Annotated in this window: 102 protein-coding genes, 1 tRNA gene and 1 pseudogene (2 of these 104 cut by a window edge); 42 read left to right on the top strand and 62 right to left on the bottom strand. The window is 72.0% G+C overall.

From position 1 onward, the window contains the following. On the top strand, window positions 1–186 hold the final stretch of the coding sequence (locus BGP79_RS16585; RefSeq protein WP_083701652.1) for a macrolide 2'-phosphotransferase. Its footprint begins 1,200 nt before the window's first position; the window shows 186 of its 1,386 coding nt (coding positions 1,201–1,386); the start codon falls outside the window, past its left edge; the stop codon is at window positions 184–186. A gap of 16 nt (window positions 187–202) precedes the next feature. Here the strand turns inward: BGP79_RS16585 and BGP79_RS06060 are convergent, their stop codons facing one another. Genes BGP79_RS06060 through BGP79_RS06045 form a run of 4 tightly spaced genes read right to left on the bottom strand, consistent with a single transcriptional unit; the run spans window position 203 to window position 8,637 of the window. After that, on the bottom strand, window positions 203–3,751 hold the full coding sequence (locus tag BGP79_RS06060; protein WP_233121185.1) for an ATP-dependent DNA helicase: 3,549 nt from the start codon (window positions 3,749–3,751) through the stop codon (window positions 203–205). Then, window positions 3,748–7,125 (bottom strand): ATP-dependent DNA helicase, encoded by a 3,378-nt coding sequence (locus BGP79_RS06055; protein ID WP_083701613.1) that lies wholly within the window; start codon window positions 7,123–7,125, stop codon window positions 3,748–3,750. Before BGP79_RS06055 ends, BGP79_RS06060 begins: the two co-directional genes overlap by 4 nt. Beyond that, window positions 7,122–7,553, bottom strand: a complete 432-nt coding sequence (locus tag BGP79_RS06050) for an MGMT family protein (protein ID WP_076693709.1) — start codon at window positions 7,551–7,553, stop codon at window positions 7,122–7,124. Before BGP79_RS06050 ends, BGP79_RS06055 begins: the two co-directional genes overlap by 4 nt. Then, window positions 7,546–8,637 carry a DMT family transporter gene (locus tag BGP79_RS06045; protein WP_083701612.1) on the bottom strand — a complete coding sequence of 364 codons (1,092 nt, stop codon included), beginning with the start codon at window positions 8,635–8,637 and terminating at the stop codon, window positions 7,546–7,548. Before BGP79_RS06045 ends, BGP79_RS06050 begins: the two co-directional genes overlap by 8 nt. Window positions 8,638–8,765: 128 nt before the next feature. Here BGP79_RS06045 and BGP79_RS06040 point away from each other — a divergent pair, with 128 nt between their 5' ends. Beyond that, window positions 8,766–9,464 (top strand): exonuclease domain-containing protein, encoded by a 699-nt coding sequence (locus tag BGP79_RS06040; protein WP_076693708.1) that lies wholly within the window; start codon window positions 8,766–8,768, stop codon window positions 9,462–9,464. Window positions 9,465–9,517: 53 nt separating this feature from the next. On the opposite strand, the gene BGP79_RS06035 is transcribed toward BGP79_RS06040, so the two are convergent. From BGP79_RS06035 to BGP79_RS06020, 4 genes are all read right to left on the bottom strand, one after another. Further along, window positions 9,518–10,285 (bottom strand): amino acid ABC transporter ATP-binding protein, encoded by a 768-nt coding sequence (locus tag BGP79_RS06035; RefSeq protein ID WP_083701611.1) that lies wholly within the window; start codon window positions 10,283–10,285, stop codon window positions 9,518–9,520. Beyond that, window positions 10,282–11,073, bottom strand: a complete 792-nt coding sequence (locus BGP79_RS06030) for an amino acid ABC transporter permease (RefSeq protein WP_076693707.1) — start codon at window positions 11,071–11,073, stop codon at window positions 10,282–10,284. The genes BGP79_RS06035 and BGP79_RS06030 overlap by 4 nt, the downstream gene beginning before the upstream one ends. Before the next feature lie 102 nt (window positions 11,074–11,175). Next, window positions 11,176–12,066 (bottom strand): ABC transporter substrate-binding protein, encoded by an 891-nt coding sequence (locus BGP79_RS06025; protein ID WP_076693902.1) that lies wholly within the window; start codon window positions 12,064–12,066, stop codon window positions 11,176–11,178. Window positions 12,067–12,317: 251 nt separating this feature from the next. Next, on the bottom strand, window positions 12,318–12,953 hold the full coding sequence (locus BGP79_RS06020) for a TetR/AcrR family transcriptional regulator (RefSeq protein WP_076693706.1): 636 nt from the start codon (window positions 12,951–12,953) through the stop codon (window positions 12,318–12,320). A gap of 59 nt (window positions 12,954–13,012) precedes the next feature. On the opposite strand from BGP79_RS06020, the gene BGP79_RS06015 reads away from it, so the two are divergent. Further along, window positions 13,013–14,323 carry an MFS transporter gene (locus tag BGP79_RS06015; protein WP_083701610.1) on the top strand — a complete coding sequence of 437 codons (1,311 nt, stop codon included), beginning with the start codon at window positions 13,013–13,015 and terminating at the stop codon, window positions 14,321–14,323. Here BGP79_RS06015 and BGP79_RS06010 read toward each other — a convergent pair. The 3 genes from BGP79_RS06010 to BGP79_RS17110 form a co-directional block, all read right to left on the bottom strand. After that, complete coding sequence (locus BGP79_RS06010) at window positions 14,299–15,138, bottom strand: oxidoreductase (protein WP_076693705.1); 840 nt, start codon at window positions 15,136–15,138, stop codon at window positions 14,299–14,301. The genes BGP79_RS06015 and BGP79_RS06010 overlap by 25 nt on opposite strands. A 112-nt stretch (window positions 15,139–15,250) precedes the next feature. After that, a complete protein-coding gene (locus BGP79_RS06005) occupies window positions 15,251–16,159 on the bottom strand; it encodes an alpha/beta hydrolase (protein WP_076693704.1) in 909 nt (302 codons plus the stop codon). 65 nt (window positions 16,160–16,224) lie between these two features. Next, window positions 16,225–17,019: a GAF and ANTAR domain-containing protein gene (locus BGP79_RS17110; RefSeq protein WP_083701609.1), complete on the bottom strand. Its 795-nt coding sequence runs from the start codon at window positions 17,017–17,019 to the stop codon at window positions 16,225–16,227. A 74-nt stretch (window positions 17,020–17,093) separates the two neighbouring features. Here BGP79_RS17110 and BGP79_RS05995 point away from each other — a divergent pair, with 74 nt between their 5' ends. Continuing rightward, window positions 17,094–17,357: a hypothetical protein gene (locus BGP79_RS05995; protein ID WP_076693702.1), complete on the top strand. Its 264-nt coding sequence runs from the start codon at window positions 17,094–17,096 to the stop codon at window positions 17,355–17,357. A 90-nt stretch (window positions 17,358–17,447) separates the two neighbouring features. Here the strand turns inward: BGP79_RS05995 and BGP79_RS05990 are convergent, their stop codons facing one another. From BGP79_RS05990 to BGP79_RS05945, 10 genes are all read right to left on the bottom strand, one after another. Then, a complete protein-coding gene (locus tag BGP79_RS05990; RefSeq protein WP_076693701.1) occupies window positions 17,448–17,705 on the bottom strand; it encodes a DUF6458 family protein in 258 nt (85 codons plus the stop codon). 141 nt (window positions 17,706–17,846) lie between these two features. Next, window positions 17,847–19,172 carry a glutamate-1-semialdehyde 2,1-aminomutase gene (gene hemL / locus BGP79_RS05985; RefSeq protein ID WP_076693700.1) on the bottom strand — a complete coding sequence of 442 codons (1,326 nt, stop codon included), beginning with the start codon at window positions 19,170–19,172 and terminating at the stop codon, window positions 17,847–17,849. Between the two features lie 5 nt (window positions 19,173–19,177). Continuing rightward, window positions 19,178–20,155: a porphobilinogen synthase gene (hemB, locus tag BGP79_RS05980; protein WP_076693699.1), complete on the bottom strand. Its 978-nt coding sequence runs from the start codon at window positions 20,153–20,155 to the stop codon at window positions 19,178–19,180. Between the two features lie 26 nt (window positions 20,156–20,181). Continuing rightward, window positions 20,182–21,102, bottom strand: coding sequence for a uroporphyrinogen-III synthase (locus BGP79_RS05975; RefSeq protein ID WP_076693698.1), 921 nt, complete (start codon window positions 21,100–21,102; stop codon window positions 20,182–20,184). Further along, on the bottom strand, window positions 21,099–22,178 hold the full coding sequence (gene hemC, locus BGP79_RS05970; protein WP_076693697.1) for a hydroxymethylbilane synthase: 1,080 nt from the start codon (window positions 22,176–22,178) through the stop codon (window positions 21,099–21,101). The genes BGP79_RS05975 and hemC overlap by 4 nt, the downstream gene beginning before the upstream one ends. Continuing rightward, window positions 22,171–23,382: a ferrochelatase gene (locus BGP79_RS05965; RefSeq protein ID WP_083701608.1), complete on the bottom strand. Its 1,212-nt coding sequence runs from the start codon at window positions 23,380–23,382 to the stop codon at window positions 22,171–22,173. Before BGP79_RS05965 ends, hemC begins: the two co-directional genes overlap by 8 nt. Next, window positions 23,379–24,077 carry a hydrogen peroxide-dependent heme synthase gene (hemQ, locus tag BGP79_RS05960; RefSeq protein ID WP_076693695.1) on the bottom strand — a complete coding sequence of 233 codons (699 nt, stop codon included), beginning with the start codon at window positions 24,075–24,077 and terminating at the stop codon, window positions 23,379–23,381. The genes BGP79_RS05965 and hemQ overlap by 4 nt, the downstream gene beginning before the upstream one ends. Before the next feature lie 54 nt (window positions 24,078–24,131). Then, window positions 24,132–25,640, bottom strand: coding sequence for a protoporphyrinogen oxidase (gene hemG, locus BGP79_RS05955; protein ID WP_083701607.1), 1,509 nt, complete (start codon window positions 25,638–25,640; stop codon window positions 24,132–24,134). Next, window positions 25,637–26,716, bottom strand: a complete 1,080-nt coding sequence (gene hemE, locus BGP79_RS05950; protein WP_076693694.1) for a uroporphyrinogen decarboxylase — start codon at window positions 26,714–26,716, stop codon at window positions 25,637–25,639. Before hemE ends, hemG begins: the two co-directional genes overlap by 4 nt. Before the next feature lie 57 nt (window positions 26,717–26,773). Beyond that, entirely contained in the window at window positions 26,774–26,980 is a 207-nt protein-coding gene (locus tag BGP79_RS05945) for a hypothetical protein (RefSeq protein WP_076693693.1), read from the bottom strand. 298 nt (window positions 26,981–27,278) lie between these two features. Here BGP79_RS05945 and BGP79_RS16870 point away from each other — a divergent pair, with 298 nt between their 5' ends. From BGP79_RS16870 to BGP79_RS05910, 7 genes are all read left to right on the top strand, one after another. Then, window positions 27,279–28,901: an HNH endonuclease signature motif containing protein gene (locus BGP79_RS16870; RefSeq protein ID WP_076693692.1), complete on the top strand. Its 1,623-nt coding sequence runs from the start codon at window positions 27,279–27,281 to the stop codon at window positions 28,899–28,901. Window positions 28,902–28,973: 72 nt separating this feature from the next. Then, on the top strand, window positions 28,974–30,404 hold the full coding sequence (locus BGP79_RS05935; protein ID WP_083701605.1) for a glutamyl-tRNA reductase: 1,431 nt from the start codon (window positions 28,974–28,976) through the stop codon (window positions 30,402–30,404). A gap of 162 nt (window positions 30,405–30,566) precedes the next feature. Then, window positions 30,567–31,217 (top strand): TetR/AcrR family transcriptional regulator, encoded by a 651-nt coding sequence (locus tag BGP79_RS05930; protein WP_076693690.1) that lies wholly within the window; start codon window positions 30,567–30,569, stop codon window positions 31,215–31,217. A gap of 91 nt (window positions 31,218–31,308) precedes the next feature. Continuing rightward, window positions 31,309–31,536, top strand: coding sequence for a DUF3107 domain-containing protein (locus tag BGP79_RS05925; RefSeq protein ID WP_076693689.1), 228 nt, complete (start codon window positions 31,309–31,311; stop codon window positions 31,534–31,536). Between the two features lie 44 nt (window positions 31,537–31,580). Continuing rightward, window positions 31,581–33,122, top strand: coding sequence for an RNB domain-containing ribonuclease (locus tag BGP79_RS05920; RefSeq protein WP_233121182.1), 1,542 nt, complete (start codon window positions 31,581–31,583; stop codon window positions 33,120–33,122). Between the two features lie 351 nt (window positions 33,123–33,473). Then, window positions 33,474–35,198, top strand: coding sequence for a DEAD/DEAH box helicase (locus tag BGP79_RS05915; protein WP_076693688.1), 1,725 nt, complete (start codon window positions 33,474–33,476; stop codon window positions 35,196–35,198). A 25-nt stretch (window positions 35,199–35,223) separates the two neighbouring features. Then, a complete protein-coding gene (locus BGP79_RS05910) occupies window positions 35,224–36,111 on the top strand; it encodes a site-specific DNA-methyltransferase (protein ID WP_369800166.1) in 888 nt (295 codons plus the stop codon). Between the two features lie 12 nt (window positions 36,112–36,123). On the opposite strand, the gene BGP79_RS05905 is transcribed toward BGP79_RS05910, so the two are convergent. Further along, window positions 36,124–36,975 (bottom strand): PHP domain-containing protein, encoded by an 852-nt coding sequence (locus BGP79_RS05905; protein WP_076693687.1) that lies wholly within the window; start codon window positions 36,973–36,975, stop codon window positions 36,124–36,126. Between the two features lie 80 nt (window positions 36,976–37,055). On the opposite strand from BGP79_RS05905, the gene BGP79_RS05900 reads away from it, so the two are divergent. Further along, window positions 37,056–38,642 carry an aminopeptidase P family protein gene (locus BGP79_RS05900; protein WP_076693686.1) on the top strand — a complete coding sequence of 529 codons (1,587 nt, stop codon included), beginning with the start codon at window positions 37,056–37,058 and terminating at the stop codon, window positions 38,640–38,642. A gap of 102 nt (window positions 38,643–38,744) precedes the next feature. On the opposite strand, the gene BGP79_RS05895 is transcribed toward BGP79_RS05900, so the two are convergent. Then, complete coding sequence (locus BGP79_RS05895; RefSeq protein ID WP_076693685.1) at window positions 38,745–40,163, bottom strand: general stress protein; 1,419 nt, start codon at window positions 40,161–40,163, stop codon at window positions 38,745–38,747. A 131-nt stretch (window positions 40,164–40,294) separates the two neighbouring features. On the opposite strand from BGP79_RS05895, the gene BGP79_RS05890 reads away from it, so the two are divergent. Genes BGP79_RS05890 through BGP79_RS05880 form a run of 3 tightly spaced genes read left to right on the top strand, consistent with a single transcriptional unit; the run spans window position 40,295 to window position 43,282 of the window. Continuing rightward, window positions 40,295–41,602, top strand: a complete 1,308-nt coding sequence (locus tag BGP79_RS05890) for a magnesium transporter MgtE N-terminal domain-containing protein (RefSeq protein ID WP_076693684.1) — start codon at window positions 40,295–40,297, stop codon at window positions 41,600–41,602. Further along, entirely contained in the window at window positions 41,595–42,146 is a 552-nt protein-coding gene (locus BGP79_RS05885) for a DUF1003 domain-containing protein (RefSeq protein ID WP_076693683.1), read from the top strand. Before BGP79_RS05890 ends, BGP79_RS05885 begins: the two co-directional genes overlap by 8 nt. After that, window positions 42,143–43,282, top strand: coding sequence for an Mrp/NBP35 family ATP-binding protein (locus BGP79_RS05880; protein ID WP_076693682.1), 1,140 nt, complete (start codon window positions 42,143–42,145; stop codon window positions 43,280–43,282). The genes BGP79_RS05885 and BGP79_RS05880 overlap by 4 nt, the downstream gene beginning before the upstream one ends. 57 nt (window positions 43,283–43,339) lie before the next feature. On the opposite strand, the gene BGP79_RS05875 is transcribed toward BGP79_RS05880, so the two are convergent. Genes BGP79_RS05875 through sigE form a run of 3 tightly spaced genes read right to left on the bottom strand, consistent with a single transcriptional unit; the run spans window position 43,340 to window position 45,039 of the window. Further along, the gene (locus BGP79_RS05875) at window positions 43,340–43,723 is read right to left on the bottom strand and encodes a Sec-independent protein translocase TatB (RefSeq protein ID WP_076693681.1); all 384 of its coding nucleotides are present in this window, start codon (window positions 43,721–43,723) and stop codon (window positions 43,340–43,342) included. A 48-nt stretch (window positions 43,724–43,771) separates the two neighbouring features. Beyond that, on the bottom strand, window positions 43,772–44,422 hold the full coding sequence (locus BGP79_RS05870) for a hypothetical protein (protein ID WP_076693680.1): 651 nt from the start codon (window positions 44,420–44,422) through the stop codon (window positions 43,772–43,774). After that, window positions 44,422–45,039, bottom strand: coding sequence for an RNA polymerase sigma factor SigE (gene sigE, locus BGP79_RS05865; protein WP_076693893.1), 618 nt, complete (start codon window positions 45,037–45,039; stop codon window positions 44,422–44,424). The genes BGP79_RS05870 and sigE overlap by 1 nt, the downstream gene beginning before the upstream one ends. Before the next feature lie 251 nt (window positions 45,040–45,290). On the opposite strand from sigE, the gene BGP79_RS05860 reads away from it, so the two are divergent. Continuing rightward, window positions 45,291–45,923 carry an O-methyltransferase gene (locus tag BGP79_RS05860; protein WP_076693679.1) on the top strand — a complete coding sequence of 211 codons (633 nt, stop codon included), beginning with the start codon at window positions 45,291–45,293 and terminating at the stop codon, window positions 45,921–45,923. Between the two features lie 77 nt (window positions 45,924–46,000). Here BGP79_RS05860 and BGP79_RS05855 read toward each other — a convergent pair whose 3' ends face one another. From BGP79_RS05855 to BGP79_RS05835, 5 genes are all read right to left on the bottom strand, one after another. After that, window positions 46,001–46,177, bottom strand: a complete 177-nt coding sequence (locus BGP79_RS05855; protein WP_076693678.1) for a DUF3117 domain-containing protein — start codon at window positions 46,175–46,177, stop codon at window positions 46,001–46,003. A 172-nt stretch (window positions 46,178–46,349) separates the two neighbouring features. Next, window positions 46,350–47,705: a hypothetical protein gene (locus BGP79_RS05850; RefSeq protein WP_233121180.1), complete on the bottom strand. Its 1,356-nt coding sequence runs from the start codon at window positions 47,703–47,705 to the stop codon at window positions 46,350–46,352. Further along, window positions 47,702–48,082, bottom strand: coding sequence for a DivIVA domain-containing protein (locus tag BGP79_RS05845; RefSeq protein WP_083701649.1), 381 nt, complete (start codon window positions 48,080–48,082; stop codon window positions 47,702–47,704). Before BGP79_RS05845 ends, BGP79_RS05850 begins: the two co-directional genes overlap by 4 nt. Before the next feature lie 31 nt (window positions 48,083–48,113). Further along, window positions 48,114–48,662 carry a GNAT family N-acetyltransferase gene (locus BGP79_RS05840; protein WP_083701603.1) on the bottom strand — a complete coding sequence of 183 codons (549 nt, stop codon included), beginning with the start codon at window positions 48,660–48,662 and terminating at the stop codon, window positions 48,114–48,116. A gap of 33 nt (window positions 48,663–48,695) precedes the next feature. Further along, window positions 48,696–49,502, bottom strand: a complete 807-nt coding sequence (locus BGP79_RS05835; protein WP_233121177.1) for a TIGR00730 family Rossman fold protein — start codon at window positions 49,500–49,502, stop codon at window positions 48,696–48,698. A gap of 116 nt (window positions 49,503–49,618) precedes the next feature. Between BGP79_RS05835 and BGP79_RS05830 the strand changes: the two genes are divergently transcribed. The 5 genes from BGP79_RS05830 (at window position 49,619) to BGP79_RS05810 (ending at window position 53,690) form a co-directional block, all read left to right on the top strand. Beyond that, on the top strand, window positions 49,619–50,404 hold the full coding sequence (locus BGP79_RS05830) for an amino acid ABC transporter ATP-binding protein (RefSeq protein ID WP_076693676.1): 786 nt from the start codon (window positions 49,619–49,621) through the stop codon (window positions 50,402–50,404). A 129-nt stretch (window positions 50,405–50,533) separates the two neighbouring features. Next, window positions 50,534–51,427 carry a glutamate ABC transporter substrate-binding protein gene (locus BGP79_RS05825; protein WP_076693675.1) on the top strand — a complete coding sequence of 298 codons (894 nt, stop codon included), beginning with the start codon at window positions 50,534–50,536 and terminating at the stop codon, window positions 51,425–51,427. A 97-nt stretch (window positions 51,428–51,524) separates the two neighbouring features. Next, a complete protein-coding gene (locus BGP79_RS05820) occupies window positions 51,525–52,175 on the top strand; it encodes an amino acid ABC transporter permease (RefSeq protein WP_076693674.1) in 651 nt (216 codons plus the stop codon). Beyond that, entirely contained in the window at window positions 52,172–53,038 is an 867-nt protein-coding gene (locus tag BGP79_RS05815) for an amino acid ABC transporter permease (protein WP_076693673.1), read from the top strand. The genes BGP79_RS05820 and BGP79_RS05815 overlap by 4 nt, the downstream gene beginning before the upstream one ends. A 154-nt stretch (window positions 53,039–53,192) precedes the next feature. Continuing rightward, window positions 53,193–53,690, top strand: coding sequence for a hypothetical protein (locus tag BGP79_RS05810; RefSeq protein WP_076693672.1), 498 nt, complete (start codon window positions 53,193–53,195; stop codon window positions 53,688–53,690). Between the two features lie 32 nt (window positions 53,691–53,722). On the opposite strand, the gene BGP79_RS16370 is transcribed toward BGP79_RS05810, so the two are convergent. Together BGP79_RS16370 and BGP79_RS05805 are read right to left on the bottom strand one after the other, a co-directional pair. Then, window positions 53,723–57,319: a hypothetical protein gene (locus BGP79_RS16370; protein WP_143588316.1), complete on the bottom strand. Its 3,597-nt coding sequence runs from the start codon at window positions 57,317–57,319 to the stop codon at window positions 53,723–53,725. A gap of 64 nt (window positions 57,320–57,383) precedes the next feature. Continuing rightward, complete coding sequence (locus tag BGP79_RS05805; protein ID WP_076693671.1) at window positions 57,384–58,547, bottom strand: DNA glycosylase AlkZ-like family protein; 1,164 nt, start codon at window positions 58,545–58,547, stop codon at window positions 57,384–57,386. 73 nt (window positions 58,548–58,620) lie between these two features. On the opposite strand from BGP79_RS05805, the gene BGP79_RS05800 reads away from it, so the two are divergent. Continuing rightward, entirely contained in the window at window positions 58,621–59,598 is a 978-nt protein-coding gene (locus tag BGP79_RS05800) for an aminoglycoside phosphotransferase family protein (RefSeq protein ID WP_076693889.1), read from the top strand. A gap of 24 nt (window positions 59,599–59,622) precedes the next feature. Here the strand turns inward: BGP79_RS05800 and dapE are convergent, their stop codons facing one another. Beyond that, window positions 59,623–60,711, bottom strand: coding sequence for a succinyl-diaminopimelate desuccinylase (gene dapE, locus BGP79_RS05795; protein WP_076693670.1), 1,089 nt, complete (start codon window positions 60,709–60,711; stop codon window positions 59,623–59,625). A 68-nt stretch (window positions 60,712–60,779) separates the two neighbouring features. Here dapE and dapD point away from each other — a divergent pair, with 68 nt between their 5' ends. After that, complete coding sequence (gene dapD / locus BGP79_RS05790; RefSeq protein WP_076693669.1) at window positions 60,780–61,790, top strand: 2,3,4,5-tetrahydropyridine-2,6-dicarboxylate N-succinyltransferase; 1,011 nt, start codon at window positions 60,780–60,782, stop codon at window positions 61,788–61,790. A 6-nt stretch (window positions 61,791–61,796) separates the two neighbouring features. Continuing rightward, entirely contained in the window at window positions 61,797–62,678 is an 882-nt protein-coding gene (locus BGP79_RS05785) for a hypothetical protein (RefSeq protein WP_233121175.1), read from the top strand. Between the two features lie 13 nt (window positions 62,679–62,691). Here the strand turns inward: BGP79_RS05785 and BGP79_RS05780 are convergent, their stop codons facing one another. Then, a complete protein-coding gene (locus BGP79_RS05780) occupies window positions 62,692–63,300 on the bottom strand; it encodes a hypothetical protein (protein ID WP_143588315.1) in 609 nt (202 codons plus the stop codon). A gap of 152 nt (window positions 63,301–63,452) precedes the next feature. On the opposite strand from BGP79_RS05780, the gene galE reads away from it, so the two are divergent. Then, entirely contained in the window at window positions 63,453–64,469 is a 1,017-nt protein-coding gene (galE, locus tag BGP79_RS05775) for a UDP-glucose 4-epimerase GalE (RefSeq protein WP_076693668.1), read from the top strand. A gap of 69 nt (window positions 64,470–64,538) precedes the next feature. Here galE and BGP79_RS05770 read toward each other — a convergent pair whose 3' ends face one another. From BGP79_RS05770 to fdxA, 4 genes are all read right to left on the bottom strand, one after another. Continuing rightward, complete coding sequence (locus tag BGP79_RS05770; RefSeq protein WP_076693667.1) at window positions 64,539–65,165, bottom strand: hypothetical protein; 627 nt, start codon at window positions 65,163–65,165, stop codon at window positions 64,539–64,541. A gap of 136 nt (window positions 65,166–65,301) precedes the next feature. Beyond that, window positions 65,302–66,585, bottom strand: coding sequence for a citrate synthase (locus tag BGP79_RS05765; protein WP_076693666.1), 1,284 nt, complete (start codon window positions 66,583–66,585; stop codon window positions 65,302–65,304). A 155-nt stretch (window positions 66,586–66,740) separates the two neighbouring features. Then, complete coding sequence (gene dapC / locus BGP79_RS05760; protein ID WP_076693665.1) at window positions 66,741–67,901, bottom strand: succinyldiaminopimelate transaminase; 1,161 nt, start codon at window positions 67,899–67,901, stop codon at window positions 66,741–66,743. Beyond that, a complete protein-coding gene (gene fdxA / locus BGP79_RS05755; protein WP_076693664.1) occupies window positions 67,898–68,230 on the bottom strand; it encodes a ferredoxin in 333 nt (110 codons plus the stop codon). The genes dapC and fdxA overlap by 4 nt, the downstream gene beginning before the upstream one ends. Window positions 68,231–68,413: 183 nt before the next feature. On the opposite strand from fdxA, the gene BGP79_RS05750 reads away from it, so the two are divergent. Then, entirely contained in the window at window positions 68,414–68,650 is a 237-nt protein-coding gene (locus BGP79_RS05750) for a hypothetical protein (protein ID WP_076693663.1), read from the top strand. Window positions 68,651–68,670: 20 nt separating this feature from the next. On the opposite strand, the gene BGP79_RS05745 is transcribed toward BGP79_RS05750, so the two are convergent. Then, complete coding sequence (locus BGP79_RS05745; RefSeq protein ID WP_233121173.1) at window positions 68,671–70,002, bottom strand: MFS transporter; 1,332 nt, start codon at window positions 70,000–70,002, stop codon at window positions 68,671–68,673. A gap of 191 nt (window positions 70,003–70,193) precedes the next feature. On the opposite strand from BGP79_RS05745, the gene BGP79_RS05740 reads away from it, so the two are divergent. Further along, window positions 70,194–70,700: a transcriptional regulator gene (locus BGP79_RS05740; protein ID WP_076693662.1), complete on the top strand. Its 507-nt coding sequence runs from the start codon at window positions 70,194–70,196 to the stop codon at window positions 70,698–70,700. A 21-nt stretch (window positions 70,701–70,721) separates the two neighbouring features. Here the strand turns inward: BGP79_RS05740 and BGP79_RS05735 are convergent, their stop codons facing one another. From BGP79_RS05735 to BGP79_RS05720, 4 genes are all read right to left on the bottom strand, one after another. Next, complete coding sequence (locus BGP79_RS05735) at window positions 70,722–71,609, bottom strand: Rieske 2Fe-2S domain-containing protein (RefSeq protein ID WP_076693661.1); 888 nt, start codon at window positions 71,607–71,609, stop codon at window positions 70,722–70,724. A gap of 137 nt (window positions 71,610–71,746) precedes the next feature. Then, on the bottom strand, window positions 71,747–72,988 hold the full coding sequence (locus BGP79_RS05730) for a PIG-L family deacetylase (protein ID WP_076693660.1): 1,242 nt from the start codon (window positions 72,986–72,988) through the stop codon (window positions 71,747–71,749). Between the two features lie 3 nt (window positions 72,989–72,991). Then, on the bottom strand, window positions 72,992–74,911 hold the full coding sequence (gene typA, locus BGP79_RS05725; protein ID WP_076693659.1) for a translational GTPase TypA: 1,920 nt from the start codon (window positions 74,909–74,911) through the stop codon (window positions 72,992–72,994). 266 nt (window positions 74,912–75,177) lie between these two features. After that, the gene (locus BGP79_RS05720) at window positions 75,178–77,028 is read right to left on the bottom strand and encodes an ABC transporter ATP-binding protein (protein ID WP_076693658.1); all 1,851 of its coding nucleotides are present in this window, start codon (window positions 77,026–77,028) and stop codon (window positions 75,178–75,180) included. Window positions 77,029–77,129: 101 nt separating this feature from the next. On the opposite strand from BGP79_RS05720, the gene BGP79_RS05715 reads away from it, so the two are divergent. Further along, window positions 77,130–77,732 (top strand): PH domain-containing protein, encoded by a 603-nt coding sequence (locus BGP79_RS05715; protein ID WP_076693657.1) that lies wholly within the window; start codon window positions 77,130–77,132, stop codon window positions 77,730–77,732. A 380-nt stretch (window positions 77,733–78,112) separates the two neighbouring features. On the opposite strand, the pseudogene BGP79_RS05710 reads toward BGP79_RS05715, so the two are convergent. From BGP79_RS05710 to BGP79_RS05700, 3 genes and pseudogenes are all read right to left on the bottom strand, one after another. Then, window positions 78,113–79,099, bottom strand: a pseudogene (locus tag BGP79_RS05710) (ABC transporter permease); the annotation flags it as partial. Between the two features lie 64 nt (window positions 79,100–79,163). Further along, complete coding sequence (locus BGP79_RS05705; RefSeq protein ID WP_076693655.1) at window positions 79,164–80,702, bottom strand: ABC transporter permease; 1,539 nt, start codon at window positions 80,700–80,702, stop codon at window positions 79,164–79,166. 179 nt (window positions 80,703–80,881) lie between these two features. Beyond that, on the bottom strand, window positions 80,882–82,648 hold the full coding sequence (locus tag BGP79_RS05700; RefSeq protein ID WP_369800160.1) for an ABC transporter family substrate-binding protein: 1,767 nt from the start codon (window positions 82,646–82,648) through the stop codon (window positions 80,882–80,884). 342 nt (window positions 82,649–82,990) lie between these two features. Between BGP79_RS05700 and BGP79_RS05695 the strand changes: the two genes are divergently transcribed. Further along, a complete protein-coding gene (locus BGP79_RS05695) occupies window positions 82,991–83,284 on the top strand; it encodes a DUF3072 domain-containing protein (RefSeq protein WP_076693653.1) in 294 nt (97 codons plus the stop codon). A 51-nt stretch (window positions 83,285–83,335) separates the two neighbouring features. On the opposite strand, the gene selB is transcribed toward BGP79_RS05695, so the two are convergent. The 3 genes from selB to BGP79_RS05680 all read right to left on the bottom strand — a co-directional run bounded on the left by selB (window position 83,336) and on the right by BGP79_RS05680 (window position 86,671). After that, a complete protein-coding gene (selB, locus tag BGP79_RS05690; protein ID WP_076693652.1) occupies window positions 83,336–85,174 on the bottom strand; it encodes a selenocysteine-specific translation elongation factor in 1,839 nt (612 codons plus the stop codon). A 10-nt stretch (window positions 85,175–85,184) separates the two neighbouring features. After that, entirely contained in the window at window positions 85,185–86,534 is a 1,350-nt protein-coding gene (selA, locus tag BGP79_RS05685) for an L-seryl-tRNA(Sec) selenium transferase (protein ID WP_076693651.1), read from the bottom strand. Between the two features lie 42 nt (window positions 86,535–86,576). Then, window positions 86,577–86,671 (bottom strand) — tRNA-Sec (locus BGP79_RS05680). 38 nt (window positions 86,672–86,709) lie between these two features. Here BGP79_RS05680 and selD point away from each other — a divergent pair. After that, window positions 86,710–87,726: a selenide, water dikinase SelD gene (gene selD, locus BGP79_RS05675; protein ID WP_076693650.1), complete on the top strand. Its 1,017-nt coding sequence runs from the start codon at window positions 86,710–86,712 to the stop codon at window positions 87,724–87,726. Between the two features lie 25 nt (window positions 87,727–87,751). Here the strand turns inward: selD and nrfD are convergent, their stop codons facing one another. Genes nrfD through fdh form a run of 3 tightly spaced genes read right to left on the bottom strand, consistent with a single transcriptional unit; the run spans window position 87,752 to window position 93,242 of the window. Then, window positions 87,752–88,867 (bottom strand): NrfD/PsrC family molybdoenzyme membrane anchor subunit, encoded by a 1,116-nt coding sequence (gene nrfD / locus BGP79_RS05670; RefSeq protein ID WP_076693649.1) that lies wholly within the window; start codon window positions 88,865–88,867, stop codon window positions 87,752–87,754. Continuing rightward, a complete protein-coding gene (locus tag BGP79_RS05665; RefSeq protein ID WP_076693648.1) occupies window positions 88,864–89,916 on the bottom strand; it encodes a 4Fe-4S dicluster domain-containing protein in 1,053 nt (350 codons plus the stop codon). The genes nrfD and BGP79_RS05665 overlap by 4 nt, the downstream gene beginning before the upstream one ends. Beyond that, the gene (gene fdh / locus BGP79_RS05660; RefSeq protein ID WP_233121171.1) at window positions 89,916–93,242 is read right to left on the bottom strand and encodes a formate dehydrogenase; all 3,327 of its coding nucleotides are present in this window, start codon (window positions 93,240–93,242) and stop codon (window positions 89,916–89,918) included. The genes BGP79_RS05665 and fdh overlap by 1 nt, the downstream gene beginning before the upstream one ends. A 152-nt stretch (window positions 93,243–93,394) precedes the next feature. On the opposite strand from fdh, the gene BGP79_RS05650 reads away from it, so the two are divergent. Next, on the top strand, window positions 93,395–94,192 hold the full coding sequence (locus tag BGP79_RS05650; RefSeq protein WP_076693645.1) for a DNA-formamidopyrimidine glycosylase family protein: 798 nt from the start codon (window positions 93,395–93,397) through the stop codon (window positions 94,190–94,192). Between the two features lie 60 nt (window positions 94,193–94,252). Here BGP79_RS05650 and BGP79_RS05645 read toward each other — a convergent pair whose 3' ends face one another. The 3 genes from BGP79_RS05645 to BGP79_RS05635 form a co-directional block, all read right to left on the bottom strand. Continuing rightward, entirely contained in the window at window positions 94,253–96,148 is a 1,896-nt protein-coding gene (locus BGP79_RS05645; RefSeq protein WP_076693644.1) for an FAD-binding monooxygenase, read from the bottom strand. A gap of 220 nt (window positions 96,149–96,368) precedes the next feature. Then, window positions 96,369–97,097 (bottom strand): SCO1664 family protein, encoded by a 729-nt coding sequence (locus tag BGP79_RS05640; protein ID WP_076693643.1) that lies wholly within the window; start codon window positions 97,095–97,097, stop codon window positions 96,369–96,371. A 105-nt stretch (window positions 97,098–97,202) separates the two neighbouring features. Beyond that, entirely contained in the window at window positions 97,203–97,886 is a 684-nt protein-coding gene (locus BGP79_RS05635) for an MSMEG_4193 family putative phosphomutase (RefSeq protein WP_083701647.1), read from the bottom strand. 108 nt (window positions 97,887–97,994) lie between these two features. Between BGP79_RS05635 and BGP79_RS05630 the strand changes: the two genes are divergently transcribed. Beyond that, window positions 97,995–99,383: a sigma 54-interacting transcriptional regulator gene (locus BGP79_RS05630; protein WP_076693642.1), complete on the top strand. Its 1,389-nt coding sequence runs from the start codon at window positions 97,995–97,997 to the stop codon at window positions 99,381–99,383. A 10-nt stretch (window positions 99,384–99,393) separates the two neighbouring features. Further along, window positions 99,394–101,406 carry a VWA domain-containing protein gene (locus BGP79_RS05625; RefSeq protein WP_076693641.1) on the top strand — a complete coding sequence of 671 codons (2,013 nt, stop codon included), beginning with the start codon at window positions 99,394–99,396 and terminating at the stop codon, window positions 101,404–101,406. 66 nt (window positions 101,407–101,472) lie between these two features. Here BGP79_RS05625 and BGP79_RS05620 read toward each other — a convergent pair whose 3' ends face one another. After that, on the bottom strand, window positions 101,473–102,033 hold the full coding sequence (locus BGP79_RS05620) for a DUF2127 domain-containing protein (protein ID WP_083701598.1): 561 nt from the start codon (window positions 102,031–102,033) through the stop codon (window positions 101,473–101,475). After that, window positions 102,030–102,668 (bottom strand): DedA family protein, encoded by a 639-nt coding sequence (locus tag BGP79_RS05615; protein ID WP_143588324.1) that lies wholly within the window; start codon window positions 102,666–102,668, stop codon window positions 102,030–102,032. Before BGP79_RS05615 ends, BGP79_RS05620 begins: the two co-directional genes overlap by 4 nt. Before the next feature lie 206 nt (window positions 102,669–102,874). Between BGP79_RS05615 and BGP79_RS05610 the strand changes: the two genes are divergently transcribed. Together BGP79_RS05610 and BGP79_RS05605 are read left to right on the top strand one after the other, a co-directional pair. Further along, the gene (locus BGP79_RS05610) at window positions 102,875–103,924 is read left to right on the top strand and encodes a sensor histidine kinase KdpD (protein ID WP_143588314.1); all 1,050 of its coding nucleotides are present in this window, start codon (window positions 102,875–102,877) and stop codon (window positions 103,922–103,924) included. Next, window positions 103,921–104,583 carry a response regulator transcription factor gene (locus BGP79_RS05605; RefSeq protein ID WP_076693639.1) on the top strand — a complete coding sequence of 221 codons (663 nt, stop codon included), beginning with the start codon at window positions 103,921–103,923 and terminating at the stop codon, window positions 104,581–104,583. Before BGP79_RS05610 ends, BGP79_RS05605 begins: the two co-directional genes overlap by 4 nt. Here BGP79_RS05605 and BGP79_RS05600 read toward each other — a convergent pair. Further along, window positions 104,559–105,296: a phosphatase PAP2 family protein gene (locus tag BGP79_RS05600; RefSeq protein WP_083701596.1), complete on the bottom strand. Its 738-nt coding sequence runs from the start codon at window positions 105,294–105,296 to the stop codon at window positions 104,559–104,561. The genes BGP79_RS05605 and BGP79_RS05600 overlap by 25 nt on opposite strands. 110 nt (window positions 105,297–105,406) lie before the next feature. Between BGP79_RS05600 and BGP79_RS05595 the strand changes: the two genes are divergently transcribed. Both BGP79_RS05595 and BGP79_RS05590 read left to right on the top strand, forming a co-directional pair. After that, the gene (locus BGP79_RS05595) at window positions 105,407–105,985 is read left to right on the top strand and encodes a DoxX family protein (protein ID WP_076693638.1); all 579 of its coding nucleotides are present in this window, start codon (window positions 105,407–105,409) and stop codon (window positions 105,983–105,985) included. A 177-nt stretch (window positions 105,986–106,162) separates the two neighbouring features. Beyond that, entirely contained in the window at window positions 106,163–108,424 is a 2,262-nt protein-coding gene (locus tag BGP79_RS05590) for a transglycosylase domain-containing protein (RefSeq protein ID WP_076693637.1), read from the top strand. A gap of 27 nt (window positions 108,425–108,451) precedes the next feature. Here BGP79_RS05590 and BGP79_RS05585 read toward each other — a convergent pair whose 3' ends face one another. Then, window positions 108,452–109,375: an NADP-dependent oxidoreductase gene (locus tag BGP79_RS05585; protein WP_076693882.1), complete on the bottom strand. Its 924-nt coding sequence runs from the start codon at window positions 109,373–109,375 to the stop codon at window positions 108,452–108,454. A gap of 116 nt (window positions 109,376–109,491) precedes the next feature. Here BGP79_RS05585 and BGP79_RS05580 point away from each other — a divergent pair, with 116 nt between their 5' ends. From BGP79_RS05580 to BGP79_RS05565, 4 genes are all read left to right on the top strand, one after another. Continuing rightward, complete coding sequence (locus BGP79_RS05580; RefSeq protein ID WP_076693636.1) at window positions 109,492–110,106, top strand: N-acetyltransferase; 615 nt, start codon at window positions 109,492–109,494, stop codon at window positions 110,104–110,106. Window positions 110,107–110,212: 106 nt separating this feature from the next. Then, window positions 110,213–111,229: a pirin family protein gene (locus tag BGP79_RS05575; protein WP_076693635.1), complete on the top strand. Its 1,017-nt coding sequence runs from the start codon at window positions 110,213–110,215 to the stop codon at window positions 111,227–111,229. A 56-nt stretch (window positions 111,230–111,285) separates the two neighbouring features. After that, the gene (locus BGP79_RS05570; protein ID WP_076693634.1) at window positions 111,286–111,630 is read left to right on the top strand and encodes a GNAT family N-acetyltransferase; all 345 of its coding nucleotides are present in this window, start codon (window positions 111,286–111,288) and stop codon (window positions 111,628–111,630) included. Further along, window positions 111,627–112,310 carry a haloacid dehalogenase type II gene (locus tag BGP79_RS05565; protein ID WP_076693633.1) on the top strand — a complete coding sequence of 228 codons (684 nt, stop codon included), beginning with the start codon at window positions 111,627–111,629 and terminating at the stop codon, window positions 112,308–112,310. The genes BGP79_RS05570 and BGP79_RS05565 overlap by 4 nt, the downstream gene beginning before the upstream one ends. A 36-nt stretch (window positions 112,311–112,346) precedes the next feature. Here BGP79_RS05565 and BGP79_RS05560 read toward each other — a convergent pair whose 3' ends face one another. Together BGP79_RS05560 and BGP79_RS05555 are read right to left on the bottom strand one after the other, a co-directional pair. Beyond that, complete coding sequence (locus tag BGP79_RS05560) at window positions 112,347–112,790, bottom strand: rhodanese-like domain-containing protein (protein WP_076693881.1); 444 nt, start codon at window positions 112,788–112,790, stop codon at window positions 112,347–112,349. A 10-nt stretch (window positions 112,791–112,800) separates the two neighbouring features. Continuing rightward, window positions 112,801–113,664: an arylamine N-acetyltransferase gene (locus tag BGP79_RS05555; RefSeq protein ID WP_076693880.1), complete on the bottom strand. Its 864-nt coding sequence runs from the start codon at window positions 113,662–113,664 to the stop codon at window positions 112,801–112,803. A 170-nt stretch (window positions 113,665–113,834) separates the two neighbouring features. Here BGP79_RS05555 and BGP79_RS05550 point away from each other — a divergent pair, with 170 nt between their 5' ends. Further along, window positions 113,835–114,492 carry the 5' portion of a Vms1/Ankzf1 family peptidyl-tRNA hydrolase gene (locus BGP79_RS05550; protein WP_076693632.1) on the top strand. The gene runs 515 nt beyond the window's last position, so the window shows 658 of its 1,173 coding nt (coding positions 1–658); it begins with the start codon at window positions 113,835–113,837; the stop codon falls past the right edge of the window.

Here is a 114,492-nt window from a genome sequence, read left to right as displayed (position 1 = left end):
CCCGAACCGGACCCCGCTGAACGGCCCGCGATGCCCGCGGTCCCGCCGTCGATCGTGGCCGACGACGCTGATCGCGCCGACGACGCACGCGATGCCGACGCGGTCGATGACGCGCACCGCCCGTCGACGACCGGCCGGTCGACCGGCGCCACCGCGGTGCGGCACCCGGAGGACTTCCGCCGCTGACCGCGGTCGGACCGACTCAGCCGGCCGGCGGGAACGCCTCCGCCACGATCTGTTCCAGGGTCGCCTCGTCGGCCAGCGCCGGCAGCCGCACCTCCCGACCGTGCGCCACGTAGAAGAACGCGGCGTCCACGTCGGTCAGCGGCACGTCGTGCAACCGCGACCAGGCGAGCCGGTACAGGGCCAGCTGCACCGCCTTGTTGGCCAGGTCGCGCCCGGTGGGAACCTGGCCGGTCTTCCAGTCGATCAGGTCCCAGTGCCCGGTCACGTCGCGGAACACCGCGTCGATCCGGCCACGCACGACGACGGAGCCGACCCGCGTCTCCACGGGCGCCTCGACGGCGACCGGGATCATCGACGCGAAGCGGGAGGCCTGGAACGCGGCGATCATGTCCGGCAGTTCGTGCCCGGCGTCGACGTGCGCGTCCGCCTGACCGGGGACGTCCCCGAGGTCCAGCATGCCGGGTTCGACGTACCACTCCTCGACCCACGCGTGGAAGGCCGTGCCCTTGCGTGCGGCCGGGGACGGCCGGCGCGGCACCGGCCGACGCAGGCGCGCCAGGACGGCCGCTGCATCGTCGTCCAGGTCCACCAGCGTCGAGGCGGAGATGTGGGTGGGCGGCTGGGCCTGCGCGGCACTCGGCGGGGAGAGGAACCGGTCCAGCAGCACGGTGGTCTCCTGCTCCCAGCGCTCCGCGAGCGCCGGCGCGTCCTCGAACCCGGACCCCCGCCCGGACATGCCGTCCCGCCCGGGAGTGCCGTTCTGCGCCTGCCCGTCATCCTGCGGCGGCTGGTGCTGCGCGCTGCGCTGCTCCTGCCCACCGTCCTGCGTCGGCATGCCGACGGTGCCGATCGCCGCGATCACCTCGTCGGCGGCGCGGGCCAGGGCCGGTCGGCGGCTGGTGCCCGGGCGCAGCCGCCGGCCCTGCGCGTCGATCGGGGAGTCGAGCGGGTCGTAGGGCCACTGGGCCGTCAGCGGCCGGCCGGCATTGGGATTCTCGACGCCGGCGTCCTCCACCCAGTCCCCGCGTTCGACGGCGGGCTCCTCCCCCACCGTCAGCTCCTCCAGCTCCTCCAGGAAGGGGGACACCGCGGCGGGCTTGACGTTGCCGCCCCGCCAGACCGCGGAGGTGAGGATGAGGTCGCGCCGGGCGCGGGTGATCGCCACGTACGCGAGCCGCCGTTCCTCCATCTCGGCGTGGGACCCGGCGGCCGCCGTGAACTCCTTCTTCTCGGCGTCCATGAGGCTCTTCAGGTCGGGCTGGTCGAGATCCCACTGGGGCAGGTGGGCATGATCCCCGCGCAGCGGCCACGGCAGCACGAGGGTGTCCGAGCTCCACCGGGATCGTTTGTCTGACGGGAAGACGCCGCGGCTCAGTCCGGGCACGAGGACCGCGTCCCACTCCAGGCCCTTCGCCGCGTGCGCGGTGAGCAGCTGGACGGCGTCGCTGCGCACGTCGGGCTGCGCCGTCTCCAGGCCGTTCTCCTCGTCGCGCGCCGCCTCGAGCCAGCCGAGGAACGCGACGACGTCGATGCGGGGGCTGCCCGCGAGGAACGACGCCGCGGCGTCGGCGAAGGCGTCGAGGTTGGCGCGCGCCTGGTGGATGCTGATGCCGGGACGCGAGGCGACCTCGATGTCCAGCAGCATGACCCGCTCGACCTGCCCGATCAGGGTCGTCAGCTCGTCGCCGAGGTATCCGCGCAGGTCCCGCAGTTCAGTCGCGAGGCGGGCGAGCCGGTCCCGCCCGGCTGCCGAGAGGGATCGGCCGTGCGCCGACTCCCAGCCCGCGTCGGGCAGCCAGTCGATCGCCTCGACGAGGCTGGCCGCGTCCACGGTGTCGGACTCGACCGGCCCGGCCTCCTCCGCGGTGCCCGCGGTGCTCGCATCGAGCTCCTCGCGCTGGCGGAGGGCCCGCTCGCGGCGGGAGGCGAGCACCCACGACCAGTCGCGCAGCGCCATCAGGTCCCGGGGACCGACACGCCACCGGGCCCCGGCCATCAGCCGCATCAGGGCGTCCGAGCGGCCGGGATCGGCGAGCACCTGCAGGGTGCTGACGACGTCGACGATCTCCGGGGTGTCGAGCAGCCCGCCCAGGCCGACCACCTCCACGGGGATGCCGTGATCGGTCAGCGCCCGGCGGATCGGTTCGATCTGGGCGCGCGTGCGGCACAGGACTGCCACCGAGGGCGCCTCCTCGTCCGTCATGCCGGAGCCGCCTCCGGCGGTCCGGGCGGCCGGCAGCAGATCGGGGCGCAGCGCGCTGACGTGCCGCACGATCGACGCGGACTCCTCGTCCGTGGTCCCGTGCCGCTCGATGACCACCCGGCCGGGTCCGGCGCCCGGACGGGGCTGCAGCGGCGGCACGGCGGCGGTGGCACCGACCAGTCCTGAAGGACCACCGGCAGCACCGTCACCACCGGCGAGCGGCGCGGACACGTGATTGGCCGCCGCGAGGATGTGCTCGTCGTTGCGCCAGGCCGTCGTCAGGTAGAGGGTGCGGGCCACGGTCCGCTCACCGTCCGCGTCGACGCGCGGGAACTGCTCGCCGAACTGCTGCAGCTGTCCGGCGGACGCGCCGCGGAAACCGTAGATGGACTGCTTGGGGTCGCCGACGGCGGTGACCGGGTGACCGTCGCCGAACAGCCGGCGGAACAGCACGGCCTGGGCGTGGGAGGTGTCCTGGAACTCGTCGAGCACGACGACGGGGTACCGCGCCCGTTCGGCGGCCGCGACCGCGGGAACGCGCTGGGCGATCCGCGCGGCGATGTGCACGAGGTCGCCGTAGTCGAGCACCCCGCGCATCCGCTTCGCCTCGTCGTACCGGGTCACGAGGCCGGCGACGGTGCCGAGGGTGCGCAGCCGGTCCAGCGCCTTCGTCGCCTCCTTGGTGACGGCGGTCGTCTTCCCGGACACGTAGGGCAGCGCCGCGAGCCTGGCGACCGTCTCCTGCAGCCATTCCTCGACGGCTGCGGGCTCGCGCAGGTGCTCGGCGCACTCCGAGGCCATCTGCAGCACCCCGGCGACCAGGGTGCTCTTGGCGCTGACGAAGTGCTCGTGCTCACCCTCGTACGCCTCCACCACCTGACTGGCCAGCTGCCAGGCCTGGGCCTGACCGATGACGACGGCGTCGCGCTCGACACCGAGCCGTAGCCCGTGATCCTGCACGATGGATGCCGCGTAGGAGTGGTAGGTGCTGATCTGCGGGTCGAGGACGGCTGCGCCGTCGGCCTCGGCGCTGGCGGGCAGCAGTCCCACCGCCCGCAGGCGGCGCAGGGAGGAACCCACGCGGGTGGCGAGCTCGCCCGCCGCCTTGCGGGTGAAGGTGACCCCGAGGATCTGGTCCGGGGACACGAGCCCGTTGGCGACCAGCCAGGTGATGCGCTGGGACATCGTGGCCGTCTTGCCCGACCCGGCGCCGGCGACGACGAGCAGCGGTTCGAGCGGCGCGGCGATGATCTCGGCCTGCTCCGGCGTCGGCGGCGGGCTGCCCAGCGCCTCGGCGAGCCGGGCGGGCGTGATCAGGGTGCTGCGGGCGTCGGTGCCGGTCATGTCGGTGTCGGTGCTCACTCGGTCACCTGCCGTCCCGCGGCGCAGAGCGGGCAGACGCCGGGCAGGGTGCAGCGGGCGCGCCCGGTCGGCTCGTGGCGCGACTCGAAGCTCGCGCCGGTCATGGTGCTCGCGGCGGATCGCACGAGGTCGATCGCCCACGGGTCCCCGTCCGCGAGCGGGGCCTGATCCTGCACCATGTTCTTCTCCTCCGTCCCGAGATTGACCAGGGCGGCCCCACCGGGTCGAGCGCCGTCGGGGAACGCCCCGGCCGCCACGGCCACCTGGTAGGCACCCAGCTGCGGGTGCGTGGCGAGCTCGTCCCTGCGCGGCTTGTGTCGGCCGGTCTTCAGGTCCGCGATCACGAGACGGCCCTCGGCGTCGACCTCGAGCCGGTCCACCTGGCCACGCAGGACGGTGTGGACGGGCCCCTGACCGGCGGCCCCGTCGACCGGCTGCAGCTCGACGGTGAAGTCCCGCTCGACGTGCAGCAGGGTCTTCCCGTCGGACCGGCTGAGGGTCACGTACTCGGCAAAGCGGTCGACCATGGTCTGCGCGCGCTCGAACTGCTTGGCGGTCTCCCACGTGTCCGGCAGCGAGAGCTGCGACCAGAGACGGGTCAGCTCGGCACCGAGATCGGCGCGGGTGCCGGCGGGCAGCCGCTCGGCGATCCGGTGTACCAGCGTGCCCAGGCTGCGGGCGAAGTCCGTGGTCTCCTGGCCACCGGCGGTCTGCACGAACCAGTTCAGCGGCGAGTCCTGGACGGCGGTGATCCGCGACGGCGAGACGGTCACCGTCTCCCCCGCCGCGACGATCGGCGCATCCGTGCTCAGCGGCAGCAGGCCCCACCAGTCGTCGGGGTGTGCTCCGGGCACGGCGTCCGGGCCCGGCTCCGCGGCCCTCTCCGGGGCAGCGTCGGCGCGCACGGCGTCGTCTCCGAAGCCGGCGTTGCTCCCGTCGGCGTCACGGCCGACCGCGGCGAGCCGGGCGAGTTGCGCGACGGCGGCGGCCCGCTCGGCCGTGTCGTCGGACTGGGCAAACTGCCGCAGTTCGGCGACCAGGGCCCGCAGCGTGACCGGGCGGCGGACCGTCGTGTGGGGACGGGGCTGGGTCGGGTCCGGCCACGGGTCGATCAGGTCGAGGAAGGCGGAGGGCTGCTCGTCCTCGGCGTCGACCCCCACGCAGATCAGTAGCTGCCGGGCGCGGGAGACGGCGACGGAGAAGCTGCGCAGCTCGTCGTGCCGGACCTGCCGGAGCCGGGCCTGGACGTCCCGCTGCGTGGCGATGTCGGCGCCCGCGTCGAGGATGTCGACGAGTTCGGTGGAGCCGAGCAGCTCGCCGCGCAACCGCGGGTTCGGCCAGACCCCGTCCTGCAGCCCGGCGACGATGACGACGTCCCACTCGCGACCCGCCGCCGAGGCAGGGGTGAGCAGTTCGACGGCGTCGCCCACGGGAGCCCGGTCGGCGAGGGTGTCCATGGGCACCTCCTGGCCCGCGACGTAGTCGAGGAACTGGGCGGGGGACGCACCGGGCAGCTGGTCGACATATCGTTCGGCGGTCTGGAACAGCGCCATCATGGCGTCCAGGTCCCGGTCGGCGCGTTCTCCGGTGGGTCCTCCGGCCAGCGCCTCGCGCACCCAGCGACGCTCGGCGCCGGACGCCTCCCAGAGCGCCCACAGCACGGTCTCCGGCGTCGCGCCGGGCTCCTCGGCGGCGGCGGTGCCGGCCGCGAGCATCCCGGCGACGAGCCGGGCGGCCTGCGCGTCGCGGGTGAGACCGGTGAGGGCGCCGGGCGTCTCGAGCGCCTCGACGAGCAGTTCGTCGCTGGCGCGCCCACCCCCGGCCTCCAGCTCGAGGGCGCGCAGCTGCTGGCGCAACCGACGCAGGCTCAGAGCGGAAGCGCCGCCGAACCGGGATGTCAGCAGCGTGACGGCCAGGTCCGCGGAGAGGGGCCGTCGGCGGAGGCTGACGGCAAAGAGGTCGAGCAGAGCGGCGACCGCCACCTCGTCGCGGACGGGTCGCTCGGCGGACGGCAGCCGGACGGGGACACCCTGCTGCGCGACGGCGCGGGCCAGTGACGTGAGCATGGCCCCGGTCCGGACGATGACCGCCATGGAGGACCACGGCCGCTGATCGCGCAGGTGCGCCTCCAGCAGCCGCTGGGCGACGAACCGGGCCTCGTGCAGGCCGGAGGCGACGACGTGCGCCTCGACGGCGTCGACGTCGCGCGTGGTGCCGGCGGGGACCCGGTCGTCGGGGAACCGGTCGGCGGGAATCCTGCCGGCGGGGGTAGTGTCGTCGGCCGGCGACGGGACGTCCAGGACCCGGCCCTGGATCGCGCTGCCAGTCACGGGCACCCGGTCGGCGACCCGGCGCCATGCGGCGGAGGTCTCGTGCCCCAGCCGCCACGAGGTGGTCAGGGTATGGGTGCGCAGGCCCGGAAGGTGGTCCCCCAGCCCCGGCAGCAGATCGGGGCGAGCGCCGCGGAAGCCCTGGACGACGGACTCCGCCGAGGCGGTCAGGACGATGTCGGTGTCGGCGCCGATCACGTACAGCAGCTCGTGGATGGCCGGGGTGGCCTCCTGGAGGTCGTCGACCAGGATGAGCGAGAGCCGGGCCCGCTCGGCGGCGAGGAACGCCGGGTTGTCCTGAAGCACCCGCCGCGCCTCGGTGATGATGCCCGCGGGGTCGAACGCCTCCGGCATGCGCAGGTCGAGGACGTCCCGGTACTCCCGGTAGAGACGCGCGGCGGCCACCCAGTCCGGCCGGCTGCGGGTCTGTCCGAGGTGCGCGAGATCCTCGGCGGTCAGCCCGTACTCGGTGAGCCGGTCGAACAGCTGGCGGATCTCCTGACGGAACCCACGGGTGCGCAGCGCGTCGTCCAGGTCCGGGGGCCACACGAGCGGTGCACCGTGACCGGCCCGGTGGCCGGAGAGCAGGTCGGCGATGATCTGGTCCTGCTCGGCGCCCGAGAGCAGCCGCGGGGGTGCGGGCAGCGCCAGGAACTTCTCCACCCGGGCCCGGCGCAGCAGATCGAACGCGTAGGCCTGCCAGGAGCGTGCCGGCGACGAGGCCACGGTGCGGTCCAGCCGCGCGGAGAGCAGATCGCGCAGCCGGGTCGCGGAGCGGCGCGACGGGGCCAGCAGCAGCAGGCCCGCGGCGTCGGCGCCCGCGTCGACGGCGTGCACGGCCCGTTCGATCAGGACGGTGCTCTTGCCGGTGCCCGGTGCTCCGAGCACGAGCAGGGCCCCGTGACCGGCGGGGGCCTCGGCGACGGCGCGCTGCGCGGCGTCGAGCGCCGGGACCGACGACGGGTGACCCGTCGTCCCGGCGAGCCCCGTCGTCTCCAGCCCCGTCGTCTCCAGCCCCGTCGTCTCCACCACGCTGCTGCTCATGCCTCGATCCCATCATCGGCCACCGACAGAACCGGCCGGGACTGCTCGGACGTGTCCGCGTCCCACCAGCCGTCGGCGGCCAAGGCCTCGTCCAGCCGTGCGAGTTCGGCCGGTGAGGGCTGCCAGCGGGCCCGCCGCATGTGCACCCGGGGGGACGTCACCCGGGCACCGTCGCGGGGCGGCACCAGGGGCGTGCCCTCGCGTTCGTACTCGACGGCGGCACGGTCGGCGAGCGGGCCGAACACGGTCCCGTCCGACCGGAGCACCCGCCACCAGGACACGTCGGCCCCGTGGCGGCTCATCACACGCCCGACCGTGCGCGGACCCATGCCCTCGAGCAGGTCCGCGATATCGCCATAGCTGAGCACCCGGCCCGCGGGAATGGCCGCGGCCACCCGGAGCACCGCCGCTTCGTACCCGTCACGCACCCCACCAGCGTAGGCGCCAGCGACGCCCGGACCGGCCCCGTCGCTTCCACGTCGCCACGGCCACCCCGGCGAGGGCGAGCGCTCCGCCGAGCAGGGCCGCCGCCGGCGGCGTCTCCTGCAGCACGACCCAGGACAGCAGCACCACGACGGGCGGCACCGCGTACGTCGAGGCGGCCGTCCGCCCGGCGCTGGCACGGGAGAGGGCGTATCCCCATGTGGTGAATGCGATCGCCGTCGGGAACACGCCGAGATAGAGCACGGCGACCACGGAGGACGCCGGCGCGACCGCCAGGGCACGGATCAGTTCGGGAGCGAAGGGCAGACACGCGACGGTGCCGGCGAGGCAACCGAGCACCGTCATGGTGGAGGAGTCGATCCGGCGCAGCAGACTCTTCTGCACGGTCGCCGAACTCCCGTACACGACGGCGGCGACCACGCCGAGCACAACGCCGACGAGATCGAACCGCCCGGTCGAGGTCGAGACCGCGATGACGCCCACCCCGCTCAGGGCCACGAGCATGCCGGCGATGAGGCGGCGCGGGAATCCCTCCCCGAGGAAGAGACCCGCCAGCACGGCGACGATCATCGGCGCGAGGTTGACCAGCAGGGAGGCGGTCCCGGCGTCGACGTCCTGCTCGGCCGCGTTGAGCGCGATGTTGTAGACCCCGAACCAGGCGACACCCCAGACGACGACGGCGGCCAGCACCCGGCCCGGCAGTCGCCGCCGGCCGGATCCGCCGACGGAGCCCGCGCCGGAACCAGCGCCAGCTCCGCCGGAGACCACCGCGTCGCGGCGACGCCGTCGGCCCAGCACCGCGACGTGGATGGCGGCGAGGGCGACCGAGCCCACGGCCACCCGCCCGAGGGTCAGGGCACCGGGGCCGAAGTCGTGCGCGGCGGCACGGATGGCGACGAAGGCCGAGGCCCACAGCAACACGGTCACCCCGATCGCGGCCCAGAGCAACCAGCCGCCGGTGGTCGCCGGACGGCGCGTGCCATCCGGCAGGCCGTCCGGGCCACCGCGGTCAGGCGTCGCGCTGTCGGGGCGGGCGCGGTCGGCGCCGCCGGTCGTGGCCTCGGTCATGGTTCCATCTCATCACCGACCACCGACGGAACTGAGCCGTGACGGACGGCACCCGCCGCGCCGGCCCTGCGCCGCCGTCCCAGCGCCGTCGGCGGGTTCGGTCGGAGGCCGCCGGTACCGTGAGGATCATGCGCAGCTGGCATCGGCTCCCCCGCGCGGCCTTCGACCTCGAGACCACCGGCCGCGATCCTGCGACGGCGCGGATCGTCTCGGCGTCCATCGTCGTCGCGGACGCGGAAGGCCGGTTCATCGGCCGGCACGAGTGGTTGGCCGACCCCGGGATCGAGATCCCCGAGGCGGCCAGCTCGATCCACGGGATCACGACGGCGCGGGCGCGCGCGGAGGGGCGGCCGGCACCGGTGGTGGCTGCCGAGGTGAGTGCCTCGCTGCGCGAGCTGTTCGACGCGGGGATCCCCGTCCTGGCCTTCAACGCGGCCTACGACTTCACCGTCCTGGACCGCGAGTGCCGCCGCTGGTCGCTGCCGGATCCGCCCCGGCCGCGGCCCGTCATCGACCCGTTCCAGATCCACCGGGAGCTCGAGCGCCGGCGCGAGGGCGGGAGGAAGCGCACGCTCGTCGCCCTGTGCGAGGAGTTCGAGGTGCCGCTGATCCAGGCCCACACGTCCGCGGCGGACGCGGCGGCGACGCTGGTCCTCGCCGACGCGTTGGCGCGGCGCTGGCCCGAGCTGCAGATGCCGGCGCCCTGGCTGCACGATCTGCAGATCGCGTGGCTGCAGCACCGCGCCGAGCGTCGTGCCTCGCACCTGCGGCGCGAGGGCTGGGCGGAGGCGGACCTGCCCGGCCCCCACCCGTGGCCGGTCGGCTGAGGCGGGCCGGAGCACCCGCACCGGATCCGCGGGAAGAGGGGAGGAGCGAAGGGTCAGAGCACGTCGGAGAGGAACTGACGCAGCCGGTCGGTCCGCGGCTGGTCGAAGAGCTGCTGCGGCGTGCCCGTCTCGACCACGGCCCCGGCGTCCATGAACGTCACGGCGTCGGCGACGGACCGGGCGAATCCCATCTCGTGGGTGACGACGACCATGGTCATGCCCGAGGATGCCAGGTCGCTCATCAGGGCGAGCACGCCCTTGACCAGCTCGGGGTCCAGCGCGGAGGTCGCCTCGTCGAAGAGCATCAGCTCGGGTTCCATCGCCAGGGCCCGGGCGATCGCGACGCGCTGCTGCTGGCCGCCGGACAGGGCCGAGGGGCGTGCGCCCACCCGGTGCGCCAGGCCGACGCGGTCGAGCTGCTCCCGGGCGACCAGCCGGGCGCGGTCCCTGTCCATGCCGCGCAGCCTGCGCAGGGCGAGGGCGACGTTGTCCCCCACGGTCATGTGCGGGAACAGGTTGAACTGCTGGAACACCATGCCGATCCGCTGCCGGTAGGCGTCCGGGTCGGTGCCGAGCACGGACTCGCCGTCCAGGGTGAGGTCGCCGGCGTCGGGCTCGATCAGCCGGTTGAGCACGCGCAGCAGCGTCGACTTGCCCGAGCCGGAGGGGCCGATGACGGCGGTCGTGGTGCCCGCGGGGGCGTCCAGGTCGACGCCGCGCAGCACGTGGTTGGACCCGAAGGAGAGGTGGATTCCGGTCGCGTGCAGGTGGCCGGCGCGGGTGGCGCCGTCGCGGTCGGATGCGGGAGCGGGGGTGGTCACGGCTGTCCTCCTGGGGTCACACCGGCGGGGCTGGTGCCGGCGGTGTCGTCGGTGTCGGCGGTGTCGCTCGCGGTGGTCTCCCGCCGTCCTTCACGCAGGCGGCGGTCGATCAGGTTGACGAGGTGGGTCAGCGGAACGGTGAGCACCAGGTAGAGCAGGCCCGCGGCCACCAGTGGCGACAGGTTGCCGGTGGTCGACGTGGCGTCGTTGCCGATCCGGAAGATCTCGCGCTGGCTGGCGAGCAGGCCGAGGAAGAAGACCAGCGACGAGTCCTTGATCAGGGAGATGAACTGGTTGACCAGCGCGGGAAGGACGCGGCGCACGCCCTGCGGGATGATCACCAGGCGCATCGTCGCGCCGTAGGAGAAGCCGAGGGCCCGGGAGGCCTCCATCTGCCCCTTGTCCACGCTCTGGATGCCCGAGCGGAAGATCTCCCCGATGTAGGCGGCGGCCAGCAGGGACAGGGCGAGGATGCCGAGCGGGTAGGGGTTGGTGCTGCCGGTCAGCTGCCGGACGGTGGGCCCGAGGCCGATCCCGATGAGCAGGATGATGATGACGGCGGGCAGGCCCCGGAAGATGTCCGTGTAGATCCGGGCGAGCCAGCGCAGGACGACGTTGCGGGAGATGCCCATCACCGCGAGGATCATGCCGAGCACGGTGCCGATGACGCCCGAGGCGATCGACAGGATCAGCGTGTTGGGCAGCCCGACGGTGAGCAGGTCGGGGATGACCTGGGCCATCGCCTGCCCGTTGAAGAAGGTGTCGATCAGCTGCGACCAGGCGTCCATGGGTCTCCTGTCGGTGTGGTCGGTGGTTCCCGAGGCGGCTCGGGACCCGAGCACGGCGCGGCCGCACGTGGTGTGCGACCGCGCCGTGGACGAGTGCGGTGCTTACTTGACGGTGACGGCCTTGCTGCCGGGCTTCCAGTCCTTCGGGGTCTCCCGCTTGGGGTACCACTCCTTGGTCAGCCTGGACCAGGTCCCGTCGGCGACGACCGCGTCGAGCCCGGAGTTCAGGGCGTCGATGAGGGCCTTGTTGTCCTTGTTGACCGCGTAGGCCGTGAAGTTCTGGGTGTTGACGACGCTCTCACCGATCTTGGTGCCGTCGCCCTCCTTCACCTGGCCCTCCGCCTGCTGCGAGGGGGCCACCCAGGCATCGATCTGCCCGTTGCGCACGTTGGCGTAGACGGTGTTGTAGTCGTTGAAGCGCACCGGCTGCAGGCCCAGGGTGTTCGTCACGTAGTCGTCCTGGACGGTGCCCTGCACGACGCCGATCCGGGTGTCGGACTTCAGGTCCGCGAATTTCTGCACCTTCGAGTCGTTCTTCACCACGACGGCCATGTAGCCGAAGTCGTACCCGTTGGTGAAGCCGACGTTCTGGCGCCGCTTGTCGGTCGTCGAGATCGAGGAGGACCCGAGGTCGAACTGCTTGGTGGCGACCTGCGAGAGCAACGCGGAGAAGTCGGTGGAGGCGAACTCGACCTTGAGCCCGAGCTTGGCGGCGATGGCCTTGAGCAGCTCGTTGTCGTAGCCGGTGAAGACGCCGTTCTTGATGAAGATGTTCGGCGGGGCGTCCGAGAGGGTCCCGACGCGCAGCGTGCCGTCGGTGATCAGGTTCAGCTTGGACTTGTCGATCTGCGACACCGGGGTCACGTTCGCGGTCGTGTACTTGTCGGTGTTCTTCTGATCGCTGCCGGCCAGGGCGTTGGCACCGGTGGTGGTGCTCTGCGAGGCGCCGCCCGCACAGGCGCTCAGGCTCACGGCCAGGACGACGGCGGTCATCGCCGTGGTGATGGACTTCAGACGACGGGGCAGGGCCACGGGTGTCTCCTCGATGCGAGCGGCGGGGCGGGTTCACACTCCGCCTTCAGTGGTGAAGGCACGACGATGCGTGCTGACGGCGGTTCCGCGGAGGCGGGACGGCCGGGGTCGACGGGCGACCGTGATGTCGATGCGGCGTGGCGCCGACCGATGGCATCACTCCAGCGTAAGGGCCGCCCCTCCGCCCGGACGACGACGAGCGTCACGCGATGTCACGCCGGGAGCGTGCTCTTCGTCACGCCGTCGACCGCCGCCCCGGCGCTCCGGCTGTGCGTCGCGGCCGCCAGCAGGGACCGGGCCACGGCGCGGGCCCGGTCGACCGGATCGTCCGGTCGTCCCCGCAGCAGACTGCTGAGCACCCCGTTGTAGAGCAGCAGCAGGTCCGCCGCCGTGGCGTCCGCGTCGATGCCCGGGACGTCCGCGGCGAGCGCGGTCAGGCGGGTCGTGACCAGCCGGGTGTCCTGCTCGACCAGGGCGAAGACGGCGTCGACGGCGCCGCTCTCGGGGGCGGGCCGCTCGGAGGCGGTGGCCAGGAAGCAGCACCACTGGGCGGGTCCGGCCGTGGCGCGGAAGGTGGCGATGGCGTCGAACACGGCGAGCAGCCGGTCCTCGGGCGTGCGCGCGGCGTCGACGGCGGCGTCCCAGTGCTGCTGCCAGGAGGCGAGGCGCCGCTCGAGCACCGAGGCGAGCAGGGCGTCCTTGGAGCCGACGTGCCGGTACAGGGTCACGATGGCGACGTCGGCCTCCGTCGCGATGCGGTCCACCCCCGTGACGGCGATGCCCTCGTGGAAGAAGAGCCGCTCGGCGGCGTCGAGGATGCGAGTGCGGGTGTCTTGAACGGCGGCCACCCGTCGAGTATAACGCTCGTTATGGTGAAACGGTCGTTATACATACTCGGGTCGATATCGTGAGGCCCACCGGCGGTGACGGCGACCACGATGACGTCGCCGCCCCGGCCCGCCGGGGCTCCGGCCTCGGCGTCGCGGTCGTCGGCATGCTGCTGATCGCCGCGACCTACGGGCTGGCGCGTTTCGGTGTCGGCCTGTTCGCCCCGGCGCTGGCCGAGGCACGGCCGCAGCTGGTCGCCGTCCTCGGCTGGGCCTCCGCCGCCCAGTTCGCCTCCTACGCGCTGGCGACCACCGTGGCCGCGCGGCTGGTGGACCGGCGGCCGCGGCTCGGCCTGGTCCTGGCCGGCCTCACCGCGACGGTGGGTTGCCTCGGTGTGGCCTCGGCGCAGGAGCCGGTGATGTTCGTGCTCGCGGTGCTGGTCGCCGGGACCGGGGGCGGCTTCGCCTCCCCCGCCCTGGTCCCGATCATCGACGCCGTCGCCGCTCCGCGGATGACCGCGACGGCACAGGCGGTCGTCAACACGGGCACCTCGGTGGGCGTCGTCGCGGTCGGTCTGCTCTCCTTCTCGATCGCGGCACCGGAGCAGGCCTGGACGATCATGGCCGCCGCGTGCGCCGCCATCGGGGTGCTCGCCTGGGCATCCACCCGCCGGCACCCCGAGCCGGCGGGCCGGTCCGCCGCCGGCCGCCCGTCGCAGGAGAACACGGCACGGGAGAACACGGCGCGGGAGAACACGGCGCGGGAGAACACGTCGCGATCCTGGCGAGCGCTGGCCGCACCGGCCGCGGCCGCCGTGACGGTGGGCGCGGGATCGTCGTTGCTCTGGACCTTCGGGCCGCTCATCGTCACCGACGCCGGACTGACCGGACCGGACGCGGTCGGCTGGCTGTGGATCGCGCTCGGGCTCGGCGGGTCCCTGGGGAGTGCCACCGGAGCGCTGGTGACCCGGGTCGGGCTGCGATCGGCGTGGTGCATCGGTGCCGTCGGGGTGGCGGCGGCCAGCGTCGCCCTCGGGGTCGCGGCAGTCATGGGAACCGGCTGGCTCGCTCCCGCCGCCATGGGCGTGTTCGGCGCCGGCTACATCGGGCTCTCCGGCGTGCTGATCCTGTGGGGGCGCCACGCGTGGCCGGGAACGCCGGGCGCCGCGACCTCGGTGCTGTTCAACGCCCTCGCCACCGGGCAGGCCCTGGGCGCCGCCGGTTTCGGCCTACTGCTGGCACCGTTCGGCACGGCGGCCGGCCCACTGGCCGTGGCCGGAGTGGCCGCCGCGCTGAGCGTCGCGGGCGGCCTGCTTCCGGCCCTGGTGGGACGGATCGCGGCGTCACGGCGCCGCCCGGCCACGGCTCAGCCGTTCTCCCCGGCGGGGTAGTCCGTCGTCTCGCTCACGTGGGCCCACGCGTCGATCTCGTCGATGCGCGACTGCAGTTCGTCCCGCACGATGCGGACCGCGTCGCTGCCGAGCAGCAACCGGAACGGTGCCCGGTCGCCCTCGACGGCGTCGATGATCGCCTCCGCGGCCCGGTCCGGGTCCCCCTGCTGGGTGCCGTGGGTGGTGTCGTTCTCCTTGCGGCGCTTCCCCGCGGTGTCGGCGTAGTCGTCGATGACGGCGCGGGACTGGGCGAGCGAACGGCCGGAGAAGTCCGTGCGGAACGCGCCCGGCTCGAGCACCATGACGCGGATGCCGAGGGGACCCACCTCCCGGTTCAGCGCGTCCGAGACACCCTCGAGCGCCGTCTTCGTCGCCGTGTAGTACCCCGAGCCCGGGTTGGACCTCGGCGCGCCGATGGAGGAGACGTTGACGATGGTCCCCGAGCGGCGGCGGCGCATCGGCGGGAGCACCTCCTGGATCAGGTCCACCGGGCCGAAGAAGTTGGTGGCGAACAGCTCGTCGATCTCGTCCCGCGCGGCTTCCTCGACCGCCCCGCGGTACCCGTGGCCGGCGTTGTTGACGAGGACCTCGACCCCGCCGAACCGGTCGGCCGCCGCGACGGCGGACACGACCTGGGCGTGGTCGGTGACGTCGAGGGGAACCGCGAGCGCGGTGTCCGGGTACGCGTCGACGATGTCCCGGACGTGGTCGGGATTCCGCGCCGTGACGACGGCGTGGTGCCCGCGGGCGAGGACCGCCCGGGCGAGGGCGGCGCCCAGTCCGCTCGAGGCTCCGGTGATCAGCCAGGTGGTCATGGGGTGGTCCTTCCGTCGGGATGCGGTGTCCACCTCCATCCGAGCAGGGATCACCCGGTGGAGGGAGATACCGGCAGTACCTCTCTGCCGGCTGCCGGTTCTGCCGGCGGCCTCAGCAGCCCAGGTGACCCGCCAGCCACGCGTCGAGGTGACCGAGGGCCGCACGGGCCATCGGGGTGGCGTGACCGGTGAAGCCGTGGGGACTCGCCGGGTACACTCGCAGGTCCACCGCCACCCCGGCGGCGCACAGTCGGGCCGCCATGGCGAGGTTGTCCTCGAGCAGCACGTCCTCACGGCCGACCACCAGCAGGAGCGGCGGCAGGTCCCGTAGGTCGGCGAAGAGCGGGGAGATGTCCGGGTGGGTGCGATCGGCAGCGGTACCCGCGTAGGCCTGGAGGAAGTACTCGTCCGCGATGAGTCGGCCGGCGGGCGTGGCCGCCGCGAGGTCCCACGTGCCGAACTGCAGGACGGCGGCGTCGTAGGCGGTGATGCCGCGATCGCGCAGACGCACGAGGGCGGCCACGGCGAGGGTGGCGCCGGCGGAGAATCCGGTCATCGCCAGACGCGTGGTGCCGAATCGGGTCGCCGCGTGCTCGGCCAGCCAGAGGGCCGCGGTCTCGACGTCGTCCGGTCCCGCCGGCCAGGGGTGCTCGGGGGCGAGCCGGTAATCGACGCTGACGACGGCGACGCCGAGCGCGTCGACCAGCCGGCGGGCCGCCCGGTCCCCCGCCGCGGCCGAGCCGAGGAAGAAGCCACCCCCGTGGATGTCGAGGAGCACGGCCCTCGGGGGTGCCGCCGGCCGGTGGATGCGCACGGCGACCTCGCGGCCTTCCATGCGGACCGTCTCGACGGTCGGTGGCGGGTCGACCGCGACCGGGGTGGGCACGGCGGCCCGGGTCCGGCGCAGGTCCTCCGGCCCGGTGGGACCGCGACCTGCCGGGCGCCCGACGTAGAACTCACGGGTCTGCGGCACCAGCAGTTCGAGTTCCGGGGCGATCAGGGCGGACAGGTCGAGGCGCACGGCACGAGCCTACGGAAGGACGTGGCGAAGGCGACGGGGTTCATCGCGCAATCCGCCCTCGACGGTCAGGGCAGGTCGCCCGTGTAGTTGACGTCCGCGGCGATGTCGCGCAGGTTCCGGTTCAGGTGCTGGCTCGCGGAGCGCAGCATCTCGAACGCGTGGTCCGCGTCCACCCCGTGCTGGGCCATCAGGATGCCGACCGCGCTTCCGATCCGGCGGCTGCTCGACAGGGCTTCCTCGTCGTGGGAGACGTCCTGCTCGTGCAGCTGCTGCTGGACCACGAGGGCGGCGAACGGGGCGAGGATCACCGCCTCCGCGACGTCCTGGTCGGTGAAGACGTGCGGCTTCGGCGCGTAGAAGTTCAATGCCGCCCGGTTCTGCTGGGAGAGGGAGAGCCGCACGCTGAGCATGCTGTGCACCCCGATCTGCTCGGCGCAGATCGACGCGAAGGCGGGCCACCGGCTCTCGACCGAGAGGTCGTGGCTGACCACCACGTCGTCGACGTCGGCGCTCGCGTCCAGACACGGTCCCTCACCCGTCCGGTACTGCAGCGCGTCGACCGCTCGCGGGACCTGCCCGGTCGAGGCGACGGTCTCCGCCGGCCGGCACGGACGAGCGTCACCCCGGCCTGGTCGGCGTGCGGCATCAACTGGGCGGCGACGGTGACCAGGCGATCGGCATCGGCACGACCGCTGGCACCGATCAGACGCGTCAAGGTACGGAAACTCATTCCCACGGCGTCCGTCTCCGGATGCTGGGCCACGTCGTTCTCGTCCCTCACAGGACTCCCTCCATCGACCCGCGCCACTGCTTGACGCCGACCCGGCCGCACAGGCCCGGATCGTGGGTGCCTCGATCATGCCCCACCCGTCCGACGAAGGGAAACGCCTGCTCGTGAGGACCGGGTTCCCCGGGTGTCGGTAGACTCCCGGGCGTGCCGACCCAGTTGCTGCTCAACGGAGCGCCGGGAGCGGGCAAGTCCACGGTCGCCGCGGCACTGACCCGCGCCCGGAATCGCCGGGCGCATCCGACGCGACCCGAGCAGCCGGAGAACGATCGGTTCGTCGCACCCGAGGACGCCGCGTCCCTGCTCGCCTCGCTGGCCGGGCGGCTCACCCGTCCGGGCGTCCATCGCGTGGACGCCTCCGGCGACGTCGAGACGACCGTGCGAGCGATGGAGACGCTGCTGGGGCGCTGAACGCGCATCACGCCACCACGCACAGGGACCCGGTGGCGGTCATCGTCGTGATGCCACCACCGGGTCCCCGGTGTCGTGCTGGTGTGGTCCTCAGTACTCGGGGTCGTCCAGGGTGCTGGTCCGGCGCGTGACGCGGTCACCGCTGACCGGGTCGACCGCGGACCGGGTCGTCGAGGCGACCGACCGGCGCCGGAACATCAGCAGGATACCGACGAGGAACACCACGACGCCCGCGGCCATCAGGATGTAGCCGGCCATGGTCAGGTCGAGCCAGGCCACCTGGATGTTGACGGCGAATGCGAGGATCGCGCCGATCACGAAGAGGACGACGCCGCCACCGATGCTCATCTGTAGATCTCCCTTCCGGGGGCCGCCTGGTGCGACGCATCCCGTATCGGTCCCGATGATAGGCCCGCGCCCGGTCGATCCCGCCGCGCCGCTGACATGGGTGCGCCGTCCCCACGGGACGCCGCGGCGACGCCGCCCGCGTCAGGCGGTCGGCGTCGCTGCGGCGGCGGCCTCGGCGGCGGCGGGCAGCGCCGCGATCACCGTCTCCATCGCCTCGTCGTCGTGCGCGGCCGAGAGGAACCACGCCTCGAACACCGACGGCGGCAGGTAGACGCCCGCGTCGAGCATCGCGTGGAAGAACGGCGCGAACCGGAAGCTCTCCTGGGCCTGGGCCTGCGCGTAGTCGTGCACCCCGGTGCCCGAGGTGCCGAAGGCGACGCTGAACAGGTTGCCGGCGTGCTGGATGGTGTGGTCGACGCCGGCGGCGTCCAGGGCCGACCGCAGTTCGGCCTGCAACTGCCGGGACAGCCCGTCGACCGTGTCGTAGACGACGCCGTCCGCGTTCTGCAGGGTGGCGACGCCGGCCGCCATCGCCACCGGGTTCCCGGACAGGGTGCCGGCCTGATACACCGGGCCGAGCGGGGCGAGGTACTCCATCACGTCGGCACGGCCGCCGAGCGCCGCGGTGGGAAGGCCGCCGCCGATCACCTTGCCGAAGGTGAACAGATCGGGCTTCCAGCTGCTGGTTCCCGCGTCGTCCATCGTGCTCAGCCCCCAGTACCCCGCGGGGTGGACGCGGAAGCCGGTGAGCACCTCGTCCAGGATCAGCAGCGCACCGTGCTCGGCGGTGATGCGCCGCAGGCCCTCGTTAAAGCCCTCGCCGGGCTCGACGACGCCCATGTTCGCCGGCGCCGCCTCGGTGATGATCGCGGCGATTCGCGAGCCGCGCTCGGCGAAGAGCTCCTCGACGGCGGCCAGGTCGTTGTACGGCAGCACGATGGTGTCCGCGACCGTCCCGGCCGGCACCCCGGCGGAACCGGGCAGGCTCAGCGTCGCGACGCCGGAGCCGGCGGCCACCAGCAGGGCGTCCTCGTGGCCGTGGTAGCAGCCGGCGAACTTGACCACCAGGTCCCGGCCGGTGAATCCACGGGCCAGCCGGATCGCCGTCATCGTCGCCTCGGTGCCGGTGGAGACCATCCGGATCCGCTCGACGGCGGGCACCCGCTGCTGCACCAGTTCGGCCAGCTGCGCCTCGGCGGGGGTGGACGCTCCGAAGGAGAGGCCGCGGTCGACGGCGGCGTGGACGGCCTCGAGCACGCCGGGGTGGGCGTGGCCGAGCAGCAGCGGACCCCACGAGCAGACGAGGTCGACGTACCGGTTGCCGTCGGCGTCGCGCAGCCACGGGCCCTCCCCCGAGACCATGAACGGCGGGACGCCGCCCACGGACCCGAAGGCGCGCACGGGCGAGTTGACCCCGCCCGGCATGAGGCGCTGGGCGGTGGCGAACAGATCGGCGGACGTGGTCATCGGGTTCAGCCCTTCAGTCGGCGGGCGACCTCGGTCGCCCAGTAGGTCAGGATCAGGTCGGCGCCCGCGCGCTTGATGCCGAGCACGGACTCGTCGATGGCGGCCTCGCGGTTGATCCACCCGTTGGCGGCGGCGGCCTCGATCATCGAGTACTCCCCCGAGATCTGGTAGGCGGCGACCGGCACGGTGCTCATCTCGGCCACGTCCCGGAGGATGTCGAGGTAGCTCATGGCGGGCTTGACCATCACCATGTCGGCGCCCTCGTCGATGTCCAGCTGGGTCTCGAGGATCGCCTCGCGGCGATTGGCGGCGTCCATCTGGTAGGTCCGCCGGTCACCCTGCAGGGAGGACTGCACGGCCTCGCGGAACGGCCCGTAGAACGCGCTGGCGTACTTGGCGGAGTAGGCGAGGATCGCGGTGTCGGCGAAACCGGCGTCGTCGAGCGCGGCCCGGATGTGGCCGACCTGGCCGTCCATCATGCCGGACGGGGAGACGACGCGCGCACCGGCCTGGGCCTGCGCGACGCCCATCCGCCCGTAGATCTCCAGGGTCGCGTCGTTGTCGACGCCGCCGCGCTCGTCGAGGACACCGCAGTGACCGTGGTCGGTGAACTCGTCCAGGCACAGGTCGCTCATGAGCACGACGTCGTCGCCGAACTCGGCGTTCAGCTCGGCGAGCGCCACGTTGAGGATGCCGTCGGTCCGGACGGCGCCGCTGCCCACGGCGTCCTGCGTGGTGGGCACCCCGAACAGCATGACCCCGCCCACGCCGGCGTCCGCGGCCTCGTGGACGGCGGCCTTGAGGCTGTCGATGCTGTGGTGCATGACCCCGGGCATCGCGCTGATCGGCTGAGGCTCGGTCAGTCCTTCGCGGACGAACATCGGCAGCACCAGGTCGGCAGGGTGCACGCGCACCTCGGCGGTGAGGCGGCGCAGGGCGGGGGTGGCACGCAGACGGCGGGGGCGGTGCTGGGGGAAACTCATGATTGCCATCCTCTCTCGGTGGTCGGTCATGGCGTCGTGGAGGGGTGCGATCTCGCGCTGGGCGTACCGGTGATCTCCCGCACGGCACGCGCGACGGCGTCGATGACGGCGCTCGCGTCGGCGGTGCCTGCGGTCGTGGAAGCGGGGTGACCGGCATCGGTGGCCGCGGCGGCGGTGGTGGGGCCGATGGCGACGATCGGACAGGGATCCCCGACCGCGAGCCAGCGGCGCAGGGTCGACGGGGAGGTGACGACGACGGCGTCGGGTCGCCGGTCCTGCGCGGCGACGACGGTGAGCGCGCGCTCCCCGACGCCGGAGTCGGTGTCGGGGTCGGCGTCGGGCCCGAGCGCCTCGCCGGAGGCGGCCGGATGGTCGACGGTGCGGTAGGCGGTCACGAAGTTCACGGTCCAGCCGCGGGCGGTCAGCCCCGCCTCCAGGGTGCCGGCGGCGAGATCCGAGTGCGGCAGCAGGACCGCTCGCGGCGTCTCGTCGTCCGACGACTCGTCGCCCGGCAGCTCCGGCCAGGCGGCGAGCAGGGCGTCGGCGCCGGACCCCGTCGCGGGGACCAGGTCGACGCTCACGCCGGCACGCGCCAGGGCGGCTGCGGTGCCGGCGCCGACGGCGGCGACGCGCGCGGCACCGGCCGTCAACAGCTCCGGCAACCCGGTGCCGATCGCGGTGGCCCGACGGGTCAGCGCCGTCACGGTGGTGGCACTCGTGACGGCGAGCCAGCCGTAGCGCCCGGCGCGCAGACCTGCCAGAGCGGCATCGAGCGGGCCGAGGTCGGCCGGCCAGGCGAAGTCGATGACGGGGACGGTCAGCACCGTGGCCCCGGCCTCGCGCAGCGCCGCCCCGAGGGCGCCGGCGCGGGCGGGGCCCCGGGTCAGCGCGATCGTCCGGCCGGCGAGCGGCCGGTCCGGCGCGGGCGAGGACGCAGCGGGGTTCACGCCCGGTCGGAGTCCATCAACTCGCTGCCGGTCGCCGTGGAACGGACCCCGGCCGGGCCGGCGGACGTCGTCGCGCCGTCGTCGGGTCCGGCGGGCATCAGGGCAGCGGCGCCGGCGTCGAGCAGCGCCTCGGCGAGGCCCACCCCGAGGTCACGGGCCGCAGTCACGGCCTCGGCGGTCAGGGCACCGGTCTCATCGGTGACCGGGCCGGTCGTCCTCGTGCTCGCGGAACGTCGCAGCAGGCGGGTGCCGTCGGGCGAGCCGACCACGGCGTCCAGTCGCAGGGCGCCGTCGGCGTGCCGGGCGAAGGCGCCGACCGGGGCGGAGCAGCCGGCCTCGAGCCGGGCGAGCAGGGCCCGCTCGGCGGTGACGGCCGCGCGAGCGGTGACGTCGTCGAGCGCGGCCATCGCGGCGGCGAGCTCCCCGCCGGGCAGCAGGTCCGCGGTGCGCACCTCGACCGCGAGAGCGCCCTGCCCGGGTGCGGGCAGCATGACCGACGGGTCGAGGTAGTCGGTGACGGCGTCGAGCAGGCCGAGCCGGGACAGGCCCGCGCCGGCGAGCACGACGGCGTCGAGCTCCCCGCTGGTGACCTTGCCGAGCCGGGTGGGGACGTTGCCGCGCAGGTCGACGACGGTCAGGTCCGGGCGGGCGGCGCGCAACTGAGCGGCCCGGCGCGGGGAGCCCGTGCCGACGCGGGCGCCGGTGGGCAGGGTGTCCAGCGTGAGCCCGTCGCGGGCGCACATCACGTCCCGTACCTCCGCCCGGGTCGGCACGGCGGCGATGGTCAGCCCGTCCGCGGGCGCGGACGGCAGGTCCTTGAGCGAGTGCACGGCGACGTCGCAGTCCGAGCGCAGCAGCGCGTCCCGCAGGGCGGTGACGAAGACGCCGGTGCCGCCGATCTGGGCGAGCGGGGCCCGGTTGACGTCACCCTCGGTGCGGACCCGGACCAGCTCGACGTCGAAACCGCCCAGCTCGGCGAGCGCGTCCGCGACCATGCCGGACTGCGTGACGGCGAGGTCGCTGCCGCGGGTGCCCAACCGGAGCCGGGCACCCGTGGAGACGAGGGGTTCACCCACGGGGCAGTCTCCCTGCCGGGGCGGCGTCGGCGGGCGGACCGTCCGGGTTCACGGTGAGGTCGCACGCGTCGGAGCCGGCGACGGTGGGCACCGCGCGGCGCTGGTTGGCGCAGCAGTCGGGCCGGCACACGTCGAACCAGGGGCCGAGCTCGGTCTCCGCCGGACGCGGTCCGCCGTCGAGCCGTTCGGCGATCAGGTCCGCCATCCCGGTGATGAACGCGGCATGCGTGCCCGGGGTCGGGGTCCGCACGGCGGCCAGTCCGAGGTCGCGGCAGGTCTCGAGGGCCTCGGTGTCCAGGTCCCAGACGACCTCCATGTGGTCGCTGACGAAGCCGAGCGGCACCAGCAGCACGCCGGCGACACCGTTGGCGGGCAGTCCCGCGAGCGCGTCGTTGACGTCGGGCTCGAGCCACGGCACGGACGGTGGGCCGGAGCGGGACTGGTAGACGAGCGACCAGTCGACATCGCTCTCGTCCGCGGCTGCCCGCTCCATGATCACGCGCGCGTTCGCGAGGTGCTGGGCGACGTAGGCCGCGCCCTCCTCGAAGTCGCGGTCCCGCGGCCCGGAGGCGGCGGCGTCCGCGTTCGGGATGGAGTGCGTGCAGAACAGCACGTGGATCCGCCCCTCCCGCCCGCTCTCGGCGAGCTGGGCGCGGACCTGCGCGAGGCCGTCGGTGACGCCCTCGACGAAGGGGCCGATGAAGCCGGGGTGGTCGAAGTACTGCCGGACCTTGTCGACCCGCAGCTTCCCGACCAGGTTGCGCTCGAGCAGCGCCTTGCCGAAGTCCTCGCGGTACTGGCGGCAGGACGAGTAGCTGGAGTAGGCGCTCGTCGTGATGGCGAGCACCCGCCGGTGACCGTCGGCGTGGGCCTGTTCGAGCACGTCGCCGATGTAGGGGTCCCAGTTCCGGTTGCCCCACAGCAGCGGCAGGTTCACGCCCCGGGCGGCCAGCTCGGCGGTCAGCGCCGCGTGCAGGTCCCGGTTGAGGGCGTTGATGGGGCTCACCCCGCCGAAGTGCCGGTAGTGGTGGGAGACCTCCTCGAGCCGCTCGTCGGGGATGCCGCGACCGCGCGTGACGTTGCGCAGGAACGGGATGACGTCGTCCTGGCCCTCGGGGCCCCCGAAGGAGGCGAGCACGACGGCGTCGTACGCGGCGGGAGGCTGCTCGGGGGCGTGCTCGGCGTCGAGCGCGGGCATGGTCATCGGAGCACCCCGGCGACGTCGGCGGGATCGATCCGGCGGCCCGTGTAGAACGGCACTTCCTCGCGCACGTGCAGCCGCGCGTCGGTGTTGCGCAGGTGGCGCATCAGGTCCACGAGGTCGGTCAGCTCGGGGGCCTCCAGGCCGAGCAGCCACTCCCAGTCGTTCATCGCGAAGCACTGCACGGTGTTGGCGATGACCTGCGGGTACTCGCGGCCGGCCAGCCCGTGGTCGCGGAGCATCGTGCCGCGCTCGGCCGGGTCGAGCAGGTACCAGTCGTAGGAGCGCACGAACGGGTAGACGCACATCCACTCCCCTGCGGGCACGCCGCGGAAGTAGGACGGCGAGTGCTCCTTGGCGAACTCCGCCTCCCGGTGCACCCCCATGGACGAGAACACGAGCCGGGTGGCGGCCAGCGTCTCGGTCCGGCGCAGCGTCCGCAGCGCCGCCTGCAGGGCGTCGGGCTGCGGGGCGTGCAGCCACACCAGCACGTCGGCGTCGGCCCGCATGCCCGAGACGTCGTAGAAGCCGCGGACGGTCACCCCGCCCTCGGCGAGCGTGCCGGTCAGCGTGGCGAGCTCACCCGCGGGGGCGGCCGGCGACGGTGACGAGGTGCGGGCGAACACCGCCCAGAGCGTGTAGTGATCGCCCGTGGACAGGCCGGGCGCAGGTGTCTGCAGGTGGGGGGCAGTGGTCATGCTTCCCAGTCTGCCCCGATCGATCGGCTGACGCTAACCGGACGGACGTGATTTCTACAATTTGTCGAAGAGCTGCGCGGCCTGGGCACGGCTGTCCGCGACCACGGCCGCGAGACCATTCCCGGCGAGCCAGCCGCCGACGACGGCGAGCGTCCCCGTCCCGGGCCCGGTACCGCGTGCCGCGGTACGGATGCGGGCGACCCGGCCGGCGTGTCCGGGGCCGGCAGCGGGCAGCGCGCCGGGCCAGCGGACGACGTCGCTGTCCAGCACCTCGCCCAGCTCGACCCCCAGCAGAGAGGTCGCGTCGCGCCGGGCCGCCTCCAGCACCCGCGCGTCGTCGGCGTAGCGGGCGGCGTTCTCGCCGGGCCGCCCGTAGGAGAGCCGGAGGACGTGGACGCCGGGCCCGGCGGTCTCGGCAGCGGCGTCGGCCAGCCACGCCCACTTGGCGGTGGCGTGGGTCAGGGCCTTCGCCTCGACGCCGGGCACGTCCTCGCCGACGAGCACACCGGTGCCCCGCGGGTGCGCATCGAGCGCGTCGCTGCGGACGACGAGGGTCGCGAGGGTGACGGGGGCTCCGGTCGGGGCGGGCAGGTCGGCCAGGGAGGGGAAGAGCCCGGTGAGCAGCGGGACCGCGGTACCGGCGCCGGCGGCGAGCACCACCCGGTCGGCACGCAGCCGGGCCGTTCCCTCGGGGGCTGCCGTTCCCCCCGCGCCCGTCGTCACGTGCCAGTCGTCGTCGTCTCGGTGCAGCCCGGTCACCGCGTGGCCGAGCCGGACCTCGCCACCCTGTGCCTCGATGCGGTCGACCAGGGCGTCGACGAGCCGATGCATGCCACCACGGAGAGAGCCGACCGAGGAGCCGGCCTTGGCCGCACTGCGGAGCCGGGCGACGCCGGCGGCCAGCGATCCCGTCTCCTCGAGGGCAGCCAGCAGACCGGGAGCGACGGCCTGGGCGTCCAGCGCGTCGGGATCGGCGGCGTGAACCCCGGAGACGACGGGACGGACGAGCCGGTCGAGGACCTGCTCCCCCATCCGGGTGCGGACCACGGTGCCGAGGCTCGGCGGCGTCGGCGCCCCGGGGGTGAGCGCGGCGGGCACCGGGTCGGTCGCGTCGTGCCGGGCCCGGTCGAGGGCGTCGGGGCCGAGCGCGGCGCGCAGGGAGACATCGTCCAGATCGGTGGGGATGCCGAGCAGGCCCGCCCGGGGCAGCGGCCAGGTGCCGTCCCGGTGGGCGATCCACGCGCCGGCCGGATCCGGCGCGACGATCTCCCCGCCGAGGCCGAGGTCCCGGGCCAGGTCGGCCACCGCGGTGCTGCGCGTGGCGAAGGACTCGGCGCCGGCGTCCAGGTCGAGTCCGGCCACCTCGTGCCGGGCCACGCTTCCCCCGGGCACGTCGGCGGCGTCGAGCACGACGACGCGCAGGCCTGCGGCGGCCGCGCGCTCAGCGACGATCAGCCCGGCGACACCGGCGCCGATCACGACGACGGCGGTGCGCTCGACGTCGTCCTGCTCCGTCGTGTCCTGCTCAGTCTTGTCAGGCGCCGCCTTGTCGGGTGCCGTCACTGGGGCACCTCGTGGACGAGCTCGACGATCCGGGTCAGCACCTCCGGGTCGGTCGTGGGCGGGACGCCGTGGCCGAGGTTGACGACGTGGCCGGGGGCGGACTCGCCACGGCGCAGCACGTCGCGCACGTGCTGCTCGAGCACCTCCCACGGGGCGGCAAGCAGGGCGGGGTCGATGTTGCCCTGCAGGGGCACGTTCCCGCCGAGCCGGCGGGAGGCCTCGTCGAGCGGCAGCCGGTAGTCGACGCCGACGGCGGTGGCCCCGGCGGCGTGCATGGCCGGGAGCAGTTCACTGGTGCCGGTGCCGAAGTGGATGCGGGGCACGGGCAGGTCCGCGACGTGGTCGAAGGCGCGGGTGGAGGCCGGGGCGGCGTGGGCCTCGTAGTCGGCGGCGGAGAGGGAGCCGGCCCAGGAGTCGAAGAGCTGGCAGGCGGAGGCACCGGCCTCGATCTGGGCGCGGAGGAAGGCACCGGAGAGGTCGGCGGCCCAGGAGGTCAGGGCGCGCCAGGTCCCGGGGTCGGCGTGCATCAGCGTGCGCGGACCCAGGTGGTCGCGGGACGGGCCGCCCTCGACCATGTAGGCCGCGAGGGTGAAGGGGGCACCGGCGAAGCCGATCAGCGGGGTGGTGCCCAGCTGGGCGACGGTCAGGGCGACCGCCTCCCGGATGGCGGTGAAGTCGACGTCGTCCAGCGAGGGAAGGGCGGCGACGTCGGCGGGGGTGCGCACGGGGGCGCCGAGCACCGGGCCCTTGCCTGCGACGATGTCGACGTCGACCCCGGCCAGCCGGAGGGGTACGACGATGTCGGAGAAGAAGATGGCGGCGTCCACCTGGTGGCGGCGCACCGGTTGCAGGGTGATCTCGGCGGCGAGGTCGGGGCGCAGGCAGGACTCGAGCATCCCGATGCCCTCGCGCGCGGCTCGGTACTCGGGCAGGGAGCGGCCGGCCTGACGCATGAACCAGACGGCACGGGACCCGGTCCGTTCACCGCGCAGGGCACGCAGCAGGGGGCTGTCGGCGGTCCGGCCGTCCGTCAGCGGATGCTCGGCGGGCAGGGCGGGGACGGCTGCGGTGCTCATGGTCTCCGATTGTGCCTGCCGGGCGGGTGCCGGGGCGAACCGGGGGCGCGGGGAGGGTCAGCTGTCCCGGCGGTCGAGCGGGTCATCCCGGGCGGGGAACCGCTTCTCGTCGCGACGCTGAACCGCCGCGAGAAGAGCCGAGAGCGCGAGCGACGTGCCGACGGCGACCAGCGGGAAGACCGAATGCACCCAGAGGCTGCCGCCGACGGCCAGGACGACGATTGCGAGAGTTCCGACGACGTGCCGCGGGCGGACCTTGCTCATGCGGATGGTCTACCAGATCGCAGTCGTGGGGAGTCCGGTATCGCCGCGTAGCCGGGTTGTCCACAGGGTGCCCGCTCCAGCGAGTTCTGTGGGTGGTGGCTGGTGTAGTGGGGTCATGGAGGCACCACGGGATCCGGCACAGGGCGAGCTGTTGCCCTTTCTGTCGCGTGCTTCCGCTCCCGGCCGGGCATCCGGGCCTGCACCCGGCACTCCTGGCGAGGCGCCGCCTCCGTTCGTCGTTACCGAGGCGGTCGCACGGCTGCAGGACCCCGACGCGCTGCCGGACTCCGACGCGGCGGTGGCCGCACTCGAGGAGGTGCGGCGGCTGGAATCGTGGCTCGCCTGGACGAAACATCGGGTGATCCGGTCGACCATGGCGCTCGCCGCGGCCGAGCACGAACACTGGGTCGATGCCCACCCGGTCGACGAGAGTCTCGGGCTCTCCCGCGCCGAACGGCTCGCCGTCAGAGACCGGAGTGCCGTCGCGGAGATCGCCGGCGCCCTCCACATCGGTGAGGACGCGGCCCACCGCCTGGTGGTCAGGGCCGACGTCCTCACCGATCACCTGCCCGCCGCCGACGCCGCCCTGCGTGCCGGCCTCATCACGGGCGCCGCAGCCGGATTCATCGCCACCGAGGCAGCCGAGTACGTCGAGGTCCGGACGGGCGCCGTGGACCCGGAGCAGATCGCGGTCATCGATCGGGCCATCGAGCTGACCGAGACGGTCCTGCTGAGCCACGCGGTGGCCGGATGCCGCCCGGAGTCGTTGAAGGCGCGCGCCCGCAGGCTGCGCGACCAGTGCCATCCGAGGTCCTTCCACGACCGGCACGAGGCCGCCATGGCCGACCGGTACGTCCGGGTCACGCCGGACCGCGACGGCATGGCCCGCCTGGCGGCACTGCTGCCGGCCGCGATCGCCGTCGGCATCGACGCGCGACTGAGCGCCCTGGCACGCACGCTGCAGCAGGTCGATGGGCCGCGCGCGAGCGACGCCGTCGATGTCCCTCCGACGGCGTCGACCACGACGACGACGCGCACGCTCACCCAGCTGCGCGCCGACGTACTGGCCGATCTGATGTCCGAGGCCGGAGGCCTCGAGTCGAATCCCGGGTCGCCCGTCACCACCGCGCCGGCCTCTCGCCTGCTGCTCACCATGCCGGCCACCACCCTGCTCGGCGGGGACGATCCTGCCGTCCTCGGCGCCTTCGGACCCATCGGAGCGGCCGACGCCCGCCGACTCGCGGCAGCCGCGACGTGCTTCCTGCTGGGCGTCACGACGCACGCGAGCGCGCCCGACCACCCCGACGACGCTCCCCCCATGGCGACCTCGTGTGACCCGACGGCCTCCTCCCCACCGGGTTCTCCTGCGTGGTCAGTTCCACCGACGGTCCCGGGTCAGCCCGCGTCATCCGGCCCCCCGGGAACCTCCCACGCACCCGCGACGTCTGCACCGCCTGCACCAGCGGATACGACCGGCACCTCCGATCGACCGACGCCGTCCTGCCCACCTGCGCACGCGGCCTTCAGGGCCGGGCCACTGCCGCCGACTCCACCCGAGAGGGCCATAACGGGCGAGGTCGCGGTCATCCCCGTCGTCCTCACGGACGGACAGCTGTACCGCATCCCGGATCGGCTGCGCCGGGCACTGGCGGTCCGGGACGGCACCTGTCGGTTCCCCGGGTGCCGCCGATCCGCGGAGACCTGCGACATCGATCACGTCGTGCCCTGGGCGGACGGTGGCCTGAGCGAGCCGGCGAACCTGGCCCACCTCTGCCGGCGACACCACGTGCTCAAGCACCACTCGGCCTGGTCGGTGACGGCGGAGACCTCGCCGACCGAGTCGCCGGGAGCCGACCGGCTGATCTGGACGTCGCCCACCGGACGACGCCTGCTCACGACGCCGGAGCCCCCGCCGTTCTGAGGACATCCGCCGATGTCATCCCCATCACGTCCACCGCCTCACGCCGATCCGAGCCGCTACCATGGAGGGGTTGTGCCTCTTCTCTCATTGGTCGCGTCACACGCGGATCAGGATCTCGAGACCATCGCCCGCCTGAGCGAGGGTCATGGCGGGCTGCCCGCCCGCCTCCTCGCGGATGCCGACATCAACGGCATCGTCTCCCTCGCCACCTGCAACCGCTTCGAGCTCTACCTCGACGTGGATCAGGACGCCGATCCGGACGCCGTGCGCGAGACCGTCGTCGCCTCCGTGGTCGAGGACGCCCCGGTCGGTTCCGACACCGCTCGCGCCGCCTTCCGCGTGCTGAGCGGGCGCACCGTGGCCGAACACCTCTTCGCGGTCGTCGCCGGCCTGGACTCCGCCGTCATCGGCGAACGCGAGATCGCCGGTCAGGCCCGCCGGGCACTCGGCTCCGCCCAGGCGAAGCACCACGCCACCGGCTCACTGATCCGTCTCTTCGAGACCGCGGCACGCACCGGCAAGGACGTCGGTTCCTCCACCACGCTCGGCGCTCGCGGCCGCTCCATCGTCTCGGTCGCTCTCGACCTGGCCGCGGACATCGCCAGCGCTCCGCTCGCCGGCGCCACCGCCCTGGTCATCGGCACGGGCGCCTACGCCGGCGCCACCGTCGCCTCGCTGCGCGAACGCGGCTGCACCGACATCCGGGTGTACTCCGGTTCGGGCCGGGCCCCTGCCTTCGTCGCCAAGCGTGGCGGAACCGCCGTCGACGCCGCGGGACTGCGCGACGCGATCGCCGACGCCGCCGTCATCGTCGGCTGCAGTGGATCCCGCCACCGCGTCACCCCTGAGCAGTTCGCCGCTGCCCTGCCCGAGGGACACCAGGTGACCGTCGTCGATCTGGCCCTCTCCCGCGACTTCGAGCCCGAGGTCGCCGACCTCCCCGGTGTCGAACTGATCACCCTCGAATCCGTCCGGATGGCCGCTCCGAGCGAGGCCACCCTGCCGGTGCTGCAGGCCATGGACATCGTCTCCCGCGCCGCCCAGGACTTCCACGACAAGCAGGCCGCCCGCGACGTCGACGGCGCCATCGTGGCCCTGCGCCGGCACACCATGGACGTCCTGGAGACCGAGCTCGAGCGCGTGCGCGCCCAGCACGGCTGCACCGCCGCCGCCGAGGAGGTCGAGTTCGCGATGCGGCGCATGGTCAAGTCGCTGCTGCACGTGCCCACGGTGCGCGCCAAGGAGATGGCCGCTCGCGGCGAGCAGGACACCTACATCGAGGGTCTGCGCGCGGTCTACGGCATCGAGCCGGTCGCCCGCGGCGCGAAGCAGCCCGCCACCGCGGCGACCGACGTCAGCGTTCCCGCCGTGCACCCCACCGCCCTGCCGCAGCAGGCCACGGGCACGGACGACGCGAACCCGTCCCTGGACGCGTTCACCACGGCACCGGTCATCGACGCGGACCCCCAGGCCGACGGGCCCAGCTGCCCGTTCCGTCCCTGACGTCTCTCCCCACCGCCGTCCTCGGCAGCGCGCCGCGCTCGGTCGGGTGGACCGGTGTCCCTGAACGCTACCCGGCGGTAAGCTGACCGGACCCGGATGTCGCTGGCTCCCGAAGACGCCCGGGCCGTCGGTCGTCATCCGGGAGAGGAGTGCGAGCAGACCATGGCATCGAACTCCCCCGCTTCCCCCGGGCGCAGCGCCCGCCTGCCGCGCGAGGAACGCCGCCGGCAGCTCCTCGCCGCCGCCCACCACGTCTTCGTCACCAACGGTTACCACGCCGCCGCGATGGACGAGATCGCGGTCACCGCGCACGTGAGCAAGCCCGTGCTCTACCAGCACTTCCCCGGCAAGCACGAGCTGTACCTGGCCCTGCTCGACGAACACCTCGCCCGGCTCACCGGTCAGCTCAAGCGCGCGCTGACCACCGCGGACACCAACGGCGAGCGCGTCCGCAACAGCATCGCCGCCTACTACGAGTTCGTCGCCCGCGACGACCAGGCCCACCGGCTCGTCTTCGAGTCCGACCTGCTCAACGACACCGCTGTCGCCGCCCGGCTCGAGGAGTTCCACCGGGCGTACGCCGAAGCCGTCGGCCGCGTGATCGTCGAGGACACCGACCTGCCGCTGGACCAGGCCGTCATGCTCGGGCGCACTCTCACCGGTCTCGCGCAGGTCAGCGCCCGCTACTGGGTGCAGACCGGCGGCATCGACCAGGCCACGGCCGTGGACCTCATCTCCCGCCTGGCCTGGCGCGGGATCGGCGGGTTTCAGCGCAGAGCGGACGATCCGACCGGTGACGTGACGCACCCCTAGACTGATCTGGATGTGCCCGCCCGGCTCACCGGTGATCGCTTCACGGCCCGGGCGCGGCGACCACCGTTCACGAGTGTGAGGAGTCCCCGGCATGGAGATCAAGATCGGCATCCAGAATGTGGGCCGGGAGATCGTGTTCGAGTCCGACCAGACCGCGGAGGCGGTGACGGCGGCCGTGGCCGAGAGCATCGCGAAGGGCACCGTCCTCTCCCTGTCCGACACCAAGGGCCGGCAGATCATCGTCCCCAGCGGTGTGCTCGCCTACGTGGAGGTCGGTACGGAGGAGCAGCGCCGGGTCGGCTTCGGCGCCCTCCTGTGACGCCCACCGACGCGGCCGTCGCGGTCCTGACCTAGGGACGCGGTGTGGCGGCGCACACGATCCCCTGGATCCGTCCCGAGGACGCCCAGCAGGAGCTGGCCGAGTCCCTCGCGGCGCTGCGTGACGCCACGGGCGTGCCCGCGGAATTCCCTCCGCCGGTCCTCGCCGAGACCGCCGCCGTCATCCGCGACTACCGATTGCCGGACGACGACGCCACCGACCTCCCGTTCCTGACGATCGACCCGCCGGGCAGCCTGGACCTCGATCAGGCCCTGCACATCGAGCGGGCGCCGGGCGGCTACATCGTCCGCTACGCCATCGCCGACCTGCCGGCCTTCGTGCCCCTCGGCGGCGCGCTCGACGAGGCCACCCGCCAACGCGGTCAGACCTTCTACGCCCCCGACGGCCGCATTCCGCTGCACCCCGCCGCCATCAGTGAGGACGCCGCGTCGCTGCTGCCCGGACAGGTCCGCGGCGCCTACCTCTTCACGCACCGCCTCGACGCCGACGGCGCCGTCACCCGCACCGATCTGACCCGCGCGAGCGTGCGCAGCCGCGCCCGCCTGGATTACGAGACGGTCCAGCGCAGCCTCGACGACGGGACCGCGGACGACGTCCTCGTGCTGTTGCGCGAGGTCGGCCTGCTCCGCGTCGAGCAGGAGCGGCTGCGCGGCGGGGCCAGCCTCAATCTGCCCGAGCAGCAGATCGTCCGCTCCGACGGCGGGTACGCCCTGCAGAACCGGCCGGCGCGGCCGATCGAGGACGCCAACGCCCAGATCTCCCTGCTCACCGGGATGAGCGCCGCCCGGATCATGCTCGACGGCGGGCTCGGCGTGCTGCGGACCATGCCCGCGCCGGACCCGGGGTCGATCGACCGCTACCGCGAGCAGGCCCGGGCCCTGGGTCACCCCTGGCCGGCCGAGACCACCTACGGCGAGTTCCTGCGCAGCCTGCACCCGGACCGGCCCGCGCACCTCGCCCTGCTTCACGCGGCGACCTCCCTCTTCCGCGGCGCCGGCTACACCGCCTTCGACGGTGCCCCTCCCGCCGACCCCGAGCAGTCCGCCGTCGCTGCCCCCTACGCCCACACCACCGCTCCCCTGCGCCGCCTGGTCGACCGGTTCGTCCTGCCCACCTGCCTCGCCCTCGTCGAGGGTCGTGAGGTTCCCGAGGATGTCCGGCGGGCGCTGCCCGAGCTCCCGGACCTGATGCGCGACTCCGACCGGCGTGCCGGTGAACTCGACCGGTCCGCGCTCGACGCCGTGGAGGCCGCCGTGCTCGCGGCCCACGTCGGTCAGGTGTTCGACGCCGTCGTGCTCGTCGGCACGGAGGACGGCACCGGCAACGGATCCGCGAACGGCCACGCGAACGGCAATGGCGGTGGCAATGGCTCGAGCAGCAGCGGCAACGGGTCGAACGGGAACGGGTCGAACGGGAACGGCAAGCCGCCCAGCGGCACCATCCAGGTGCTCGAACCGGTCGTGAGCGCGCGCTGCACCGGGACGATGACCACCGGTTCGACGGTCCGCGCCCGGTTGACCTCGGCGGACATCCGACGGCGCAGCGTCACCTTCGAACTCGCCTGAGCCCGACGCGTGACCGGCGTCGCTTCGGGAATCGGCCCGACGCGCTAGAATGACGGGGTATTCACGGATGCCCGGTCGTCAGCACTCATACCGACCGGTGCCGCTGCCGCCGTCGACCCGATGATCGAGGTCATCGTCCGGCGCTGCGCGGTACCGCAGACAGACCGCCCGGAACCACGGCCCCGCACGGCGGCAACCCGCCGCCGACGGCCGTGAGGGCAACCGGCGAACCTCGTTCGCCGGCGTTTCCTCGCGATCGGCTTCCACCACGAGTGCGGACGCATGCCGCTGGGCCGAATCCGGCCCGGGACCGGCGAGTCGTCCGCGGACAGATCAAGGAACGCCACCCCAGTGACCGAGACCCACACGCACGACGTCCTGACGGACGACACCGGAACCGAGTCCCTCGCCCCGGAGGAGACCGTCGTCAGCACGGAGGAGGCGCGCGCCGCGCGCCCCGAGACCTTTGCGGACTTCGCCGTCCGCCCCGACATCGTCGAGTCGCTCGCCGACGCCGGGATCATCCACCCCTTCCCCATCCAGGCGATGACCCTGCCGGTCGCCCTCGGCGGCCACGACATCATCGGCCAGGCCAAGACCGGTACCGGCAAGACGCTCGGCTTCGGCATCCCCGTGCTGCAGCGCGTCGTCGGCCCGGAGGATCCGGGCTACGCCGACCTGCCCGCCCCGGGCGCCCCGCAGGCGCTCGTCGTCGTCCCGACGCGCGAGCTCGCCGTCCAGGTCGCCGGAGACCTGGCCACCGCCGCGAAGAAGCGCGACGCCCGCGTCACCGTGATCTACGGCGGCCGCGCCTACGAGCCCCAGATCGACGCCCTGCAGAAGGGCGTCGAGGTGGTCGTCGGTACCCCGGGCCGGCTGATCGACCTGCTGCGCCAGCGGCACCTCGTGCTCAAGAACGTCAAGATCGCCGTCCTCGACGAGGCCGACGAGATGCTGGACCTCGGCTTCCTGCCCGACGTCGAGCGCCTGATGGCCGAGCTGCCGGAGGTGCGCCAGACCCTGCTCTTCTCCGCGACCATGCCCGGTCCGGTCGTCGCCATGGCCCGCCGCTACATGAGCCGGCCGACCCACATCCGCGCCGCCGACCCCGACGAGGGCGTCACCAAGGCCGACATCCGCCAGGTCATCTACCGCGCCCACTCCCTGGACAAGGACGAGGTCGTCGCCCGCATCCTGCAGGCCGAGGGCCGGGGCCGGACCATCGTGTTCACGAAGACGAAGCGCTCGGCCGCCAAGCTGGCCGACGAGCTGGAACACCGCGGCTTCGCGGCCGGCGCCATCCACGGCGACCTCGGCCAGGGTGCCCGCGAGCAGGCGCTGCGCGCCTTCCGCAACGACAAGGTCGACGTGCTGGTGGCCACCGACGTCGCCGCCCGCGGCATCGACGTCACCGATGTCACCCACGTGATCAACCTGCAGTGCCCCGAGGACGAGAAGACCTACCTCCACCGCGTGGGCCGTACCGGCCGCGCCGGCAACAAGGGCACCGCCGTCACGTTCGTGGACTGGGAGGACATGCCGCGCTGGGGCCTCATCAACCGGGCCCTCGGCCTGGACGTGCCCGAGCCGGTCGAGACGTACTCCTCCTCGCCGCACCTCTACACCGACCTGGACATCCCCGCCGGCACCAAGGGCCGCCTGCCGCGAAGCAAGCGCACGCACGCGGGCCTGGACGCCGAGGAGCTCGAGGACCTGGGCGAGACCGGCAAGCGCAACGCCTCCTCCGACCGCTCCGGCGGCCGGAACCGTGCCGGGTCGGACCGCTCCGGGCGCGACGGTGGCCGCTCCGGGCGCGACGGCGGTCGCTCCCGCTCCGGCGGGCGCGGTGGCTCCGGGCGTGACGGCGAGCGCGGCTCGCGTTCGCCCGAGCGGGCCGAGCGCACCACCACCGAGCGCTCCACCACCGAGCGGGCCGAGCGCACGACCGAGCGTCCCGAGAGCGGCGAGCAGCCGTCCGGCGAGCGGACCCGGTCCCCGCGTCGGCGCAGCCGCACGCGTCGCCGCAACGGTGAGGTCGTGCAGGGCACTCCGTCGCCGGCACCCACCGCCGACTGAGGTGACGGACGGGTCGCCGGACGACGTGCCGGCGCCCGGCGCTCCGGACGGGTGCCTGCCGGCAGCCTGGCCTCCGGCCGGTGACCTGGTGGTGCACGCGGACAACGCCGCGTACCTGCCGACGCTGCCGGACGCCTCCTTCCGGATGATCTACATCGACCCGCCGTTCAACACGGGCCGGTTGCGAGCACACCAGACGCTGACGGTCACCCGCTCCCCCGAGGGATCGGGTGACCGTCGCGGTTTCCGCGGCGGCTCCTACGCCACCCTCAAGGGCGACCTCACCAGCTACGCCGACGCGTTCACGGACTACTGGGAGTTCCTCGAGCCGCGACTGCTGCAGGCCTGGCGGCTGCTGACCGACGACGGCACCTTCTACCTGCACCTGGACTACCGCGAGGTGCACTACGCGAAGGTGCTGCTCGACGCCCTGTTCGGCCGGGAGTGCTTCCTCAACGAGATCATCTGGGCGTACGACTTCGGCGGACGCAGCAAACGCCGCTGGCCGGCCAAGCACGACACGATCCTCGTGTACGTCAAGGACCCGGCGCGGTACTGGTTCGACGCCGCCGAGGTGGACCGGGAGCCCTACATGGCTCCGGGTCTGGTGACGCCGGAGAAGGTGGCGCGCGGCAAGCTGCCCACGGACGTGTGGTGGCACACCATCGTCTCGCCCACCGGGCGGGAGAAGACCGGCTACCCGACGCAGAAGCCGCTCGGGCTGCTGCGGAGGATGGTCGCCGCGTCCTCGGAGCCCGGGGACCGGGTGCTGGACTTCTTCGCCGGCTCGGGCACGCTCGGGGCCGCGGCGCGGGCGCTGGACCGCCGCTTCGTGTGCGTGGACGACAACCCGCAGGCGATTCTGACGATGCGCCGCCGGTTCGGCGAGACCGCCGCCTACCTCAGCGTCTGATGGACGATTCGCTCAGGGGCGCCGGACGGCCGTGCCCGATGTCGCCTGCTCCTCGATCGCAGCGAGCACGGCCGGGTCGGTCGTGTGCTCCCCCAGCCGGTTCGGCTTGCCGTCCCCGTGGTAGTCGCTCGACCCGGTGACGAGCAGCCCGCGCCGGTCCGCGTACGCGCGCAACCAGCGGCGGCTCGACGGCGGGTTGTCCCGGTGGTCGACCTCCAGCCCCGCCAGCCCGGCGTCGACCATGTCGTCGAAGACGTCCTCGGCCACCACCCGGCCCCGTTCGCTCGCGAGCGGGTGCGCGAACACCGGCACCCCACCGGCCCGGCGGACCAGCTCCACCACGTGCGCCGGATCCGGCGCGTGGTGCCCGACGTAGTACCCCGCCCGCGGGTGCAGCATCCGGTCGAACGCCTCGGAGCGGGTCTGCACGACGCCGGCGTCGACCAGCGCGTCGGCGATGTGCGGGCGGCCGACGGTGGAGCCGGGCGCCACGAAACGCTGCACCGCGGGCCAGTCGATCGGGTAGTCCTCGGCGAGCAGGTCCACCATCCGCTCCGCCCGGGTGAGCCGGGACGCCCGGCTCGCCTCGATCGTGGCGAGCAGCTCGGCGTCGTCCGGATCGTGCAGGTAGCTGAGCAGGTGCACGCTGATCCGCTGGACCGTCTGGCACGTGATCTCCATGCCGGGCACGAACGCCAACCCGTGGGCGACGGCGGTGTCCCCGGCCTCGGCCCAGCCGGCCGTGGTGTCGTGGTCGGTGAGGGCGAACGCCGTCAGCCCGGCCTCGGCGGCCTGCGCCGCGACCATCGCGGGCGACCCCGTCCCGTCCGAGTGGGACGAGTGGGTGTGCAGGTCGATGGTCATCGACCCATCTTGCCACCGGGCCCCACGGGCTCCGCACGAGCCCGGACCGGCCGGCCGTCCGGTGAGAGAATGGCAGCGTGATGGAATCCCAGCAGCCCGACCCGTCCGTGTCCGCCGACGCCCCCACCGCCGAGACCTCGAGTGAGGCCCAGCCCCTCGAGGACCGCGTGAACAACCGGTCCCAGCGGCCCGAGTCGGCCGCGTTCAAGGAGTTCATGGCCGGCCAGTGGGCCCCCGCGGACACCACCGTTCCCGACCGTGACGCCGTCGCCCCGTTCGCGGCGCAGCGTCGCCGGCGCATCTCCGACCAGTTCCGCGGCGAGCGGCTCGTGCTGCCCGCCGGCCCGCTGAAGGTCCGCTCGAACGACACCGACTACCGGTACCGCCCCCACTCCGCCTTCGCCCACCTGACGGGCCTGGGCGTCGATCACGAGCCCGACGCCGTCCTGGTGATGGAGCCGGTCGACGACGGTGCTGGCGACGACGGCGGCCACCACGAGGCGACCCTGTACTTCCGCCCGCTCGCCGGGCGCGACTCCGAGGACTTCTACGCCAACGCCCGCTACGGCGAGTTCTGGATCGGTCCCCGCCCCACCCTGGCCGACCTGAACGCCCGGTTGGACCTGCGCACCGCGGACCTCTCCGAGCTCGAGGTGGCGATCACCAAGGGCGTCGGGGTCACCGCGATCGGCGGCACCGGGGTGCGCCTGGTCCGCGAGGTCGACTTGAACGTCGACGCCCTCGTCGACACCGCCCGCATCAACACCGGCGTGGACCTGCCGGACGCGGACGAGCTCGACGGCGCCCTGACCGAGGCGCTCTCCGAACTGCGCCTGGTCAAGGACGAGCACGAGGTCGAGCGGCTGCGCGACGCCGTCGCCGCCACCGTGCGCGGCTTCGAGGACGTCGTGACCGCCCTGCCGCGCGCCGTCGCCCACCGCCGCGGTGAGCGCGTTGTCGAGGGCGCCTTCTTCGCCCGCGCCCGCCAGGACGGCAACGACCTGGGCTACGAGACGATCGCCGCCGGCGGCAGCAACGCGACCGTCCTGCACTGGATCCGCAACAACGGCACCATCCGCGAGGGCGAGCTGCTGCTGCTGGACGCCGGGGTCGAGGACGAGTCCCTCTACACGGCCGACGTGACCCGCACCCTCCCGGCGAACGGCACCTACACCGACGTGCAGCGGCGCGTGTACGAGGCGGTGCGCGAGGCCGCGGACGCCGCGTTCGCGGTCGCCCGCCCCGGCACCCGATTCCGCGACGTGCATGCGGCCGCGATGGAGGTGCTCGCCGCGAAGCTCGACGAGTGGGGCCTGCTGCCCGTCAGCGTCGAGGTCGCGCTCAGCCCGGAGGGACAGCACCACCGCCGCTGGATGCCGCACGGCACGAGCCACCACCTGGGCCTGGACGTGCACGACTGCGCGCAGGCCAAGCGGGAGCTCTACCTCGACGGGATCATCACGGAGGGCATGGTCTTCACCATCGAGCCGGGCCTCTACTTCAAGGCCGAGGATCTGGCCGTGCCCGAGGAGTACCGCGGCATCGGCGTCCGGATCGAGGACGATGTCCTGATCACCGCCGACGGCAACGAGAACCTCTCCGCCGCGCTGCCCCGCACCGCCGACGACGTCGAGGCCTGGATGGCGGGCATCCGCGACCGCGCCTGAGCGCCGGCAGACCAGAACACCGTGCCCCGGTCCGTCATCGACGGCCGGGGCACGGTGGTGTTGTCGGTAGAGGCGCTCAGTGGAGGCGCTCACAGGCGTCGGTCAGCGGTCGCGCTCCTCGGTCTCGCGCTGGAAACGCTCGCGGTCCAGCGGATCGCTGTTCACGGCCGGCTCCTCGGAGTCGCCTTCCGTGACGGCCCCGGTCTCGGGATCGACCGGGCGGGAGGACGTCTCCGCCGGCCGCGCGTCGTCGGCGGCGGCACCGGGACGGGGCGACGGCCGCTCCGCGAGTCGAGCGTCGTCGCCGTTGTCGCCCTGGGTGTTCTCGGAATGGCTCACACGATCCTCCTGGTGGTGGTCACGAACTCGGTCATCACGGTGGTCGACGGCGGCTGACGCCCCGACGGCCGACGCCCCGGCAGCGCGTCCCTGCTGCGCTGCCACGGGGGAACCCGCGTCACGGCCCTCGTCGACGCGCACGCCGTACTGCGGTCGGCCGTCCGGCAGGTCGGGGAACTGGCCCCGCGGGGTCGAGCGGTCCTCGCCCGCCGCACCGGAAGCGCGGCCGGCGTCCGGGCGCTGCCCGTCGAACGGCTCGTCGCCGCCTGCGGCCGGACGACCGCTCTGCGGCTGGTACGCCGGCCCGGTGTAGGGGCCGTTCTGCTGGGGACCCTGCTGCGAGCCCTGCTGTGGGTTCTGCTGGCCGGGCCGAGCGGGAGCACCGGGGCCACCCTGCGGCGGGCGGCCCATCGGCGGCTGCCCCGGCTGCGGCGGACCCCACGGGCCGGGTTGGGCGGGGCGGCCCTGCTGCGGCTGCTGACCGTACCCGCCGGCCTGCGGAGGCCGGCCCTGACCCCCCTGCGGTCCACCCTGCGGCGGCCCGTACTGGGGGGCGTTCCGCGGCCCACCCTGGGGCCCGTTCTGGGGACCACCCTGCGGGCCTCCGTACTGCTGACCACCCTGCTGCGGGTCCTGCGGCCCACGCTGCGGTCCGCCGTACTGCTGGCCGGGACGTTGCTCCTGCACCTGGCCCACCTGGAGGTTCTGCAGCTGGGTCCGGGCCTGGCCGGAGACCTCCCGGTCCACCACGACGTCGAACGAGGAGGCGATGACCTGGCTCGTCGAGGAGAAGTCCCGCTTGCCGCCCTGCATGGCGTAGCTGACGACGCCGATGATCATCCAGAACACGGCACCGATCAGCACCGACGGGATGATCGCTGCCAGGCCGCCGCCGCTGCCCCCGAAGAGGGAGAACAAGAATCCGATGAACAGGCCGAACATGGCGCCGCTGGCGGCACCGGAGAGCGCCACACGCGGGTAGCTGAGCTTGCCGGTGACCACCTCGACGCTCTTCAGATCGTTGCCGACGATGCTCACGTGCTGCACCGGGAAGTCGTGATCGGCCAGGTAGTCGACGGCTTTCTGGGCATCCAGGTAGGACCCGTAGCGCCCGACGGTCTCCCCGTCGGGCAGGGTCCGGCTCCGGAGGGAGGCGTTGGATCCACTGAACATGTTGGACATGCGGCCATTCTCTCCCGATCTCCTGACGGATCGCCATGACCCGGCTGCGAGCCGGCCCCACCCCGCGTCACAACCGGCCGGACGAAGCCCCCCGTCGGAGCGGGTGGGGCTCGCTCACGTACCCTGAAGCGGTGACGAATTCTCCTTCTCTGGTGTTTGTCGCGCGCCTGCTCGGCATGGACGTGTTCGAGCCGCTGGGCGAGCGACTCGGCCGCCTGCGCGACGTCGTCGTCGTGCACCGCAGCGCCAGCCGGCCCCCGCAGGTGGTCGGCATCATCGTCGAGGTGCTGGCGAAGAAACGGGTGTTCGTCGCCATGACCCGGGTGACGTCGATCGACAACGGCCAGATCCTCATCACCGGGCTGGTCAACTTCCGCCGCTTCCAGCAGCGCGGCGCGGAGATCCGCATCGCCGCGGAGCTGTTCGACCGCAAGGTCACCCTCACCGACGGCAGCGGCGTAGCCACCATCGAGGACATCAGCATCGAGCGGCAGCGCAACGGCGACTGGTACTGCTCCCAGATGTTCATCCGCCGCGGGCACAGCACCTCCCGGCTGCGCCCGCTGCGTCGCGGGGCGGCCCTGACGGTCGACTGGGCCGACGCCTGGTTCGAGGACCAGCGCGAACCCCAGGGCGCCGTCCAGTTCCTCGCCGCGCACGAGGACCTCAAGGACGCCGACCTGGCGGACATGATGCACGAGATGAACGACAAGCGGATGCTCGAGATCGCCGCCGAGCTGCAGGACGAGCGGCTCGCGGACGTGCTCCAGGAGCTGCCGGACGACGACCAGGTGCAGATCCTCTCCGCCCTGGAGACCGACCGTGCCGCCAACGTGCTCAACGAGATGGAGCCCGACGACGCCGCGGACCTGCTCTCCGAGCTGCCCGAGGACCAGAAGGAGGAGCTGCTCCAGCGGATGGAGCCCGAGGACGCCGAGGACGTGCGCCGCCTGCTCCAGTACGAGGAGGGCACCGCAGGGTCGCTGATGACCCCGATCCCGGTGATCCTCCCGCCCGAGGCCACCGTGGCCGAGGCCCTCGCCCACGTGCGCCGCGAGGACATCTCCCCCGCCCTGGCCTCCGCCGTCTTCGTCACCCGCCCGCCCCTGGAGACGCCCACCGGGCGCTTCCTCGGCGTCGTGCACATCCAGCAGCTGCTGCGCTACCCGCCGCCGGAGGCGCTGGGCAACCTGGTGGACAAGAACCTCGAGCCCGTCACGGACCACACCTCGATCGTCGAGGTGTCCCGGACGCTGGCCAGCTACAACCTCAACTCGCTGCCCGTGGTGAACGACGCCGGGCGCCTCGTCGGCGCCGTCACCGTGGACGACGTCCTCGACGCGCTGCTGCCGCAGGACTGGCGCAGCCACGACGACTCGCCCGCACCGTCACGCGTCCCCGCGGCCGGCTCGACCCGGATCGGAGGACGCCTTGGCTGAGAACTACCGCCCGAAGGGCTCGGGACTCGACACCCCGCAGGAGGCGAAGGCCCGGCTGCTGCCGCGCTTCACCCCGAACCCTGACGCGTTCGGTACCTGGACCGAGAACCTGGCCCGGTTCCTCGGCACCCCGGTGTTCCTGCTCTACATGACCGTGTTCGTCGCCCTGTGGCTGGGGTGGAACACCTTCGCGCCCGAGAACCTGCAGTTCGACCCGCGGAGCCTGAACTACACGCTGCTGACGCTGATCCTGTCCCTGCAGGCCTCCTACGCGGCTCCCCTGCTGCTGCTCGCGCAGAACCGGCAGGACGACCGGGATCGGGTGGCCCTGGAGCAGGACCGCCAGCAGGCGGCCCGGAACCTCTCGGACACCGAGTACCTGAACCGGGAACTCGCCTCGGTGCGGATCGCGCTGCGCGAGGTCGCCACCCGTGACTTCATCCGCTCGGAGCTGCGGTCGCTGCTCGAGGACCTGCAGGCCGAGGACGACGAGCACGGCAGTGAGCAGCGGCGGCCCCGCGAGAGGGCGGTCGGGCGGAAGTGAGCCCGTCCCGCGACGAGGTCCTGCGGGACGCGTGGACGGTGCTGGCGCGGGTGCAGGATCCCGAGCTGCGGCGCCCGATCACCGAGCTCGGCATGGTCGAGGACGTCGCCCTGGACGACGGCCGCCTGACGGTCCGCGTCCTGCTCACCATCGCCGGGTGTCCCCTGCGCTCGACCATCGAGGACGACGTTCAGGGCGCGGTCGGCGACCTGCCCGGCGTCGACGCTGTCGAGGTCGTGACCGGCGTGATGAGCCCGGACCAGCGGCAGCGGCTGAAGGACGACCTGCGTTCCGGCGGCCGGGCCAACCCGTTCGACGCCGCCTCCCTGACCCGGGTCTACGCGGTCGCGAGCGGCAAGGGCGGGGTCGGCAAGTCCTCCGTCACGGTCAACCTCGCGACCGCGCTGGCGGCGGACGGACTGCGGGTGGGCATCATCGACGCCGACGTGCACGGCTTCTCCGTACCCTCTCTGATGGGCATCGACCGCTCCCCCACGCGCGTCGACGAGATGATCCTGCCGCCCGTCGCCCACGACGTGAAGGTCATCTCCATCGGCATGTTCGTCGACGGCAACCAGGCCGTCGCCTGGCGCGGGCCGATGCTGCACCGGGCCCTGGAGCAGTTCCTCACCGACGTGTACTTCGGCGACCTGGACGTGCTGCTGCTGGACCTGCCGCCCGGCACCGGCGACATGGCGATCTCGGTGGCGCAGCTGCTGCCGACCGCCCAGCTGCTGCTGGTGACGACACCGCAGTCCGCGGCCGCGGACGTCGCCGAACGCGCGGGCCTGCTCGCCCGGCAGACCGGGCAGACGGTGGCCGGGGTGATCGAGAACATGGGGCCCATGACGCTGCCCGACGGCACCGTGCTGGATCTCTTCGGCACCGGCGGTGGTGCCACACTCGCCGAGCGGCTCAGCGCGGCGCCGGCGGACGGAACCGGTAGCGATGGGGTTCCGCTGCTGGGCAGCGTCCCGCTGGACCCGTCGCTGCGGCGGGCCGGCGACGCGGGCACGCCCGTGGTGCTGACGGAGCCGGGATCACCGGCGGCGGCGGAGCTGCGGCGGATCGCGGACGACCTGCGGGGCCGGGGACGGCACCTGCCCGGCCGGCCGCTGCCGCTCTCGGTGCGGTGATCCTGCCGATCCGGTGACAGTGCCGGTCCAGTCGGTGCGTCGACCCGACCGAGAACCTCAGGTGGCGTCGATGTCCCAGGGGGCGCGCTGACCGGGCGCCAGGCCGGGCCGGGTGGCGATGGTCGGGACGGACGCCTGCACCGCCGGGGCCGGGGTGGGACGGGGAACTCCGTTGGTGGCCGTCGTCTCGTCGTCGAACAGGGCCTCGCGGACGATCCGTCGCGGGTCGTACTGCCGGGGGTCGAGCTTGCGCCAGTCGACGTCCTCGAAGTCGTCGCCGAGTTCGTCCTTGAGCTGCTGCCGGGCGCCCGTGGCGACGCGCTTGATCTCGCGCGTCAGGCGGGCCAGCTGGGAGGCGTACTCGGGGATCCGCTCGGGCCCGAGCAGGAGGATGGCGAGGATCGCGAGCACGATGAACTCGGAGCCATTGATACCCAGCACGGCTCACACCCTATCGGGTCGCGGTGACGCTCCGGGGCGCCCGGGACGTCACGGTTGCCCGGCCATGCGGCTGAGGACACGGGCCACGCGGTCCAGGACCCCGTCCCCGGCGGCAGGCGCGGAGCGGTCGACCTGCGCCTTGTCCGCCGCGGCGATCACGGACGCCACCTTCATGGCGTCGGCGGTCGAGGTGTCCGAGCGCAGGGAGTAGACGGCGTCCGCGACCCGGAAGACGACGTCGGACGTTGCCGGCGTCCCGGACCGCGCCACCCAGAGCTCGGTGCCGTTGCGGCTCACCTGCCGGAAGGCGGCGGTGGACACGGTCCGCCCGGTGGCGCCGTCGACCATCGTCGACGCGGTGCTGCCCGGGTGCTGTTCGACCAGGGTCACGGTGTGCGCGGTGCTGCGGAGGTCGGCGACGACGGCGGGGGCCCCACCGCGTTCGGTGAGTTCGGCCGACTCGATCCAGTAGCCCACGGTGTTCAGGTCCGGGCAGGTCCAGCCCGCGGCGCGCAGATGGTCGACGTCGTCGCTGGTCAGGCGGCGGCTACCGCCGTCGGCCAGGCTCGCGTCCATCCCGGCGACGGGTCCACCGGTCACCGCTCCCGAGGATCGCTGGCCGCCGAGGTACCAGGCGGCGCCGACCACGACGACGCCGGCCAGCAACCCGAGCAGGACGAGGGTGCGCAGGAATCTCATCAGGCCGGGCCGACCCCCGCGATCCGCGACAGGCCCAGGGCCGGCCGCGCGGACGGTCGGTGACCGGGATCCCGGTGCGCCAGTGCGACCCGCAGCTTCGCGCGGCCGCGGTGGATGCGGGAGCGCACGGTGCCGAGCTTGAGTCCGAGGGCGTCGGCGACCTCGTCGTACGAATAGCCCTCGAGGTCGCTGAGCACGACGGCCGCGCGGAACGAGGGGCTCAGCTGGTTCAACGCCGCCTGCACGTCCCGGTCCAGGTGGCTGAACTCGAAGCTGCGCTCCGGGCCCGGCTCCGAGGACGGGAGCCGTTCCGCCCCGTCGTCCCCCAGGGCCTCGAACCGGACGCGGGAGCGCCGGCGTGCGGAGTCGAGGAAGAGATTGGTGGTGATGCGGTGCATCCAGCCGCTCAGGGAGCCGGGCTGGAAGGTGTCCAGGGAGCGGTAGACCCGCAGGAACGTCTCCTGCACGAGGTCCTCGGCGTCCTGCCGGTTGCCGGAGAGCCGGTAGGCGAGGCGGTACACCCGGGGGCGGTGCTCACGCACCAGCTCGTCGAACGCGGGCACAGCCTCGATCGGTGCAGCAATCGCCCCGGGGACCTCGGAGGGGCGCGCCGACATCGTCGTCATGATCGATCCGCCCTTCCGTCCTGCCCGTCGTCCGTGCCGCGCCCGGTCGCGCTCGGCACTCGTCCGGGGCCGTCGAGAGCCCCGACCGTGCCCACCATGGTGCCGGATCAGGCTGGATGTTGACTGGGCATCGACCCGGTGTTCGCGTGCGCTGCGCCGCCGTCCACGTGGGAGCCGATGCCCTAAGCTGAAGCGGACCCGCGCGCCCGCGCGGCGATGCCGGTCGTCCAGAGAGTGAGCGCATGAGTGCGGAGAAGTCGGCCAGCTGGTCCTACGCGGAGCAGCTGCCCACCGAGGACGAGGTGCTGCTGCGGGCCCGCGAACGGTCCCACGAGCTGGGGGTGCCGGCGGTCTCGACCGGCGTCGCCGCGGCGCTGACCGTCCTCGCCGCCACGTCGAAGGCGCAGACCGTCGTCGAGGTGGGCACCGGGGCCGGCGTCTCCGGGGTCGCCCTGCTCGCCGGTCTGCCGTCCACCGCGGTGCTGACCACGATCGACGTGGACGTCGACCACCTCAAGGCCGCGCGCGAGTCCTTCGCCGACGCCGGCGTCGCTTCCAACCGCACCCGCACCATCTCCGGCCGGGCCTCCCAGGTACTGCCCCGGCTCACCGACGGCGCCTACGATCTCGTGTTCATCGACGCGGACAAGCCGTCCGCGCCCACCTACGTCGACCAGGCGACCCGGCTGCTCAAGCCCGCGGGCCTGCTCATCGTCAACAACGCCTTCAACCACGACAAGGTGGCCAACCCCGCGGCGCGGGACGAGATCACGACGGTGATGCGCCGCATCGAGCGCACCCTCCGGGAGGACGAGCGGCTGCAGACGGCGCTGCTGCCCACCGGGGACGGACTGCTGCTCGCGGTCCGCCGCTGACGAACCCCGCCTGTTCCGGGCCGAACGCAGAGAACGCCCGGCGGAATCCGCCGGGCGTTCTCTGACGATGACAGGGGTCAGCGCACCTGTTCGGTGACGCCGACCAGGCATTCCTTCAGCTCCGAGGCCTCGTCGGCGTTCAGCTCCACCACGAGCCGGCCGCCGCCTTCCAGCGGAACCCGCATGATCAAGCTGCGGCCTTCCTTGGTAACCTCCATCGGACCGTCACCGGTTCTCGGTTTCATGGCCGCCATGCGGGTACTGTCCCTTCCCTCGAATGAGCCGGCGCGGATGCCGGCGGGGCGGTCAACGTCCCGCGGGCGTGTGCGCCGTCACGGGTTGACCGGATCCATTATTCCAGTATCGACGCCGTGGTCCGAATCACGTTCCTGAGCGCCGGCCGCCGCAGGCCCGCGCAGGGGCTCGTCAGGGCGGGTAGTCACCGCCGCCCGGCAGGGTGGCGAACCGCCACAGCCAGGCCACCCAGACGATCTGCAGGGCGAGGAACCCGACCCCCAGGGTGATCCGGTAGGCGCGGGAACGGGAGGCGAGGACGGCCGCGAGCGCCAGGGGGAACAGCGGCAGCAGCAACCGGAACGTGCTGGTCTGCGGGTGCAGCACCGCGGCGAGGTACGCGACGTACGCCAGGCACCAGCCCTGCAGGTCGGTGCCCAGCCGCCGGACCGGTCGGCTCAGCAGGGCCAGCACGACCACGACGCCGATCAGGATCACCGCGACGGGCCCGAAGACCGGCCCGAACAGCCACTGCCCGGTGTCGAACCACGGCGCGAAGAGCACCAGGCCGCCGCCGCCACGCCACACGGTCTCGGTGTCGGTGTAGGCCGCCGCCTCGCCCGTCACCAGCCACGCGATCACGGGCCAGGCCCAGCCGGCGGCGATGGCCACGGCCAGCAGCACGATCCCCCGCACCCGCTCGGCCCAGGGGAAGCCCGCCTCCCGCCACCGCAGCAGCAGGTGCACGGCGACCAGCAGGGCGAAGGGCAGCCCCGCGGGGCGCGTCAGGCCCATGGCGAGCACGACGGGCGCGGCCGCGAGATAGCGGTGCCGGGCCAGCAGATAGAGGGCCGCGGCGAGCAGCATCAGGTGCAGCGACTCCGCGTACGGGATCTGCAGCACCGCCGAGACGGGGAACAGACAGACCAGTGTGACGGCCGCGAGGCTGTCGCCGTGCCCGGCCACGAGCCGGAACAGCCGGTACATGATCAGGACGGCCCCGAGACCGGCGAGCACCGCGACGGCGGGGGCGAGCGTCTCCCAGCCCAGGCCCGTGACGGAGCTGAGCCCGCGGACGAGGAACGGGAACAGCGCGTAGAACGCCCAGGGGTTCTCCTGGGCGGTGCCGTCCGCGTTGCGCGGGATGGCGGACGGGTACCCCGCGTCGAAGATCCGCTGGTACCAGGCGCTGTCCCAGAAGCCGATGAACTGCCCGTACGTCGGCTGCGCCGGCGCCCACGGGTTCTCCCCCTGCTGGCGGGCGACGGCGAGGAAGACGGCGGCGGTCACCAGCCGGGACAGGGCGTAGACGACGCCGACCTGCAGCCACGAGGGCCAGCGGCGAAGCACCGCCGTCGCCCGGCCGGTGACACGGGCCGCGAGCTGCGCCGCTCGGCCGGGACGGACGTCCGGCTCGGCGGTCCCGGCCTGCGTCTGCGGCGCCGGCGGCCAGGCGCGGGGCGGGACCGTCGGCCGGGTCGTCGGGTCGTCGGCGTCGGTCGGGGTGCTGCCGGCGGCGCCGGGACGGTCGCGTTCGGAGGTGCTCACGCCCGGCCGCGGTCCCGTCCGTTCGCGGACAGCGCGCGTTCGAGGTCGGCGATCCGCTGGTCGCGGACCACGAGGGCGTCGCGGAGCACGTCGAGCACCTCGTCGACCTGTTCCATCCGGTACCCGCGCAGACCGAGGGCGAACCGCACCCCGTCGACCTGCTCCGCCAGCCGCTCCCCCGGCACCGTGGTGTCCAGGAGCACCGGCGGCGCCGTGGCCACCGGGGTCGCGAGCGTCTCCCCGTCCGGGTCGTCCAGTCCGAGCAGCGTCGCCCCGCGCCGCGCGGCCGCACCGGGGACCCGTCCGACGGCGACGAGCGCGACGGCGCCGAGCGCCAGCAGGGCGAGGACGACGAGGAGCAGGCTCACCCTGCCCATGGTGCCAGACCGGGCTGTGCCCGGGGCGACGTCACGCGTCGGCGGGCCGGCTGTCGGGTCGGTCATCGGGTCCGTCGGCGTCGCCCGGTCGACCGAACCGCACGAAGGACCGCAGGGGGCCGGGAGTCACGTCGTGCACCTCGGTGAAGCCGCCGGCCTCGTAGAACGCGCGCTGGCCCTCTTCCGCGTCGGTGGTCAGCACGACCTGGCGGACGTGACGGCTGCGGTCGAGCACCCCGTCGAGCAGGGCACGGCCGACGCCGGCGCGCTGGTGGTCCGCGTCCACCAGCAGATCCTGGACGTACACGATCGTGTGCCCGTCCGAGACCGTGCGGACCAGTCCGATCAGCGCACCGGTACCGGGCTCCCGCGCCGTCAGCACGCAGGCCGACCCGGCCACCGCGGCCACGAGCCGGTCCAGGTCACGGGTGTAGGCGGTCCAGCCGACCGAGCTGTAGAGCCGGGCCAGCTCGTCCCGCGCGGGCCGCTCCTCGGCGAGAACGGCACTCGTGGCGCGGGTGGCGCTCGTGGCGCTCGTGACTCGAGGTTCCGCAGGCCTGCGCTGCCGTTGCGGTTCCATGCCCGCCATGATGCCAGCCGGTGCGCCGCGGCGTCAGGCGCTGACGGTACCGCCGTCCGCGTGGGGGTCGGTGTCGCGCAGGACGGCGGCCACCGCGTCGTCGGGGTCGTCGACGAGGCTGACCAGGTCCAGGTCCTCCTCCGCGATCATGCCCTCGGCGACCAGCGTGGTCCGGACCCACTCCCACAGCGGGCCCCAGAACGCGGTGCCGACGAGCACGACCGGGAAGCGGGTCACCTTGCGAGTCTGCACCAGCGTGAGCGCCTCGAACAGTTCGTCGAGGGTGCCGAAGCCACCGGGCAGCACCACGAAGCCGCGCGCGTACTTGACGAACATCGTCTTGCGGGCGAAGAAGTACCGGAAGTTCACGCCCAGGTCGACCCAGGCGTTCAGGCCCTGCTCGAACGGCAGCTCGATGCCGAGGCCCACCGACCGGCCACCGGCCTCGCACGCGCCCTTGTTGGCGGCCTCCATGGTGCCGGGGCCGCCTCCCGTGATGACGGCGAAGCCGCTGCGGGCGAGCCGGGACGCGATCTGCTCGGCGAGCTGGTACTCCCGGCTCTCCGGCCGTACCCGGGCCGAGCCGAACATGCTGATCGCCGGGCCGAGGCCTGCGAGCGCCCCGAACCCCTCCACGAACTCCCCCTGGATCCGCAGCACGCGCCACGGATCCTGGTGGGTGAAGTCGTCGTCGTCCCCGCTCTGCAGCAGGTGCTCGTCCGCGGTGCCGTGCGGCTCCGGCTCGGTGCGCAGGACCAGCGGTCCCCGGCGGTGCGGGCGCGGGCGCCGCTCGTCGTCGGCGCGCCCGTCGGCGCCGGTGGGCTCCATCTCAGCACTCATCCGTTCAGGCTAACCACCGCGACGGCCCCCGGCCACGAGCACGAATTCACGCGAGCGTAACCGCGGGGAAGCGTCGCTGCGTCTCAGGTCACACATGTTCCGCTACATTCTTTACCATGGCATCTCACCCCGGGCCCGACACCTCCGACCCGGACGCGCGCACGTCGACGCCGCTCGTCTCCGTCGCCGGCGTCGACAAGTACTTCGGCGACTTCCAGGCCCTCAAGCACATCGACCTGGACATTCCCGCCGGTCAGGTGGTCATCCTGATCGGCCCCTCCGGTTCCGGCAAGTCGACCCTATGCCGCACCATCAACCGCCTCGAGACCATCCAGTCCGGGACGATCAAGATCGACGGCAAGCCACTGCCGGCCGAGGGCAAGGACCTCGCCGCGCTGCGCGCCGACGTCGGCATGGTGTTCCAGTCGTTCAACCTCTTCGCCCACAAGACGATCCTCGAGAACATCACCCTCGGTCCCATCAAGGTCAAGGGCGTGAAGAAGGCCGAGGCCGAGGCGGAGGCACGCCGGCTGCTGGAGCGGGTGGGCGTCGGCGCCCAGGCGGACAAGCTGCCCGCTCAGCTCTCCGGTGGCCAGCAGCAGCGCGTCGCGATCGCGCGGGCCCTGGCGATGCAGCCCAAGGTCATGCTCTTCGACGAGCCGACCTCGGCCCTGGACCCCGAGATGGTCAAGGAGGTGCTCGACGTCATGGTCGAGCTCGCCAAGGCCGGCATGACGATGATCGTGGTCACCCACGAGATGGGCTTCGCCCGCACCGCCGGGGATCGCGTGGTGTTCATGTCCGACGGCGAGATCGTCGAGGACACCGATCCCGAGACCTTCTTCACCAACCCCACGAGCACCCGCGCCCAGGACTTCCTGTCCAAGATCCTCTCCCACTGAGAGACCCCGAGGACCGGGCTTCCCGGGACCTCGCCGCAGCACCCTCGTCATCACCGTTCACCATCCCGGGCACCCATGGGGCCACGCCCGGCAGGCAGCCGCACCGGCCGCCATGAGGAAAGGAAAACCATGCGAATCAAGGCAACCCTGCTGGCCACGATGGCCGCGTCGGCACTGGCGCTGAGCGCCTGCGGTGGCGGCGGCTCCGGCCCCGGCGCCTCCGGCGGGGACTCCGCGTCCCCCGCCGTCTCCTACCCGGTCGCCTCGAACGTCGCGCTCACGGGCAGCCCGACCTACGACAAGATCAAGTCCGCCGGCAAGGTCGTCATCGGCGTCAAGGAGGACCAGCCGCAGCTCGGTTTCAAGGACGCCATCACCGGTGAGCGCTCCGGCTTCGACGTCGAGATCGCGCGCTGGACCGCCTCCACCCTCGGCATCTCGCCCGACAAGATCGAGTTCAAGGCCATCCCGTCGGCCCAGCGCGAGAGCGCCCTGTCCAACGGGGACGTCAACCTGTACGTCGGCACCTACTCGATCACCGACAAGCGCAAGAAGCAGGTCGACTTCGCGGGCCCGTACTTCGTCACCGGGCAGGGCCTGCTGGTGAAGAAGGACAGCAGCATCACCGGCATCGACGGCATGAACGGCAAGACCGCCTGCTCGGTGACCGGATCGACGCCGATCCAGAACATCAAGGACAAGTACAAGCAGGTCAAGACCACCGAGTTCAGCACCTACTCGGAGTGCGTCGACGCGCTGAAGAACGGCCAGGCCGACGCGGTGACCACCGACGAGGCGATCCTGCTGGGCTACGCGGCCCAGGACCCGGACAACCTCAAGACCGTGGGTAAGCCGTTCTCCACCGAGAAGTACGGCGTGGGCCTGCCCAAGGGCGACAAGGCCCTGCGGACGTTCGTCAACAAGATGTTCACGGACGGCAAGAGCACCTGGACGAAGATCTACGACGCGACCCTCGGCAAGTCCGGGACCAAGGTCGAGCAGCCCGCCGTCGAGAACTACTGAGCCGACGCCGCTCCCGCCGAGTCTCGCTCCCGGTGAGCGCTCGGCCGACGGTTGATCGACGCCGTTCCCGTCGTTCCGCTGAAAGGGCGACCGCCTCGTGAACACCCTGCTGGACAACCTCGACCTCTTCGTCGAGGGATTCAAGAACACCCTGATCCTCTTCTTCTTCGCGGCGATCTTCTCGCTGCTGCTCGGGCTGGTCATCGCCGGGTTCCGGGTCTCCCCCGTCACCCCGCTGCGCGCCCTCGGCACCCTCTACGTCAACACCGTGCGGAACACCCCGCTCACGCTGGTGCTGTTCTTCTTCGCCTTCGGTTACCCGCGGCTCGGCCTCCCCGGAGCGCAGAGCTACCTCGTGCTCGCCGTCATCGGCCTCTCGCTCTACACCGCGACCTACATGGCGGAGGCCATCCGCGCGGGCATCAACACCGTCCCGGTCGGCCAGGCCGAGGCGGCCCGCGCCATCGGCATGCCGTTCGGGATGACGATGACGCAGGTGATCATGCCGCAGGCCGTGCGCGCCGTCGTGCCGCCCATGATGAACGTGTTCATCGCCCTGCTGAAGAACACGACGGTGGCCGCCGGCTTCTCCGTCGCCGAGGCCGGCGCCATCCGCGCCAGCCTCTCGGAGCGCGGCGAGCCCGCCATGGCCTCCATGCTGTGGATCATCGCCGGCTTCGTCGTCCTCGTGCTCATCCTCGCCGCGATCCAGCGCTGGTTCGAGAAGAAGTGGAGCCTGGCCCGATGACCTCCGTCCTCTACGACGTGCCCGGGCCGCGCGCCCGCCGCCGCAACATCATCCTCGGCGTCGTCGGCCTGCTGGTCGCCCTCGCCGTCATCGGCTTCATCGTCTACCGGTTCGCCGACTCCGGGCAGTTCTCCGAGCGGCTGTGGCGGACCTTCGCCTACCCGCAGGTGCAGTCCGCGTTCCTCTCGGCGACGCTGAACACGCTGCAGGCCTTCGCCGCGGCGTCGGTGCTGAGCATCGTCCTCGGGCTCGTCCTCGCCGTCGGCCGGCTCTCGGACCGCCGGTGGATCAGCCGTCCGGTCGGCTGGATCACCGAGCTGTTCCGCGCCGTGCCCGTGCTGCTGCTGATGGGCGTCGTGTACTACGGCCTGCCCAGCATCGGCGTCCAGGGTGTCACCCCGTACCTCGCGGTGGTGGCCGGCCTGACCGTCTACAACGGGTCCGTCCTCGCCGAGGTGTTCCGGGCCGGCATGCAGGCCATCCCCCGCGGCCAGGTGGAGGCCGGGTACGCGATCGGGCTGCGCAAGAGCCAGGTCACCTCGATCATCCTGCTGCCGCAGGCGGTGCGGCTGATGCTGCCGGTGATCGTCTCGCAGCTCGTGGTGGTCATGAAGGACACCGCGCTCGGCTTCATCGTGACCTACAACGAGATCCTGTACTACGCGAAGTACCTGGGCAGCCAGGGCCAGCTCGGCTCGCCGATCATCCCCGCCGCCATCGTCGCCGCCGTGCTGTACATCGGCATGTGCCTGATCCTCTCCGGGGTGGCCAAGCTGCTCGAGTCGCGGCTGAACAGCTCCGGGCGGACGTCCGGCGCGCGTGCCCCGGTCCGCACCCCTGCGGGTGACGGCGCCGCGGTATGACGGCGTGGTCTGACACCGTCGTGGTCTGACACCGGCGTGGTCTGACACCGTCGTGGTCCGACACCGGGGCCCGGTCGCGCGATGCGACCGGGCCCCTGGTGCGTCCAGCGCCGGCACTCTTGACTCTGTAATCATGTAAGCGTGTAATCGTCGCATGGACGAGATTCAGGGATGGGTCCTCGGGCGCCTGCCCGAGGAGTGGCACGAGGGGGAGCCGGAGGTCACGGCGGACCGCGAGGAGATCGTGGTCGTCGTCCCGCTGTCCGCGCCGCCCGCATCCGGGGACGAGCCGGTGAAGCGGTCGGCGGAGGCCGGGCGCATCGAACGGTTCCGGGAGGACACCCGCACGCAGCGGATGCGGATCGCCGACGACGCCGAGCGGCGGTTCGGGCGCAAGGTCGCCTGGGGCGCCGTCTGCGGCGAGACGAGGACGGTGTTCACCAACCTCTCGATCCCCGTCATGACGCGCCTGCGGCAGCCCGAGCGCCGGGTGCTCGACACGCTCGTCGAGGCCGGGGTGGCGCGTTCCCGCTCGGACGCGCTCGCCTGGGCGGTGCGCCTGGTCGGCCAGCACGAGGCCGAGTGGATCGAGCAGCTGCGCGACGCGCTCTCCGCGGTCCGCGAGGCCCGCAGCGCCGGCCCGGCCGCCTGACCGGCGGAACGGCCGCGACGATCAGGTCAAACCTAAGCCCGCCTCTGGCTCAGAAGGATGGAATTGCGTACCAGCTCCTTGACTTGCGGGTCCGATTGAGCAAACAGATCGACCAAGAGCTGCGAGGCAAGTTGGATGCCATGAACCTCGGCAAGGGCGTCAAGCATCGACGCAATTGCTGGACCGACAGGGTCATCTAGATCAGGCCGATCAGACAGCGCCTGACGGATTCCAAAGATCACCCACGGCGCAGTATCGCTGGTGAACCAACTTCGGGGCGCCAATTGAAAGATCAGAATTCGGAGATTTTCTGACGCCGCCTTCGCACTTCCGGAAGCACTAACCAGTCCAGTCGCTGCGGCGCCGATCCAATCCCGCAACCAATCGGGTCGATCGCTCGGCAGTTGGTCGAGGATCTCGAACAACAACGATAGCGCTTCGTATGGGTTCTGCCATGTGGATACTTGCGCGAGTGACGCCGCACCTCCTCGTGGGGCGAAGCCGTCTTCGCTACAAGCCAGGATGATCGACCTAGCGTCAGATCCTAAATCAACGTAATAGTGTTTGATGAGGATCGCTTCCGCAGCCTCTCGGATTTCTTGAGAGACAATCGAACGTCGCTCCAGGTCGCGCAATAAGTCAATCGTTCCGATAACCACGCATCCGAGAGACTCTGCAAGCGAACGATAGGCGATGTCGTCACACCAGAACAAAAAGTTCGATGAAAGCGCGACGTCAAGCGTAGATAGCCAAGGGTCACTGCCCAAGTCCTCGGGAAGTGACTTGGGGCCCGTCCAGGTTAATCGCCTACAGCTCTCTAAACTCTCAACCAATTTGGTAGCGTGAGCTTTCACGGAATCGAACTGAGACTGCGGAAGCGCCTCGACAACTGGACGATTTTGTACAACATCCCAAGAAACGCTGAGCCCTGATGCGACACTAGAGGCACTCTGGCCATTCTTCGCATCCCTATACGCCGCGTCCGTGGTGGTTACTGACGAGAACTGTCCGCGGAGTGAAACAACCAAGTCAACGCCTAGCAGAGCTAGCGTAGCGGCCGCTGAAGGATCGAGCACGACCTCCTGACCTGCGTAGTCGGGTATCGTCCACGTAGGATCAATGTGACTCGGGTGCGCCCGGACCAACCCGCCTGCCCTTTGAACTAACAATTGTGCATACGGCTTGCCAACTGGACCCGCCGCGGCACCAACCGGAACTCTTCCCTTCGAAATCGCTTTGCGAATACGCTGAGCTCGGGCGGTCGAGGACCGAATTTCATCCGCAAGTGCATCTAATGGTGACTCGATGTCCGCAGAAATTGACCGTAGCAATCTACTGTTTGGAAATTGTTGATTAAATTCTTCAAGCGATTTGTACAATTCATCGAGTTCATCTTCAGTCGGTTCTGACGAAGCTCCGTCGCCGCCAATCAGTAGTGAAGTGAAGAACGCCGCGGCAAGATGCTCGTCGTTCGGCCAACGCTTAAGGACTCCAAGCGCGCGCTTGATCAAATTAGGAGAGCGATCGAACTTCGTCATTAGTACAATCCAAGCGCCAGCATCGCTCGCCGTCCTAGGGTCGATAGGTAAGCCCGTATGCGTTAACGTTGACCACGCTCCAGATTCGTCGCCGGCTCGCATCTCACTGATAATTAGAGCCCATCGAGCATCTCGATTCTCGGGCGCTAGAGAGACTAGAGTCCGCGCCTGACGTGAAGATTCGTCAAATCTTTCCTCCGCTTCATACGCATCCAATAAGACTGCACGCGTGTCGAACTCACCGGTCCATCCAGACCCACTCAGATTCAAGGCTCCCTCGGCCGCGCGCACAGCGGCGGCGGAATCATCCGCTCGTAGCAAGAGTCGTGCCGCGATACTCATCAGCAGTGGATCGCTCCAACGATTCGCACCCGCGATGAGCGCGTCGGCGGCCTGGTGCAACTCTCCAAGGGTCTCCAATCGCTCAGCCAGCATGAAAGTAAGCGATCTTGATTCGCTCGCCTTGGCCCGAAGGAGTGTGAGGTCACCCGCAGTATCTACATTTGCTTCGCTAAGCATTTGAAGGTCACGGACGGCAATTGCAAACTCTGGCGAGACGGTCGGAAACGTCGGTAACTCCGCGCCCGACAGCACCAGAAGATACCCGACACTTATCCTTTGAGCTTCACTAGGCGCCAGCTTGAAAGCTTCGTTCAGATTTTTCTGCTGGTTCTTCTTATGGCCGTCTACTGCCGCACGCACCGACTGTAGTATCGCTAGCTCAAATCCGTCAGGATGTCCGTCGATGATCTCTTGGGCGGCCGGTAGGTCACCGCGCCTCGCAGCCTCTATCAGCGCCTCAACCCGAAGGCCTCTATCCGCTACTTCATTCGGGGTCGCTTCACCTACCGGTGCTCCCCTAACAATACTCCACGCGCGATCGTGATTACTCGCGAAAAGAGCTGCCTGCATGGCCACCACGGCCGCCTCCGCGCTGCGACCGTTCCAAACCCGGTACATATCACGCGCCTTTAACGCGATGGTCATGGCCTGAAGTGCGTCAACTACTGGAAGCGCGCTAGAGCCATACTGCGCGCGGGAAAGTAGCAGCTTTGAGGCGTACAGTGGGATGTCAGCGGAACTGCCTCGGTATGCTTGAAGAATACCGATGGCCGCATTCAAATCGCCGCCCCCTACCTTAATATACGCAAGTACAGCAACTCCCAATGCGACGTCGTCGTTAGCTACGGGCCTCCAAGATTCGAAATGGAGTTCGGCCGCAGTGTAGTCGCCACCTAGTGCCGCTTCGAGGGCGAGGCCCAGCGGGTGATTATTGCCGCCCATCCTTAGGTACTCTAGACGAGCAGATCCGGTCATTGCCAGTGACGCCCGCGCCAACCAATAGTCCCTGGGCGCAGCGCCCCGATCTAACGCCTGTTTGAAATAGTAATGAAAAGAATCGGTTTCTGAATAGTCGAGGCTCAATAGCGCTAGAGCCAACCACGGTGCCGATCCGGTAGCATTCAGGCCAGTTGGTGTGTGGATAGACCATTGGCGAATCAAGCCGGTTCGGTCATCACTACTGACAAGATCTCGAAGTAAGCCAGCGAACGGTGTCCAACCGGATACGGCCGCTTCAATAAGTTGCCGTCGAAGCGGGTTGACGCGCATCAGATCATTTTCCAGCTCGCTAGGAGCGCCGATGGCCGCCACGATCTCGGCATTTCCGGTTTCGATTGATTGCTTGAGCGTTGTAAGTTTCTCGTTTGTGACGCTTGTTGCCATCGCGGTTGCTCGTGAAGGACTTGCTCCGATTATCAGTTGGTGGACAACGTCGTTCATGATCGCATCGAGGACACCGTCGTCTCGCAATTCGCTCGGAAGCAGGAAAGCCAGTCGCTTCTTGGCCATGATTGCATCGCGAGGAGCGCCCGTTCGGATCATTTCGGCGAATTCTGTGCCGCTAATCCACCGATAGACTCCACGAGTGGTAAGGGGCCATCCCCGTTTGCGTGAGCGCTTGGTGACAACCAAACTCGTCCACCATCGCGCCCAAGGTTGACGAAGGTGGGACTGTATGGCCGCACCCGCTGAGCCGGTGACGGCCTTGAGCACGATGGTTCCGATCGCGAGTTCGTTCGCGGGCGCCATGCGGGGTCACCTTCCTGCCATGAAGTCATCCCGTGACTCAATCAATAGCACGAGCGGTGCCCGCTCAGACCCGCGTCCGCGTCACCTCGGTGACGGTGACGGCCAGGGCGGCCTCCACGCGGGACACGGCCTCGGCCAGGTCTCCGCGGCGTGGCTGACGGGTGCCGGCGAACGAGGCGACCTCCAGCGTCCGGCGACCGCCCGCGCCGTTCAGCCGCCACCACCCGGTGACCCGGCCGTCCACGAGCAGGGGCGGGCGCACCTGACCGTTCGCGGCGCTCCACAGCACCGCGTGGTGCTCGGCCGTGACGAACCGGTCCCGGCCGCGCGGCGCGTAGGCGCAGAACAGGGCGTCGAACTCCGGGAGCAGGACGACGCCGGGCGTCGACCTCGCCGACCCCGTCGATCCCGGCGCCGGCGCGTCCCGGACGTCGAGGTGGTCGCGGCCGCCGGGACCCGGACGCACCGTGAGGCCGTCACCGAGCTCCTCCCCGAGCCGACGGACGGCGTCGTCGACCGTCCGCAGACTCACCCCGGACCACCACGCGAGGTCCTCCCGCGTCGCCGGGCCGTGCGCCCGCAGGTGCATCGCCACCACGGCGGTGAGCGCGGCATCGGCGTCCGGCAGCACCAACCCGGTCTCGGCCGCCGCCGCCCGGTACTCGGCGGCGCCCTGCCGGTCCCAGCCACCGCTGCGCGGGCGCCGGACCAGCCCGCCGTGCCCGAACGAGAGGTAGCGGCCCATCGGGCTCGCCACCCGCCCCGCGTCGGCATCGTGCTCGACCAGCCACGCCGTCAGATGCTCGTGCAGCTCGTCGGGCGTGCGCCAGGTGTCCGCCGCGAACGCCTCCGTCGCCGCCCAGAGATCCTCCAGGCGCCCGTCCGCCAGCCGCGTCCCGTCCTCGTGCAGCAGGGTCCGCGCCCACAGCGCGCGCTGCCCCACCCGCGTGACCGCGTCCAGCACCCGGTGCTGGTGGGCCGTGGAAGTGTGGACCGTGCCGCGCAGCGTGCTGCCCCGCACGACGTCGGCCGCCTCATGGGCGACCGTCAGGGTGGCGTGGGTGACGAGCGGGGAGCGGGCGGCCAGGCCGAGGAACGCCGACCGGGCGGTCTGGCTCTGCACCGGCCCCACGGCCTCGAGCAGGCCGACCGGGTCGAGCGGCTCGGCGGGGAACTGACGGGCCAGCGTGAGCGCGGCGAGCTCGTCCAGGTCGAGCCGATCGGCCACCGCTGCTCCTTCCGCCGGCGCTCCGGCGCCGCGTGCGCCGGAGGACTGGCGCCAGCCTAGGAGAATGGCGAGCATGACGCAGCACTCCCCGGCACACGGCTCCGCCGTCGTCGTCCCGGCCGGCCTGGCCGAACGCCGCCTGCTCGGTCCGCTGTGGGGTTCGTGGCTGGACCGGCTGCCGCGCCTGGCGGCCACCCTGCTGGACGAGTGGGAGCTGAGCCCCGACGGGGACGCGCTGCACGGCTGGTGCTCGCTCGTCCTTCCGGTGCTCACCGCCGAGGGCCGGGAGGCCGTCCTGAAGGTCAGCTTCGACGGCGACGACGAGTCCCTGCACGAGCCGCAGGCGCTGACCCGCTGGAACGGTGACGGGGCGGTGCGACTGCTCCGGGCGGACCCGCGCCGGCGTGCGCTGGTGCTGGAACGACTGCGGCTGCGTGATCTGACCGCCGTCCCGGTCGAGGACGCCGGTTCCGTACTGGCCGACCTCTACGGACGCCTGCACCGGCCGGCCGGCCCCCCGTTCCCCACGCTCGAGGACGTCGCGGTCACCTGGCTGGACGACCTCGAGGCCCTCGGCCCCGACATCCCGCTCCCCCGCAGCCTGCGGTCGCAGGCGCTCTCGCTCGGCCGGGATCTGGTGGCGGACCCGCCCGACCGGCCGGTGCTGCTGCACGGGGACCTGCACTGGGAGAACGTGCTCGCGCTCGACGACACGGCCGACGGGTCCAGCCCGCTGCGCTGGCGGGCGATCGATCCGAAGCCGATGGTCGGCGATCCGCACCTGGAACCGGTGCCCCTGGTGTGGAACCGGTGGCAGGAGCTGCAGCAGCACCGCCGTGGCCCACGTGCCGCGATCCGGGAGCGGCTCGACCTCGTCACCGACGCCACCGGCCTGGATCACGACCGGGTCCGGGACTGGTTCCTGGTCCGCGTGGTGCTCAACGCCGGCTGGGCCGTCGCCGATGCCCGCCGCGCGTCCCGGGCGCTGACCGACGCCGAGCAGCGCAGCATCACCTGGTGCGTGACGATGGCGAAGGCCGTGCAGGACTGACGCCCGGTCCCGGCCCGGCGGTTCTCAGCGCTGCGTGAGCCAGCGGTGCAGGACGGCGTGGCAGGTGCGGATCGCCTGCGGGTCGACGCGCTCGTCGTCGGTGTGGGCGAGCAGCGCGTCGCCGGGCCCGAAGTTGATCGCCGGGATGCCCAGCGCGCTCAGCCGCGCCACGTCCGTCCACCCGTACTTGGGCAGCGGCTCGGCCCCGACCATGGCGACGAAGCTGGCCGCCGCCGGGTGGTCCAGCCCCGGCCGGGCGCCGGCCGCGCCGTCGGTGCGCACGACGTCGAACCCCGACAGCAGGTCGCGCACCAGGGCCTCCGCCTGGTCGAGAGACCTGCTGGGCGCGAACCGGTAGTTGATCTCGATCACCGTCTCGTCCGGAATGACGTTGCCGGCCCGGCCGCCCGCGATCCGCACCGCGTTCAGGCTCTCCCGGAAGTCGAGGCCGTCGACGGTCACGGTGGCCGGCTCGTGGTCGCGCAACCGGGTGAGCACCTCGGCAGCGTCGTGGATGGCGTTGTGGCCCATCCAGGCGCGCGCCGAGTGCGCGGCCGTGCCCTGCAGCCGCACCTCGAATCGCGCCGTGCCGTTGCAGCCGCCCTCGACGGTGCCGTTGGTGGGCTCGAGCAGGATCCCGAAGTCGGCGTCGAACCAGTCGCGGTGGTGCTCGACGAGCCGTCCGAGCCCGCTCAGCGACGCCTCGACCTCCTCATGGTCGTAGAACACCCAGGTCACGTCGCGCACGGGGGCGGTGACGGCCGCGGCGAGCGCGAGCTGGACGGCGACCCCGCCCTTCATGTCGGTGGCGCCGCGCCCGTGCAGCATGCCGTCCCGCAGGGTCGAGGGGACGGTCCCGGTCGCGCCGGGTGTCGCCGGCAGCGGCACGGTGTCCAGGTGCCCGGCCAGGACGACTCGCTCGGCGGCCCCGGTGCTGGTCCGCGCCATCACGGCGTCCCCGTCCCGCACGACCTCCAGGTGGTCCAGCGGCCGGAGCAGCGCCTCGACGGCGTCGGCGATCGGGGTCTCGTGACCGGAGACGCTCTCGATGTCGATGAGGCGGGCGGTCAGCTCGGCGACGTCGAGGCCGGGGTCGAGAACGCGGTTGTTCATTCGCCCATTCAAGCGCACACGCCGTCATCCCCGGCCCGGTGACGTGCCCGGCCGATACACTGGAGCCCATGACCTCCCCCACCTCCGTCCCTGAGTCCGCCGTGCCCGGCGAATCCATCGACAACCCTCTCACCGAGCGCTTCGCGCACGGCGACGGTCTGGCCACGGTCACCGCCGACGGCGTGGTCCTCGACGTCTGGTACCCGGCGCCGGCGCTCGGGGAGCGCACCGATCAGGACCCGAGGGCCGAGACCGCGGGGCTGGCCGCGCTGGCGGCGGACGGCGACGACGCCGACCGCGGCATCACCCGCGTCGTCGTCCACACCGACATCGACCTCACCCAGCCGCCGGCCGACACCGCCGACGCGTACCTGCGGCTGCACCTGCTCTCCCACCGCCTCGTGGCCCCCAACCAGCCGAACCTCGACGGCATCTTCGGCAGGCTGCCCAACGTCGTGTGGACCAACCACGGCCCCTGCAGCGTCAACAACTTCGAACTGACCCGTGCCCGGCTGCTGCGGCGCGGCCCGGTGACCGTGCACGGCGTGGACAAGTTCCCCCGCATGGTCGACTACGTCCTGCCGCACGGGGTGCGGATCGCCGACGCGGACCGCGTGCGGCTCGGGGCCCACCTAGCCGACGGCACCACGGTGATGCACGAGGGCTTCGTGAACTACAACGCCGGGACCCTCGGCCATGCGATGGTCGAGGGCCGGATCTCCGCGGGTGTCGTCGTCGGTCGCGACTCGGACGTCGGTGGCGGCGCCTCGATCATGGGCACCCTCTCCGGCGGCGGCAAGGAGCGCGTGCGGATCGGCGACCGGGTGCTGCTCGGCGCGAACTCGGGCGTGGGCATCAGCATCGGGGACGACTGCGTGGTCGAAGCCGGCCTGTACGTCACGGCCGGCACGCTCGTGCGGCTCGCCGCGAAGGACGACGGTCGCGTCGTCAAGGCCGTCGAGCTCTCCGGGGTGCCGGGCCTGCTGTTCCGCCGTCACTCGGCCACCGGCGAGGTGCAGGCGCTGCCGCGCACCGGTGGCGCGGCCGTGACGCTGAACGCCGACCTGCACGCCAACTGAGGGGGCATGGCCTCCGGCACCGGGCGCGGCTCCACCGCTCGCGGGCGACGCAAGCGGCAGCGCGCCGCCTGGCGGGGCGCCGTCGTCGTGCTCCTCGCCGTCATCCTCGTCGTGGTGGCGGTCGTCGCCGTGAGCGGCGCGCTCTCCCGCAACACGCCCCTGATCACCGAGGAGTGCACGGTGGTCAACGGATCCTCGACGTACCGGCTGCAGCCGGACCAGGCCGCCAACGCCGCGCTGATCTCGGCCATCGCGGTCCGTCGTGATCTCCCGCCGCGTGCCGCGTCCATCGCCATCGCGACCGCGCTGCAGGAGTCGAAGCTGCAGAACATCGAGCACGGGGACATGGACTCGATCGGCCTGTTCCAGCAGCGGCCGTCGCAGGGCTGGGGCACCGCCGAGCAGATCCTGGACCCCGCGTACGCGACCAACGCCTTCTACAACCACCTCGTCGCGATCCCCGACTACCAGTCGCTGCCCATCACCGAGGCGGCGCAGCGGGTCCAGCTCTCGGCCTACCCGGAGGCGTACGCGCAGCACGAGCCGGTGGCCCGCAGCTTCGCGAGCGCCCTCACCGGCCAGTCCCCCGCCGCGTTCACCTGCACCCTGCGGCCCCCGAGCAGCAACGCGACGCCCGCCGCGGTGATCGAGGACGCGAACACCGTGTTCGGGCAGCGCAAGGTCAGCGCCGAGGCGACGACCGCCGTCATCTCCGGCACCGGCACCGACGGCTGGGCAGTGGCGCAGTGGGCGGTGGCGACGGCCTCGGCCCACCAGGTGACGGCGGTCGAGTTCGACGGCCAGCGGTGGGAGCGGGGCCGCGGCACCTGGCAGCCCGCCTCGAACGCGGCGAACAACCGGGTTCGCATCACCGTCGCCCAGTCGTAGCGCCCGCGGAGCGTCAGACCAGCAGTTCGAGGACCGGTTCGAGGAACTCGCGGGTCGCGGCCTCGTCGGTCAGCAGCGTGTGGCCGATCAGCAGCCGGTCCGGCTCCACGAACCAGGCGCGCTTCTCGGCCAGGGGCAGCTCGACGATCTGCAGCCGGAAGGGACGGGCGGAACGGTCGACGTCGAGCTCCCGCTCCTCCACGAGCCGCCGCAGGATGCTGTGCTGGTGCAGCGCGTCCCGGGTGTCCGCGACCTGCCGGTACTCGGCGACCCGCTCCCGGGACCACAGCAGGGCAGACCCGAAGTGGGCCTGCAGGTAGCGGCGCAGCGCCGGACTGCCGGCGAACTCGCCGAACGAGGGCGGGGTCAGCTGCTCGACGGCGTGCTCACCGCCGAGGCACAGGCCGTGCCACCACAGCTCCCACTCCTCCCGCAGGGCGTCGACGCCGCCCGCGTGGGCGGTGAGCTGGTGGGGGTCGGCGTACCGGACGCCGGGCAGCAGCGGCGCGAGCTGCGGATGGCCGCACGGGCCGAGGTCGGCGGCGTCCCGGACGTAGAGCGCGAGGATCATCATGGGAGCCGTGTCCACGGAGATGGTCCATCCCGTCCTCGGCGTCGTCACGGTCACCTCGTTCCTGTCCGGCTGCGTTCACGGGTCCGTCACGGGCGACGGCCGACCTCAGAATACCGATCATCGGCCCGCCGTGAGCATCCGCACAGGCCGCGGACAGCCCGGTCCCGGGTTCCGCTGGGGTGCTGCCCTAGGCTGAACGGATGAAGATCCTCGTCACCGGCGGAGCCGGCTACATCGGCTCGCACACCACCCTTGCCCTGCTGGAGGCCGGGCACGACGTCGTCGTCCTGGACAACCTCGCGAACTCCAGTGCGGAGTCCCTGCGGAGGGTGGGCGCGCTGGCCGGCCGGGACGTCGAACTGCGGCGTGCGGATCTGCGCAACCCGGACGAGCTGGACGCCGCCTTCGCGGGCGCCGGCATCGAGGCCGTCATCCACTTCGCCGGGCTGAAGGCCGTGGGCGAGTCGGTCGCGGAGCCGCTGCGGTACTACACGAACAACACGGTGGGCACCGTCAACCTGCTCACCGCGATGGACGCCCACGACGTGCGGACCATCGTCTTCTCCTCCTCAGCGACGGTCTACGGGGCGACCGAGGAGGTGCCGCTGACGGAGAAGCTGCCGCTGGACGCCATCAACCCCTACGGCCGCACCAAGGAGCAGATCGAGGACATCCTCAGCGACCTGGGCGCCGCGGACACCCGCTGGCGGATCGCCCTGCTGCGGTACTTCAACCCGGTCGGCGCGCACGAGTCCGGCCGGATCGGCGAGGACCCGACCGGCGTGCCGAACAACCTGCTGCCGTTCGTCGCGCAGGTCGCGGTCGGCCGGCGCGAGAAGGTGCGCGTGTTCGGCGACGACTACCCGACGCCCGACGGCACCGGGGTGCGGGACTACATCCACGTCGTCGACCTGGCCGCCGGGCATCTCGCGGCGCTGGGCTACCTGACCGACCACGGCGGCGTGCACCGCTGGAACCTGGGCACCGGCACGGGCTCGTCGGTGCTCGAGGTGATCGAGGCGTTCGGCCGCGCGGCGGGCAAGCCGGTCCCGTACGAGATCGCCCCGCGCCGGCCCGGCGACGCCGCCGTCAGCTACGCGGACCCGTCCTCGGCCCTGGCCGACCTGGGCTGGTCGGCCACCCGGAACCTGGACACCATGTGCGCCGACCACTGGCGCTGGCAGTCGAACAACCCCAACGGCTACGCGGAGGCCTGAGGCCCGCATCTCTTCGCCAGCTCGTCAAGAGATGCACGATCCGGGCCCGAAACGGCGCCGATCGAACATCTATCGGCGAGCCGGCGCCGTGGTGGTGGGTGAGGCGGTTCGCTGGCTGGGTGACGCGGGAGCCGACGCCGGGCGTTCGGAGATGGTGATGGCCCACTGCTGACGCTTGTCGGCGGTCACACCGACCCCGAACGATCGGGCGTCGAGCGTCGGCGCTGCGCCACCGGTCGCATACGGGGCCATCCGCAGCGTTTCGTTCTCGAAGTCGTCACCGGTGGGCCGGCACGTGACCTTCCGGTAGGAGATGTTCCACGTACTGACCGTGATGGCGCCCTCCCCGCGGCAGGCGATCTGGACGGTCACCAGCGCGCCCTCGGTGGGCGGCGTCATCGTCAACTGGGCGACGCCGGTACGCATGCTGGCGCTGACCAGGATCTTCTCCCCCGCTGGCGTCGGTGCGATCAGGGGATACCCGAAGTCGTCACCGTCGTTCGTGCCGCCCGCGGCGGCGTCCGTCGACCGCCCTGTGCCCGCCGTCGCGACGGCGTCAGCGGTCCGCTGCGTCCTCGTCGGCGGCGCGTTGTCCGACGCGGACGTGCAGCCGGTCAGCGTCAGGGCCCCGACGAGCAGGACGCTCGCGGCGACGGATGACGGTACAGCTCGACGGCCCTGATTCCCCCGCATCATGACCGGAGCCTACCGGTCGGTCGTCGCCCAGCACCCCGGAAACGACGCCAGCTCGTCAGGAGATGTCCGATCCGGCCCCTCCGAGGGGAGCAGATGGAGCATCTGGCGACGAGCTGGCGGACGAAAGCGCGGAACCTCAGTCGAGCGGGTAGTTGCGCTCCGGGGCACCCGTGTAGAGCTGGCGCGGGCGGCCGATCTTGGTGGCCGGGTCCTCGATCATCTCGCGCCACTGGGCGATCCAGCCGGGCAGCCGGCCGAGGGCGAAGAGGACGGTGAACATCTTCTCCGGGAAGCCCATGGCCTTGTAGATGACGCCGGTGTAGAAGTCGACGTTCGGGTAGAGCTTGCGCTCGACGAAGTAGTCGTCGGCCAGCGCCTTCTCCTCGAGCCGCTTGGCGATGTCCAGCAGCTCGTCGTCGATGCCGAGCTTCTCGAGCAGCTCGTCGGCGATGCCCTTGACGATCTTCGCGCGGGGATCGTAGTTCTTGTAGACGCGGTGGCCGAAGCCCATCAGCTTGACCCCGTCCTCCTTGTTCTTCACCTTCTCCATGAAGTCCTCGGGCTTGATGCCCTCGGCCTTGATCCTGCGGAGCATGTTCAGCACGGCCTCGTTGGCGCCGCCGTGCAGCGGGCCGAAGAGCGCGTTGATGCCCGCGGAGACGGACGCGAAGAGGTTGGCGTTGGAGGAGCCGACCAGGCGGACGGTCGACGTCGAGCAGTTCTGCTCGTGGTCGGCGTGCAGGATCAGCAGCGTGTCGAGGGCCTTGACGACGAGCGGGTCCATCTCGTAGTGCTCGGTCGGCAGGCCGAAGCTCATCCGCAGGAAGTTCTCGACCCCGTTGAGCGAGTTGTCCGGGTAGAGCATGGGCTGGCCGATGCTCTTCTTGTGCGCGTACGCGGCGATGACCGGCATCTTCGCGAGCAGCCGGACGGTGGAGAGCTCGACCTGCTCCTTGTCGAACGGGTTGAGCGAGTCCTGGTAGAAGGTCGACAGCGCCGAGACGGCGGAGGAGAGCACCGGCATGGGGTGCGCGTCGCGCGGGAAGCCGGCGAAGAAGCCCTTGAGGTCCTCGTGCAGCAGCGTGTGCCGGCGTAGCCGGTTGTCGAAGGCGTCCAGCTCGTCCGAGGTGGGCAGTTCGCCGTAGATCAGCAGGTACGTGACCTCGAGGAACGAGGAGTGCTGGGCCAGCTGCTCGATCGGGTAACCGCGGTAGCGCAGAATGCCCTCGTCACCGTCGATGAACGTGATGGCCGACTTCGTGCCGGCCGTGTTCATGAAGCCGATGTCGTAGGTGACGTCCCCGGTCGTCCGGAGCAGCTTCGACACGTCGAGGCCGGGGTTTCCCTCGGTCACTCCGACGCGGGGCAGCTCCATCGAGCCGGTGCCGTAGTCCAGCTTCGCGCCGTTGCCTTCAGCCACTGGTTCCTCCTCGAGAGGTGGTCGGACGCCCGGCAGCGTCAGGCCCGCACCGGCGTCGTGTTCGTGTCAAAGCTACCCGCCCGGGGGCATCTGACCGAATCGGTCGCCGGCGGCGGAAGGGCCGCCGGACGTGCGCGACGGGCGGGTCGAGTCGGTCAGGAAGCGGCGGCGGTGAGCCGGTCGGCCGCGGCCTGGACCTGCTGCGTCGACGCGGTCAACGCGACCCGGACGTGGCGGTTGCCGGTGGGTCCGTAGAAGACACCGGGGCCGGCGACGATGCCGAGGTCCGCGAGGCGTCCGATCGTCGTCCAGGCGTCCTCACCGGCGGTGCACCACAGATACAGCCCGGCCTCGGAGTCGTCGATCCGGAGCCCGAACGCCTCGAGGGCGGGCGCGAGGATCCCCCGGCGCCGCCGGTAGGCGTCCTTCTGCACCTCGACGTGCTCGTCGTCGTCGAGGGCGACGGTCATCGCGGCCTGCACGGGAGCCGGCACGATCATGCCGGCGTGCTTGCGGGCGTTGACCAGGGTCGGCATCAGCTCGGGCGCCCCGGCCAGGAACGCCGCCCGGTAGCCCGCCAGATTGGACTGCTTGCTCAGCGAGTAGGCGACGAGCAGCCCGCTCGGATCCCCGCCGGTCACGCGCGGATCCAGCAGGGACGGCACGGGCTCCCCACCCTGGTGGGTGTCCCACCGGTCCCAGCCGAGTTCGGCGTAGCACTCGTCGGAGACGACGACGGCGCCCGCGGCCCGCGCCTGCTCGACCAGCCGGCGGAGACGCTCGACGTCGGCGACGGCACCGGTCGGGTTCGCGGGCGAGTTGATCCACACCATCCGCACGCGGGAGCGCACGGCGTCGTCGAGCGCGTCCAGGTCGTCCGCCGCGACCGCGTCGGCACCGGCCAGACGGGCCCCGATGTCGTAGGTGGGGTAGGCGACGCTCGGGTGGACGACCACGTCACCGGGGCGCAGCCCGAGCAGCAGCGGCAGCCAGGCGACCAGTTCCTTGGAGCCGACCGTGGGCATCACCGCGTCGGCCGGCAGGTCGGTGACCCCGCGACGGCGCGCGAACCAGCGCACGACGGCCTCCCGCAGCTGCGCGGTGCCGTGGGTGGTCGGGTAGCCGGGGGCGTTCGCGGCCTCGGCGAGCGCCCGCTGGATGAAGCCCGGGGTCGGGTCGACCGGCGTGCCGATCGACAGGTTGACGGCGCCGTCGGGGTGGGCGGCCGCAGTGGCCTGGTAGGGGGCCATCGCCTCCCACGGGTACTCGGGCAGGTCGAGCCCGAACGGCCGGGCCCCGGACGGCGCCTCCGTCACAGGTCGACGTCCTGGTTCTGCGGCGGCAGCGCGGCGATCATCGGGTGGTCCGTGTGCGTGTTGCCGACCTTGGCCGCGCCGCCGGGCGAGCCGAGCTCCTCGAAGAACTCGACGTTGGCCTTGTAGTAGTCGGCCCACTCCTCGGGGGTGTCGTCCTCGTAGTAGATGGCCTCCACCGGGCAGACGGGCTCACAGGCTCCGCAGTCGACGCACTCGTCGGGGTGGATGTAGAGGGAACGCTCGCCCTCGTAGATGCAGTCGACGGGACACTCCTCCACACACGCCTTGTCCTTGATGTCGACGCAGGGCTGCGCGATGACGTACGTCACGTCGTCTGACCTCTCCTCGTGTACTCCGGTCCACGCCGCCGTGCCCAGAATCGGCTGACTGGATCGACCAGGGCGCTGGTGACCGGGGCGTTCGGCGGCTCTCGTCAGTCTACTGCCGGGCTCCGACGCTCGATGTCGGGCGCCCCGCGTCCCCGGCACGCCTCGGGTGGCTACCGTGGTGCCATGGGTCCCACCCCCGCGCATCTGCTCGCGACGCTGCCGCTCGGCACGCGCGTCGTCGTCCGCTACCGCATCGAGGACGACGTCCACGGGGCCACCGACGCGCTCGGGGAGCTCGTGGCGCGGCAGCCCGACACGTGCACCGTCCGCACCCGGTCCTCCGGCGACGTCGTGATCACGCTGGCGGACGTCACCGCCGCGCGGACGGTCCCGCCGCCCCCGGCGCCCCGCCCGCGCTGAGAGCACCGGGACCGCTGCCGTCAGGACGGGAGCCGGCGCATGCCCCACAGCGGGGAGAAGAACAGCGGCACGCACGCGGTACCCGCGCCGACCACCCCGATGAGGATCGTGGGCACGATGCCGATCCAACCGCCGAGCCAGCCGCCCAGCAGCGCACCGATCGGCATGACACCCCACACCAGGCAGCGGATCGACGCGTTCATCCGCCCGAGCAGGGCCGGCGGGCACACCCGCTGCCGCATGCTGACCTGGAGGACGTTGTAGACGACCACCAGCACGGAGAACCCGAAGTCCGCGACGCTGAGCGCGGTGATCTGCAGCCACGGGGCCGGCATCAGGGTCGCCGCCGGCATCAGGAGCATGAGGACGGTCGAGGCCACCAGGGACAGCGGCAGGGCGTTCCCCTCCCCCACCCGGTCGCCGATGCGGGACGCGAGCGCGGCGCCGAGCACACCGCCGACGGCGCCCAGCGACATGATCAGCCCGAACACCGGCGCACCGAGGCCGAGTTCGCGCAGGATGAGGATCGGGTACAGGGTGGCCGCGACGGTCGAGAAGAAGTTGGAGATGCCGGTCGCCGCGGTGATCCGGCTGATCAGCGGGTGCCGGACGACGAAGCTGAGCCCCGCCCGGATCTGGCCGATCAGCGAGGCCTCCTGCGGCGGGTCCGGGCGTCGTTCGCTGTCCCGGACGGTGATCAGGGCGATCGCGGAGACGAGGTACCCGACGGCCTCGGCGACGAACAGCACCGGCACGCTCACGACGCTGAGCAGGGCACCGCCGATGCCGGGGCCGCCCAGCCGCGCGACCTGGGCCGTGGCCTCCAGCTTCCCGTTCGCGTCCGCGACCCGGCCCGACGGCACCAGCACCGGGACGAAGCTCTGGTACCCGACGTCGAAGAACACTGTGGCGGTGCCGACGACGGCGGCGACGGCGAGCAGATGCCAGAAGTCCAGGCTGCCCGTCCACCACAGCACCGGGATGGCCAGCATGGCGACGGCCCGGACGGCGTCGGCCGCGATCATGGTCCGGCGCTTGCGCCACCGGTCCACCCACGCGCCGGCCGGCAGCCCGATCAGCAGGAACGCCGCGAACTGCACCGCGTCGAGCAAGCCCACCTGGAACGCGGTCGCATCCAGCACGCTGACCGCGAGCACCGGCAGCGCGATCCGGCCGACGCTCGAGCCGATCTGGCTGACGCCCTGACCGCCCCAGAAGCGCAGGAAGTCACCGTCGCGCCAGAGGGAGCGGTCGGAGCGGACGACGTCCGTGACGTCCCCGGTCACGGGCGCCGGCGCGTCCGCGGCCGGGCGGTCCGCGGCGGGCGGCGCCTCGATGGGCGGGGCGGGCACGGTGGTCGGCGACGTCGGCGGACCAGCCGGTGGTACCGTTCCGACCGCGCCGGGGTTGCCGGGCGGACCGCCGATGGAGCGGGCCGGAGACGGGCCCGCGGGCTCCGGCGTCGCACCCTGGTTCTCGGACGTCATCCCGACAGCATCACTCAGTGATTGGCATTCGTCAATCACTACGGCATGCTGGCCTGATGCACGCGAAGGACACCGACCACGACGCCCTCGCGCGTGGACGCGCCCTCAGCTCTCCCCTGCGCCTGCGCATCCTGCGGTACTGCCTGCACGAGGCCCGGACCAACAAGGAGATCGCCGGGCGCTTCGACCTCAATCCCGCCACCAGCCTGCACCACGTGCGGACGCTGGCGGAGGCAGGTCTCCTGGCCGCGGAGCCCGAGCGGCGCGGCACCCGCGGGGCGCGTGAGGTGCCGTATCTGGCCACTCGGCTGTCCTGGCGCACCCCGCTGCCGCCGGGCACCACCCTGGTGGACGCGTTCCTCGCCGACCTGGAGGGCGTCGCCCCCGATCAGTTGCAGACGGTCCGGCTCGGGATCAAGCTCGACGACGCGCACCGGCGCGAGATGCTCGAGAAGATCGAGGCGGTCCTCGAGGAGTACGCGGCGATGCCCGCCGACGAGGACGGCGAGCCGACGTCGATCTTCTTCGCCCACCACCCGGACCTGACGGCCCGGGACCGCTGAGGACGGCCGCTGAGGAACCGGTCAGCCGGCGCCGGGCAGGCTGACCTCGAGTCGGCCGTCGACCACGCGGGTGTCGAAGCGGGGCTGCGGGGCGGTCGCCGGACCGTTGAGCACGGCACCGGTCCGCAGTGAGAACGTCGACCCGTGCCACGGGCAGCTGACGCAGGGGCCCTCGCCCGGCGTCCCGGTCGTCAGCTCACCCTCGTGCAGCGGCCCGGACAAGTGGCTGCACGCGTCCGCGAGGACGAACACGGCGTCCGAGGACTCCTGGCGCAGCACGACGACGGGCACGTCGCCCACCGTGCGACGCGCGAGCGTGCCCGTCGGTAACTCCTCGACCGGGCCGAGCGAGTGCCAGCCCGGCTCGACGCGGTGCGGGACGTCCTCCGTGTGGTTGGCGCCGGAGGCCTGCCGGAAGGACATGTGGCCACCGAGGTAGCCGCCCAGACCGGCGATCGAGAGCCCGGCGAAGGAGAGGGCCTTGCCCAGCCCGTGCCGGCCGGCGCGGCGCGCCAGCCAGGAGACCGAGTAGAGCCCGATGGCGGTGAAGTTGGCGCCCGCGTGGACGAGACCGACCCGCATCTGCTGCTCGTGCAGGTCCCCGTAGTCGGCATAGCCGGCGGCGACGGCGGGGACGGAGGCGATGACGCCGGCCCCGACCAGCCGCCGCGACGCGTCCTCCGCGCCGGGCACGAGGTCCAGGAAGGCCGCGGAGAACCAGGCGCCGAGCGGCAGCTGGACCAGGACGGGGTGCAGCGGGTGGCCCTGCGGTACCCCGTGCAGGATGTCGCGCAGCCACTGCGGCTGGATCAGGGTGTGGGAGAGCTTCTGTTCGATGGCGACGGCGGAGTCGAGCCAGGTGGCGTCCTCGAGGGCGTCAACGGCGGCGACGGGGGCGAGGGTCTTCATGCGGCCTCCTCGGTGCGTGAACCCTCATTGTGCCGCGCACCACCCCTCGAGCGAAACCCGTCAGTGGGCTGATGATCGCCTCGGACAGCGCCGGACGGGCCCGGGACCGCGCCCGAGGATCTGGCGGAACCCGCAGGTCAGAGTGCCGGAGACCGCCGCGGGGCGTGGGATGCGCGCAGGCCACGGGCGGTCAGCAGGACGGCCACCACGGTCGCCACCCCCGCGCCGTACAGCCAGAGCAGACCCGCCAGGGCCACGCCGGTGGGCTGCGCGGTCTGGGTGACGATGAGCGGCACCTCGCCCGTGCTGGCCAGCAACCAGTTCGCGGTGAAGGCGATGGCCCCGGTGACGGCGGCCGCCCACAGGGTGCGCGTCCACATCCCCACCGCGGTCGCGGCGGCGGCGCAGAACACGATCGCGAGCGCCGCACCCCACGGCAGTGGGGTGGCGCCGGCGTAGCCGACATGACCGTGCAGGGTCGTGCCGAGCCAGCACACGAGCAGGCCGACGACGAGGGCGGCGAGCACGGCCCGCAGCCAGCCGCCCCGCCGGGCCGGGGCCGGTGACGACGTCGTCTCCACGGCCCGGAAGCGCTCGACCGGGTCGATGTCCCGCCAGATGCCGTTCGAGAGCGCGAACCGGCCGCCCTCGACCACCGTCTGGGTGCCGTGCGCGGCGATCGCCGCGCGCTTGCCCTCGGCGTCGCCGAGCACCTCGATCAGCCGGCCCGTGGAGGAACCGGCGTCGCTGGCCGTGACCCACAGCCGGGCGGGCAGCTCGCCGCGGACCTGCTCGAGCGCGGCCAGGGTGACCTGGTGCGCGCGGATGTGGTCGGGGTGGCCGTAGCCGCCGTCGTCGTCGTACGTGACCACGACGTCGGGCCGGACCACCCGCAGCAGGGCCGCGACGTCCGCGGCGGCCTGCTCCAGCGGCTGCTGGGAGAAGCTGTCGGCCGAGACCTGCGGGGCAGGCTGTGCGCGGCCGTCCTCGCCCCAGCTCATGCCGGAGTCGCGGTACCGGCGCGTCGGGTCGCCCGGCGTGAGCGCCGGGGCGGTGCCGAGCAGGAAACCGCTGTGGACGCCGAGCACGCGGGTGGCCGACGCCAGCTCCGTCAGCCGCACCGCGGCGAGCTCGGTACCGTCGTCGACGCTCTCGGGCAGCCCGACCTGCAGGTGCCGCAGGTCGGCGGGGATCACCTCCCCGAGTTCACCGCGGGTGCAGGTGAGCAGGAGGACCCGGTGTCCGGCGGCGGCCAGGGCCGCCATCGTCCCGCCCGTCGCGATCGACTCGTCGTCGGGATGGGCGTGGACGAACAGGACGGTCGCCGGCGCCTCGACGCCCGCGAGCAGGTCGGCGAGACCCGCCGGCTCCTCCCGCACGGGTCAGGCCCGGGCCCGGGCCCGGTGGGCCTTCATGCGCTCGTTGGCGTCGAGGATCACCTTGCGGATGCGGATGGACTCCGGCGTCACCTCGACGCACTCGTCCTCGCGGGCGAACTCGAGGGACTCCTCGAGCGTCAGGGTGCGCGGCGGGGTGAGGTTCTCGAAGGAGTCCGAGGAGGCCGCCCGCATGTTGGTGAGCTTCTTCTCCTTCGTGATGTTCACGTCCATGTCGTCGGCGCGGGAGTTCTCCCCGACGATCATGCCCTCGTAGACCTCCGAGGTCGGCTGGACGAAGAAGGAGCCGCGCTCCTGCAGGTTGATCATGGCGAACGGGGTCACGACGCCGGCCCGGTCCGCGATCATCGAGCCGTTGGTGCGGTACTCGATGTCGCCGGCCCAGTGCTCGTAGCCCTCGGCGTAGGAGGAGGCGATGCCGGCACCGCGCGTGTCGGTGAGGAACCGGGTGCGGAAGCCGATCAGGCCGCGGGCCGGGACGATGAACTCCATCCGGACCCAGCCGGTGCCGTGGTTGGCCATGTTGGTCATCCGGCCCTTGCGAGCGGCCATCAGCTGGGTGACGGCGCCGAGGTACTCCTCGGGCACGTCGATGATCATGTGCTCCATCGGCTCGTGGACCTTGCCGTCGACGATGCGCGTGACGACCTGCGGCTTGCCGACGGTCAGCTCGAAGCCCTCGCGGCGCATCTGCTCGACGAGGATGGCCAGGGCCAGCTCACCGCGGCCCTGCACCTCCCAGGCGTCCGGGCGCTCGGTCGGGAGGACCTTGAGGGAGACGTTGCCGACGAGTTCCTTGTCCAGGCGGTCCTTGACCTGCCGGGCCGTCACCTTCGCGCCCTTGACCTTGCCGGCCAGCGGCGAGGTGTTGATGCCGATGGTCATGGAGATCGCCGGGTCGTCGACCGTGATCAGCGGCAGCGGCCGCGGGTTCTCCAGGTCGGTCAGCGTCTCACCGATGGTGATGTCCTCGATGCCGGCGACGGCGACGATCTCGCCCGGGCCGGCGGAGTCGGCGGAGACCCGCTCGAGCGCCTTGGTGGCGAGCAGCTCGGTGATCTTGACGGTCTTCAGCTCGCCGGTGTGGCGGGCCCAGGCGACCTGCTGACCCTTGCGCAGGGTGCCGTTGAAGATGCGCAGCAGGGCGAGCCGGCCGAGGAACGGCGAGGCGTCGAGGTTGGTCACGTGCGCCTGCAGCGGGGCCTCGGGGTCGTAGGACGGCGCCGGGATGTGCTTGACGATGGTCGAGAACAGCGGCTCGAGGTTGTCGTTCTCCGGGGCGCTGCCGTTGGCCGGCTGCTCGAGGGAGGCGGCGCCGACCTTCGCGGCGGCGTAGACGACGGGCACGTCGAGGATGGCGTCCAGGTCCAGGTCCGGCACCTCGTCGGCGAGGTCGGAGGCCAGGCCGAGCAGCAGGTCCATGGACTCGCTGACGACCTCGGGGATGCGGGCGTCGGGCCGGTCGGTCTTGTTCACGACCAGGATGACGGGCAGCTTCGCGGCGAGCGCCTTGCGGAGCACGAAGCGGGTCTGCGGCAGCGGGCCCTCGGAGGCGTCGACGAGCAGGACGACGCCGTCGACCATGGACAGGCCGCGCTCGACCTCGCCGCCGAAGTCGGCGTGGCCCGGGGTGTCGATCACGTTGATGGTGATGTTCTCGCCCTCGGCCGCGGGGCCGTTGTAGAACACCGTGGTGTTCTTGGCGAGGATGGTGATCCCCTTCTCCTTCTCCAGGTCTCCGGAGTCCATGACCCGGTCGGCCACCTCTCCGTGCGTGGAGAAGGCACCGGTCTGCCGGAGCATGGCGTCCACCAGGGTCGTCTTGCCGTGGTCGACGTGCGCGACGATGGCGACGTTGCGCAGATCCTCACGGACGGCCCGAGTAGTGGTGGCGGTGTCAGACATGCGGGATGACTCGATTCGGTGAGAGGTCGTGTCCACGGTGCTGAGCCGTGGGCAGGAAAGTGCGGGAGCCGGGCGGTGCCCGGGCGCGGGCGTGGCCGCGCGTGGAACGTGGGCGGCACCGAGAGGGCGCCGACAGACCATTCTAGACCCGCGGGCCGCTTCCGCGCCGTGGTCGTCGTCACGCCCCGGCCACCCCTGACCACCGACGACGACGGCGCCCGCCCCCGGGACCGGGGACGGGCGCCGTCGTGGCGGTCGGGCGGGGCCTACTCCTCGGTGGCGCCGGCGGCGAGCAGCTGGGCGCGCACTTCGCGCCGCTCGCGCTGCTTGTCCGGGTCCGGCAGCGGCACCGCGGCCAGCAGGCGCTGCGTGTAGGCCTGCTGCGGGTTGCGCAGGATCTCGTCCCGGGTGCCCTGCTCCACGATGCTGCCGTGGTTCATCACGACGATGCGGTCGGCGAGCAGGTCCACCACCGCGAGGTCGTGGGTGACGAAGAGGCACGCGAAGCCCAGCTCGCGCTGCAGCTCCTGGAACAGCTCGAGCACGCGCGCCTGCACGGACACGTCGAGGGCCGACGTCGGCTCGTCCGCCACCATCAGTGCCGGCTTCAGGGCGAGCGCCCGGGCGATGCCGACGCGCTGCTTCTGGCCGCCCGAGAGCTCGTGCGGGTACCGGTTGCGGTAGGCGCGGGGAAGCTGGACCTGGTCCAGCAGCCCCTCGATCCGCTTCTGCAGCTCCGACCCCTTGGCCTCCCCGGCGAGGAACAGGGGCTCGCCGATGCTCTCACCGATGGGCAGGCGCGGGTTCAGGGACGAGGACGGGTCCTGGAAGACCATGCCGACCTTGTTCCGCAGCACCTTCAGCTGCTTGCGGTCCGCCTTCGAGATGTCCTCGCCGACCACCGAGAGGCTGCCCGCGACGATGGGCAGCAGGCCCACCGACGCACGACCGATCGTCGTCTTGCCCGACCCCGACTCCCCCACCAGCCCGACGACCTGGCCGGGGTAGATGGTCAGGTTGGCGTCGGTCACAGCGCGGAACGCCGGCACACGCCCCTGCTTCGGGTACTCGATGGCCACCCCCCGCAGCTCGAGCACCGGCTGGACGCCCTGCAGACGCTCCGCCTCGGCCTGGGCGATCCGCTCGGCCTCGGCCAGCGCCCGCTGGTTCTCCTGCTCTCGCGCGGCCAGTTCGGCGGTGTCGATGTCGATCTCCGCCTCGCTGATGACGTCGGCGGACGCGGCCAGCGCGGCCACCAGGTCGATCTCCTCCTCGCCGGCGGTGCCCAGGTGCGGCACCGACGCCAGCAGGGACTGCGTGTACGGGTGCTGCGGGTCGTGGAAGATCTGGCCCGCGGTGCCCGCCTCGACCGTCCGGCCGTCCTTCATCACGAGGATGCGGTCCGCCAGGTCGGCAACCACGCCCATGTCGTGGGTGATGAGGACGATGCCGGAGTCCAGCTTGTCCTTCAGGTTGCGCATCAGGTCGAGGATCTCGGCCTGCACGGTCACGTCGAGCGCCGTGGTGGGCTCGTCGGCGATCAGCAGCTTCGGGTCGCAGGACAGGGACTGCGCGATCATGGCACGCTGCCGCTGCCCGCCCGAGAGCTGGTGCGGGTAGGAGTTGAACGCCTTCTGCGGGTCCGGCATCTCGACCAGTTCGAGCATCTCGAGCGCGCGGGCAGCCGCCTGCTTCGGTGAGACCTCGTTGTGCAGGCGGACCGTCTCCACGATCTGGTTGCCGACCGTGTAGACCGGGTTCAGCGCCGTCATGGGTTCCTGGAAGATGACCGCGATCTCGGATCCGCGCACCTGCCGCAGGGCGTGCCGGGACGCGTTGAGCAGCTCACGGCCCGCCAGGTTCACGCTGCCGCGCACGACGGCGTTGACGGGCAGCAGGTCGAGCAGGGCCATCGCCGTCGTCGATTTGCCGGAACCGGACTCACCGACGATCGCGAGCACCTCGCCGCGCGCCAGGTCGAAGTTCGAGCCGATCACGGCCGGGACGAGCTTCTTCTCGACGCCGAAGCTGATGTTCAGGTCGCGGACGGACAGCAGGGCGTCGCCGCGGCGTCCGCCGCCGGACGGGGCTGTGCTGGGCTGCGCTGCGTGACTCATCGGTGGTTCCCTTCTCGAGTCGTGGGCGACGACGTGCGCCGCTCCACGTGATCCGCGAGCCCCGGGTGGGAGGCGGCGGCGGATCCTGAAACGATGGGCAGATGACGACCTTCACGGCCGGCACCAGCCGGTGGATGGCGATCGGGTGCTGGACTGTCGCCGCCCTGATGATTCTGGCCGCGGCGACGAGCGGTGACGCCTCGGTCGGGGTGAAACTGGCGATCATCGGCCTCGACGTGGCCGCGCTGGGCTGGGCTGCACTGTGGCGCCCCTCCGTCGGCATCGACGACGAGCGGGTGCTCGTGCGCAACGTGTTCCGCACCGAGAGTGTGCCCTGGGCCGCACTGATCGACGTCGACACCAAGTACGCGCTGACGCTCGTCACCCCGCACCGCCGGGTCACGGCGCTGGCCGCCCCCGCGCCCGGCCGGCACGCCGTCATGTGGGCGAACCGGCAGGACGTGACCGGCCTGCCCGAGCGCACCTACGATTCCGTGCGCTCGATCCGGCCCGGTGACCTGACGCAGTCGCACTCCGGCGCGGCCGCCCTGCTGGTGCGCCGCCACTGGGAGCGGCTGGCCGAGGACCAGCGCATCGACCTCGGCGCGGCGGACGCCACCGCGATCGGCACCCGCTGGCACCCCGTCACGATCGTGGCCGCCGTCGTGCTCGCGGTCGCGACCGTGGTGGCGTTCTGCTTCTGAGCCGGTGACGGCCACGGGCGTGGTCATCGCCCGTCGCGGCGGAAGAAGCCCCGCCGGCGCGGCTCGGTGGCCCCACCGGGACCGGTGCCCCGCGCGTCGTCGTCGAGCTCGAGCCGGGAGTTCTGACCGCCCTCGGCCGGCGTGCCGTGGTAGAGCGTGGAGGAGCGTTCGTCGGGGGTGACGACGCCCGGCTCGGCCAGGGTCTGCGCCTCGCGGGCGGTGCGCTCGTCCTCGTCGGCCTCCCGCTCGCTGCGGGAGATCGCGGACAGTGACCGGTCCTCGTCGGCGGCGTCCTTGACGACCTCGTTGACCGCGGCGCGGCTGCCGGTCGCGTACTGGCCGAACGAGCCGGTCGAGGACTGGCCGCTGAGCATCATCGCCGCGCTCAGGCGCTTGATCGACCGCAGCGAGAACTTCTTCTGCCGCGGGTCGAACGCGTCGCGCAGACCGTCGCCGATGAAGTTGATGCAGAGGCAGATGACGACGATGAACAGGCCCGGCCACCAGAACAGCCACGGCCGCGTGCTGAACGCCGCCTGGTTCTGGCTGATCAGGGAGCCCAGCGAGATGTCTGGCGCGCGGACGCCCAGGCCGAGGTAGCTCAGCGCCGTCTCGGTCAGGATCGCCGCACTCATCAGCAGGGTCAGGTTGACCGTGATGACGCCGACCGTGTTCGGCAGGATGTGCTTGAAGATGATCCGGGCGTTCGAGGCACCCGCGATCCGCGCGGCGTCGACGAACTCCCGCTCCCGCAGGGACAGGAACTCGGCGCGCACGAGGCGTCCGAGCAGCATCCAGGTGACCAGGCCGAGGAAGATGCCGAGGACGAGCACGCCGTTCTGGCCGCCGGCCCGGCCGACGATCGCCGCGGCGATCAGGGTGGGGATGACGATGAAGACGTCGGTCAGGCGCATCAGGATCGCTTCGATCCAGCCCCGGAAGAAGCCGGCGAGGGAGCCGACGATGATGCCGATCACGCCGGCGAGGATGCCGATCGTGAACATGATGAACAGCGAGATCTGCGTGCCGCGCATCGTCATGGCGAACAGGTCACGGCCGACGCGGTCCTGACCGAACGGGTGGTCGCCGAAGTCGAAGGGCAGCTTCCAGGTCGGCGAGCCGCCGTTGACCAGCGGCGGGGTGTCGCCGAAACCGTAGTGCCACCAGCCCGGGATGGGGCCGATGCCCTGCGACGTGATCGACAGCAGCAGGATGATCAGGAAGACGATGATCGAGGCGACCGCTGCGGTGTGGCCGAGGAACTTCTTGGCGACGATCCGGCCCTGGCTCAGCCCCTTGGTCGCCTCCTCGGCGGGGGCCGGCTTCTCGGTGCGCTCCGGTGGAGTCTGCGTCTCGGTGCGGCTCATGAGGACTTCCTTGCGTTCGTGGCCTGCGGCGTGCTCGGGGCCCACTCCGGGTGGGCGGTGCTGATCACGTCAGCCTCACGCGGGGATCGAGCAGCGAGTAGGCGATGTCGGCCAGCAGGTTGAACACCACGGTGGTGATGCCGACGACGAGGAACACCGCCATCACCGGGTTCGGGTCGCTGTGCGAGATGCCGTCGATGAACAGCGTGCCCATGCCTTTGAAGGAGAACACGTTCTCGGTGATCACGGCGCCGCCGATCAGGCCGCCGAGGTCCGCGGCGACCACGGTCGCCAGCGGGATGAGGGCGTTGCGGAACGCGTGCCGGACGACGACCGTGCGCTCGTTGACGCCCTTGGCCCGTGCGGTGCGGACGTAGTCCTGGTTCATCACCTCGAGCATCGAGGCCCGGGAGAACCGGGTGTACGACGCGAGGGAGATGAGGATCAGGGCGATGGTCGGCAGCAGCAGGTGCGTGTACTTGTCCAGGCCGGTGAACCAGAAGTCGCCGTTGAGGTTCGGGGTCTCCGAGCCGATCGTGGAGATCGGGCGGCCGTGCACGAGCGGCGAGTTGTAGTACGCGGGCCAGGACTGCATGAACCGGTCCAGCAGGATCAGACCGGACGTGACGAACGCGGTCAGGACCGCGGCCCGCATGTTCTGCGCCCGGTCGTAGCCGCCGGAGAACCAGCCGGCGGCCAGCCCCACGAGGATGCCCACGACGCCGAGCATGATCACGGTCGGCAGGTTGCCGTTCGCGTTCAGGATCGGCTGCACCACGAAGTAGGAGATGGCGCCCACGGCGGCGGTGATCAGCGAGGCGACCAGCGCCCGCCGGTTCCGCAGCCCCGCGATCAGCGCGGTGAATCCGACGGCCAGACCGAAGGCGCACAGCGTGATCATCACGGGGCCGATACCGGGCGCCGCGAACCAGTCGGTGGCCACGAGCACGGCGAGGATGCCGATCGTCACGGCGGTCGCGATGACGAAGGTGATGAGCCGCCGCTTCCACGTGCCGGGGATGATCAACACCCAGACCAGCCCCATCAACACGCCGATCACGATCATCGTCGTGATCGAGATGCTCGGTTTCGCCAGGAAGTTGTTGAACCCGATGGCGCCGAACTCCTTGAGCAGGACGGCCACCCAGAACACGGGGAGGGAGAAGAAGAGGAAGGCGACGAAGGTGACGGCGTAGTCCAGGCCGCTGTACTGCCGCAGCGCGGTGACGATGCCGACGGTGACGCCGATGACGATCGCGAGGACGAAGGCGATGGTGACGAACTGGATGGTGTTGCCCGCGGCGACCCCGAGCAGGTCGCTGACGTTCTGGCCCTTGATGTTCGAGCCGAGGTCGCAGGAGCCGGGCACCACGCACTTGACGGCGCCGCCGAGCCAGAGGAAGTACCGCAGCAGGGGCGGCACGTCGAGCTGCAGCTGCTGCCGGATGGCATTCATCTGCGCTTCTTTGGTGGGGCTGTTGGAGGCGCGGATCTCGGCGAGGGGATCCCCGCCGAAGTAGGCCATCAGCAGATAGACGAGGAAGGACGCGCCGAGCAGGATGAGCACGGCGGCGAGCAGGCGCCGAAGGATGTAGGCAGACATGGGGACCTTTTGGGTCGGACCGGTGCGAGCACCGGGGGGCGTGTGACGAGGGTGGCCGGGCGTCGAGCGCCACGGTCGGGTTCGGGGAGAACGCGGGAGGCACCAGGACCGTTGCTGGCCCTGGTGCCTCTCGCGATCAGACCCTGGACGGGTCGAAGACCGTCACCGGGAGTACCGGGTCAGGACTTGACGGCCCAGTCCCAGACGTCCCACCAGACGCCGTACTGGTTCGGCTGGTAGTTCACGCCACCGGTGACCCGGCTGCTGAACGCCTCGACGCCGACGCTCTGGAAGAGCGGCAGTCCGTACTTGCTGTCCCAGATGTACTTGTCGATCTGCTGCTGCAGCTCGATCTGCTTCGCGGTGTCCGTGGTCTGGATCAGCTCGGTCATCAGCTTGTCCGCGTCCTTGTTGGAGAACTTGCTGAAGTTGGAGCCCTGACCGCTGCCGAACAGCTGCGGGACGCCGGAGACGCCCACACCCGGGTTGGTCCAGCCGAAGATCGTCACGTCGTACGTGCCGTCGCCCAGCTTGCTGGACCACTCGTTGGCGGCGGCGCCGTTGTTGACCACCTTGAAGCCGGCCTCGGTGGCGGACTTGGCGATCAGCGTGTAGGCGTCGACACGGTTCGGGTTGTCCTTGTTGTACATGATCCGCACCGTCGGGGTCTTGCCCGCGAGCAGCTTCTTGGCGCCGTCGATGTCGACGTCCTGGAAGTTCTGCGAGCCGTTCTCCTGAGCGGACTTCGCGTAGCCCTCCTGGGCCGGGACGAAGATCTGCGAGTCGAGGATCTTGGCGTCCGGCTTCTGCTTGGTGATGATCGCGTCGAGGATCGCCTTGCGCGGGATCGTCTTCATGAACGCCTCGCGGATGGCGGGGTCCTTGAACGAGCCGTACTGGTTGATGTCGACGTGGTCGTACGCCAGCTGGTCGCCCTTCTGCACCTGGGCATCCGGGATGGCCTGCAGCGCCTCGAGCGTGTCGGCGGAGGACTGCGGGGCCGCGATGTCGACCTCGCCGTTCTTCAGCGCCTGGATCTGCGCCTGGGTGTCACCGATGGTCCGCATCACGATGGTGTCGACCTTCGGCATGTTGCCCCAGGTGTAGTCCGGGTTCTTCTTCAGCGTCACCGACTCGTTGTTGGTGATCGCGCTGACGATGAACGGACCGTTCGAGAGGTACAGCGAGGGATCGGACGGCAGCGTCGTCGAGTCGAAGCCCTTGTTGTAGAAGTCGGCCGCCTTCTTCAGCGTCGCGTTCGGGGAGGCCGGCTTGTCGACATTGCCCTTGGGCAGCGGCTTCATCAGGTCGGACAGCGCCTTTGCGTCCGTCAGACCGGCCTTCTTGGCGACGACGTGCGCCGGGACCTCGGGAGCGTTGAACGCGATCTCCCAGTCGGCGTACGGCTGGTCGTACTTGATGGTGAAGGACTTGCGGTCCTCCGTGACCTCGGGGAACGTCGTCTTGTTCAGGCCCGACGTCGTACCCGCGTAGCTGAAGTACTGGCTGCCCTTGGTGACCTTGCCGCTGTCGTCGGTGGTCGCGTCGTCGTAGTAGCCCGAGTACACGGCCCACGCGAGGACGAAGTCATCGGCGGTGACCGGGGTCCCGTCGGACCACTTCACGCCGTCGTTGATCGTGTACTTGATCGTCAGCGGGCTGTCCGAGGTCTTCTCGTACTTCCCGAACTTGTCGTTCTTGACGACCTTCAGGTCCTTGTCGATGTAGTTGAAGCCGGAGTGCGTCGCCAGCCAGATCTTGCCGTTGACGTCGGAGTTTCCGGTCGCCGTCGACTGGTTGAACGAGCTGAATCCGTTCACCTCGGCGACGGTGATCTGCCCTCCGCCGGAGCTACTGGCGCCTGACGTGGCGTTGTTGTTGCTGCCGCCGCCGGTGTTGCCACCGCAGGCGCTGAGTGCGAGCGCTGCGATGGCAGCCGCCCCCACGATTTTGGAAATACGCGTGACACGCATTCCGCCTCCTCATGGAAATTTTCTGAGTGACCCGCAACACACTGCCCGGGCTGCGGACACACTACCGTACCGATCGGTAAGTGGCGTGTCTCACATGTTGTCCCAGACTAGTGGGCGTTTGTTTCGCGGATGCTTCCGGGTCCGGATCGAGCGTGCGTCGTTATGAACTTGTGACCTCGGGTTCATCCGTCGACGTCGCACGCTGTCGCAGGTCACGCCGTCGATGAGCCGGTCCACGCCCCGGCTGACAGCCCTCGTCCCCCGCCCGTCCGGTGGCCCGCCGGACTGTCGGAGGACGGGGCTACGCTGACCCGCATGAGCGAACAGACGAATCAGCCCGACCAGAACGACAACACCGAAACCGGCACCGACACCGGTGAGGACCGTCCGACCATCGGCGCCAGCACGCCGCAGGCGAACACCACCGAGAAGGATCCCGAGCAGTGGGTCACCGGCGACGAGCCGATGACCGGCGCACAGCGCAGCTACCTCGACACGCTCGCCCGCGAGGCCGGCGAGGAGCTGCCGGCGGACCTGACCAAGGCGCAGGCGTCCGAGCACATCGACCGGCTGCAGAGCAAGACGGGTCGCGGCGACTCCGGCAACTGACCCGCACCCCGCGGACGCGGCACGGACCGACGCTGCACGGACGGTCGCTGCCTACCGCACCACGGTGCGGTGCCCGGCGTCGAGACGGCGTGTCCAGCCACGCTCGTCGAGGTGCTCGAGCAGGGGGATCACGACGCGTCGTGTGGTGCCGAGCGCCTGACGGGCGTCGCTCGTCGTGAACGGCTGCGCGAGACCGGCCAGCGTCCGCATGGCCAGCGCCGGCGCCGACGGCAGCAGCACGATGCCATCCCGCAGACGAATGATCCGCCCGGCGCGTTCGGCGGCGGCCAGGTCCCTGACGGACAGGCCGAGGGCGGTCAGGTCGTGGGCCTCCGGGGCCTGGAAGGGGCGAGCGGCCAGCCGTGCGGCGAGTCGCGCGACGGCGGCCTCGGCGGCGCCCAGGTCGCCGCGGCTGCCGGGAAGCCGGATCCGGCCGGCCTCCTGTTCGAGGCCGGCCGCCACGACCACCGGGTCCAGTGGGACGCCGGCGGGCAGCGCGAGCAGGTCCCGGGCGGCGCCGTGCGTCAGACCGCCGGCGAGCGGGTCGGTCCCGTGGTGGGCGGTGACGGCGGCGCGCAGGCGCTGCTGCCAGCCGGCGAGCACCGGGCCGTGGACCCACCACTCCCCCAGTGCCACCACACCGGCCGGCGGATCCTCGTCCGCCGAGGGGATCACCCCGAGCCGGTGCAGGTGCGACACGGTCACGGCGCCGCGGGCCGCGACCTCGTCGAGCGGATCACCGCCCGGCGTCATCGCGGCCAGTCGCGCCGCCCACCGCGCACTGTCGCCCCGGCGACGGAACTCCGGCGGGTCCGCGTCCAGCAGCAGGACACCGCCGAGCACCCGGTGCGCGCCCGGATCCCGCAGCACCATCCGGTCCCCCGGCACCAGCGGGAGGGCACGGCTCAGCGCGAGCCACGCGTGGTCGTCGTCGAAGGACCGCAGCCGGGCGGAGACGGCGGCACTGCCGACGTGCACCACCACCTGGTCCGGCGCCTCGCCGAGGGGCACGCCGCTCGTCCGCCGCACGCCGACGGTGGCCGCGATCGGCCAGGCGCCCGGCGTCACCAACGCGTCCCCGCGCCCCACGTCGGCCGGGGTCACACCACGCAGGTTGAGCGCCACCCGGCTCACCGGGCGCACGGCCTCCCGCGGCTCGTCGCGGCTCTGCAGCCCGCGCACCTGGACGGCGGCCGTGCCGTCGGCCCGGAGGAGGTCGAGCCGGTCCCCCACGGCGAGTGTCCCGGAGGGCAGGGTGCCGGTGACGACGGTGCCCGCCCCCGTGATGGAGAACGCCCGGTCCACCCACAGGCGCAGCCGGCCGGTCGTCACCGGTGCCGGGGTGGTGGCGAGCACCGCGTCGAGGGCGGCGCGCAGCTCGTCCAGTCCGGTGCCGTCCACCGCGCTGACCACGACGGCGGGAGCGTCCCGCAGGCCCGTCCCGGCCAGCTCGGCCCGCGCCTGGCTCAGCGTCGCGAACACGCGCTCGGGGGCGCGATCGGCCCGCGTGAGCACGAGGACCCCCCGGTCGATGCCGAGGGCCGCCACCGCGTCGCGGTGATCGCTGGACTGGGCCTGCCAGCCCTCGTCGGCGGCGACCACGAACAGCACCACCGGCGTGGGACCGATCCCGGCCAGCATGTTGCCGAGAAAGCGCTCGTGCCCGGGGACGTCGACGAAGGCGATCTCCCGCCCCGACGGCAGCTCCGTCCACGCGAAGCCGAGATCGATGGTCAGCCCGCGCCGGCGTTCCTCCTCCCACCGGTCCGGTTCCATGCCGGTGAGCGCGCGCACGAGCGTGCTCTTGCCGTGGTCGACGTGGCCGGCGGTCGCGATCACCGCCGTGGTCGGGCCCGATCCGCCGTGCGGGGTGGCCGGAGGTGTCGTCATGCGATCGGCGTCATCGGTCCGCACCGGGCAGGGCCGCATCGGGCAGGGTCGCACCGGGCAGCGTCGCGAGCGCCGCGCGCACCGCGTCGAGCAGCCGCCCGTCGTCCGCCTCCGGGATGCACCGCAGGTCGAGCAGGCACGCGCCGTCGTGCACGCGGGGCAGCACGGCGGGGCGGCCGGTGCGCAGGGCCACGGCGGCCGCCTCGTCCAGGCGCACCGCCCAGCCGGGCAGGGGCACGCCCGGGGCGCCCCCGCCGCCCACCCGGCCGTCGTGCGGGACGACCAGGGCGCCGAGCGCGGCGGCGATCTGCTCGGTGCGGGCGCGCAGGCGGGCGGGATCGGCATGACGGTACCGGGTGACCGGGGCCTCGCCTCCGGCGACGGTGGCCTCGAGCGCGGCGAGCGTCAGCTTGTCGGCGCGGACGGCACGGGCCAACGGGTGCCGGGACAGCCGGGTGATCAGGTCGGCCGTGCCCAGCAGCAGCCCGGCCTGGGGGCCACCGAGCAGCTTGTCCCCGCTGGCGGTCACGAGGTCCGCACCCGCGGCCAGGGTGGTGGCGGCGTCCGGTTCGTCGGGCAGCGCCGGGTCCGGGCGCAGCAGTCCACTGCCGATGTCGGCGACCAGCGGCACCCCGCGCTCGGCGGCGAGAGCCGCCAGTTCGTCCAGCGGTGTGCCGGCCGTGAATCCCTCGACGCGGAAGTTGCTCGGGTGCACCTTGAGGATGCAGCCGGTGTCGGGGCCGACGGCGTCGGCGTAATCGCGCAGGTGGGTGCGGTTGGTGGTGCCGACCTCGCGCAGCCGGGCGCCGGTGGAGGCGATCAGGTCGGGCAGCCGGAACCCGGCGCCGATCTCGACCAGCTCCCCGCGGCTGATCACCACCTCCCGCCCGGCGGCGAGCGCGGTGGTCGCCAGAACGAGGGCCGCGGCGCCGTTGTTGACGACGAGGGCGTCCTCGGCGCCCGGGCACGCGGCGAGCAGGGCCGCACGGACGCCGGCGCCGCGGCGGGAGCGGACCCCGGTGGTCAGATCGAGCTCGACGTCGACGTAGCCGGTGGCGGCCAGCACCGCGTCGACTGCAGCAGGACCGAGCGGGGCTCGGCCCAGGTTGGTGTGCACGACGACGCCGGTGGCGTTGAGCACGGGCTGCAGGCGGGCCGCCGTGCGAGACCGGACCGCGGCCTCGACCGTCTCTGCCACCTGGTCGGGGGCGAGCTCGCCGCGCCGGGCACGATCCTGCACCTCGCGGACGAGGCCGAGCAGCACCGTCTCGCTCAGCCGGTCACGCGCCGCGTCGACCGCGGGCAGGGCCAGCAGCCGGTCGGTGCGCGGGATCAGGCGGCGGGGATCGGTCTGCTCCACCGGTGCTCCTGACCCGCGTGCTGCTCGCCGCGCTGTTGTGGTTGGCGGAGGCGGACGGGAATCGAACCCGCCAGACCGAGATGCTCGGTCTCACCGGTTTTGAAGACCGGGGGGCCCACCAGGACCCGGACGCCTCCGGGATCAACCCTAGTCAATCCGGGACTACGCTCGGGACATGAGCTCCTCCCCCGCCTCCTCCTCCGTCCGGGAGCAGCCGGCCGTCCGTCTGACCGGCTACGCCCACGGTGGCGGCTGCGCGTGCAAGATCCCGCCGGGCGAGCTCGAGGAGGCCGTCCGCGGGTTGACCGGGCAGAGCGGCGAGAACGTCCTCGTGGGCCTGGACGACGGCGACGACGCCGCGGCGGTGCTGGTCCGGGAGGGCCTGGCCGTGCTCTCGACGGCCGACTTCTTCACCCCGGTGGTGGACGACGCCTACGACTGGGGCCGGATCGCCGCGGCGAACGCCCTCTCGGACGTCTACGCGATGGGCGGCCGACCGGTGGTCGCGATCAACCTGGTCGGGTGGCCGCGGGACGTGCTCCCCCTCTCCCTGATGACCGAGGTGCTCCAGGGCGGTCTCGCGGTCGCCGCCGAGGCGGGGTGCCCCGTGATCGGGGGGCACTCGATCGACGACCCGGAACCGAAGTACGGCATGGCCGTGACGGGGGTGGCCGACCCGGACCGCCTGTTGCGCAACGACGCCGCCGTGGCGGGCCTGCCGCTGACGCTGACCAAACCGATCGGCGTCGGGCTGCTGAACAATCGCCACAAGCGCACCGGCGAGGTGTTCGACGCCGCGCTCGCCACCATGATCGCGCTCAATCGCGACGCCTCGGAGGCGGCTCTGGCAGCCGGCGTCCGCGCGGCGACCGACGTCACCGGCTTCGGGCTGCTCGGTCATCTGCACAAGATGATGCGGGCCTCCGGGGTCGGCGCGGTGATCGACGCCGCGGCCGTTCCGGTGGTCGAGGGCGCGCGGGAGGCGCTGCGGGACGGGTTCGTCTCCGGGGGCACCCAGCGCAACCTCGACTGGGTGCGTCCGCACGTGCGGAGCGCCGCCGGCATCGACGAGGACGAGCTGCTCCTGCTCGCCGACGCCCAGACCTCCGGCGGCCTGCTGGTCGTCGGAGAGCTGCCCGGGCATCCCGTCATCGGACACACCGTCCCCGGCGCGGGCATCGAGGTGCGCTGAGCCGCCCCTCAGTAGGTGTCGAGCGTCAGCCGACGGTCGTGATCGCGTCGTCGGTGATGCCGGCCGCACGGCGGGCCGCGAGCCGCCGCTTCTGCGGCTCGATCGTGTAGCGCGGGTCCTTGGCCGACGCGATGCCGGCGTGCAGGGTCGCGAACCGGGTCAGCGCCGAGGCGGTCAGCAGAGCGGTGCCCGTCAGCACGGCCACCGTGCGGCTGCGACCGGCCAGCAGCGTGCCCGCCACTCCGGCGAGGACCAGGCGTTCGCTCCAGTCGAGCATGACGCCGGGTGCACCCTGCTGCAGCGGTTCGGCCGCGACCGGGTCCATCCGCGCCTTCATGGTCCGCACCGAGGCGATGTCTCCGGCGATGCCGAGCAGCGCGAAGATCCGGGCCGGGCCGGCCTCGGCGACCGGCGTGGTGATCATCGCGAGCCCACCCGAGGCGAGGGCCGCCGAACTGACGAAGACGAAGGGCAGCTCGTGCCGCGCGTCGTTCCACGTCGGAGTCGCGGTGTCGGCCAGCAGGACGGCGGTGTAGGCCGCGAGCGGGCCGGCGAACACGGCGGCCTCGACGCCGGCCGGAGCCTCGACGGCACGCAGCACGCGCCGCAGCGGGCCGAGCGGCAGGCGGGACCCGGTCATCCGGTCCACCTCCGAGGCGGCGGCGACGCCGATGCCCGCCCCGAAGGCGCTGAGGATCCACGAGCCGACGCTCATCGGCGAGGTCACCTTGAAGGTGCGCAGCATGTTGAGGAAGCGTTCGGGGCGCCCGAGATCGCGCACGAGCGCGACGCCGCCGACCACGACGGCGCCGAGCGCCCCCAGACGGGCGTTGCGGCGCAGGGCGTCCCGGCCGGTCAGCTGGCCACCGAGGGCCAGCAGCCCTGAGCCGCCGGCGACCCCGCCGAGGAACAGGTAGGCGGCGACGTCGTCGCCCCAGGGCGCGGGCTTGACCACCGGCCGGCCGTAGTACGAGGTGAACTCGGCCTCCGGCACCATCGACATCTCGCGGTTGCCCTCGGACCCGCCGCGCCGTCCGGCACCGTCACGCGGCTGCCGGTCCGCCGGACGATCCCCGCCACGCCGGCGACGACCGCGGGCGGGCTCAGGCGGCCGGTAGCTGTCATAGACGGACGTGCTCATCGGCGGCCTCCCAGGAACGCCACGGCGGTGGCGGCGAGCATGCCGACCACGGCCACACCGGCCCGCTTGTACATCTGCGGCAGATCGGCGGTGGGCACCCGCGGGTCCGGCGGCAGGCCGTAGACCTCGGGCTCGTCGAGCAGGAGGAAGACGGACCCGGTACCGCCGACCCCGTCGAGTTCGTTGGCGCCGTAGAGGCGCGCCTCGGTGCGACCCTCGGCGTGCAGCTGGGCCACCCGGGCCCGCGCCGTCTCGACCATGTCGTCGTGATCGCCGTACTTGATCGATGTCGTCGGGCACGCCTGCGCGCAGGCCGGTGTCTGGTCGTCGACCATCCGGTCGTAGCACAGGGTGCACTTCTGGGCGACGCCGCCCTTGGGCTTCTCCCCCGGCGTGGCGACCCGCGTCGCCTTCTTCCCGACCCGCTTCTTCAGCTCCTCCGGGGGCCCGCTGCGGTCCCCGGCCACGAGGACGGTGCCGTCCTCACGCCGTTCGATCACGCCGAACGGGCATCCGGCCACGCACGTGCCGCAGCCGTTGCAGACGTCGTCCTGGACCACCACGGTGCCGTACTCGGTGCGGAACAGTGCGCCGGTGGGGCACACGTCCAGGCAGCCGGCGTGCGTGCAGTGCTTGCAGACGTCCGAGGACATCAGCCAGCGGAACTGATCGGTGTTCGGCGGGGCGGTCTCGCTCGTGGTCGCCATCGACGGCGTCGAGGGGGTCGACGCCGGCGGTCCCAGCCGCGGCATGCCGAGGGACACCAGGGCGCGCCCCGACTCCCGGGCCTTCTCGATCTGCTCGGTGCCCTGTTCGACGAACGCCACGTGGCGCCACGTGCTCGCGCCGAGCCCGCCCGTGTTGTCGTAGGACTGGCCGGTCAGCTCGAGCTTGCCGTCCTGCGGATTGTGGTTCCACTCCTTGCACGCGACCTCGCAGGCCTTGCAGCCGATGCAGATCGAGGTGTCCGTGAAGAAACCTCGGCGGTCGTGCACGTGGTCCCAGTGAGCATCGACGGCGGGATTCGTCGGTCCGGCCAGCTGACCCATCAGTGCTCCTTCGTCGCGTCGTCGCCGGTGTCGAGCGCCCGGGCCAACCGAGCGGCGGGCGGCGAGAGCCGCTCGCTGCCGGTCGCCGAGGTGACCCCGGCCCGGACGCGGTACTCGTCCACCAGCGCCAGCAGTTCCGGCCCGCGAGGCCGTCGTCCCGGCCGGATGTCGCAGGTCGAGACCTTCGAGTCCTGGATCTGCGTGTTCGCGTCCAGGGTGATGCCGAGCAGGTCGTTGGCCCCGTCGCCCTCCACCACGGCACCGGTGCCACCGGTCCCCCAGTGATACGGCAGGCCGATCTGGTGCACGGTGTGGTCGCTGATCCGCAGCGGCTTCATCCGGTCGGTGACGAGCACCTTGGCCTCGATCGCGGCGCGCGGGGAGACGATCGTCGCCCAGCCGCCGTTCTCCAGGCCGCGCTCCTCGGCGAGCTCCGGGGAGACCTCGCAGAACATCTCGGGCTGCAGTTCCGACAGGTACGGCAGCCAGCGGCTCATGCCTCCGGCCGTGTGGTGCTCGGTCAGCCGGTAGGTGGTGAAGACGAACGGGTACACGGCGGCGCCCGGCTCGTCCCCGCTGGGGGCGCTCATGTTCTCCGGCCGGTCGAAGATCACCCGGGACGGATCCCGCTGCTGCGGGTACAGCGCGTTGACGACCGGGGACTCCTGCGGCTCATAGTGGGTCGGCAACGGGCCGTCGAGCATGCCCTTGGGCGCGAACAACCAGCCCTTCCCGTCGGCTTGCATGATGAACGGGTCATCACCGGAGAGCGCCTCGGGACCCCCGACCTCGGGGTCCGGACGGCTGTCCGGCGCGAGGTCCGGCGGGAAGTCCGGGACGTCGTCGCCGGTCCACTTGCCCTGCTCCTCGTCCCACCAGACGTACCGCTTGCGCTCGCTCCACGGCTTGCCGTCCGGATCCGCGGAGGCACGGTTGTACAGCACGCGGCGGTTCGCCGGCCACGCCCAGCCCCAGTCCAGGGCCGCGGGACCCTGCTCGCGTCCGGGCTTGCGGTTGGCGGCGTGGTTGACCCCGTCCGCGTACACGCCGGTGTAGATCCAGCATCCGCCGTCGGTCGAGCCGTCGGCCTTCATCTCGGTGTAGGCGGACAACGGCTTGCCGGCGTCCGGACCGGTCAGGTGCCGGCCGTTGATCTCGGCGAGCACCGCTTCCGGATCGACCTCGCCCTGGTCGTCCTTCGGGTAGTCCCAGGTCAGGTCCAACAGGGGCCGATCCCGCTCGTCGGTGGAGTTCGCGAGGCGCTCCCGCAGCCGCTGACCGAGCTCGTGGAAGAACTCGAGCTCGCTCTGGCAGTCGCCGGGCGGGCTGACGGCGCGGTGCCGCCACTGGAGCAGGCGCTGGGTCTGTGTGAACGAGCCGGCCTTCTCGACGTGGCTCGCAGCGGGCAGGAAGAACACCTCGGTCTCGATGTCCTCGGTGCGCAGCTCGCCGGTCGCGATCTCCGGGCCGTCCTTCCACCAGGTGGCGGACTCGATCAGGCTCAGGTCCCGGACGACCAGCCACTTCAGGTGCGACATCGCCATCCGCTGCATGCGCCCGTTGGAGGAGCCCACCGCCGGGTTCTGGCCGAGGATAAAGTACCCGTCGACCTTGTCGTCCAGCATGGCCGTCAGCGTCTGGAAGGTGCCGTGCGCCCCGGTCAGTCGCGGCAGGTAGTCGAACGCCCAGTTGTTCTCGGCCGTCGCCGCGTCGCCCCACCACGCCTTGAGCAGGCTGATGGTGTAGGCGTCCGCGTTCCCCCAGAAGCCCTTCTGCTTCTTGGTGAAGATGGCCGAGAGGTAGTCCTCGAACGTGTCGTGCGTGCCGGCGCTCGGCATGGGCAGATAACCCGGCAGCAGGTTGAACAGCGTCGGGATGTCCGTGGAGCCCTGGATGCTCGCGTGGCCGCGCAGCGCCATGATGCCGCCACCGGGACGACCGATGTTGCCGAGCAGCAGCTGCAGGATCGCCGCCGTGCGGATGTACTGCGCCCCCGTCCCGTGCTGGGTCCAGCCGACGGCGTAGGCGAAGCAGGTGGTCCGGTCGCGGTTCGAGTTCTCGGTGATGGCCTTCGCCAGGTACGCGAAGTCCTCCGTCGAGATGCCGCACAGCTGCTGCACCATCTCGGGCGTGTACCGGGCGTAGTGCCGCTTGAGGATCTGGAACACCGTGAACGGGTTCTCCAGGGTGTCGTCGCGGATCGCGTCGGTCGCGTCGAGCGGCGGACCGCCGCTGCCGTGCTCGTCGCCGGCGGCACGCGCGGACGCCTTCGACCCGTGCGAGTCACCGGCGCCGCCATCGCCGTCACCGTCCCCGTCGGCGTATGCCCACGTGGTGGTGTCGTAGTGACCGGTTTCCGGGTCGATCCCGGAGAACAGACCGCCGAGGTCCTCGGCGTCGCGGTAGTCGCTGTTCACGACCGTCGCGGCGTTGGTGTACGCGAGCACGTACTCCTTGAACCAGAGGTCGTTGGTGAGCACGTGGTTGATCAGGGCGCCAAGCAGGACGATGTCCGAGCCCGCGCGGATCGGCACGTGCTTGTCAGCGACCGCCGAGGTCCGGGTGAAGCGCGGGTCGACGTGGATGACCTTCGCGCCGCGCGCCTTGGCCTCGGCGACCCACTGGAACCCGACGGGATGGCACTCGGCCATGTTGGATCCCTGGATCACGATGCAGTCGGCGTTGGCCATGTCCTGCAGACTCTGCGTGGCACCGCCACGTCCGAACGAGGTTCCCAGACTGGGAACCGTGGAAGAGTGTCAAATACGGGCCTGGTTCTCGACCTGGATGGCTCCGGCCGCGGTGAAGAGCTTCTTGATCAGGTAGTTCTCTTCGTTGTCCAGCGTCGCGCCGCCGAGGGACGCGATGCCCATGGTGCGGCGGACCTGCCGGCCCTGGTCGTCGGTGTCCTGCCAGCCCTTGCGGCGGGCCTCGAGGAACCGGTCCGTGATCATGTCGACCGCGGTGGCCAGGTCCAGGTTCTGCCACTCCGTGGCCCGCGGCGCGCGGTAGAGGACCGTCGTCTGCCGACCGATCGAGTTGACGAGCTGCTCGCTCGCCGAGCCCTTGGGGCAGAGCCGGCCGCGCGAGATCGGCGAATCCGGATCGCCCTCGATCTGGACGACCTTCTCGTCCTTGACGAAGACGCGTTGGCCGCACCCGACGGCGCAGTACGGGCACACGCTCTGCACCACCCGGTCGGCGGTGGTCGTGCGGGATTTAAGACTCTCCGTGCGGGGGGACGTCACCGCCGGGCCACGCCCGAGCCAGTCGCCGGATGCCAACTGCCGGGCCGCCGGCCACCCCAGGAACTTGCGCGTCGCCATGCAGCGAGGCTAGCCCATGTCAGGCCGGGATAGCGAGTCGATCGTCAGCAGACTTGTGATCGTGTCGCGACGGTCGCCGCCGGCGGGCCGTGGGGCGGATCGACGCGACGCCGTCGCGGCCGTCGTCAGGCCCGGGCCGCTATCGTGACCGCATGCCCGAGGGTGATTCCGTCTTCCGCCTCGCCGACCGGCTGCGCGCCGGGCTCGACGGCGCCCGGCTGACCGGCGGGGAGCTGCGGGGCGGCCGCGCCGCGGGCACCCGGCTCGCCGGGGTCACCGTGCTCGGCCACGAGACCCACGGCAAACACCTGCTCACCCGGTTCGACTCCGGCGACACCCTCCACACCCATCTGCGGCTGACCGGCTCGTGGACGGTGACCGGCCCCGGCCGTCGCCTGCCCCGGCGGATCGAGCCGGACGTGCGGGTGCGGATGCTCACCGAGCGCGGAACGACGGCGTGGGGCGTCGGTCTGCCCGTCGTCGAGCTGCTGCCCACCCGGGAGGAGCACCGGGTGATCGGGCACCTGGGCCCGGATCCCCTGCGCCCCGACTGGGACGCCGCCGAGGCCGAACGCCGCCTGACCGCCGACCCCGACCGGCCCGTCGTCGCCGCTCTGCTCGACCAGCTTCTCGTCGCCGGCCTCGGCAATCTGTGGGCCAACGAGGTGTGCTTCCTGCGTGGCCTCTACCCGTGGCGGCGGGTGGGTTCCACCGACGTCGCCGCGCTGATCGCGACGGCGGCGACGGCGCTGCACGCGTCGGCCACCGTGCCGGGCCTGTTCCAGACCACGACCGGCGTCACCCGCCGCGGCGAACGCCACTGGGTGGCCGGCCGCGCGCACCGGCCGTGCCTGCGCTGCGGGACCCTCGTCCGGGTGCGCGCCGAGGTGACCGGGGACCCCGACCAGCGCCGCACCTGGTGGTGCCCGCGCTGCCAGCCGGAGGCGTGAATCGCGGACACGACGAGGGCCCCGGACCGGCCGGTGCGAGGCCCTCGTGGTCGAACGGGCTCAGGCGCGGCTGACGGCCCGCCCGAGGATCGGGGCGAAGAAGGCGCCGAGTTCCTCCGTTGCGGTCAGCGGCAGCACGGCGGCCACGTACTGGTCGGGCCGGACGACCACGACGACGCCCTCCCGGTCCAGGCCCCGCCCCTCCCAGATGTCCGCCTTCGGGCTCACACCGAACACCTTCGACAGGTCCGTCAGGGCGAACGGGCCCACCTGCGGCCGGAAGGCCGCCGGCACGGCGTTGATGTCGATCTCCGGGTGGGGCTGCTGGTAGACGACCTTGACGTCGAACCACGCGTCGGGGTCCGCCCCGTCGGGGGTCGCCGCCAGGGGCGACTCCGGCGCCGTCCCGAGCCACTGCGCCAGATCGGCCACCGGGCCCGCCGCACCCGCCGGTGCCGCGTCCGCGAACACGTAGATCCGCCACCGGCCGTCGGCCCGGGCGAGGTGGCCGAGCTGGACCGGGTTGGTGTCGCACACCCGCACCGCGGGGGCCGACTTGAAGCGCTTGCCCACCGGGAAACCCGCGGCCCGCTCCTGGTGGGTGGCCCCGCCGGTGATCAGCGACGGCGTGTACTCGGTCATGAACCCGGCCGGGAACTCGGCGGTCCGGACGTAGAAGTCCTCGAGCTCGGCCGGGTCGGCGAAGTCCTCGGGCCTCTTCGCCATCATCGACGACCACTCCTTGTCGAAGTCGATGAGGTTCTTCGCGACCACCTGCCGCTCGGCCGAGTAGGTGGAGAGCAGGCTCTCGGGGCTGCGCCCCTCGAGCACGTGCCCGAGCTTCCACGCGATGTTGAAGCCGTCCTGCATCGAGACGTTCATGCCCTGGCCGGCCTTCGCGCTGTGCGTGTGGCAGGCGTCGCCGGTGATGAACACGCGCGGGGTGCGCGTCCCGACGACGTCGGGCAGCAGGTCGTCGAACCGGTCGGTGAGCCGGTGCCCCACCTCGTAGACGCTGTGCCAGGCGACGTCGCGCACCTGGACGGTGTACGGGTGCATGATCTCGTTGGCCCGGCGGATGATCTCCTCGATCGGGGTCTTCCGCACGGCGCCCGCGTTGTCGACCGGCACCTCGCCGAGGTCCACGTACATCCGGAACAGGAAGCCGCCCTCGCGCGGGATCAGCAGGATGGACCCGCCGGTGTGGGACTGGATGGCGCACTTGGTGCGGATGTCGGGGAAGTCGGTCTCGGCGAGGACGTCCATGACCCCCCAGGCGTGGTTGGCGGCGTCGCCGGACAGGGTGCAGCCGATCGACTCCCGCACCTTGCTGCGGGCACCGTCGCAGCCGATGACGTACTTCGCGCGGACGGTGCGTTCGGTTCCCTCGCGGGCGCCGACGCCGCCGAGGGTCACGGTCACGGGGCGGTCCCCCTCGTCGGCCACGGTCAGGCCGCGGAACTCCCAGCCGTAGTCCGGCGTCAGCCGGCTGGGGGCGTTCGCGGCGACCTCGGCGAAGTAGTCGAGCACGCGGGCCTGGTTGACGATCAGGTGCGGGAACTCGCTGATGCCGAACTCGTCGTCGACGGCACGCCCACCGCGGACGATCTGCGTCGGGTCGTCCGTGCCCGGCCGCCAGAAGTTCATCTCGGTGATCCAGTAGGCCTCGGCGATGATCCGCTCGGCGAAGCCGAAGGCCTGGAACGTCTCGACGCTGCGGGCCTGAATGCCGTCGGCCTGCCCGATCGCGAGCCGCCCCTCGCGTCGCTCCACCATGCGGGTGGTGATGCCGGGGAACTGGGCGAGCTGGGCGGCGGCGAGCATGCCCGCGGGCCCGGACCCGACGATGAGGACGTCCACCTCGTCGGGGAGCTCCTCGGGCCGGTCGATGCCGGTGCCGGCGGCGGACTGGATCCTCGGGTCGCCCGAGACGTAGCCGTGGTGGTGGAACTGCACGAGTTGACCTCACATCGTCGTGATCTGGCGCGACGGCATCCGCTCGAGCGGCACCTGCGCTGTTCGATAATCGAACACGTAATTCGATAACTGAACACGTGTGCTGACAGCAGGGTACGGAACGATGACGTGGGTCACAAGAGCGGGCACGTGTGCGCAGGTCAGCGGCGGGGTCCCGCGTCCGTGCTCAGGAGCGCGCGGCAGTCGCCACGGAGTGCGGTCAGATCAGGGGCCAGGGGAACCGGCGGCCGGTCCGGTCGATCGGGAGGGTCTGCCGGATCAGCAGTCCCTGCACCCGCTCCTGCACGGCCCGCACCTCGGCGGCGTCGAGCAGCTCGGCGACCTCGGCGGGCACCTCGTCGGCCAGCGGGGCGATGTCCTCGAGCAGGCCGTCGTCGATGTGTTCCCCACCGAAGTCCCAGATCACCGTGCGCAGCTTGAACGGCGCCGCGAAGCACAGGCCGTGATCGATGCCCCAGATCCGCCCGTCCGTGCCGCGCAGCACGTGCCCGGCCTTGCGGTCGGTGTTGTTCGCGACGACGTCGAACACCGCCATCCGCCGCAGGTCGTCGTACGTCTGCGGGAAGTCCTCGACGAGCGTGAAGTAGTGCTCGGACAGGTTGCACTCGATGAACCACTGGAGCGAGCCGACCCCGAAGGGCGCGTCCTCGCGCACCACCGTCGGCGGCACCAGGTCCCACCCGAGCGCGGCGCTGAGCAGGTAGGCCGCCCGCTCCCGCCGGTACAACCCCGGCTCGAAGTCCCACAGGGGCTTCTCCCCGAGCTCGGGCTTGTAGATCGCCCATGACGTCCGCTGCTCCGCACCGGCAGAGTCGGCGGGGTCGGTCACCTCGACGAGGAACGTCTCGTTGCTGCTGCGCGCGATCTGACCGAGCAATTCGACGGAGCCGCTGTTCAGGAGCGCGAGCTCGCGCTCGTCAGCGGGCACGCGGGCGCCTCCGGATGCTCCGGATGCTCCGGGTGTCGATCGTGGCGCCGCTCATGTGACGGCCCGTGACGCTGCTGCTGATGACACTGCTTCTCACCATGCTGCTCATGACGCCGTCAAGTCCGCCAGCGACGACTGCGTCGAGTTGACCGTCAGCACCACCGGGTCACGACCCTCCTGGTGGGAGATGACCGAGACCGAACACGGGTCGACGCTGATCCGCTGGAACCGGTTCAGCGGAGTGCCGAGGGCGTCGGCGAGCGCGACGCGGATGGGATCGGCGTGGGAGAAGCAGACGACCGTCCCGCCGAGGTGCGCATCCCGGATCCGGCCCAGGGCGGCGACCATCCGGTCCTGCATCTGCACGAAACTCTCGCCACCCGGGAAGGTGAAGGCGTCGGGTTCGGCCTGCACGGTGTGCCACTCGGGCAGCTTCGCCAGGTCCGCGATCGCCTGCCCGGTCCACTCCCCGACGTCGCACTCGATCAGCCCGGCGTCCTCGGACACGGTCAACCCGGTGCGCTCGGCGGTCGGCTGCGCCGTCTCGCGGGTGCGCTGCAGCGGGGAGCTGTAGAGCGCGTCGATCGTGCGGGCGGTGAGCCGCTCGGCCGCCCGCTCCGCCTGCTGGCGGCCGAGATCGGACAGCCCCAGCCCCGGGGCCCGGCCGGGCAGCAGCCGGCCCGTGGTGGGTGTCGCCCCGTGCCGGACCAGGATGACCAGGGTGGTGGGAGGCGCGGGAGTCGGTTCCTGGGGTGCTGTCGGTGCCGTCGGATTCTCGCCGGTCGTCATGGTCGCAGCGTAGGCGCGTCCGCCCACGGTCCGCCACGACCGGCCGGCACTCCGCCACCGGTGAACAGACCTTCCGGGTTTCGAGACAACGGGTCTAGCGTGAATCAGGTGAGTGAGCAGCCCGAGATCAGCACGGTGGCGCAGCTGCGCGCCGCCGGCCACGTCCAGAAGACCCTCCGTGAAGAGATCCGCGACAACCTGCTGGCGGCCCTGGCCGCCGGCGAGAACCCCTGGCCGGGCCTGCACGGCTTCGACCGCACCGTCATCCCCCAGCTCGAACGGGCCCTGATCGCCGGGCACGACGTCGTCCTGCTCGGTGAGCGCGGGCAGGGCAAGACCCGCCTGCTGCGCACCCTGACCGGCCTGCTCGACGAGTGGACGCCCGTGATCGAGGGCTCGGAACTGAACGAGCACCCGTACGAGCCGATCACGGCCGAGTCCCGGGCACGGGCCGCGATCGAGGGCGACCGGCTTCCGGTCGCGTGGCAGCACCGCGAGCAGCGGTACGTCGAGAAGCTCTCCACCCCGGACACCTCGGTGGCGGACATGATCGGCGACGTCGACCCGATGCGCGTGGCCGAGGGCCGCCGGCTCGGCGACCCCGAGACCATCCACTTCGGGCTCGTCCCCCGCGCCAACCGCGGCATCGTCGCCCTGAACGAGCTCCCCGACCTGGCCGAACGCATCCAGGTGGCCCTGCTGAACGTGATGGAGGAACGCGACATCCAGATCCGCGGCTACGTGCTGCGGCTGCCGCTGGACGTGCTCGTCGTCGCCTCCGCCAACCCGGAGGACTACACGAACCGCGGCCGGATCATCACGCCCCTGAAGGACCGGTTCGGCGCGGAGATCCGCACCCACTACCCGATCGAGCTCGAGGACGAGGTGGCCGTCGTCCGGCAGGAGGCGACGCTGACCGCCGACGTGCCGGACGTGATCATGGAGATCCTCGCCCGGTTCACCCGGGCGCTGCGCGAGTCCAGCGAGATCAACCAGGCCTCCGGCGTCTCCGCCCGCTTCGCCATCGCCGGCGCCGAGACCGTCGCGGCCGCCGCCCGGCACCGCGCCACCGTGCGCGCCGGCGACGAGCCCGTCGCCCGGCTCGTCGACCTCGAGACCGCGATCGACGTCCTGATGGGCAAGATCGAGTTCGAGTCCGGCGAGGAGGGCCGCGAGCGCGACATCCTCGAGCACCGGCTGCGCACCGCGACCGCCGAGGCCGTGCGGGAGCACTTCCGAGGCCTGGACTTCGGTCCCCTGGTCGAGGCCTTCGACGGCCGCCGCACCATCACCACCGGAGAGCGGGTCACGGCCGCCGAGTTCCTCGACGCCCTGCCGGCGCTGAACGGGTCGACGCTCTACGACGACATCGCCGCCCGCCTGGACGGCGGCGGCACCGGCCACCGGGCCGGCGCCATCGAACTCGCCCTCGAGGGGCTCTACCTCGCCCGCAAGCTCTCCAAGGAGAGCGGCGACGGGGAGACGGTCTACGGATAGGGAGCACACCATGCCGGGCCACCACCAGTCCTCCTTCAGCTACGGCCGGTATGCGGGCGGGCCGGACCCGCTCGCGCCCCCGGTGGACCTCGCCGAGGCCCTGGACGCGATCGCCGACGACGTCATGTCCGGGTACTCCCCCGAGCAGGCGATGCGCGAGTTCCTCCGCCGCGGCGGACGCAACCGGCAGGGCCTGGACGACCTCGCCGGCCGCGTGCAGCAGCGGCGCCGGGACCTGCTCAAGCAGCACCGCCTCGGCGGCACGCTCGACCAGGTCAAGGAACTGCTCGACAAGGCCGTCCTCGAGGAGCGCAAGCAGCTCGTCCGCGACGCGATGATGGACAACACCGACCGCGCGTTCCGTGAGATGCGGATGGAGAACCTGCCCTCCTCCACCGCGGCCGCGGTCAACGAGCTCGCCGACTACGACTGGCAGTCCCAGGAGGCGCGCCAGACGTACGAGCAGATCAAGGACCTGCTCGGCCGGGAGATGCTGGACCAGCGGTTCGCGGGCATGAAGCAGGCCATGGAGAACGCCACGGACGAGGACCGCGCGGCGATCTCGCAGATGCTCTCCGACCTGAACGACCTGCTGGAGAAGCACGCCCGCGGGGAGGACACCCCCGAGGACTTCGAGAACTTCATGGCGCAGCACGGCGACGCGTTCCCGGAGAACCCGCAGAACGTGGACGAGCTCATCGACGCCCTCGCGCAGCGCTCCGCCGCGGCCCAGCGGATGCTGCGGTCCATGAGCGCCGAGCAGCGGCAGGAACTGATGTCGCTCTCCGCCCAGGCGTTCGGGTCGCCCGAGCTGATGGCGCAGCTGGACCGGCTCGACTCCGCGCTGCAGGGCCTGCGGCCCGGCGAGGACTGGACCGGATCCGAGCGTTTCGAGGGCCAGGAGGGCCTGGGACTCGGCGACGGGACCGGCGTCCTGCAGGACCTCGCGGAACTCGACTCCCTCGCCGAACAGCTCTCCCAGTCCTACGCCGGGTCCACGCTCTCCGACGTCGACGTCGAGTCCCTCGCCCGGCAGCTCGGTGACGAGGCGGCGGTCTCCGCACGCACCCTGGCCGAACTCGAACGCGCGATGCGGGAGAGCGGGTACCTGCGCCGCGGCGCCGACGGCGACCTGCAGCTCTCCCCGAAGGCGATGCGGCGGCTGGGCCAGTCCCTGCTGCGTGACGCCGCCGGCCGGCTCTCCGGCCGACAGGGCCGCCGCGACACCCGGCTGGCCGGCGCCGCCGGTGAGGCGACCGGTTCGACGCGGGCCTGGCAGTTCGGCGACATCGAGCCGTGGGACGTGGGCCGCACCCTGACCAACGCGATCGGCCGGGTGGCCGCCGAGGGCGGCAGCCCCGCCGGCGGGATCCGACTGGACGTGCGCGACGTCGAGGTCCGCGAGACGGAGGCCCGCACCCAGGCGGCGGTCGCCCTGCTCGTGGACACGTCGTTCTCGATGGCGGCCGAGGGGCGCTGGGTGCCGATGAAGCGCACGGCGCTGGCCCTGCATCACCTCGTCTCCACGCGCTTCCGCGGTGACCGGCTGCAGCTGGTCACCTTCGGCCGGTACGCGCAGCGGCGCGACATCGGCGAGTTGACGGCACTCTCGGCGATGCGGGAGCAGGGCACCAATCTGCACCACGGGCTGACGCTGGCCACCCGGTTCTTCCGGCAGCACCCGACGATGCAGCCGGTGCTGCTCGTCGTCACCGACGGCGAGCCGACCGCGCACCTGGTGGGCAACGGCCAGGCGTGGTTCTCGTGGCCGCCCGAGCCGGAGACGGTGCGGGCGACCGTGGCGGAGCTGGACCGCGTCGGGCGCCTCGGTGCGGAGGTGACGTTCTTCCGCCTCGGCGACGACCCGGGCCTGGAGCGGTTCCTCGCCTCCATGGCGCACCGGGTGGACGGTCGCCTGGTCTCCCCCGATCCGGAGGACCTCGGGGCCGCCGTCGTCGGCGAGTTCCTCCGACACCGCTACCCCGGCACCGGCTCGACCTTCGGGGACATCGAGTGGGAGTGAGGCGCGGACACCACCGGTGACCGGCAGGGGGAGTGAATCAGCCGGGTCGCCGGTGGTGTCCGGACCTCACACCTCGCGCTGCCGGTACCGGGCCTGCGCCAGCGCCCGGACGGTGCGCATCGCGTCGCGCAGGGAGCGGCCGTGCCGCCATTCGCGCCACGTCAGCCACAGGATCAGCCCGTCCAGCACGGTCAGCAGGGCGACCCCGACGCTCGGCGCGACGGCGAGCTGGACGAGCTGGATGACGAGGAAGACGCCGAGCGCCCCCATCGCCCACGGGTAGATCCGCCGGGTGCCCACGAACAGGGCGATGACGATGGCCAGCTTCACGATGCCGTGGAACAGCAGGTAGACGGCCCCGATCTTCGCGGACGTGCCGGTCAGGTGGGCGGCTCCGTGGACGACCAGATTGGCGATCAGGTCGTGCGGGTCCTGCCGCAGCTCCTCCGCTGTGAGGGCCTGGCTCAGCGTGACGAGTGCGGCGGGCGAGAGGACCAGCAACGGGATGCCCGCGACCACCTCGATCAGTCCGTCGACGGCCTTGCCGAGGATGCCGAGGACGAAGACGACGGAGGCGGTCGTCTCGCGACGGTCGTTCGCGCGCTCGTAGACGGGGCGGTCGTTCATGCGGCCTCGTCCCCGGCCGCGAGGGCCTGCTGCCGGGCGGCCTGCCGCCGGCTCGTGATGCGGCGGCGCACGGCGGCGAACACGAGCGGCAGCACCGACATCGCCACGATCACGAGCATCACCGCGTCGATCGAGTGCGCCACCCCGGGGATGCCACCGAGCAGCACGCCGACCGCCGTCATGCTCAGCACCCAGGCGACCGCGCCGAGCACGTTCCAGCCGACGAAGCGGCGGTAGCCCATGCCGGCGGTCCCGGCGGCCAGCGGGACATAGGTGCGCACGACCGGCACGAAGCGGCCGAGCACGAGCGCCAGCGGCCCGCGCCGGGCGAAGAAGGCGGTGGCCGCCGCGAGACGATCGGTGCGCAGCACGCGGGCGTCGGGCCGGAACCACCGTCCGCCGAAGCGGCGGCCGAGGAGATAGCCGGCCTGGTCACCGGCGACGGCGGCCACGGAGGCGACGAGTACGAGCTGCCAGACGGGCAGGCCCAGACTCACGTGCACGATGGCCGCGGTGACCAGCAGGGAGTCGCCGGGAAGGAACGGGAACAGCAGCCCGGACTCGATGAAGACGATGACGGCGATGCCCAGCAGCACCCACGGGCCGAATCCCTGCAGCAGGGAACCGGCATCCATTAGGTGCCGGAGCCACTCGATGACGTTCACGGGACACGCTCTCCTCGATCGAAGTCCGGCCGCTGCGCGTTCGACGGCGCGACCGGTGGATGTCTCCAGCGTGCGCGGCGGTCCCGGAGAAACCTCCAAGAATGCGCGCTACCCGTCTGGACACCGGCCGGCACCTCCCGACGCGACTAGCGTGGCCCCCAGGAAGGAGCCGTCCCATGCCTCAGGCCGACCTCGCCGGTACCGGCGTCACCGCCCCCGCCGCGGACCCGGACCGTACCGTGTTCCGGCGCGCAGCCGTGCGGATCGGCGTCCGCGTGGCCGTGCTCTGCGCCGTCCTCGTGTTCGCCGGTGCCGCCCTCGTGTTCGGGTACGTGTGGTGGAAGGCGACCACGGGCGGCGGCCGCGAGGTGGGCGACCACCACGTCCTCGTGTCGCTGGACCCCGTGGACCTCGCCGTCGCGGCCGTGGTCCTCGGCATCGCCGCGATCCTGCTCGCGGGAGCGGCCGCCACGCTGATCGCCCGCCGCGCCGCCCTGCCGCTGGCCGAGTCCCTGCGCCGGCAGCGCAACTTCGTGGCCGACGCCAGTCACGAGCTGCGGACGCCGTTGGCCGTGCTGCACGCCCGGGTCCAGCAGCTCGACCTCCTCGTCGGCGAGGACCCGCGACTGCGTCCCGTCGTGACCGAACTGCGGGAGGACTCCCGCATCCTGGTGGACATCGTCGACGACCTGCTGCAGACGACGGCGGGCACGGCCGGCGGGGAGCCGCCCGCCTCCCTGGCCGAGACCATGGTCCGCGTGGGCGGTGACCTGCGGGTGCTCGCCGCCGAGCGGGGCGTCACGCTCGACGTCGAGCCGGCGGACGCCCTCGTCACCCTGCCGGCGGTGCCCCTGCAGCGGTGCCTGACCGCGCTGACCGACAACGCGATCGGGCACACGCCGGCAGGCGGGCGGGTGCTGCTGAGCGCGACCGTCAACGCGCGGTGGGCGGCGGTGCGGGTCACCGACCAGGGTGCGGGCATCCGCGGCATCTCCCCCGACCGCGTGTTCGAGCGCTTCGCCCACGGGCCCGGCGCCGACCCGGCTGCCGGACCCACCCGCTCCACCCACGGCATCGGACTGGCCCTCGTGCACGACGTCGTCGGCCGCCACGGCGGCACCGTGGCGGTCGAGCGCACCGGGGCCGACGGGACGACGTTCCTGCTGCGGCTGCCGCGCGCGGGCACCCCCGGGTCGGGTCCGGCCGTGACGGCGGGGACGCGATGAGCGGGCCACGGCTCCTGCTGGTGGAGGACGACCCGCGGCTGGGCCCCCTGACCCGGGACATGCTGGCGCTGACGTGGGACGTGACCCTGGCCGTCGACCTGGCGGCGGCACGGTCGGCCGCCGAGAGCGACCTCTACGCCGTCATGGTGGTGGACCGGCGGCTGCCCGACGGTGACGGCGCCTCGTTCGTGGCGTGGCTGCGTCAGCGCGGCATCGCCACGCCCGTGCTGCTGCTGACGGCGCTGGGCCAGGTGGCCGACCGGGTGGGAGGGCTGGACGCCGGGGCCAACGACTACCTGGTCAAGCCCTTCGACTTCGACGAGCTCGGTGCACGGCTGCGCGCCCTGACCCGCGACTACTCCGGTCGCGGCACCGGGGTGCCGATCGGCAGCTGGACGTTCTACCCCGAGAACGGCACCGTCGAGTCCCCCTACAGCGGACGGATCACGCTCACCGACAAGGAGACCGCCCTGATGGCGGTGCTCGCCGCCCACCCGGACACGGCGTTCAGCCGCCGGCATCTGCTCTCGGCCGTCTTCGACCGCGGCGAGCAGGAGGGCACCGTGGACACCTACGTGCACTACCTGCGCCGCAAGACGGACCGGGACCTGATCGAGACGGTGCGCGGCGTCGGCTACCGGCTGGGCACGCCCGCCTGACGCCGGGCCGGCCACCAGCGGTCCAGCGCCCGCCCGACGAGCAGCCAGACGAGCGGGGCCACGGTCAGGGACCAGATCACTGAGGCGAGCACGTCCGTGGGGAAATGTACCGAGTCGATCAGGATCGAGCCGACGACGAACAGCGCCACCAGCGGCGCCACGAGCCGCATCGTCCGCTGCGCCCGGGATCCCGCGGTCAGCAGCACGAGGGTCGCCGCGAGCGCCGTGATGAACGCGACGTGTCCGCTCGGGAAGGACCCGTCCAGCTGCGTGGGCGAGAACGGGTGGGCGAGCAGCGCGGAGTCCGGTCGCGGCCGGTCCAGCACGGCCTTCAGGATCCCGGTGGGCAGCCAGGTGACGGCGACGGTGACGCCGAGGGCCACCGCGTCGCGCAGGCTGCGGCGGGTCCACCACACGACGCACGCGACCAGCGCGGCGATCAGCACCGCGCCGACCGGCTCGAGGACGTTGTAGACGGCGTCGGTCACCACGGCCACGCCGCCGACGTGGAGGGAGTCGATCGCCCTGGCCACCGGCAGATCGATCGCGGAGTGCATCAGCAGCAGGCCACCGATGAGGACGATCAGGATGCCGGTGACGGCGACGGGCAGCCGCACCCCCAGGCGCGGCGCCGGTGCGGGCACGAGTCCGTCGTGATCAGCGGTCTTGGCCGCCCGTTCCGTGGCGTCGTGCGGGGTCCGGTCCAGGTACATGTCTCCAGCGTGCGGGGCGGCCTCCAAGAACCGGCCCAGAATCGTCCACCGCCGTCCGTAGACTGGACGCTGGTCCGACCCGCAGCCATCCCGACGGAAGGAACCCTTTCATGAGCCACGACAGCACCACCTCCGCCTCCACGACCGCCGCCCGGACGCTGTTCCGGGTCGGCCTGGGTGGCGTCCTGGTCGCCCACGGATCGCAGAAACTCTTCGGCTGGTTCGGCGGCGGCGGCATCGAAGGCACCAGCCAGGGCATGCACGCGATGGGCTTCCGCCCGGCGAAGACCAGCGCCATGCTCGCCGGTGTCGGTGAGGCCGGCGCGGGCCTCGCGCTGGCGCTCGGTCTCGCGACCCCCGCCGCAGGCGCGGCCGCCGCGACGACCATGGGCGTCGCCGCGAGCGTGCACGCCCCGAACGGGTTCTTCGCGATGGACGGCGGCCTCGAGTACCCGGCGGTGCTCGGCCTCGCCGCCACCTCCTTCGCGGTGGGTGGCCCCGGGCGGGTCTCCCTGGACGCGCTGACCGGGCACGTGCTGGACCGGCCCTGGATGCGGGCGGTGGCCGTCGCGGCCATCCCCGTGGCCATCGGCGTGCAGATCTACCGCCGCCGGCAGGCGCTCGCCGCGGACGCGACCCCCGAGTCGGCCGTCACCCCGGCCGAGGAGGGCTCGACCGACCCGGCCTGAGCCGGTCGAATCGCGGCCGCCGCTCGCCCCGGATCGACGCGCGATCCGGGGCGAGTGTGACGCCGACGGACGAGCGCGTCCAGCTTCCGTGGAGCTTGGCCCGATAGAGATCGGTGATGTGATCGAACTCCTCCGGCCTGCGGGCACCGATGTCGCGCGCCGGCCGCGCACCACCCGATGAGCCGCATCGGCCGCGAGCTGGCCGCCGTCGGCTCCGGGTTCCTCGCCTTCCTCGGCGTCAGCGCCCTGTGCGGCGTCCTCGTCGCCGCCCTCATGGTGCCGGCCGCCGCCGTCTCCGGCTCAGTCACGGACGGATCGACGCAGTTCCTCACGAGCCTGCCGAACGAGCTCCAGTCCCCGCCGCCGGGCCAGGTGACCCGCGTCCTGGCGGCCGACGGCTCCCCGATCGCCACCCTGTTCGCGCAGAATCGCGTGGACGTTCCCCTCAGTGCCATGGCGCCGACCATCCAGAAGGCGATCGTCGCCATCGAGGACTACCGCTTCTACGAGCACGGCGGTGTGGACCCGATGGGCATCCTCCGCGCGTTCGTCAGCGACGCCGGCGGCGGCCACCAGGGCGCCTCGACGTTGACCCAGCAGTACGTGACCAACGTCCTGAACGCCAACCTCGCGGCCGAGGGCAAGGGCACCGACGTCGTGTTCAACGGCCAGAAGAGCGTCGGCGAGAAGCTGCGCGAGATGAAGCTCGCGATCTCGCTCGAGCAGCGCATGAGCAAGGACAAGATCCTCGAGGGCTACCTCAACATCGCCCCGTTCTCCGGCAACACCTACGGGATCCAGGCCGCGAGCCAGTACGTCTTCTCGACCGACGCGAAGAACCTCAACCTCCCCCAGGCCGCCCTGCTCGCCGGGCTCGTGAACGGGCCGAGCTACTACGACCCGACGGCTCACCCGGCGCGGGCCCTGGCGCGGCGCAACCTCGTGCTCGACGCGATGCTCCAGCACGGCGCCATCGACCGCGCCCAGCACGACGCGGCCGTCGCCACCCCGCTGAAGCTCCAGCTCAGCCCGCCGCGGCAGGGCTGCCAGCACGCCAGCCAGGCCGCCTACTTCTGCGACTGGGTCGTCCACCAGATCGAGAACGACCCGGCGTACGGCGCGACGACGCAGGACCGGATCGACCGGCTGCTCAGCGGCGGGCTGACCATCAGGACGACGCTCGACCCGCGGCTGCAGGCTCCCGCGCAGAAGCAGGCCGACGCGACGACCGGCGCCCACGAGTCAAAGTGGGGGTCGTCGCTCGTCACCGTCCAGCCCGGCACCGGCAAGGTGCTGGCGATGGCGCAGAACTCCCGGCAGCTCGCCGGGCAGGGGTCGGATCTCGTCTCGGTCTACAACTTCAACGTCGACGCCTCCGACGAGAGCGGCAATCCGCTCGGTGGCGTGGGCGGCATGGCGCCCGGCTCGACCATGAAGCCCGCGACGCTGGCGGCGTGGCTGTCCGAGGGCAAGGCCACCAACCAGGTCGTGGATGCCTCGAAGCGGCGCTACGCGCCGGACTATCCGTGGAAGACCACGTGCACGCCGGTCAAGGGCTTCTTCGACAGTTCCGTGTCCGGCTCGACCGATCTGCAGAACGACGACGACACCCACTACCGGCCGATGACTGTCCGCGAGGGCATCTACAACTCGATCAACACCGCGACCTTCGCGTCGCTCGCCGGGCTGAAGGACGTCTGCGACGTGCAGCGCGTGGCGGACGAGATCGGGCTGCACCGGGGCAACCAGGCCGGGGACAAGATCGACCTCTCGACGCTCGGCAACATCCTCGGCAGCCAGAACGTCGCCCCGCTGGTGATGGCCAACGCGTTCGCGACCTTCGCGGCCGACGGCACCTACTGCACCCCGATCGCCATCTCCGAGGTGGACGACGCGCAGGGGAAACGGATCGGCGGGCAGAGCCCGACGTGCCACGCGGGCGCCCTTGACCCGGACGTCGCCAAGGGCGTCACCAACGTCCTGCAGGACGTGCTCACCAAGGGCTCCGGGCTGCTGATCCCCCAGAAGCTGTCCGTGCCCGCCGCCGCGAAGACCGGCACCAACCAGTTCAACAACCAGACCTGGGTGGTCGGCTACACGCGGGGCCTGGCCACCGCGTCCTTCTTCGGCGACCCGTTCAACGGCGGCCCCAGCCACCCCGGGCAGAACGTCACGATCAACGGGAAGTTCTATCCTGCGGTCGACGGCGCCTACATCGCCGGGCCGCAGTGGGCCTCGTACATGCAGAAGGCCGTCGGCCTGTACGACCACGGCGAGTTCGACGCGCCACCGCAGCGGCTCATCGGCGACGGGCCGGCGTCCATCACCGATCAGACCGCGGGCACCGACGCGTCGGGCGGCACCGGGTCCTCCGGCGGCACCGGGTCCTCCGGCGGCACCGATCCGTTCACGCTCCCGTCGGCCACCCCGTCGCCGTGAGCCGGCTCGGCGCGTGAGCGGCCCGGCTCAGCGCGTGACGTCGATGAGGAGCTTGCCCTTCGCCTCGCCGGCCTGGCTGACGCGGAACGCCTCGGCCACCTGGTCCAGCGGGTAGGTGCGGTCGATGTCGAGCGTCAGTTCACCGGCGTCGACGAGGCGCAGCAGCTCGGCCAGTCCGGCCGCGTCGGGGCGTACCCAGAGCCACCGGCCGCCGTGCTCGGTGACGGCCGGGTCCGTGATGGAGACGTGGCGGCCGCCCTCGGTGAGCACGGCCAGGGTGACGTCGAGGACGTCGCCGATGTAGTCCGCGACGGCGTCGACGCCGTCGGGAGCGATCTCCCGCACCCGGTCCTCGAGGCCGTCCCCGTAGGCGACCGGCGTGACGCCGAGGGCGGTGAGCTTGCCCGCGTTCGCCTCGGAGGCGGTGCCGATCACGGTGGCGCCCTTCGCCAGGGCCAGCTGGGAGGCGAGGTAGCCGACGCCGCCGGAGGCCGCGTGGATGAGGACGGTGTCCCCGTCGCTCAGGTCGAGGGCCTCGATGCTGCGCTTCGCGGTGAGCCCGGTCAGCGGCAGCGCGGCCGCGGCGTCGTCGGTGACCCCGTCCGGGATCATGGTGGCGAACTCGGCCGGCAGGGTCACATACTCGGCGAAGGTGCCCCCGGAGACGACCATCTTCCGGCCGTAGGAGGCCACCCGGTCCCCGACCGCGAACTCGGGGGTGTCCGGCCCGATCTGCTCGACGACGCCGGCGACGTCCCAGCCCGGCACCACCGGGAAGTGGGCGTCCATCATGGCGTCGAGGCCACCGGCCATCACCTTCCAGTCCACCGGGTTGACCGACGCGCGGGTCACCCGCACGAGGATCTGCCCCGGCCCCACCTTCGGTGTCGGGAGCTCCGTGAGCTCGAGAACAGCGTTGTCTCCGTACCGGTCATAGGTCATTGCTCGCATGCTGGGCACAACGGCCATCGAGCCGGGCGCTATTCCGGCGGCGGCCGTGGCACGCGACACCGTCGGACGGTCCCGCTACAGTCGGTCCCACCGCCGCTGCGACAGGGGAGGACCCGATGACGGACCGCGCGATGACATGGAGCACCCATCCCGTCACCCCGGACCGGTTCGAGGACTTCGCCGACATCGTCAACCCGAGCCGCCGGGTGCGCGCGTGCTGGTGCGTCTCTCCCCGGTTGCGTGCCGAGGACGTGCGCGAGCTCGGCGGCGGAGACCGGGAGACCGCGATGCGCGCCCTGTGTGCCCGCACCCCGCCCGGCGTCGTGACCTACCGGGACGGTGAGCCGGTGGGCTGGTGCAATCTCGGGCCGCGCGCCGACATCCCGCGGCTGGCCGCCTCGCGGCTGATCCGGCCGGTGGACGACGTGCCGGTCTGGTCGATCGTGTGCCTGATCGTCCGGTCGGGGCACCGGCGGCAGGGCGTCACGGCCCGGCTGATCGACGGTGCCGTCGCCTGGGCGCGCTCCGAGGGGGCGCCCGCCGTCGAGGCCTACCCGGTGGACACGCCTCGCGGGGAGGACGCCCCTCGGATGGACAACGCGCGCCTGTTCGTCGGCACCCGGTCCATGTTCGAGCGCGCCGGGTTCGCCGTCATCGGCATCACGGAGGCGGAGGCCAACGGGCTGCCGCGGCTGGTCATGCGCCGGACGCTGGATCCGGGGTCGGCTTGACCCGGCCGCGTCGATCCCGTGTGCTGGACCATGAGGTCACGACCGCGACGAGGAGGCCGCCCATGCCCACCCACGACCGTTTCCTCCTCGACCGCTCGGACCCGGTATGACCAACCTCGAGACGGACCCGCAGGAGATCCTCTGCACCAGGGCGACCACGGCCGACGGCCCGGTCCCCGTCCAGCTGCTCGAACCCCGGGACGTGCCACTCGGCGGCCCGCGGGCGATGAACGTGCGGCGGACCCTGCCGCAGCGCCGCCGTTCCCTGATCGGCTCGTGGTGCTTCGCCGACCACTACGGCCCGGACCGGGTGTCGGCGTCCGGCGGCATGCGCGTGGCCCGCCATCCGCACACGGGACTGGCCACGGTGAGCCTGCTGTTCACCGGAGGCATCGAGCATCTGGACTCCGCGGGCAACGCGGCGCTGGTGCGGCCGGGCGAGGCGAATCTGATGATCGCCGGCCGTGGGATCTCTCACCAGGAGTACTCGACCGCGGACACCACGACCCTGCACGGCGTGCAGCTCTGGTACGCCCTGCCCGATGCCACCCGGCACCGGCCGCCCTCCTTCGCGCACTACACACCCGACCCCGTGCGCCCGGTCGAGGGCACCGAGCTGCGGGTGCACCTCGGCTCCCTCGCCGGCTCGACCTCTCCGGTGGTGACGCACACGCCCCCGCTGCTCGCCGCCGAGCTGCTGCTGCGGCCGGCAACCCGACTGATCCTGGACGTCGAGGAGTCCTTCGAGCACGGCGTTCTGCTCGACGCCGGGGACCTGGACGTGGACGGCACCGCCCTGCCGCAGGACCACCTGGCGTATCTGCCGGCGGGACGGAGCCTGATCGAGCTGGCGGCCGGGGAGCGGCCGGTCCGGGCGGTGCTGATCGGCGGCGTCCCGCTCGGTGAGCAGATCGTCATGTGGTGGAACTTCGTCGGCCGCACCCACGAGGAGATCGCCGCCTTCCGCGCGGCCTGGCAGGCGGAGATCGGCGTCGGCGTCTCCGCCGGCCCCGGTGCCGACGTCGACAGCGCTGTCGAGCGGTTCGGCCCCTACCCGCCGGGGCAACCCGACCCGCTGCCCGCCCCCGACCTGCCGACCGTCCGCCTGCGACCACGCGGCTGAACTACCCCACTCCCCTGCCCGACCATCCCCGACCCCCTCGTACGGAGGCCACCACCATGGACGCCGACATCATCGTCAAGAACAACCCGGACCGCGGACGCTACGAGCTGCTCGACGAGGGCGCCGTCGTCGGCCGGGCGTCCTGGGTATCCTTCGACGGGCCTGGCGGCTCCGAGCGGATCTTCTTCCACACGACCGTGGACGAGGACCACGCCGGTCAGGGACTGGCCTCGACGCTCGTCCGGCAGGCCGTGGCCGACACGGCGCGCGCCGGCATCGGCATCGTCGCGGTGTGCCCCTACGTCACATCGTGGCTGAGCAAGCACTCCGAGCAGCCCGGGGTGGTCGCCGCCCGGCCGGAACACCGGGCGGCCGTGCCGAGCGCGGAGCCGACGGCATGAGCGCGGGCCCCAGGAACGTGGAGACGATCGTCTTCGACGTCAACGAGACGCTCTCCGACATGGCGCCCCTCGGGGCGGCCTTCGCCGCGGTCGGCGCCCCGGAGGAGCTGGCGGCCATCTGGTTCGCCGGCATCCTGCGGGACGGGTTCGCCGCCGCGCTGACGAACGACAACGTGCCGTTCGCGGAGATCGCGCAGGACAGCGCCGCCCGGCTGCTCACGGCCCGCCGCGTCGAGGATGTCGGCGACGCCGTCGCGTCGATCATGGGCGCGATGCAGGCGCTCGACGTGCAACCCGACGTCATGCCGGGCATCCGGGCCCTGCGCTCCCGCGCGCAGCTGGTGACGCTGAGCAACGGGGCGACCGCGGTGGCCCGGGACCTGTTCGAGCGGGCAGGCATCCTCGACGCCTTCACCCGGCTGCTCAGCGTCGAGGACGCTCCGGCGTGGAAACCGGCCGGAGCCTCTTACGCGTACGCGGCGGAGGTCTGCGGCACCGCGCCGGAGCGGATGCTGCTCGTCGCGGTCCACCCGTGGGACATCCACGGGGCGCACGCGGCGGGCCTGCGCACGGCCTGGATCAACCGGGACGGCGGTGCCTACCCGTCGTACCTGAGCCCGCCGGACGTCGAGGCGCCGGATCTGCCCGGCCTCGCCGCGCGGCTGGACCGCCTCGGCTGAGGCGAGCCTTGAGACGAGCCCTCAGAGAGACCGGTCTCAGCAGTCGCAGGTGACGGTCGCGACGGCGGAGGTGAGCGGGTCGATGTCGCGGTGCACCGGGCCGTGGTCGTCCTCGACGGGGAAGCCCTCGCGCGCCCAGTACTCGAAGCCGCCGATCATCTCCTTCACCTGGTAGCCGAGGCGGGCGAACTCGAGGGCGGCGCGGGTCGCCCCGTTGCACCCGGGACCCCAGCAGTAGGTGATGACGGGAGTGTCCAGCGGCACCTCGGCGGGCGCGCGGTGCGCGATCTGCGCCGTCGGCAGGTGCACGGCGCCGCTGATCCGTCCCTGCGCCCACGCGGCGTCGCCCCGCGAGTCGATCAGGACGAACCGGGCACCGGCCTCCCGCTCATGGTGCACGTCGGTCGGGTCGATCTCGAACGCGAGCTTGCCCGCGAAGTGGGCGACGAGCTCGTCGGTCGTGGGGGTCGTGTCGGTCATGCTGGGCACTCTACTGGCGCGCAGCCGGCGCACCGGCGGCCGCTTCGCGGTCCTGCTGCCACCCGGCGAGGATGGCGTGCAGCCGCTCGGCCTCGGCGTCGGACAGATCGACGTCGAGCGCTCGCGCCGCGTCGACCGCCTCGCGCGGCCCGAGCCGCTCCTGCACCGTGTCGCGGCCGGGCCGGCGCGTGGTCCGGGTGCTCTCGGTGATCGTCACGTGCCCGTCCTCGGTGAAGCGGCTGACGACGAGCCGGCGCAGGAACGTGCTGCCGAACGCGTCGGTCGACGTGGTCAGGTGCGCGGAGCGGACGTCCCGGGGCACCACCCGCAGGGTGTCCGTGAGGTGCGCGAACTCGCCGTTGCGGCGGAGCAGCCAGTGCTCGACGCCGTCGATCGACTGCCGCTCCAGGCGGTATACGCCCGTCCACTCGTGCCGTTCCGCGCCGTCGGCCACCTCGAGGGGCCCGGTGATGCTCAGCCCGAAGCCGGGATCGGCCAGGTACGTCCTGCCCTCGACGCCCACGTGCAGGGTGAGGTGGGTGCGGCCGTTCTCCGGCGCGTGCACCCGGCCGAGCCGCCGGGTGACCGGGTAGCCGAGGTCCTCCAGCGCCGCCGCCATCAGCTGGGCGTGCTCGAAGCAGTAGCCGCCACGCCCGCGGCGTACCAGCTTCTCGGTGATCGCGGCCGGGGCGACGCCGGGGTGCTGACGCAGCAGCACGTCGACGTTGCTGAACGGGAACGCCCGCACGTGGGCGGCGTGGATCCGTTCCAGCAGGTCGAGGCCGGGAGCGTCACGCTCGACGCCGAGCCGGTGCAGGTACGCGTCGACGTCGATGTCCTCGGTCTCCCACGATGCGGAGGTCAGGTCGTGCATGGTCGTGGTCACCTCTGCCCTCGAGTACGTGCTCCCAGCGTCTCAGACCGGGCGGCTCGAGCGCCGCTCTTGTACCGGCCCCGGCCGAGTGGAAGGGTGGGACAACCCCCAGCGGCGACGCTGCCGGGCATGGGCTCCGTCGCCGCTCGTCGAGCAACCAGGAGGTCACCGTGAAACTGCCATGGTTGAAACCCGCCCTCGAGGACGCCGGGCCCTTCATCTCGGTCCACCTCGACACGACGCGAACCGATCCCACCGCGGCCACCGAGCTGTCCACCCGCTGGAACCAGTGCCGGTCTCGCCTCTCCTCCGCCGGTGTCGCCGACGAGCTGCTCGAGGAGATCGGGGACACCGTGCTCGCGCCGTCGTCCATCGGCGGGCGTCACGGCCGGGCGATCATCGCGTCCCCGCGCGAGATCCTCCTCGACCGCGTGCTCCCCGTCCCGCCCCGGGAGGACGGCTCCTCGTTCGGCCCGACGCCGGTGCTGCTACCGCTGGTCCAGCTCACGCCCTACGCGGTGAGCCAGCTGCTCATCGAGGTGGACCGGGCAGGCGCCGACCTGCACCTGCGAGCGCCGGAGAACCCGGTGATCGCCCGGTCGCACAACGACCTGGACGGCGAGTCCCGCGTGGACGGCGGGCACGACGAGCTGCACAAGGCGAGCGCCGGTGGCGGCGCACAGCACGGGTGGCGGGCCCGGAACTTCGACGCCCGGGTGGAGGATTCCTGGGAGCGCAACGCAGAAGCCGTCGCGAAGAAGGTCGACGCGATCGTGATGAAGCACAAGCCCGACATGGTGCTGTTGACCGGGGACGTGCGGGCGACCG

Source organism: Tersicoccus sp. Bi-70, assembly GCF_001968825.1.
Lineage (GTDB): Bacteria > Actinomycetota > Actinomycetes > Actinomycetales > Micrococcaceae > Tersicoccus.
Note: the sequence above shows the minus strand (reverse complement) of the source record. Positions and strands in the feature narration are given on the sequence as shown.

Coding starts and splice junctions, on each gene's coding strand:
- BGP79_RS06055 (WP_083701613.1), bottom strand. CDS start 7,125: ATGAGCAGCAGCGTGGTGGAGACGACGGGGCTGGAGACGACGGGGCTG.
- BGP79_RS06045 (WP_083701612.1), bottom strand. CDS start 8,637: ATGACCGAGGCCACGACCGGCGGCGCCGACCGCGCCCGCCCCGACAGC.
- BGP79_RS06040 (WP_076693708.1), top strand. CDS start 8,766: ATGCGCAGCTGGCATCGGCTCCCCCGCGCGGCCTTCGACCTCGAGACC.
- BGP79_RS06030 (WP_076693707.1), bottom strand. CDS start 11,073: ATGGACGCCTGGTCGCAGCTGATCGACACCTTCTTCAACGGGCAGGCG.
- BGP79_RS06025 (WP_076693902.1), bottom strand. CDS start 12,066: ATGACCGCCGTCGTCCTGGCCGTGAGCCTGAGCGCCTGTGCGGGCGGC.
- BGP79_RS06010 (WP_076693705.1), bottom strand. CDS start 15,138: ATGACCACCTGGCTGATCACCGGAGCCTCGAGCGGACTGGGCGCCGCC.
- BGP79_RS17110 (WP_083701609.1), bottom strand. CDS start 17,019: ATGATCGAGGCACCCACGATCCGGGCCTGTGCGGCCGGGTCGGCGTCA.
- BGP79_RS05990 (WP_076693701.1), bottom strand. CDS start 17,705: ATGAGCATCGGTGGCGGCGTCGTCCTCTTCGTGATCGGCGCGATCCTC.
- hemL (WP_076693700.1), bottom strand. CDS start 19,172: ATGACCACGTCCGCCGATCTGTTCGCCACCGCCCAGCGCCTCATGCCG.
- hemB (WP_076693699.1), bottom strand. CDS start 20,155: ATGAGTTTCCCCCAGCACCGCCCCCGCCGTCTGCGTGCCACCCCCGCC.
- BGP79_RS05965 (WP_083701608.1), bottom strand. CDS start 23,382: ATGACCATGCCCGCGCTCGACGCCGAGCACGCCCCCGAGCAGCCTCCC.
- hemQ (WP_076693695.1), bottom strand. CDS start 24,077: ATGACCACTGCCCCCCACCTGCAGACACCTGCGCCCGGCCTGTCCACG.
- hemE (WP_076693694.1), bottom strand. CDS start 26,716: ATGAGCACCGCAGCCGTCCCCGCCCTGCCCGCCGAGCATCCGCTGACG.
- BGP79_RS05945 (WP_076693693.1), bottom strand. CDS start 26,980: ATGAGCAAGGTCCGCCCGCGGCACGTCGTCGGAACTCTCGCAATCGTC.
- BGP79_RS05930 (WP_076693690.1), top strand. CDS start 30,567: ATGGCATCGAACTCCCCCGCTTCCCCCGGGCGCAGCGCCCGCCTGCCG.
- BGP79_RS05925 (WP_076693689.1), top strand. CDS start 31,309: ATGGAGATCAAGATCGGCATCCAGAATGTGGGCCGGGAGATCGTGTTC.
- BGP79_RS05905 (WP_076693687.1), bottom strand. CDS start 36,975: ATGACCATCGACCTGCACACCCACTCGTCCCACTCGGACGGGACGGGG.
- BGP79_RS05900 (WP_076693686.1), top strand. CDS start 37,056: ATGGAATCCCAGCAGCCCGACCCGTCCGTGTCCGCCGACGCCCCCACC.
- BGP79_RS05895 (WP_076693685.1), bottom strand. CDS start 40,163: ATGTCCAACATGTTCAGTGGATCCAACGCCTCCCTCCGGAGCCGGACC.
- BGP79_RS05870 (WP_076693680.1), bottom strand. CDS start 44,422: ATGAGATTCCTGCGCACCCTCGTCCTGCTCGGGTTGCTGGCCGGCGTC.
- sigE (WP_076693893.1), bottom strand. CDS start 45,039: ATGTCGGCGCGCCCCTCCGAGGTCCCCGGGGCGATTGCTGCACCGATC.
- BGP79_RS05860 (WP_076693679.1), top strand. CDS start 45,291: ATGAGTGCGGAGAAGTCGGCCAGCTGGTCCTACGCGGAGCAGCTGCCC.
- BGP79_RS05855 (WP_076693678.1), bottom strand. CDS start 46,177: ATGGCGGCCATGAAACCGAGAACCGGTGACGGTCCGATGGAGGTTACC.
- BGP79_RS05845 (WP_083701649.1), bottom strand. CDS start 48,082: ATGGGCAGGGTGAGCCTGCTCCTCGTCGTCCTCGCCCTGCTGGCGCTC.
- BGP79_RS05840 (WP_083701603.1), bottom strand. CDS start 48,662: ATGGAACCGCAACGGCAGCGCAGGCCTGCGGAACCTCGAGTCACGAGC.
- BGP79_RS05835 (WP_233121177.1), bottom strand. CDS start 49,502: ATGAGTGCTGAGATGGAGCCCACCGGCGCCGACGGGCGCGCCGACGAC.
- BGP79_RS05830 (WP_076693676.1), top strand. CDS start 49,619: ATGGCATCTCACCCCGGGCCCGACACCTCCGACCCGGACGCGCGCACG.
- BGP79_RS05825 (WP_076693675.1), top strand. CDS start 50,534: ATGCGAATCAAGGCAACCCTGCTGGCCACGATGGCCGCGTCGGCACTG.
- BGP79_RS05815 (WP_076693673.1), top strand. CDS start 52,172: ATGACCTCCGTCCTCTACGACGTGCCCGGGCCGCGCGCCCGCCGCCGC.
- BGP79_RS05810 (WP_076693672.1), top strand. CDS start 53,193: ATGGACGAGATTCAGGGATGGGTCCTCGGGCGCCTGCCCGAGGAGTGG.
- BGP79_RS16370 (WP_143588316.1), bottom strand. CDS start 57,319: ATGGCGCCCGCGAACGAACTCGCGATCGGAACCATCGTGCTCAAGGCC.
- BGP79_RS05800 (WP_076693889.1), top strand. CDS start 58,621: ATGACGCAGCACTCCCCGGCACACGGCTCCGCCGTCGTCGTCCCGGCC.
- dapE (WP_076693670.1), bottom strand. CDS start 60,711: ATGAACAACCGCGTTCTCGACCCCGGCCTCGACGTCGCCGAGCTGACC.
- dapD (WP_076693669.1), top strand. CDS start 60,780: ATGACCTCCCCCACCTCCGTCCCTGAGTCCGCCGTGCCCGGCGAATCC.
- BGP79_RS05785 (WP_233121175.1), top strand. CDS start 61,797: ATGGCCTCCGGCACCGGGCGCGGCTCCACCGCTCGCGGGCGACGCAAG.
- galE (WP_076693668.1), top strand. CDS start 63,453: ATGAAGATCCTCGTCACCGGCGGAGCCGGCTACATCGGCTCGCACACC.
- BGP79_RS05770 (WP_076693667.1), bottom strand. CDS start 65,165: ATGATGCGGGGGAATCAGGGCCGTCGAGCTGTACCGTCATCCGTCGCC.
- BGP79_RS05750 (WP_076693663.1), top strand. CDS start 68,414: ATGGGTCCCACCCCCGCGCATCTGCTCGCGACGCTGCCGCTCGGCACG.
- BGP79_RS05740 (WP_076693662.1), top strand. CDS start 70,194: ATGCACGCGAAGGACACCGACCACGACGCCCTCGCGCGTGGACGCGCC.
- BGP79_RS05735 (WP_076693661.1), bottom strand. CDS start 71,609: ATGAAGACCCTCGCCCCCGTCGCCGCCGTTGACGCCCTCGAGGACGCC.
- typA (WP_076693659.1), bottom strand. CDS start 74,911: ATGTCTGACACCGCCACCACTACTCGGGCCGTCCGTGAGGATCTGCGC.
- BGP79_RS05720 (WP_076693658.1), bottom strand. CDS start 77,028: ATGAGTCACGCAGCGCAGCCCAGCACAGCCCCGTCCGGCGGCGGACGC.
- BGP79_RS05715 (WP_076693657.1), top strand. CDS start 77,130: ATGACGACCTTCACGGCCGGCACCAGCCGGTGGATGGCGATCGGGTGC.
- BGP79_RS05705 (WP_076693655.1), bottom strand. CDS start 80,702: ATGTCTGCCTACATCCTTCGGCGCCTGCTCGCCGCCGTGCTCATCCTG.
- BGP79_RS05695 (WP_076693653.1), top strand. CDS start 82,991: ATGAGCGAACAGACGAATCAGCCCGACCAGAACGACAACACCGAAACC.
- selB (WP_076693652.1), bottom strand. CDS start 85,174: ATGACGACACCTCCGGCCACCCCGCACGGCGGATCGGGCCCGACCACG.
- selD (WP_076693650.1), top strand. CDS start 86,710: ATGAGCTCCTCCCCCGCCTCCTCCTCCGTCCGGGAGCAGCCGGCCGTC.
- nrfD (WP_076693649.1), bottom strand. CDS start 88,867: ATGAGCACGTCCGTCTATGACAGCTACCGGCCGCCTGAGCCCGCCCGC.
- BGP79_RS05665 (WP_076693648.1), bottom strand. CDS start 89,916: ATGGGTCAGCTGGCCGGACCGACGAATCCCGCCGTCGATGCTCACTGG.
- BGP79_RS05650 (WP_076693645.1), top strand. CDS start 93,395: ATGCCCGAGGGTGATTCCGTCTTCCGCCTCGCCGACCGGCTGCGCGCC.
- BGP79_RS05635 (WP_083701647.1), bottom strand. CDS start 97,886: ATGACGACCGGCGAGAATCCGACGGCACCGACAGCACCCCAGGAACCG.
- BGP79_RS05625 (WP_076693641.1), top strand. CDS start 99,394: ATGCCGGGCCACCACCAGTCCTCCTTCAGCTACGGCCGGTATGCGGGC.
- BGP79_RS05620 (WP_083701598.1), bottom strand. CDS start 102,033: ATGAACGACCGCCCCGTCTACGAGCGCGCGAACGACCGTCGCGAGACG.
- BGP79_RS05615 (WP_143588324.1), bottom strand. CDS start 102,668: ATGGATGCCGGTTCCCTGCTGCAGGGATTCGGCCCGTGGGTGCTGCTG.
- BGP79_RS05610 (WP_143588314.1), top strand. CDS start 102,875: ATGCCTCAGGCCGACCTCGCCGGTACCGGCGTCACCGCCCCCGCCGCG.
- BGP79_RS05605 (WP_076693639.1), top strand. CDS start 103,921: ATGAGCGGGCCACGGCTCCTGCTGGTGGAGGACGACCCGCGGCTGGGC.
- BGP79_RS05600 (WP_083701596.1), bottom strand. CDS start 105,296: ATGTACCTGGACCGGACCCCGCACGACGCCACGGAACGGGCGGCCAAG.
- BGP79_RS05595 (WP_076693638.1), top strand. CDS start 105,407: ATGAGCCACGACAGCACCACCTCCGCCTCCACGACCGCCGCCCGGACG.
- BGP79_RS05590 (WP_076693637.1), top strand. CDS start 106,163: ATGAGCCGCATCGGCCGCGAGCTGGCCGCCGTCGGCTCCGGGTTCCTC.
- BGP79_RS05585 (WP_076693882.1), bottom strand. CDS start 109,375: ATGCGAGCAATGACCTATGACCGGTACGGAGACAACGCTGTTCTCGAG.
- BGP79_RS05580 (WP_076693636.1), top strand. CDS start 109,492: ATGACGGACCGCGCGATGACATGGAGCACCCATCCCGTCACCCCGGAC.
- BGP79_RS05575 (WP_076693635.1), top strand. CDS start 110,213: ATGACCAACCTCGAGACGGACCCGCAGGAGATCCTCTGCACCAGGGCG.
- BGP79_RS05570 (WP_076693634.1), top strand. CDS start 111,286: ATGGACGCCGACATCATCGTCAAGAACAACCCGGACCGCGGACGCTAC.
- BGP79_RS05565 (WP_076693633.1), top strand. CDS start 111,627: ATGAGCGCGGGCCCCAGGAACGTGGAGACGATCGTCTTCGACGTCAAC.
- BGP79_RS05560 (WP_076693881.1), bottom strand. CDS start 112,790: ATGACCGACACGACCCCCACGACCGACGAGCTCGTCGCCCACTTCGCG.
- BGP79_RS05555 (WP_076693880.1), bottom strand. CDS start 113,664: ATGCACGACCTGACCTCCGCATCGTGGGAGACCGAGGACATCGACGTC.